At 70.3% G+C, this 107,287-nt stretch carries 140 protein-coding genes, 1 tRNA gene and 6 pseudogenes (2 of these 147 cut by a window edge); 110 read left to right on the forward strand and 37 right to left on the reverse strand.

What is annotated here, in order from left to right; genetic code table 11:
* From ABD374_RS06090 to ABD374_RS06165, 16 genes are all read left to right on the forward strand, one after another.
* Positions 1-273: the end of a hypothetical protein gene (locus ABD374_RS06090; RefSeq protein WP_344491844.1), read on the forward strand. The gene continues 468 nt to the left of window position 1, outside the view; the window shows 273 of its 741 coding nt (coding positions 469-741); its start codon lies off the left edge, out of view; the stop codon is at positions 271-273.
* Positions 270-767, forward strand: coding sequence for a hypothetical protein (locus ABD374_RS06095; RefSeq protein WP_344491847.1), 498 nt, complete (start codon positions 270-272; stop codon positions 765-767). The genes ABD374_RS06090 and ABD374_RS06095 overlap by 4 nt, the downstream gene beginning before the upstream one ends.
* Positions 764-1,093 (forward strand): DUF6303 family protein, encoded by a 330-nt coding sequence (locus ABD374_RS06100; protein ID WP_344491850.1) that lies wholly within the window; start codon positions 764-766, stop codon positions 1,091-1,093. Before ABD374_RS06095 ends, ABD374_RS06100 begins: the two co-directional genes overlap by 4 nt.
* A 41-nt stretch (positions 1,094-1,134) precedes the next feature.
* On the forward strand, positions 1,135-1,290 hold the full coding sequence (locus ABD374_RS06105; RefSeq protein ID WP_344491853.1) for a hypothetical protein: 156 nt from the start codon (positions 1,135-1,137) through the stop codon (positions 1,288-1,290).
* Positions 1,290-1,574: a hypothetical protein gene (locus ABD374_RS06110; protein ID WP_344491856.1), complete on the forward strand. Its 285-nt coding sequence runs from the start codon at positions 1,290-1,292 to the stop codon at positions 1,572-1,574. The genes ABD374_RS06105 and ABD374_RS06110 overlap by 1 nt, the downstream gene beginning before the upstream one ends.
* A gap of 102 nt (positions 1,575-1,676) precedes the next feature.
* Complete coding sequence (locus tag ABD374_RS06115) at positions 1,677-2,081, forward strand: hypothetical protein (RefSeq protein WP_344491859.1); 405 nt, start codon at positions 1,677-1,679, stop codon at positions 2,079-2,081.
* Positions 2,078-2,563 carry a hypothetical protein gene (locus ABD374_RS06120; protein ID WP_344491862.1) on the forward strand — a complete coding sequence of 162 codons (486 nt, stop codon included), beginning with the start codon at positions 2,078-2,080 and terminating at the stop codon, positions 2,561-2,563. Before ABD374_RS06115 ends, ABD374_RS06120 begins: the two co-directional genes overlap by 4 nt.
* Entirely contained in the window at positions 2,563-3,297 is a 735-nt protein-coding gene (locus tag ABD374_RS06125) for a DNA-methyltransferase (protein WP_344491865.1), read from the forward strand. The genes ABD374_RS06120 and ABD374_RS06125 overlap by 1 nt, the downstream gene beginning before the upstream one ends.
* Positions 3,298-3,484: 187 nt before the next feature.
* Entirely contained in the window at positions 3,485-4,495 is a 1,011-nt protein-coding gene (locus tag ABD374_RS06130; protein WP_344491868.1) for a DNA polymerase III subunit beta family protein, read from the forward strand.
* 110 nt (positions 4,496-4,605) lie between these two features.
* Positions 4,606-4,908 carry a hypothetical protein gene (locus ABD374_RS06135; RefSeq protein ID WP_344491871.1) on the forward strand — a complete coding sequence of 101 codons (303 nt, stop codon included), beginning with the start codon at positions 4,606-4,608 and terminating at the stop codon, positions 4,906-4,908.
* Positions 4,905-5,732 carry a PD-(D/E)XK nuclease-like domain-containing protein gene (locus ABD374_RS06140; RefSeq protein ID WP_344491875.1) on the forward strand — a complete coding sequence of 276 codons (828 nt, stop codon included), beginning with the start codon at positions 4,905-4,907 and terminating at the stop codon, positions 5,730-5,732. Before ABD374_RS06135 ends, ABD374_RS06140 begins: the two co-directional genes overlap by 4 nt.
* Before the next feature lie 10 nt (positions 5,733-5,742).
* The gene (locus ABD374_RS06145) at positions 5,743-6,534 is read left to right on the forward strand and encodes an AAA family ATPase (protein WP_344491878.1); all 792 of its coding nucleotides are present in this window, start codon (positions 5,743-5,745) and stop codon (positions 6,532-6,534) included.
* A gap of 61 nt (positions 6,535-6,595) precedes the next feature.
* Positions 6,596-6,871, forward strand: a complete 276-nt coding sequence (locus tag ABD374_RS06150) for a hypothetical protein (protein ID WP_344491881.1) — start codon at positions 6,596-6,598, stop codon at positions 6,869-6,871.
* Positions 6,868-7,203 carry a hypothetical protein gene (locus tag ABD374_RS06155; RefSeq protein ID WP_344491884.1) on the forward strand — a complete coding sequence of 112 codons (336 nt, stop codon included), beginning with the start codon at positions 6,868-6,870 and terminating at the stop codon, positions 7,201-7,203. Before ABD374_RS06150 ends, ABD374_RS06155 begins: the two co-directional genes overlap by 4 nt.
* On the forward strand, positions 7,200-8,039 hold the full coding sequence (locus tag ABD374_RS06160; protein WP_344491887.1) for a hypothetical protein: 840 nt from the start codon (positions 7,200-7,202) through the stop codon (positions 8,037-8,039). The genes ABD374_RS06155 and ABD374_RS06160 overlap by 4 nt, the downstream gene beginning before the upstream one ends.
* Entirely contained in the window at positions 8,036-8,383 is a 348-nt protein-coding gene (locus ABD374_RS06165; protein ID WP_344491890.1) for a hypothetical protein, read from the forward strand. Before ABD374_RS06160 ends, ABD374_RS06165 begins: the two co-directional genes overlap by 4 nt.
* Positions 8,384-8,608: 225 nt before the next feature.
* Here the strand turns inward: ABD374_RS06165 and ABD374_RS06170 are convergent, their stop codons facing one another.
* Positions 8,609-8,809 (reverse strand): hypothetical protein, encoded by a 201-nt coding sequence (locus ABD374_RS06170; RefSeq protein WP_344491893.1) that lies wholly within the window; start codon positions 8,807-8,809, stop codon positions 8,609-8,611.
* An 85-nt stretch (positions 8,810-8,894) separates the two neighbouring features.
* Here ABD374_RS06170 and ABD374_RS06175 point away from each other — a divergent pair, with 85 nt between their 5' ends.
* The 17 genes from ABD374_RS06175 to ABD374_RS06255 all read left to right on the forward strand — a co-directional run bounded on the left by ABD374_RS06175 (position 8,895) and on the right by ABD374_RS06255 (position 17,017).
* Positions 8,895-9,461, forward strand: coding sequence for an endonuclease domain-containing protein (locus ABD374_RS06175; RefSeq protein ID WP_344491896.1), 567 nt, complete (start codon positions 8,895-8,897; stop codon positions 9,459-9,461).
* 81 nt (positions 9,462-9,542) lie between these two features.
* The gene (locus ABD374_RS06180; RefSeq protein WP_344491899.1) at positions 9,543-10,634 is read left to right on the forward strand and encodes a hypothetical protein; all 1,092 of its coding nucleotides are present in this window, start codon (positions 9,543-9,545) and stop codon (positions 10,632-10,634) included.
* Positions 10,631-11,374, forward strand: a complete 744-nt coding sequence (locus ABD374_RS06185; protein WP_344491902.1) for a zinc finger domain-containing protein — start codon at positions 10,631-10,633, stop codon at positions 11,372-11,374. Before ABD374_RS06180 ends, ABD374_RS06185 begins: the two co-directional genes overlap by 4 nt.
* Positions 11,374-11,688 (forward strand): hypothetical protein, encoded by a 315-nt coding sequence (locus tag ABD374_RS06190; RefSeq protein ID WP_344491905.1) that lies wholly within the window; start codon positions 11,374-11,376, stop codon positions 11,686-11,688. The genes ABD374_RS06185 and ABD374_RS06190 overlap by 1 nt, the downstream gene beginning before the upstream one ends.
* The gene (locus ABD374_RS06195; protein ID WP_344491908.1) at positions 11,685-12,158 is read left to right on the forward strand and encodes a hypothetical protein; all 474 of its coding nucleotides are present in this window, start codon (positions 11,685-11,687) and stop codon (positions 12,156-12,158) included. The genes ABD374_RS06190 and ABD374_RS06195 overlap by 4 nt, the downstream gene beginning before the upstream one ends.
* Entirely contained in the window at positions 12,155-12,466 is a 312-nt protein-coding gene (locus tag ABD374_RS06200) for a zinc finger domain-containing protein (protein ID WP_344491911.1), read from the forward strand. The genes ABD374_RS06195 and ABD374_RS06200 overlap by 4 nt, the downstream gene beginning before the upstream one ends.
* Positions 12,463-13,416 carry a DNA-methyltransferase gene (locus ABD374_RS06205; protein WP_344491914.1) on the forward strand — a complete coding sequence of 318 codons (954 nt, stop codon included), beginning with the start codon at positions 12,463-12,465 and terminating at the stop codon, positions 13,414-13,416. The genes ABD374_RS06200 and ABD374_RS06205 overlap by 4 nt, the downstream gene beginning before the upstream one ends.
* Positions 13,413-13,613 (forward strand): hypothetical protein, encoded by a 201-nt coding sequence (locus ABD374_RS06210; RefSeq protein ID WP_344491917.1) that lies wholly within the window; start codon positions 13,413-13,415, stop codon positions 13,611-13,613. Before ABD374_RS06205 ends, ABD374_RS06210 begins: the two co-directional genes overlap by 4 nt.
* A gap of 83 nt (positions 13,614-13,696) precedes the next feature.
* Positions 13,697-13,891, forward strand: a complete 195-nt coding sequence (locus ABD374_RS06215; RefSeq protein ID WP_344491920.1) for a hypothetical protein — start codon at positions 13,697-13,699, stop codon at positions 13,889-13,891.
* Positions 13,888-14,082, forward strand: a complete 195-nt coding sequence (locus ABD374_RS06220) for a hypothetical protein (protein WP_344491923.1) — start codon at positions 13,888-13,890, stop codon at positions 14,080-14,082. Before ABD374_RS06215 ends, ABD374_RS06220 begins: the two co-directional genes overlap by 4 nt.
* Positions 14,079-14,510 (forward strand): SLOG family protein, encoded by a 432-nt coding sequence (locus ABD374_RS06225; RefSeq protein ID WP_344491926.1) that lies wholly within the window; start codon positions 14,079-14,081, stop codon positions 14,508-14,510. The genes ABD374_RS06220 and ABD374_RS06225 overlap by 4 nt, the downstream gene beginning before the upstream one ends.
* Positions 14,507-14,731 carry a hypothetical protein gene (locus tag ABD374_RS06230; protein ID WP_344491928.1) on the forward strand — a complete coding sequence of 75 codons (225 nt, stop codon included), beginning with the start codon at positions 14,507-14,509 and terminating at the stop codon, positions 14,729-14,731. Before ABD374_RS06225 ends, ABD374_RS06230 begins: the two co-directional genes overlap by 4 nt.
* Positions 14,728-15,090, forward strand: a complete 363-nt coding sequence (locus ABD374_RS06235) for a response regulator transcription factor (RefSeq protein ID WP_344491930.1) — start codon at positions 14,728-14,730, stop codon at positions 15,088-15,090. Before ABD374_RS06230 ends, ABD374_RS06235 begins: the two co-directional genes overlap by 4 nt.
* A gap of 15 nt (positions 15,091-15,105) precedes the next feature.
* Positions 15,106-15,585 (forward strand): hypothetical protein, encoded by a 480-nt coding sequence (locus tag ABD374_RS06240; RefSeq protein WP_344491933.1) that lies wholly within the window; start codon positions 15,106-15,108, stop codon positions 15,583-15,585.
* Positions 15,586-15,849: 264 nt separating this feature from the next.
* Entirely contained in the window at positions 15,850-16,461 is a 612-nt protein-coding gene (locus ABD374_RS06245; protein WP_344491936.1) for a hypothetical protein, read from the forward strand.
* Positions 16,458-16,790: a hypothetical protein gene (locus ABD374_RS06250; protein ID WP_344491939.1), complete on the forward strand. Its 333-nt coding sequence runs from the start codon at positions 16,458-16,460 to the stop codon at positions 16,788-16,790. Before ABD374_RS06245 ends, ABD374_RS06250 begins: the two co-directional genes overlap by 4 nt.
* Entirely contained in the window at positions 16,787-17,017 is a 231-nt protein-coding gene (locus ABD374_RS06255) for a hypothetical protein (RefSeq protein ID WP_344491942.1), read from the forward strand. Before ABD374_RS06250 ends, ABD374_RS06255 begins: the two co-directional genes overlap by 4 nt.
* Positions 17,018-17,065: 48 nt before the next feature.
* Here ABD374_RS06255 and ABD374_RS06260 read toward each other — a convergent pair whose 3' ends face one another.
* Positions 17,066-17,506, reverse strand: a complete 441-nt coding sequence (locus ABD374_RS06260; protein WP_344491945.1) for a DUF6907 domain-containing protein — start codon at positions 17,504-17,506, stop codon at positions 17,066-17,068.
* A gap of 100 nt (positions 17,507-17,606) precedes the next feature.
* Positions 17,607-18,095 carry a GIY-YIG nuclease family protein gene (locus tag ABD374_RS06265; protein ID WP_344491948.1) on the reverse strand — a complete coding sequence of 163 codons (489 nt, stop codon included), beginning with the start codon at positions 18,093-18,095 and terminating at the stop codon, positions 17,607-17,609.
* A gap of 197 nt (positions 18,096-18,292) precedes the next feature.
* On the opposite strand from ABD374_RS06265, the gene ABD374_RS06270 reads away from it, so the two are divergent.
* The 16 genes from ABD374_RS06270 (at position 18,293) to ABD374_RS06345 (ending at position 27,229) form a co-directional block, all read left to right on the forward strand.
* Positions 18,293-19,045 (forward strand): GntR family transcriptional regulator, encoded by a 753-nt coding sequence (locus ABD374_RS06270; protein ID WP_344491951.1) that lies wholly within the window; start codon positions 18,293-18,295, stop codon positions 19,043-19,045.
* Positions 19,046-19,214: 169 nt separating this feature from the next.
* Entirely contained in the window at positions 19,215-19,466 is a 252-nt protein-coding gene (locus ABD374_RS06275) for a helix-turn-helix domain-containing protein (RefSeq protein WP_344491954.1), read from the forward strand.
* Positions 19,466-19,621, forward strand: a complete 156-nt coding sequence (locus ABD374_RS06280) for a hypothetical protein (RefSeq protein WP_344491957.1) — start codon at positions 19,466-19,468, stop codon at positions 19,619-19,621. The genes ABD374_RS06275 and ABD374_RS06280 overlap by 1 nt, the downstream gene beginning before the upstream one ends.
* Before the next feature lie 5 nt (positions 19,622-19,626).
* Positions 19,627-19,758 (forward strand): hypothetical protein, encoded by a 132-nt coding sequence (locus tag ABD374_RS06285; RefSeq protein ID WP_344491960.1) that lies wholly within the window; start codon positions 19,627-19,629, stop codon positions 19,756-19,758.
* Between the two features lie 98 nt (positions 19,759-19,856).
* A complete protein-coding gene (locus ABD374_RS06290; protein ID WP_344491963.1) occupies positions 19,857-20,039 on the forward strand; it encodes a hypothetical protein in 183 nt (60 codons plus the stop codon).
* Between the two features lie 140 nt (positions 20,040-20,179).
* Complete coding sequence (locus ABD374_RS06295) at positions 20,180-20,503, forward strand: hypothetical protein (RefSeq protein ID WP_344491966.1); 324 nt, start codon at positions 20,180-20,182, stop codon at positions 20,501-20,503.
* Positions 20,504-20,541: 38 nt separating this feature from the next.
* Entirely contained in the window at positions 20,542-20,958 is a 417-nt protein-coding gene (locus ABD374_RS06300) for an NUDIX domain-containing protein (RefSeq protein WP_344491969.1), read from the forward strand.
* A gap of 31 nt (positions 20,959-20,989) precedes the next feature.
* Positions 20,990-21,127: a hypothetical protein gene (locus tag ABD374_RS06305; RefSeq protein ID WP_344491972.1), complete on the forward strand. Its 138-nt coding sequence runs from the start codon at positions 20,990-20,992 to the stop codon at positions 21,125-21,127.
* Positions 21,128-21,165: 38 nt separating this feature from the next.
* Positions 21,166-21,342 (forward strand): hypothetical protein, encoded by a 177-nt coding sequence (locus ABD374_RS06310; RefSeq protein WP_344491976.1) that lies wholly within the window; start codon positions 21,166-21,168, stop codon positions 21,340-21,342.
* A gap of 23 nt (positions 21,343-21,365) precedes the next feature.
* Positions 21,366-21,677, forward strand: coding sequence for a hypothetical protein (locus ABD374_RS06315; RefSeq protein WP_344491979.1), 312 nt, complete (start codon positions 21,366-21,368; stop codon positions 21,675-21,677).
* A complete protein-coding gene (locus tag ABD374_RS06320; protein ID WP_344491982.1) occupies positions 21,674-22,081 on the forward strand; it encodes a hypothetical protein in 408 nt (135 codons plus the stop codon). Before ABD374_RS06315 ends, ABD374_RS06320 begins: the two co-directional genes overlap by 4 nt.
* Before the next feature lie 43 nt (positions 22,082-22,124).
* A complete protein-coding gene (locus ABD374_RS06325) occupies positions 22,125-23,444 on the forward strand; it encodes a hypothetical protein (RefSeq protein WP_344491985.1) in 1,320 nt (439 codons plus the stop codon).
* Positions 23,441-25,459 carry a hypothetical protein gene (locus ABD374_RS06330; protein ID WP_344491988.1) on the forward strand — a complete coding sequence of 673 codons (2,019 nt, stop codon included), beginning with the start codon at positions 23,441-23,443 and terminating at the stop codon, positions 25,457-25,459. Before ABD374_RS06325 ends, ABD374_RS06330 begins: the two co-directional genes overlap by 4 nt.
* 207 nt (positions 25,460-25,666) lie before the next feature.
* A complete protein-coding gene (locus ABD374_RS06335) occupies positions 25,667-26,443 on the forward strand; it encodes a hypothetical protein (RefSeq protein WP_344491991.1) in 777 nt (258 codons plus the stop codon).
* A gap of 15 nt (positions 26,444-26,458) precedes the next feature.
* Positions 26,459-26,956: a hypothetical protein gene (locus ABD374_RS06340; protein ID WP_344491994.1), complete on the forward strand. Its 498-nt coding sequence runs from the start codon at positions 26,459-26,461 to the stop codon at positions 26,954-26,956.
* A 12-nt stretch (positions 26,957-26,968) separates the two neighbouring features.
* Positions 26,969-27,229 carry a hypothetical protein gene (locus ABD374_RS06345; RefSeq protein WP_344491997.1) on the forward strand — a complete coding sequence of 87 codons (261 nt, stop codon included), beginning with the start codon at positions 26,969-26,971 and terminating at the stop codon, positions 27,227-27,229.
* Positions 27,230-27,305: 76 nt separating this feature from the next.
* Here the strand turns inward: ABD374_RS06345 and ABD374_RS06350 are convergent, their stop codons facing one another.
* Entirely contained in the window at positions 27,306-27,482 is a 177-nt protein-coding gene (locus ABD374_RS06350) for a hypothetical protein (RefSeq protein ID WP_344492000.1), read from the reverse strand.
* A 526-nt stretch (positions 27,483-28,008) separates the two neighbouring features.
* Here ABD374_RS06350 and ABD374_RS06355 point away from each other — a divergent pair.
* The 30 genes from ABD374_RS06355 to ABD374_RS06500 all read left to right on the forward strand — a co-directional run bounded on the left by ABD374_RS06355 (position 28,009) and on the right by ABD374_RS06500 (position 51,604).
* Positions 28,009-28,608 (forward strand): hypothetical protein, encoded by a 600-nt coding sequence (locus tag ABD374_RS06355; RefSeq protein WP_344492003.1) that lies wholly within the window; start codon positions 28,009-28,011, stop codon positions 28,606-28,608.
* Positions 28,609-28,630: 22 nt separating this feature from the next.
* Entirely contained in the window at positions 28,631-28,915 is a 285-nt protein-coding gene (locus tag ABD374_RS06360) for an HNH endonuclease (protein WP_344492006.1), read from the forward strand.
* 2 nt (positions 28,916-28,917) lie between these two features.
* Complete coding sequence (locus ABD374_RS06365; protein WP_344492009.1) at positions 28,918-29,163, forward strand: hypothetical protein; 246 nt, start codon at positions 28,918-28,920, stop codon at positions 29,161-29,163.
* Complete coding sequence (locus ABD374_RS06370) at positions 29,160-29,360, forward strand: hypothetical protein (protein WP_344492012.1); 201 nt, start codon at positions 29,160-29,162, stop codon at positions 29,358-29,360. Before ABD374_RS06365 ends, ABD374_RS06370 begins: the two co-directional genes overlap by 4 nt.
* Before the next feature lie 2 nt (positions 29,361-29,362).
* Positions 29,363-29,584, forward strand: coding sequence for a hypothetical protein (locus tag ABD374_RS06375; protein WP_344492014.1), 222 nt, complete (start codon positions 29,363-29,365; stop codon positions 29,582-29,584).
* A 6-nt stretch (positions 29,585-29,590) separates the two neighbouring features.
* On the forward strand, positions 29,591-30,031 hold the full coding sequence (locus tag ABD374_RS06380; protein ID WP_344492017.1) for an AAA family ATPase: 441 nt from the start codon (positions 29,591-29,593) through the stop codon (positions 30,029-30,031).
* Positions 30,032-30,312: 281 nt separating this feature from the next.
* Positions 30,313-30,597 carry a hypothetical protein gene (locus ABD374_RS06385; RefSeq protein ID WP_344492020.1) on the forward strand — a complete coding sequence of 95 codons (285 nt, stop codon included), beginning with the start codon at positions 30,313-30,315 and terminating at the stop codon, positions 30,595-30,597.
* Complete coding sequence (locus ABD374_RS06390) at positions 30,530-32,053, forward strand: terminase (RefSeq protein WP_344492023.1); 1,524 nt, start codon at positions 30,530-30,532, stop codon at positions 32,051-32,053. Before ABD374_RS06385 ends, ABD374_RS06390 begins: the two co-directional genes overlap by 68 nt.
* Complete coding sequence (locus ABD374_RS06395) at positions 32,047-32,226, forward strand: hypothetical protein (RefSeq protein ID WP_344492026.1); 180 nt, start codon at positions 32,047-32,049, stop codon at positions 32,224-32,226. The genes ABD374_RS06390 and ABD374_RS06395 overlap by 7 nt, the downstream gene beginning before the upstream one ends.
* Positions 32,223-33,467 (forward strand): phage portal protein, encoded by a 1,245-nt coding sequence (locus ABD374_RS06400; protein WP_344492029.1) that lies wholly within the window; start codon positions 32,223-32,225, stop codon positions 33,465-33,467. Before ABD374_RS06395 ends, ABD374_RS06400 begins: the two co-directional genes overlap by 4 nt.
* The gene (locus ABD374_RS06405; RefSeq protein WP_344492032.1) at positions 33,454-34,209 is read left to right on the forward strand and encodes an HK97 family phage prohead protease; all 756 of its coding nucleotides are present in this window, start codon (positions 33,454-33,456) and stop codon (positions 34,207-34,209) included. The genes ABD374_RS06400 and ABD374_RS06405 overlap by 14 nt, the downstream gene beginning before the upstream one ends.
* Positions 34,210-34,274: 65 nt before the next feature.
* A complete protein-coding gene (locus ABD374_RS06410) occupies positions 34,275-35,540 on the forward strand; it encodes a phage major capsid protein (protein WP_344492035.1) in 1,266 nt (421 codons plus the stop codon).
* A 17-nt stretch (positions 35,541-35,557) separates the two neighbouring features.
* Positions 35,558-35,947 carry a hypothetical protein gene (locus tag ABD374_RS06415; RefSeq protein WP_344492038.1) on the forward strand — a complete coding sequence of 130 codons (390 nt, stop codon included), beginning with the start codon at positions 35,558-35,560 and terminating at the stop codon, positions 35,945-35,947.
* Positions 35,947-36,162, forward strand: a complete 216-nt coding sequence (locus ABD374_RS06420) for a hypothetical protein (RefSeq protein ID WP_344492041.1) — start codon at positions 35,947-35,949, stop codon at positions 36,160-36,162. The genes ABD374_RS06415 and ABD374_RS06420 overlap by 1 nt, the downstream gene beginning before the upstream one ends.
* 6 nt (positions 36,163-36,168) lie before the next feature.
* Entirely contained in the window at positions 36,169-36,816 is a 648-nt protein-coding gene (locus ABD374_RS06425; protein WP_344492044.1) for a hypothetical protein, read from the forward strand.
* A gap of 44 nt (positions 36,817-36,860) precedes the next feature.
* On the forward strand, positions 36,861-37,634 hold the full coding sequence (locus ABD374_RS06430; protein WP_344492047.1) for a hypothetical protein: 774 nt from the start codon (positions 36,861-36,863) through the stop codon (positions 37,632-37,634).
* Positions 37,635-38,102, forward strand: coding sequence for a hypothetical protein (locus ABD374_RS06435; RefSeq protein ID WP_344492049.1), 468 nt, complete (start codon positions 37,635-37,637; stop codon positions 38,100-38,102).
* Positions 38,103-38,129: 27 nt separating this feature from the next.
* On the forward strand, positions 38,130-38,369 hold the full coding sequence (locus ABD374_RS06440; RefSeq protein WP_344492052.1) for a hypothetical protein: 240 nt from the start codon (positions 38,130-38,132) through the stop codon (positions 38,367-38,369).
* Positions 38,370-38,372: 3 nt separating this feature from the next.
* Positions 38,373-39,359: a phage tail tube protein gene (locus tag ABD374_RS06445; RefSeq protein ID WP_344492055.1), complete on the forward strand. Its 987-nt coding sequence runs from the start codon at positions 38,373-38,375 to the stop codon at positions 39,357-39,359.
* A gap of 12 nt (positions 39,360-39,371) precedes the next feature.
* Positions 39,372-39,884, forward strand: coding sequence for a hypothetical protein (locus tag ABD374_RS06450; protein WP_344492058.1), 513 nt, complete (start codon positions 39,372-39,374; stop codon positions 39,882-39,884).
* Positions 39,885-39,892: 8 nt separating this feature from the next.
* Positions 39,893-40,432, forward strand: coding sequence for a hypothetical protein (locus ABD374_RS06455; protein ID WP_344492061.1), 540 nt, complete (start codon positions 39,893-39,895; stop codon positions 40,430-40,432).
* Between the two features lie 76 nt (positions 40,433-40,508).
* Positions 40,509-44,228 (forward strand): hypothetical protein, encoded by a 3,720-nt coding sequence (locus tag ABD374_RS06460; protein WP_344492064.1) that lies wholly within the window; start codon positions 40,509-40,511, stop codon positions 44,226-44,228.
* Positions 44,229-44,231: 3 nt separating this feature from the next.
* Positions 44,232-46,682, forward strand: coding sequence for a LamG-like jellyroll fold domain-containing protein (locus ABD374_RS06465; RefSeq protein ID WP_344492067.1), 2,451 nt, complete (start codon positions 44,232-44,234; stop codon positions 46,680-46,682).
* Between the two features lie 11 nt (positions 46,683-46,693).
* Positions 46,694-47,110 carry a hypothetical protein gene (locus ABD374_RS06470; RefSeq protein ID WP_344492070.1) on the forward strand — a complete coding sequence of 139 codons (417 nt, stop codon included), beginning with the start codon at positions 46,694-46,696 and terminating at the stop codon, positions 47,108-47,110.
* A complete protein-coding gene (locus ABD374_RS06475; protein ID WP_344492073.1) occupies positions 47,107-47,619 on the forward strand; it encodes a hypothetical protein in 513 nt (170 codons plus the stop codon). The genes ABD374_RS06470 and ABD374_RS06475 overlap by 4 nt, the downstream gene beginning before the upstream one ends.
* A 63-nt stretch (positions 47,620-47,682) precedes the next feature.
* Positions 47,683-48,414: an N-acetylmuramoyl-L-alanine amidase gene (locus tag ABD374_RS06480; RefSeq protein ID WP_344492076.1), complete on the forward strand. Its 732-nt coding sequence runs from the start codon at positions 47,683-47,685 to the stop codon at positions 48,412-48,414.
* 1 nt (position 48,415) lies between these two features.
* Positions 48,416-48,640: a holin gene (locus ABD374_RS06485; protein ID WP_344492079.1), complete on the forward strand. Its 225-nt coding sequence runs from the start codon at positions 48,416-48,418 to the stop codon at positions 48,638-48,640.
* A gap of 21 nt (positions 48,641-48,661) precedes the next feature.
* Positions 48,662-49,006, forward strand: a complete 345-nt coding sequence (locus ABD374_RS06490; RefSeq protein WP_344492082.1) for a hypothetical protein — start codon at positions 48,662-48,664, stop codon at positions 49,004-49,006.
* Between the two features lie 713 nt (positions 49,007-49,719).
* Positions 49,720-51,363 carry a hypothetical protein gene (locus ABD374_RS06495; protein WP_344492085.1) on the forward strand — a complete coding sequence of 548 codons (1,644 nt, stop codon included), beginning with the start codon at positions 49,720-49,722 and terminating at the stop codon, positions 51,361-51,363.
* A complete protein-coding gene (locus tag ABD374_RS06500) occupies positions 51,332-51,604 on the forward strand; it encodes a hypothetical protein (protein ID WP_344492088.1) in 273 nt (90 codons plus the stop codon). The genes ABD374_RS06495 and ABD374_RS06500 overlap by 32 nt, the downstream gene beginning before the upstream one ends.
* Before the next feature lie 163 nt (positions 51,605-51,767).
* Here ABD374_RS06500 and ABD374_RS06505 read toward each other — a convergent pair whose 3' ends face one another.
* Positions 51,768-52,055 carry a sigma-70 family RNA polymerase sigma factor gene (locus tag ABD374_RS06505; RefSeq protein ID WP_344492091.1) on the reverse strand — a complete coding sequence of 96 codons (288 nt, stop codon included), beginning with the start codon at positions 52,053-52,055 and terminating at the stop codon, positions 51,768-51,770.
* Between the two features lie 87 nt (positions 52,056-52,142).
* Here ABD374_RS06505 and ABD374_RS06510 point away from each other — a divergent pair, with 87 nt between their 5' ends.
* The 6 genes from ABD374_RS06510 (at position 52,143) to ABD374_RS06535 (ending at position 55,307) form a co-directional block, all read left to right on the forward strand.
* A complete protein-coding gene (locus ABD374_RS06510; protein ID WP_344492094.1) occupies positions 52,143-52,739 on the forward strand; it encodes a hypothetical protein in 597 nt (198 codons plus the stop codon).
* Positions 52,740-52,832: 93 nt separating this feature from the next.
* Positions 52,833-53,120: a hypothetical protein gene (locus ABD374_RS06515; RefSeq protein WP_344492097.1), complete on the forward strand. Its 288-nt coding sequence runs from the start codon at positions 52,833-52,835 to the stop codon at positions 53,118-53,120.
* A 7-nt stretch (positions 53,121-53,127) separates the two neighbouring features.
* Entirely contained in the window at positions 53,128-53,340 is a 213-nt protein-coding gene (locus ABD374_RS06520) for a hypothetical protein (protein ID WP_344492100.1), read from the forward strand.
* A complete protein-coding gene (locus ABD374_RS06525) occupies positions 53,337-54,362 on the forward strand; it encodes a tyrosine-type recombinase/integrase (protein ID WP_344492102.1) in 1,026 nt (341 codons plus the stop codon). The genes ABD374_RS06520 and ABD374_RS06525 overlap by 4 nt, the downstream gene beginning before the upstream one ends.
* A gap of 225 nt (positions 54,363-54,587) precedes the next feature.
* Positions 54,588-54,950 carry a hypothetical protein gene (locus ABD374_RS06530; protein WP_344492105.1) on the forward strand — a complete coding sequence of 121 codons (363 nt, stop codon included), beginning with the start codon at positions 54,588-54,590 and terminating at the stop codon, positions 54,948-54,950.
* Positions 54,951-55,085: 135 nt separating this feature from the next.
* Entirely contained in the window at positions 55,086-55,307 is a 222-nt protein-coding gene (locus tag ABD374_RS06535; RefSeq protein ID WP_344492108.1) for a hypothetical protein, read from the forward strand.
* Here the strand turns inward: ABD374_RS06535 and ABD374_RS06540 are convergent.
* Together ABD374_RS06540 and ABD374_RS06545 are read right to left on the reverse strand one after the other, a co-directional pair.
* The gene (locus ABD374_RS06540; protein ID WP_344492111.1) at positions 55,273-55,503 is read right to left on the reverse strand and encodes a hypothetical protein; all 231 of its coding nucleotides are present in this window, start codon (positions 55,501-55,503) and stop codon (positions 55,273-55,275) included. The genes ABD374_RS06535 and ABD374_RS06540 overlap by 35 nt on opposite strands.
* A gap of 246 nt (positions 55,504-55,749) precedes the next feature.
* A complete protein-coding gene (locus ABD374_RS06545) occupies positions 55,750-55,989 on the reverse strand; it encodes a winged helix-turn-helix domain-containing protein (protein WP_344492114.1) in 240 nt (79 codons plus the stop codon).
* Between the two features lie 154 nt (positions 55,990-56,143).
* Here ABD374_RS06545 and ABD374_RS06550 point away from each other — a divergent pair, with 154 nt between their 5' ends.
* Complete coding sequence (locus tag ABD374_RS06550; protein WP_344492116.1) at positions 56,144-56,323, forward strand: hypothetical protein; 180 nt, start codon at positions 56,144-56,146, stop codon at positions 56,321-56,323.
* A 358-nt stretch (positions 56,324-56,681) separates the two neighbouring features.
* Here the strand turns inward: ABD374_RS06550 and ABD374_RS06555 are convergent, their stop codons facing one another.
* Together ABD374_RS06555 and ABD374_RS06560 are read right to left on the reverse strand one after the other, a co-directional pair.
* Complete coding sequence (locus ABD374_RS06555) at positions 56,682-56,894, reverse strand: helix-turn-helix domain-containing protein (protein ID WP_344492119.1); 213 nt, start codon at positions 56,892-56,894, stop codon at positions 56,682-56,684.
* A gap of 299 nt (positions 56,895-57,193) precedes the next feature.
* Positions 57,194-57,265 (reverse strand) — tRNA-Val (locus tag ABD374_RS06560).
* 182 nt (positions 57,266-57,447) lie between these two features.
* Here ABD374_RS06560 and ABD374_RS06565 point away from each other — a divergent pair.
* From ABD374_RS06565 to ABD374_RS06575, 3 genes are all read left to right on the forward strand, one after another.
* Positions 57,448-58,206, forward strand: coding sequence for a DUF4097 family beta strand repeat-containing protein (locus tag ABD374_RS06565; RefSeq protein ID WP_344492122.1), 759 nt, complete (start codon positions 57,448-57,450; stop codon positions 58,204-58,206).
* 73 nt (positions 58,207-58,279) lie between these two features.
* Positions 58,280-59,656: a hypothetical protein gene (locus ABD374_RS06570; RefSeq protein WP_344492126.1), complete on the forward strand. Its 1,377-nt coding sequence runs from the start codon at positions 58,280-58,282 to the stop codon at positions 59,654-59,656.
* Between the two features lie 44 nt (positions 59,657-59,700).
* Complete coding sequence (locus tag ABD374_RS06575) at positions 59,701-59,913, forward strand: FmdB family zinc ribbon protein (protein WP_344492129.1); 213 nt, start codon at positions 59,701-59,703, stop codon at positions 59,911-59,913.
* Between the two features lie 3 nt (positions 59,914-59,916).
* Here ABD374_RS06575 and ABD374_RS06580 read toward each other — a convergent pair whose 3' ends face one another.
* Together ABD374_RS06580 and ABD374_RS06585 are read right to left on the reverse strand one after the other, a co-directional pair.
* Positions 59,917-60,576: an O-methyltransferase gene (locus ABD374_RS06580; RefSeq protein ID WP_344492132.1), complete on the reverse strand. Its 660-nt coding sequence runs from the start codon at positions 60,574-60,576 to the stop codon at positions 59,917-59,919.
* Positions 60,577-60,586: 10 nt separating this feature from the next.
* A complete protein-coding gene (locus tag ABD374_RS06585) occupies positions 60,587-60,760 on the reverse strand; it encodes a hypothetical protein (RefSeq protein WP_344492135.1) in 174 nt (57 codons plus the stop codon).
* Between the two features lie 182 nt (positions 60,761-60,942).
* Here ABD374_RS06585 and ABD374_RS06590 point away from each other — a divergent pair, with 182 nt between their 5' ends.
* Positions 60,943-61,569 (forward strand): DedA family protein, encoded by a 627-nt coding sequence (locus ABD374_RS06590; protein WP_344492138.1) that lies wholly within the window; start codon positions 60,943-60,945, stop codon positions 61,567-61,569.
* On the opposite strand, the gene ABD374_RS06595 is transcribed toward ABD374_RS06590, so the two are convergent.
* From ABD374_RS06595 to ABD374_RS06605, 3 genes are read right to left on the reverse strand one after another with little or no spacing between them, the layout of a single operon-like run.
* Positions 61,538-62,365, reverse strand: coding sequence for an HAD family hydrolase (locus ABD374_RS06595; RefSeq protein WP_344492141.1), 828 nt, complete (start codon positions 62,363-62,365; stop codon positions 61,538-61,540). The two genes, ABD374_RS06590 and ABD374_RS06595, sit on opposite strands and share 32 nt — an antisense overlap.
* Complete coding sequence (locus ABD374_RS06600) at positions 62,362-64,986, reverse strand: phosphoribosyltransferase (RefSeq protein WP_425577146.1); 2,625 nt, start codon at positions 64,984-64,986, stop codon at positions 62,362-62,364. The genes ABD374_RS06595 and ABD374_RS06600 overlap by 4 nt, the downstream gene beginning before the upstream one ends.
* A gap of 38 nt (positions 64,987-65,024) precedes the next feature.
* A complete protein-coding gene (locus ABD374_RS06605; RefSeq protein WP_344492147.1) occupies positions 65,025-66,185 on the reverse strand; it encodes an HpcH/HpaI aldolase/citrate lyase family protein in 1,161 nt (386 codons plus the stop codon).
* Between the two features lie 185 nt (positions 66,186-66,370).
* Between ABD374_RS06605 and ABD374_RS06610 the strand changes: the two genes are divergently transcribed.
* Positions 66,371-67,219 (forward strand): TerD family protein, encoded by an 849-nt coding sequence (locus ABD374_RS06610; protein WP_344492150.1) that lies wholly within the window; start codon positions 66,371-66,373, stop codon positions 67,217-67,219.
* Between the two features lie 78 nt (positions 67,220-67,297).
* Here ABD374_RS06610 and ABD374_RS06615 read toward each other — a convergent pair whose 3' ends face one another.
* From ABD374_RS06615 to ABD374_RS06640, 6 genes and pseudogenes are all read right to left on the reverse strand, one after another.
* The gene (locus ABD374_RS06615; protein WP_344492153.1) at positions 67,298-68,041 is read right to left on the reverse strand and encodes a TerD family protein; all 744 of its coding nucleotides are present in this window, start codon (positions 68,039-68,041) and stop codon (positions 67,298-67,300) included.
* A 123-nt stretch (positions 68,042-68,164) separates the two neighbouring features.
* Positions 68,165-69,313 (reverse strand): DUF475 domain-containing protein, encoded by a 1,149-nt coding sequence (locus ABD374_RS06620; protein WP_344492156.1) that lies wholly within the window; start codon positions 69,311-69,313, stop codon positions 68,165-68,167.
* A gap of 49 nt (positions 69,314-69,362) precedes the next feature.
* Complete coding sequence (locus ABD374_RS06625) at positions 69,363-69,938, reverse strand: TerD family protein (RefSeq protein ID WP_344492159.1); 576 nt, start codon at positions 69,936-69,938, stop codon at positions 69,363-69,365.
* A 96-nt stretch (positions 69,939-70,034) separates the two neighbouring features.
* Positions 70,035-70,610, reverse strand: coding sequence for a TerD family protein (locus ABD374_RS06630; RefSeq protein ID WP_344492162.1), 576 nt, complete (start codon positions 70,608-70,610; stop codon positions 70,035-70,037).
* A 122-nt stretch (positions 70,611-70,732) separates the two neighbouring features.
* Positions 70,733-71,239 carry a peroxiredoxin gene (locus tag ABD374_RS06635; RefSeq protein WP_344492164.1) on the reverse strand — a complete coding sequence of 169 codons (507 nt, stop codon included), beginning with the start codon at positions 71,237-71,239 and terminating at the stop codon, positions 70,733-70,735.
* Between the two features lie 91 nt (positions 71,240-71,330).
* Positions 71,331-71,759 (reverse strand): annotated as a pseudogene (locus tag ABD374_RS06640) (DUF3052 domain-containing protein); the annotation flags it as partial.
* A gap of 407 nt (positions 71,760-72,166) precedes the next feature.
* Between ABD374_RS06640 and aceE the strand changes: the two are divergent.
* The gene (gene aceE, locus ABD374_RS06645; RefSeq protein ID WP_344492166.1) at positions 72,167-74,899 is read left to right on the forward strand and encodes a pyruvate dehydrogenase (acetyl-transferring), homodimeric type; all 2,733 of its coding nucleotides are present in this window, start codon (positions 72,167-72,169) and stop codon (positions 74,897-74,899) included.
* Positions 74,900-74,971: 72 nt separating this feature from the next.
* On the forward strand, positions 74,972-75,769 hold the full coding sequence (locus ABD374_RS06650; RefSeq protein ID WP_344492169.1) for a potassium channel family protein: 798 nt from the start codon (positions 74,972-74,974) through the stop codon (positions 75,767-75,769).
* A gap of 4 nt (positions 75,770-75,773) precedes the next feature.
* Here ABD374_RS06650 and ABD374_RS06655 read toward each other — a convergent pair whose 3' ends face one another.
* The 3 genes from ABD374_RS06655 to ABD374_RS06665 all read right to left on the reverse strand — a co-directional run bounded on the left by ABD374_RS06655 (position 75,774) and on the right by ABD374_RS06665 (position 78,259).
* Complete coding sequence (locus ABD374_RS06655) at positions 75,774-76,037, reverse strand: small hydrophobic protein (RefSeq protein ID WP_344492172.1); 264 nt, start codon at positions 76,035-76,037, stop codon at positions 75,774-75,776.
* A gap of 82 nt (positions 76,038-76,119) precedes the next feature.
* Positions 76,120-76,482: a peptidase inhibitor family I36 protein gene (locus ABD374_RS06660; protein ID WP_344492450.1), complete on the reverse strand. Its 363-nt coding sequence runs from the start codon at positions 76,480-76,482 to the stop codon at positions 76,120-76,122.
* 169 nt (positions 76,483-76,651) lie between these two features.
* A complete protein-coding gene (locus tag ABD374_RS06665; RefSeq protein ID WP_344492175.1) occupies positions 76,652-78,259 on the reverse strand; it encodes an MFS transporter in 1,608 nt (535 codons plus the stop codon).
* 115 nt (positions 78,260-78,374) lie between these two features.
* Here ABD374_RS06665 and ABD374_RS06670 point away from each other — a divergent pair, with 115 nt between their 5' ends.
* The 4 genes and pseudogenes from ABD374_RS06670 to ABD374_RS06685 form a co-directional block, all read left to right on the forward strand.
* Positions 78,375-79,058 (forward strand): TetR family transcriptional regulator, encoded by a 684-nt coding sequence (locus ABD374_RS06670; protein WP_344492178.1) that lies wholly within the window; start codon positions 78,375-78,377, stop codon positions 79,056-79,058.
* Positions 79,059-79,144: 86 nt separating this feature from the next.
* Positions 79,145-80,356, forward strand: coding sequence for an alpha/beta hydrolase (locus tag ABD374_RS06675; protein ID WP_344492181.1), 1,212 nt, complete (start codon positions 79,145-79,147; stop codon positions 80,354-80,356).
* Between the two features lie 96 nt (positions 80,357-80,452).
* Entirely contained in the window at positions 80,453-81,346 is an 894-nt protein-coding gene (locus ABD374_RS06680; RefSeq protein ID WP_344492184.1) for a DUF4429 domain-containing protein, read from the forward strand.
* A 130-nt stretch (positions 81,347-81,476) separates the two neighbouring features.
* Positions 81,477-81,674, forward strand: a pseudogene (locus ABD374_RS06685) (sensor histidine kinase); the annotation flags it as partial.
* Between the two features lie 64 nt (positions 81,675-81,738).
* On the opposite strand, the gene ABD374_RS06690 reads toward ABD374_RS06685, so the two are convergent.
* Both ABD374_RS06690 and ABD374_RS06695 read right to left on the reverse strand, forming a co-directional pair.
* Positions 81,739-82,755: an aldo/keto reductase gene (locus ABD374_RS06690; RefSeq protein WP_344492187.1), complete on the reverse strand. Its 1,017-nt coding sequence runs from the start codon at positions 82,753-82,755 to the stop codon at positions 81,739-81,741.
* A 7-nt stretch (positions 82,756-82,762) separates the two neighbouring features.
* A complete protein-coding gene (locus ABD374_RS06695) occupies positions 82,763-83,218 on the reverse strand; it encodes a MerR family transcriptional regulator (protein WP_344492190.1) in 456 nt (151 codons plus the stop codon).
* An 86-nt stretch (positions 83,219-83,304) separates the two neighbouring features.
* On the opposite strand from ABD374_RS06695, the pseudogene ABD374_RS06700 reads away from it, so the two are divergent.
* Both ABD374_RS06700 and ABD374_RS06705 read left to right on the forward strand, forming a co-directional pair.
* Positions 83,305-83,811: pseudogene (locus ABD374_RS06700) on the forward strand (GNAT family N-acetyltransferase); the annotation flags it as partial.
* Positions 83,812-83,833: 22 nt separating this feature from the next.
* Positions 83,834-84,658 (forward strand): serine hydrolase domain-containing protein, encoded by an 825-nt coding sequence (locus tag ABD374_RS06705; protein WP_344492192.1) that lies wholly within the window; start codon positions 83,834-83,836, stop codon positions 84,656-84,658.
* 18 nt (positions 84,659-84,676) lie between these two features.
* On the opposite strand, the gene ABD374_RS06710 is transcribed toward ABD374_RS06705, so the two are convergent.
* From ABD374_RS06710 to ABD374_RS06725, 4 genes and pseudogenes are all read right to left on the reverse strand, one after another.
* A complete protein-coding gene (locus tag ABD374_RS06710) occupies positions 84,677-85,192 on the reverse strand; it encodes a hypothetical protein (protein WP_344492195.1) in 516 nt (171 codons plus the stop codon).
* Complete coding sequence (locus ABD374_RS06715) at positions 85,189-86,670, reverse strand: ATP-binding protein (protein WP_344492198.1); 1,482 nt, start codon at positions 86,668-86,670, stop codon at positions 85,189-85,191. Before ABD374_RS06715 ends, ABD374_RS06710 begins: the two co-directional genes overlap by 4 nt.
* The gene (locus ABD374_RS06720) at positions 86,664-87,350 is read right to left on the reverse strand and encodes a response regulator (protein ID WP_344492201.1); all 687 of its coding nucleotides are present in this window, start codon (positions 87,348-87,350) and stop codon (positions 86,664-86,666) included. The genes ABD374_RS06715 and ABD374_RS06720 overlap by 7 nt, the downstream gene beginning before the upstream one ends.
* Before the next feature lie 57 nt (positions 87,351-87,407).
* A pseudogene (locus tag ABD374_RS06725) lies at positions 87,408-88,289 on the reverse strand (lipid II flippase MurJ); the annotation flags it as partial.
* A 553-nt stretch (positions 88,290-88,842) separates the two neighbouring features.
* On the opposite strand from ABD374_RS06725, the gene ABD374_RS06735 reads away from it, so the two are divergent.
* Complete coding sequence (locus ABD374_RS06735; protein ID WP_344492204.1) at positions 88,843-90,033, forward strand: L,D-transpeptidase; 1,191 nt, start codon at positions 88,843-88,845, stop codon at positions 90,031-90,033.
* Between the two features lie 7 nt (positions 90,034-90,040).
* On the opposite strand, the gene ABD374_RS06740 is transcribed toward ABD374_RS06735, so the two are convergent.
* Positions 90,041-90,700 carry a pirin family protein gene (locus ABD374_RS06740; RefSeq protein WP_344492207.1) on the reverse strand — a complete coding sequence of 220 codons (660 nt, stop codon included), beginning with the start codon at positions 90,698-90,700 and terminating at the stop codon, positions 90,041-90,043.
* Between the two features lie 58 nt (positions 90,701-90,758).
* On the opposite strand from ABD374_RS06740, the gene ABD374_RS06745 reads away from it, so the two are divergent.
* From ABD374_RS06745 to fabF, 5 genes are all read left to right on the forward strand, one after another.
* On the forward strand, positions 90,759-91,958 hold the full coding sequence (locus ABD374_RS06745; RefSeq protein ID WP_344492210.1) for a PucR family transcriptional regulator: 1,200 nt from the start codon (positions 90,759-90,761) through the stop codon (positions 91,956-91,958).
* A gap of 89 nt (positions 91,959-92,047) precedes the next feature.
* The gene (locus tag ABD374_RS06750; RefSeq protein WP_344492213.1) at positions 92,048-92,968 is read left to right on the forward strand and encodes an ACP S-malonyltransferase; all 921 of its coding nucleotides are present in this window, start codon (positions 92,048-92,050) and stop codon (positions 92,966-92,968) included.
* A 12-nt stretch (positions 92,969-92,980) separates the two neighbouring features.
* Complete coding sequence (locus ABD374_RS06755) at positions 92,981-93,985, forward strand: ketoacyl-ACP synthase III (RefSeq protein WP_344492216.1); 1,005 nt, start codon at positions 92,981-92,983, stop codon at positions 93,983-93,985.
* A 69-nt stretch (positions 93,986-94,054) separates the two neighbouring features.
* The gene (locus tag ABD374_RS06760; RefSeq protein WP_093800999.1) at positions 94,055-94,312 is read left to right on the forward strand and encodes an acyl carrier protein; all 258 of its coding nucleotides are present in this window, start codon (positions 94,055-94,057) and stop codon (positions 94,310-94,312) included.
* A 78-nt stretch (positions 94,313-94,390) separates the two neighbouring features.
* Positions 94,391-95,653 (forward strand): beta-ketoacyl-ACP synthase II, encoded by a 1,263-nt coding sequence (gene fabF, locus ABD374_RS06765; RefSeq protein WP_344492221.1) that lies wholly within the window; start codon positions 94,391-94,393, stop codon positions 95,651-95,653.
* Positions 95,654-95,751: 98 nt separating this feature from the next.
* On the opposite strand, the gene ABD374_RS06770 is transcribed toward fabF, so the two are convergent.
* Positions 95,752-96,246: a DUF3145 domain-containing protein gene (locus ABD374_RS06770; protein ID WP_344492224.1), complete on the reverse strand. Its 495-nt coding sequence runs from the start codon at positions 96,244-96,246 to the stop codon at positions 95,752-95,754.
* Positions 96,247-96,552: 306 nt separating this feature from the next.
* On the opposite strand from ABD374_RS06770, the gene ABD374_RS06775 reads away from it, so the two are divergent.
* The 3 genes from ABD374_RS06775 to ABD374_RS06785 all read left to right on the forward strand — a co-directional run bounded on the left by ABD374_RS06775 (position 96,553) and on the right by ABD374_RS06785 (position 99,920).
* Positions 96,553-97,467: an SGNH/GDSL hydrolase family protein gene (locus ABD374_RS06775; protein ID WP_344492227.1), complete on the forward strand. Its 915-nt coding sequence runs from the start codon at positions 96,553-96,555 to the stop codon at positions 97,465-97,467.
* 48 nt (positions 97,468-97,515) lie between these two features.
* Positions 97,516-98,463 carry an aldose epimerase family protein gene (locus ABD374_RS06780; RefSeq protein WP_344492230.1) on the forward strand — a complete coding sequence of 316 codons (948 nt, stop codon included), beginning with the start codon at positions 97,516-97,518 and terminating at the stop codon, positions 98,461-98,463.
* Positions 98,464-98,600: 137 nt separating this feature from the next.
* Positions 98,601-99,920 carry a pyroglutamyl-peptidase I gene (locus ABD374_RS06785; protein ID WP_425577147.1) on the forward strand — a complete coding sequence of 440 codons (1,320 nt, stop codon included), beginning with the start codon at positions 98,601-98,603 and terminating at the stop codon, positions 99,918-99,920.
* Between the two features lie 45 nt (positions 99,921-99,965).
* Here ABD374_RS06785 and ABD374_RS06790 read toward each other — a convergent pair.
* From ABD374_RS06790 to ABD374_RS06800, 3 genes and pseudogenes are all read right to left on the reverse strand, one after another.
* Positions 99,966-100,223: pseudogene (locus ABD374_RS06790) on the reverse strand (LysE family transporter); the annotation flags it as partial.
* Between the two features lie 255 nt (positions 100,224-100,478).
* Complete coding sequence (locus ABD374_RS06795; RefSeq protein WP_344492234.1) at positions 100,479-101,273, reverse strand: EI24 domain-containing protein; 795 nt, start codon at positions 101,271-101,273, stop codon at positions 100,479-100,481.
* Positions 101,266-101,767 (reverse strand): annotated as a pseudogene (locus tag ABD374_RS06800) (GNAT family N-acetyltransferase). The gene ABD374_RS06795 and the pseudogene ABD374_RS06800 overlap by 8 nt, the downstream one beginning before the upstream one ends.
* Positions 101,768-102,087: 320 nt before the next feature.
* Between ABD374_RS06800 and ABD374_RS06805 the strand changes: the two are divergent.
* Complete coding sequence (locus ABD374_RS06805) at positions 102,088-104,670, forward strand: M14 family zinc carboxypeptidase (RefSeq protein WP_344492237.1); 2,583 nt, start codon at positions 102,088-102,090, stop codon at positions 104,668-104,670.
* A gap of 463 nt (positions 104,671-105,133) precedes the next feature.
* Here ABD374_RS06805 and ABD374_RS06810 read toward each other — a convergent pair whose 3' ends face one another.
* Both ABD374_RS06810 and ABD374_RS06815 read right to left on the reverse strand, forming a co-directional pair.
* On the reverse strand, positions 105,134-105,562 hold the full coding sequence (locus ABD374_RS06810) for an organic hydroperoxide resistance protein (protein ID WP_344492240.1): 429 nt from the start codon (positions 105,560-105,562) through the stop codon (positions 105,134-105,136).
* 67 nt (positions 105,563-105,629) lie between these two features.
* On the reverse strand, positions 105,630-106,649 hold the full coding sequence (locus tag ABD374_RS06815) for an NADP-dependent oxidoreductase (RefSeq protein ID WP_344492243.1): 1,020 nt from the start codon (positions 106,647-106,649) through the stop codon (positions 105,630-105,632).
* A 91-nt stretch (positions 106,650-106,740) separates the two neighbouring features.
* On the opposite strand from ABD374_RS06815, the gene ABD374_RS06820 reads away from it, so the two are divergent.
* Positions 106,741-107,163: a MarR family winged helix-turn-helix transcriptional regulator gene (locus ABD374_RS06820; RefSeq protein ID WP_344492247.1), complete on the forward strand. Its 423-nt coding sequence runs from the start codon at positions 106,741-106,743 to the stop codon at positions 107,161-107,163.
* 45 nt (positions 107,164-107,208) lie between these two features.
* On the opposite strand, the gene ABD374_RS06825 is transcribed toward ABD374_RS06820, so the two are convergent.
* Positions 107,209-107,287: the end of an SCO2400 family protein gene (locus tag ABD374_RS06825; RefSeq protein ID WP_344492249.1), read on the reverse strand. It continues 779 nt past the right edge of the window; only the last 79 of its 858 coding nucleotides appear in the window; the start codon falls outside the window, past its right edge — the gene reads right to left on this strand; it ends in the stop codon at positions 107,209-107,211.

A 107,287-nucleotide genomic window follows, 5' to 3' on the forward strand; every position in this document is an offset into this window, starting at 1 on the left:
CAGTACGGCGTGAAGGAACGCAGGGAGTGCTCCTGCGGCGCCGCCGACGAGGACGCCGGCCGCTACGACCAGGGCGTCATGTGGGCGATCCGCCACGAGCGGGAGAACGGCAAAACGCACAAGGTCAGGACCCGGCAGCTCGAAGGGTTCGACTTCGATGACGTGCACGAGTGGAACATCCACTCCCTCGACTACCACTACGTCTGGCAGTGCCACGCGATTGTCTGGGCCGTCAGCCAGTACGACGCCGCCCGTAAGGCGGTGGCCGCATGATCACCGAAGGCGAGCGGGCCGCACTGCTCAAGCTCCACGAGTGGGACGAGCTGATCTTCGGCGGCTTCTACTGCACGCACTGCACGCCGGATGACGCTGACGACCCGGACCAGAACGTGTACTGGCCGTGCCCGCCGCTGCGCGAGGCTGGCGTCACGAACGAGGAAGCCGTGGAGATCATCACGGTGGAGCGGGCGGAGATCGCAGCTCGGCACCGGGACGAGTACCGGTCCAAGCTGGAGGCCGCGCAGCAGGAAGGCCGACGCCAGGCCGACGAGTGGAACCGCCTACATCCCGTGGGTACGGCCGTCGTCGCCTACCCCGGCATTCGCCCTGAAGGCAAGCACGCCGGATGGGCCTGCACTCGGCTGGAGACCACGACCCGCACCCCGGCCTGGACGCTCGGCCACGGCGAGCCCGTCGTGAGCGTCGTGGGCTACGCGGGCGGGATCTGCCTCACCCACGTGGACGTCGTCACGGAGGCGGCGTCATGAGCGCCCCGTTCACCGCCCAGGTGTCGCGCTCCTGCTGCGACGGCAACGGCTCCACCACCGGCGCCCACTGGAAGCTGTACGTCCCCACCCTCGGCCCGGTCAGCACGTGGCCGACGTACCGGTGGGAGGGCCAGCACCGCCGCCACGTCATCCCGTCGCCGGCCGAGCGCGAGCAGGCCCTGGCCGAACTCGGCTACCAGGTGGCGCCCGGCGCCGAGTGGCGGTGGATCGAGGACGAGGGCCCCGACTACCACGGGCACGCGCCGCAGGTGCTCCTCATCGGCGCCATCGACGTCACCCCGCTCACCGAGGCGGCGGCGTCATGACCGCCCGCCCGGTCGAGTCGGTTATATCGCCGCTCCTGTCCGTGCCGGTCGTCCCGGAACCTGCCGCCGCGCTGCTCCTGGCGGGCCTGGGCCTGGCCCCGCGCACCACGATCCCGGCCTGGATCACCGACCCGGGACTGCGGGCCGACATCCTCACCGGATTCATGGACATCCCCGACGACCTGCGAGGTGCCTGATGGACCTGATGGTGCAGATCGACGGCCAGGCCGTCCCGCTCGCCGACTGCTTCTGGGTTCGCGCCACTGCCAACGGGTGCGCGGTCGGCTCCATCCGCCCCGACCTTGGCGACGACCTGATCGCCACCCCGCAGCAGGCCCAGCGGGAGTGGTCGGCCACGAAGCGGCAGCGCGAAGTCGACGCCCGGCGCGGCATGCAGCACCTCCTCCTCACCCACGAGCAGTGGAAGACCCAGGCCGAGCCCTGCTTCCGCGGCCAGTGCCAGCACAGGAAGGCCGCCTGATGGGCCGCTTCCCGCTCCAGTGCGCCGCCCTCATGGCCGCACTCACCGCCACCGGAATCGCCCTCATCGCAGCAGGGCGCCGCATCAACCACGGGGGAACCCATGCCTGAGACGACCACGCAGTCCGCCAGCCTCATCGACTTGGCCATCACCTCGTACACCGAGTACGCGGCTGAGGCGATGGACCAGGGCGACGAGATGTTCGAGGAGCACCGCAGCGAGTTCCTGGGCGCCGCCCGAGCGACCGCGCAGATCCGACTGGGCGCCGCGACCGAGCTGGACTGGACCTACACGGGAACGATGGACCTCCCGCCGGACACGGAAGAGGCCACCGCCCCCCTCGCCCCGGGCCGGCCCGAGTACCTGCGCTACCGCTGGAACGCCGACACGGAGGACGTCACCTTCGAGCTGGTTCAGCCGTGCGACAAGTGCAACCACAGCCAGATCAACGAGATCACCGGGCTGGTCGGCCTCGGCGCGCTGCTGGCCGAGGGAGCCGCGTCGTGAGCCTCAACCAGATACTCCGCGGTACCGGCAACCGCCGCGCCACCGACAAGATCGCAGAGCTGCGAGCCGAGAACCAGGCCCTCCTCCGCCAGAAGGCCGCCGCGGACGACGCGTTCACCCTCCTCCACCAGGAGCGGCGTGAAGCCCTCGACTCCGCCGACGCCCTGCGGGTCCGCCTCGCCGAGACCGAACTGGTCGCCGGCCGCCTGGCCCGCACCGTCGACGACCTGACCGCCGAACGCGACGGCCTGTACGAGGAAGCTGCCGCCCTCCGCATCCGGCTCGCCCCCTACGACGCGGCCGAAGCCAACCAGCAGGCCGTCACCGTCCCGCCGATGATCCGCGACACCAGCGCCACAGAAGACCAGGCCACCGCGCCCATCGACGTCCGCCCCGTGTGGGACGCCCTCGGCATCGAGCCCGTCATCGACCCCGGCCAGACCACCTGGGGCGCCCGGAACCAGCAACAGGAGCGGGCGTGATGGACCCGTATTACAGGGACGACAGCGTCATCCTCTACCTGGGCGACATGCGGGAAGTCCTGCCCGCTCTCGAAGTGACCGCAGACCTGATCGTGGCTGATCCTCCCTACGCCGAAACGAGCCTGGCCTGGGACCGGTGGCCCGACGGCTGGCCGGCCCTCGCCGCCACCGCCGCTTCGTCGATGTGGTGCTTCGGCTCGATGCGCATGTTTCTGCAGCAGCGCGACGAGTTCGCCGCCTGGAAGCTCAGCCAGGATGTCGTTTGGGAGAAGGCGAACGGCACCGGCTTTGCAGCCGACCGGTTCAAGCGCGTCCACGAAGTGACCACGCACTGGTACCGAGGCGACTGGAACAACGTCCACCACGACACCCCGAAGACCGTCTACAACGGCGCCAGCAAGAACGTCCGCATACGCCGAGACGACCGAGCGGCCCACGCCGGAAGCATCAAGGCCGTCACCTATCACGACGACGGCACCCGGCTCATGCGGTCGGTACTCCAGGCGCAGTCGGTACGCGGAGGCCTCCACCCCACAGAGAAGCCGCTCGGCATCCTCACCCCGCTCATCGAGTACGCCTGCCCGCCGGGCGGCCTGGTCCTGGACCCGTTCGCCGGCTCCGGCAGCACGTTGGACGCCGCCCGCCAGTCCGGGCGCCACGCCATCGGCATCGAAGCCCACGAGCCGTACATCGAAGCAGCAGCCCGACGTCTGTCCGCACTCGTCATCTGCTGACCCCCCGATCCCGCCGGGCCGGAGGTGTCCCCACCTTCCGCCCCGGCGACCAACCGGCCGTGAGCGCCACCCACTAGCCGCCGGCCGGGCGGTGACCAGCTCCCGCCACGGCCGGCGCCCAAGAAGAAGCCCCGAGCGCTACCGACGCCCGGGGTTCCCACCACCGAGCATCCCACGGAGGAACCCTGTGACCACGATCAACGCCCACAAGCTCCAGAGGCTCATCAAGCAGACCCGCCCCCACGTCAGCCCCGACGACACCCTGCCGCCCATCCACGGCATCCGTTTCGAGTGCGACGGCGTCCACATCCACGCCCTCGCCACCGACAGGTACACCTTCGCCGTGGCACGCGCCAAGGTCCGCGAGGAAACCGACACCTGGACCGCCACCATCAGCGAGAACGACCTCGACTGGTTCACCGCCTGGCTGGAGACCCACGAGGGCGACACCATCCTGGACCTCGCAGCCACAGGCGACGGGCTGGCCGTCACCGACGACCGAGGCACCCTCGTCGTCCCCGCCAAGGACCACACCTTCCCCAAGTGGCAGGCCCTGTTCCGTGACGCACTGACGGACGCAGCCAGGTCCGGCGACATGGTCAGCGTCGACACCAAGATGCTCGCCCGCTGGAAGCACGCCGACACCCACCTCCGCACGTGGCAGACCGAGCCCGAGAAGCCGCTCCTCCTCGTCGGTGACGACTTCATCGGCCTACAGATGCCCGCCCGCTACAGCGGCGACGCAAAGGACCGGGCCGCAGTGCTCAGCGACTGGTCCGGCACCCTCGGCAAGGGCGGCAAGCCCGCCGAGGCCCTGACGCCGCTCCCGGAGCCGGGCGCCGTCGCCGAAATGGCGGAGTCCATGCTGCAGCAGACCCTGCGCTCTACCTCCGAGATGTTCGGCGTCGGCATGGACTCCGTGAAGGAGCGTCGGGCCTTCAACGCCTGGGTCCACTCCGGCATCTACGCATGGTCCGCGTACCGACTCCTCCAGGCTCTCAAGAAGGCCGACCCCGACCTGGCCGAGTCGACCGTCCGCGACCTCAACGAGCAGCTGGAGTCCGGCGAGATCGGCGAATGGGCGTGGGACGAGGCCGAGGCCGCCGGACACAACCCGCAGAAGTGGCACGACGACTACGAGGCCCACCTCAAGAAGCTCGACAAGGGTCAGGCGGCGGAGACAACCGCCACCGCCTGACCCCACCCCATAGACGCGGCGCGTCGAGCCCCCCACTCCGCGCCGCACGAGGGCCGCCCCATCACCCCCACCGGGGCGGCCCTCCCCAACACGACCTTCAGGAGCACCACATGCAGAACATGAGCCGCGAGGAGCTCGTCAGCCTCCTCGATGACATCCGAGACCGCGTCGCCGCTGGCGACTCCTTCGAGGGCAAGCTCCAGTACCTCCTCGGTACGGACGCCGAGAAGCCGTTCGAGGTCGCCGCCCTCTACCGCACCGACAACCTCCTCGGCCAGGGATCCACCCGCACTGTCGGCGTCCACATCGCCGAGATCACCTGCACTCGCTGTCCCGACACCGACGGCCCGTTCACCGCGGCCGGCCTGTGCGAGCCCTGCGCCCGGCCGCTGCCGCTCGGCGGTGTCATGTGAGCGCCGCCGTCGAGGAGACCGTCGTGCCGGGGATGTACGACATCCCCGCCGAGCTCTACCACAGCGACCCCATCCCCGGCGGCAGCCTCTCCTCCACCGGGGCCCGCACCCTGGTCTCCCAGTGCCCGGCCCGTTTCCACTACGACCTCACCCACCCCCAGCCGTACAAGGCCGTCTTCGACTTCGGCACCGCCGCCCACAAGCTCGTCCTCGGCGACGGCCCGGAGCTGGTCCTCGTCGACGAGCCGCGGTGGGACACGGACGCAACGAAGGCCCGCGTCGCCGAGATCCGGGCGGACGGGAACATCCCGCTCAAGCGGGACGCCCTCCAGCGCGTCCACGACATGGCCACCGCCCTCAGCGAGCACTCCGAGGCGGCCGACCTCCTCGACCCGGACAGCGGGGTCGCCGAGCAGTCCGTGTTCTGGACCATCGGCAACGCCTGGTGCCGGGCCCGGTTCGACTGGCTCCGCGAAGACCAGCTCGTCGACTACAAGACCTGCCGGTCCGCCCACCCCGACGCCATACAGAAAGCCATCCAAGAGCACGGTTACCACGTCCAAGAGGACTGGTACCGGCGCGCGGCCGTCGCCCTCGGCCTGGTCCCCGAGCAGGCGCCGTTCCCCTTCATTTTTCAGGAGAAGGAACAGCCCTACCTGGTGACCGTCGTCCGCCTCGACCTGTGGCGCGACATCGCCCACCAGCTCAGCGAGCGCGCGCTCTTCATCTACGAGTCCTGCCGCACCTCCGGCCACTGGCCGGCGTACACGACCGAGACCGCGCTCATCTCGCCGCCCGCCTGGCTTGAGCGCCAGCACACCTAGGAGACCTGACGTGACCCTGCCCCCTCCCGTCCGCACCGGCCGCCCCGCGCAACAGCAGACCGACGAGTACGACGACGCGCCGTTCACCTTCCGACCCGCCAGTAAGGCCGGTCGCAAAGCTCGACTGTCCATCCAGGGCATGTCCGGCTCCGGCAAGACCTGGACCGGCCTCGGCATCACCCACGGCCTGGCCGAGGGGAAGCGCTTCGCCGTCATCGACACCGAGACGGGCGCCGCCAGCCTCTACGCCGGGATCAGCGGCATCGAGTTCGACAGCTGCCCCATGGACCGCTACGACCCCCGCGATCTCGTCCGGGTCCTCGAAGCCGCCGCGAAGGCCGGATACCCGGCCGTGTTCGTCGACAGCCTCAGCCACTTCTGGACCGGCACCGACGGCACCCTCGACCAGGTCGACAAGGCCAAGAGCAACTACGGCAACAACAAATTCGCGGGCTGGAAAGAGGGCACGCCCATCCAGAAGGACATGGTCGCCGCACTCCTCTCCTACCCCGGCCACGTCGTCGCCTCGATGCGCTCGTACACCGAGTGGGTCCTCCAGGAGAACGACCGCGGCAAGAAGGAGCCCAAGCGGGTCGGCATGCGGCCCGAGCAGCGCAAGGGCATCGAGTACGAATTCGATGTCGCCGTTGCCATGGACCTCGACAACCGGCTCGAAGTCCTCAAGTCCCGCTGCCCCGCCCTGAACCGCAAGGTCATCGACCGGCCCGTCGGCGCCCGAGACATCGCCGCGCCGCTCCTCGCCTGGCTGAGCGCCGAACCCGAGACCACCACCGAGCAGTAAGCCCGCACACGCCTGAGCCGGCCGCGGGATAGGCGGCCGGCTCCCTAACAGGAGACCACACATGACTGACCAGACCTCCGAGTTCCGCTCCACGTCCGTCGAGGAGTGGGCCGAGTCCCTCGCAACCAGCCAGCTCCGGCCCGGCCCGACGTTCGGCTACCAGATGGTCGACGGCACCTGGAACTGCGCCCTTCACCTTGCGGTCAGCGGCGAGCTGACCAGCGACGCCCAGCGCCTCCTCGCCGCCGAACTCCAGCAGGCCATCAGCGACACCGTGAACCGCGTCCTCTACCTCGCCCCCGTCAGCGTCAGCATCCGGACGGAGACGGCGTCATGACCACCGTGCAGCCTGCCCTCGACGGCAGCATCCCCGCCCCCGCCCGCCGCCGCTCCGACGACTACGAGACCTGGGTGACCGAGGTCTGGCCGTACTTCATAGCCGCCGCCAGGACCGGCCGGACGTTCACCTGCTTCGAGGTCGTCCACGCCCACCAGCTGCCCGAACCCCCCGACTCCGCCCACCACTGGGGCCGGCTCATGACCCTCCTCAAAGACGAGGGCTACACCAAGACCGCCGGGTGGGCCTGCTCCGACCGGCCCACCGCCCACCACTCCGGAGTCCGCACGTGGAAAGGCACCCGCGCCGCACGGACGGAGAAGGCCGCATGACCACCGCCACCCGGACCACGCCCCCCAACCACGACACCCTCACCTGCTACACCGAGTACCGGTGCCGACTCCCCGAATGCGTCGAGCGGAACAACGCCTACGACCGGCGGCGGAACCGCGCCATCACCGCTGGAACCTGGCAGCCGCTCCTCGATGCCGAGCCCGTCCGGCAGCACCTCCTCGCCCTCCACGCGGCCGGCATCACCATCTACCGGGTGGCTGCGATCACGGGACTCCAGTTCCGCGTTGTCCGCAACTTCACCCAGCACGACTACAACAACGCGGCTTCCCGCAAGCGGCGCGTCACCCGCGACGTCGCAGCCAAGATCCTCGCCGTCAACCTGGCAGACCACACCCCCGGCAACGTCGACACCACCGGCAGTCGACGACGAGTACACGCGCTCATGGCCATCGGCTGGCCCCTCCTCTACACGGCCGAACGCGCCGGAATCCACCCCTCGAACCGCACGGTCATCATCGCCCGCCCCACCATCCGGGCCACGACCGCCCAGCGCATCGCCGCCGCCTACGACGAGATGCGCAACCAGCAGCCGGCCAAGAACGGGGTGAGGCCGACCAGCATCAAGCGCGCCAAGCAGCAGGCAGCCGCCAACCGCTGGCCCACCCCGGCGTACTGGGACGAGACCGGGGCCATTGATGACCCGGACTTCATCCCCGAGTACAAGAAGCTCCGCGCCGAGATCATCGCCGAGGAAGCGCACTGGCTGATGACCATGGGCGGCCTCGACCGCGACCAGGCCGCCGCCCGCCTCGGAGTCGCCCGCTTCACCATCGACCGCGCACTCCGCGAACACCCGCAGGAGGTGGCGGCATGACGACGACCTCATGGGACGACCTGATGGCCTCCCTCGGCCTCGAACCGTCCACGCGCCCCCGCTGCGGACCGACCGCCGTCGCCGAATGCGGCACCCCGGCAGGCTCCGACCGGCACTACCGGCTCGGCGAGAAGCCCTGCGACCCCTGCCGCATCGCGAAGAACGCTGCCAACACCCGCTGGCGGCGGGCCAAGCAACTGGCCAACGGTTGCCCGCCGCGCCCGCCGGCCGAGTGCGGAACCCTGCGCGGATTCCGTGCCCACCGGTGGCGCAAGGAACAGCCCTGCGAGCCATGCCGTCTCGCCTACAACGCCTGGCAAGCCGAGTGCAGGGCCGCCGCATGAGCGCCGACCTGGAGTACGACCCGGACACCGGCCGCCCGATCCCCCCGGTACTCCGCCCACCCGTGCCCTACGAGTGCAGCGCCGGAGCCACCCCATGCGGCGCCCCGGCCCGATTTTTCGCCTGCGGGTGGCGCTGCCGTGATCACGCGCCCGGCGCCCAGACCGACTGACCGCACGACAAAGCCCCACGGGAAACCGCGGGGCCCGGAGGAAGGAGGGGACGTGTCAGGACTTCGGAGCAGGAGCGATCTTCGCGACCCACTCGCGGGTGAAGCCGGTCAGCTTCGCCATGTGCGACGGGCCCTTGCCGGCCGCGCGGCCTTCGACCAGCAGCTCACGCAGGTCGGCGTCGGCGCTGTGAAAGGCAGCCTCGGCACGAATCCTCTTCTTCGCGGCGGCCACGATCCGCTCGTCCAGGTCATCCATGTCGCACATCGTGACACAGATTCTGGTGGTCGCGCTACGCCTACGCGCATTGTGAACGCGAACCGCGAACGCTATTCTCGACCCCATGAAGAAGGAGTCTCTGATCGCACCCACCAGGCATACCGAAACGCGCCATGCCACGCCCGGGAACGCCTGCAATCACTTCATGAAGTACGGCATGACCTGCGACGACTTCGATCGACTGCGCGCCCGGGCAGGCGGCCAGTGCGAACTGTGCAAGACGCCAGAGCAGGAAACGCCGCGCGGCGCTCTCATAATCGATCACTTCCAGGGTGCTGGGCTGTTCTTCGTCCGCGGACTGATCTGCGATCGATGCAACTCGGTCATGTCACGGCACGACAGGACCGCCGCGTGGGGGCCTTCATCGCTCCCCTGGGCCAACAAGGCGCGCGCCTACCATCTCGCCGCTTTCGAACGACCCAGCCCGGAGGAGTTCGAGCGGGCCGAGCAGTACATCGCATCCCGCAAGCCCTACGTGGTCAAGGACCGGATTCTTCCGCCCGTCAAGCGCCCCAAGGTGCCGCACATCCGGCTGGACCGGCCGTTGTCGCAGATCGCCACGAAGCTGCGTCGCCATCTCAACGCCGCCCAGGTCGCCCGACTGATCGAGCTTCTCTCGAAGCCCAAGTAACGGGTCCCAGGCCGCCGTAGGGGGCTCAGCTACACGAACCCCGGAGCCCCCGACCAGCACTAATCCGAAGGACATCTACTCATGGCCCGTGGACACGGACGCATCCTCACCAGCGCCTGGGACGACGACGACTTCCTCGACCTGGACGAACGGGAGCAACGGCTCTACCTGTTCCTGATCTCGCAGCCGAACCTCAACCACGCCGGCTTGCTTGACCTCACTCTGCGCCGGTGGGCACGGAAGGCCCGCGGGTTGACGGTCGCCGACATCGAGAAGCTCATCGCGACTCTTGATGAGGCCCGCTTCATCGTCGCCGACTACGACACCGAAGAGCTTCTCATCCGTTCGTTCGTCCGTAACGACGGCGTGTGGAAGCAGCCGAAGGTAATGGGCGCCATGGTGTCCGGGGCTCTTGAAATCTCATCCAGGCGGCTGAGGGGAGCGCTGCTCGCAGAGATGGACCGCATCCCGCTCGAGGAACTGAGTAACGAGCCGGCGAAGCTCCGCAACGGGGACAGCGGGCCGTCGATCCGGCAGCAAGTGATCGACCACATCGAGGTTCTCCGCCGGGCCTTCCACACCCCCGACCCCGACCCCTCGCGAAGGGGTTCCGTAACCCCCTCCGCACCCCCTTCCGCACCCCCTTCCGTAACCCCTTCCGATACCCCTGCCGAGGGGGGTCCGAAAGGCTCTACGCGCGGGCACGCGGGCACACACGTGCGCGCGGCCCCTGCCCCTGCCCCTGCCCCTGCCCCGTACCCCAGCCCCGAGGAGAGGGGGTGTGGGGGCGAGGCGAATCAGATCGAGGCTCGCGCCGCCGACACCGCAGCCCCTCGGCCTGACGGCCTCCACCTCATCCCCGATGACTTCCACCTGAACGACACCATGCGCCGCTGGGTCGCCAGCACCTTCCCGGGGCTGGACCCCGACTTCGAGACCGAGCAGTTCGTCTCCCACTTCCGCGCCGAGGGCCGCCGCAAGCGCAACTGGCACGAGGCCTGGCAGAAGTGGATCCGCGACTCCGCGCAGTACGCCTCCAAGCGCCGCCAGTCCGGCAGCAACGTCGTCGACCTCGCAACTGGCCAACGCCTCACCGGCACCGACGCGAAGGTCGCCGCCCACTCCGCCCTGACCGAGCAGCTCCGCGCCCTCGAGAACCGGGAAACCTCATGACCCCATCCGAAGCCTCAGACCTGCTGACCCGCTGCGCCGGCTTCGACAACCGGCAGCCTTCCGCCGCTGCTGCGATTGCCTGGGCCTCAGCCCTCCAGGATCTGCCGCTGGACCAGGACACCTTCGCCGCGGTCGACAGGTTCTACGGCACCCCGCCGAAGGACCCCAGCCAGCGGCTCTGGATCCAGCCCCACGACGTGCGGCGGATCCGGCGCACCATCCGCTCCGAGCGGCTCGAGAACTTCCAGTACCAGCCGCTGCCCGACGAGACCACCGGGGAGTATCTGGCCCGGTACCGCGGTCAGGTGCAGGCCATCGCCTCCGGTCGCGTCACCCTGCCCACCGGACGCCTGGCGATCGAGGGTGGGCCGTCCGCCAGCTTCATGCAGCAGTTGGAAGACCACGGCTGGGAGGGCACCCGGAGCGTGCCCGGCTCCGACGAGGAGTCCCTGGCCGACAGCGTCCGCCGCGCTGGCCCGCTCGGCGTCGAGTGTCCGTCCTGTGGGGCGGCGATGGGCAGGCCCTGCAAGACGCCGGGCGGCGGCGAGAAGCAGCCGCTGGGGAAGCCCCGGGCCAAGCCGCACAGCGCCCGCCTGCGGGCTGCGGCAGGCAAGCCGGAGCTGACCGTCGAGCAGCGGGCCGCAGAAGAGCAGCGGATCCGTGAGGCGTCCGCCCGGGCGCTGGCCCGCATGCAGGCCGAGGAGAACATCCCGGACGCCGAGATCGTCGAGGACGCCTGATGGACGTCGACCCGGATGACGTGAAGGCGATGCGGTCCGAGAACGGCGGCCGGGACTTCCGGGCGTTCATGCGGCAGCAGATCGCCGACGGCAAAGCCCGCCGCACCAAGCCCACGCCGGTCAAACCGCCTCCGCCGCCCGGTCACCGCCCCGGCGCCTGGCCCACCGGCACCCGGCCACCCGACCCGCCACCCGCGTTGCCGCCCGCCCTCTGGGACGCCGCCCTCCACCGGCTCCGCACCAGCACCCAAGACCGAACGCCCTGCGAATGCGGCACCTGCACACCCGACGACGACACCGAGGAGAACCAGTGACCACCCTGACCGCCCCGCCCCTGCTCCTGCCGACTGGCAACCCGGCCCCCGTCGAGAAGGCAGCAGTCGACGGCATTCTCGACGGCTTCGAGCCCGAGACGTTCCTGTGGATCAACTTCTACCGGCCCGATGGCGGAGTCCGCGTTTGGCACGCCTGGACCGCAGGCGGCACCAGCCTCGGCGACCGCATCGACCAACTCGCCCTCTCCGCTGGCCTCGACTCGGCTGACTGGCTCCACATCGCCGACCGGCACGCCGAACTCAGCACCCGTGGGCAGATCCGCATCGAGGCGTACCCCCTCCGCCCGGTCCTCGCTGATGTCCAGTCCGGCGTTCGATCGCCCGAGGACTGCCGCGAAAAACTCCGCAGGGTGATCCGCGCCGCGGCCAACATGACCGGCCAGACGCCGCGTACCGAAACGCCGCGCTGGCTCGGCGTCGGCCCCGCACTGGTGAGGAGCGACCGGTGAGCCGCCACTCCCAGGCCCCGATGCCCGCGTCGCTGCGGCACTTCATGCGGGCCGGCCAGCACCCCGCCCGCGCCTTCCCCTGCCCCCACTGCGGCGCCCACGCCCACCAGCCCTGCGCGCTCCGCACCACCGGCAAGCAGCTACCCCAACCCCACCCGCAGCGCATGGCCACCTGGGCGCAGACCACCGCCTGCTGCACCACCTGCCAGGTCACCCCGACCGTCCCCTGCCACCACGACGGGCGCGCCCTCCCCGGCGGCACCGTCCACGCCGAGCGCTACACCGAAGCCGAAAGGACCGCCGCATGAGCTACTACGACGACGGCACAGTCCGCCTACTCCTCGGCGATGCCCTCGAGCAGATGCAGACCCTGGAGGACGGATCCGTCGACTGCATCGTCACGAGCCCGCCCTACTTCGGTCTCCGCGACTACGGCACCGAAGGCCAGTACGGCATCGAGGCATCACCTGCCGAGTACGTCGAGACCATGCGGCGACTCTTCGCAGAAGCCCGGCGCGTCCTGGCCGCCGACGGGACGCTGTGGCTCAACCTCGGCGACAGCTATGTGTGCAGCCCCAAGGGCAGCGAGTCGAAGACGGACGGTCTGGTCGGACGCAGCAACCACCTGACCACACCAGCCGGGAGCGGCGGAAAGAATGGTGGTGGTCTGGCTGCCAAGCAGCTCCTCGGCATCCCATGGCGCACCGCGTTCGCGCTCCAGGACGACGGCTGGATCCTCCGCAACGAGATCATCTGGCACAAGCCGAATGCCATGCCCGAGTCCGTCCGCGATCGGCTCAGCAACCGGCACGAGCACCTGTTCATGTTCGCCAAGAAGCCGCAGTACTGGTTCGACCTGGATGCCATCCGCGAGCCGCTCGCCGCACCGGAACGGAAGGCCGGAGCCCGCGCCTTCCGGGCCCGCGACCTCAACCACGCGCGCACCGCGACCGGCGCCTACACCGGCCCGGACATCACACGCGGCCGCAACCCCGGCGACATCTGGGAGATCGCCACCCGCCCGTACCCCGCCGCGCACTTCGCGGTCTTCCCGATCGACCTGCCCACCCGCTGCATCAAGGCCGGATGCAAGCCAGGCGGCACAGTCCTAGACCCGTTCAGCGGCTCGGGAACCAGCGGCGCCGCAGCTCGACAGCTCGGCCGCAAGTACATCGGCATCGACCTGAACCCTGCCTACCACGAGCTCGCCAAGCAGCGATTCGCGCAGGGCGTCCTCGAGTTCGGAGAAGCGTCATGACCGACCTCGACCGCCTGCTGCTGGAGTCCGTGCCCGACGGCACGTTCGGTGGCGCGCGCACCCTCCACCGCCGCGGCCGGACCACCGAGCCCGCGCGGCAACCGCGGCAACCTGACCCGCGTGCCGCCGAGCACCTCGCCGAACTCGCCGCCGCCATCGCCCGCCCCCGCCGCCCGTTGATCCGCGACGCCGCCTGACCGCCCCGTGACAGCAGTGCACCCGTCCGGGGGCTAGCCGGACGGGTGCCGCTCCAGCCAACCACAACCCTAGGAGAAACCCGATGACCGACTTCACGCACCGCTTGCGGCTGCACGGTGGACGCAACTACCACGCCGCCAGGCGGATCAACGGGGGCGCGGGCCTCGTCACCGCCTGCGACTACCTGGCGGGCCCGCGCGACGAGGACCTCGACGGCACGGCGACTGTCACTTGCCGGAAGTGCGCCGCCTCCCTGAAGCGCCTGGCCCAGCGGTGACCGCCCGCCCGCCGACCCCGCGCCGTGCCCCGATCACCGACTGGACGCACCGGGTCCTGACCCACGCCTACCGGGGCCAGCCACCGGCCGACGTGATCGCCCGCGCCGTGCGGCTCCTCGCCACCGCCGACGGGCACCTCGACACCCGCGGACAACTCACCACCGAACGCGCCGCCAGGAGGCAGAAGTGATTACCCAGCCGTACCGCGTCCTCGTCACCGGCAGCCGCGACTGGACCGACGAGCAGACCCTCACCGGCCAACTCACCGCGCTCCTCGCCGCGACCACCGCACTCGGCCAGACCCTCACCCTCATCCACGGCGCCTGCCCGACCGGCGCCGACCACCAGGCCGAGCAGTGGGCACGCTGGCACCAGCAGCGCGGCGCCCGTATCGAGATCGAACGGCACCCCGCCGCCGATCACGGCCCGTGGCCCGCGTGCGGCCCGATCCGCAACGCCCACATGGTCCGGCTCGGCGCCGACGCGTGCATCGCGTTCATCGGCCCCTGCACCCAGGCCACCTGCAAGCGGCCACAGCCCCACGGTTCCCACGGGGCCAGCCACTGCGCCCACCTCGCCGAGGCCGCCGGCATCCCGACGCGGCGGTGGACGTCATGACCGACACGACCGCCGGGGCCGTCGAGCCCCCGCTGTGGCCCGACGACTGGGCGACCGAACCGTGCGGCCCCGACGCGGACGAGCAGGCGTTCCTCGACCTCCACGGCCCGCAGCGGACCGCGATACCCGGCGACGTCGGCCGCAGCCCCAGCCGCGGACGCCGGTACGACGACTACCTGCGCGGCGCCGAGACGGTCGACGTGAAGGGCGGCGTGCTGTGACCGCGCCCCTGAACCGCCGGCAGCGGGAGGTGCTGCTGCTCGCGGCGAACGGCAACAGCAATCGGCAGATCGGCCGCTGGCTGGGCATCACGCCGGGCCGGGTCGCGGAGATCCTCAGCAACGCGTACCGGGCTCTCGGTGCCGCCGATCGGGCGCAGGCCGTCGCGGTCGCCCTGAGGGTCGGCGAGTTCGGGCTGGACGACATCCGCGTGCCGGAGCCGCCGATAGAGGCGCGGCAGGCCCGCCAAGGCCCCTCAGTGCCCGTCTCCCGCCCGAACTCGGCTCGCGGGCACCGGGCGACCTCCGGGGCGCAGAACGGCGCTCAGAGCCCCGAATCCTCGATCCGCCGCAGCAGTTGACCGAAAGGAACCGAAATGACCGACCCCGTAATCACCGACCTCCGCCGCGAGTTGGAGAAAGCCCGCGATGCTCTCGCCGCCACCGAGAAGCACCTCGCCCGGCACGCCGAGATGAACGCCGCCCTCCACTGCGCCGAGCGCGTCATGTACTCCCCGCTCCACGCCAAAGTCCACGCCGCCATGACCGGCGTCGATCACGCCCTCGCCCGCACCAAGCCGGGCCCCGGCGACGACCAGGCCGCCGAAGAATCGCGCCGCGACTCCGCCCTGGTCAGCGTGCTAATCGACCTCGACCGGTGCGTACACGGGCGACACGAAGGCGACGACTGCGGCACCACCTGCGGCTTCCGATCCAAGGGCAACCCGCACCTCCGGCCCGGCAGCGTCATCGGCTACGGGCGGCGCGGAGACCAGATCGTCATGCCGAACCGCGACGACAAGCACGACCCCGCCGCCTGGCGCAGGCCCGCACCCACCGGAGGCCCCGATGCCTGACCAGCTCGTGCACGACCCCGCGAGCTTCAAAGAGTGGCTCCACACAGGGCGGATCAAGTGCGCCGACTGCAACGCCACTGTGGTCACCGAGAACCTGACCAGCCTCCCGCCGCACCGGTGCACCCAACGCCAAGCCGCGCGTGCCGCGCGCCTCCGTGCCGAAGGGAACCCCGATGCCTGACCAGCCCGCCGAACACTGCGGCCCCGCCGCCACCTGACCCGCCCCGCACCCGCACGCCCCCCGCACGCCGCAAGGAGTCCGCCGTGAACGTCACCCCGCAGTCCTGGCCCTGCCCCCTGTGCGACCGCCCCTGCACCGGCCGCGTCCACGACGGCTGCCAGGCCAAGGTTGACGAGAATTTGGCCGCCCTGCCCGCCCTCTACGTCGAACTCGAAGATGCCCTGCAGCCCGGTCGGCGCGGCGACGGCGGACGCACCGGAACCCGCACCGCCCCCATCCCCTGCAACGAATCGGTACTCGACCTGCGGGCCCGCGGCGGCATCGAGGGAGTGCTCACCAGTTGGGAAGACGACGTGCGGGACACCCTCGACTGGGACCTGCGCCCCTTCCGCGGCGACGTCCAGCAGACCGTCATTGGGGCCGCGGCGTTCCTCCGGCTCCAGGTGCCGTGGATCGTCACCGAGCACCCGGCCGCGCGAGAATTCGCGGACGAATTGCGGCACATAGCCGGGCAAGCCAGGCGGCTCATCACCGGGGAAGCCCCGCCCCGTCGCGTCACCGTCGTCTGCCCCTGCGGCGGAACGATGCGCGTCACCCTCGACACCCCCGGCGCCCGCTGCCCCGGCTGCGAGCGGCAGTACGGGCACACCGAGGTCTTGCAACTCCCGGCGGCTGAACGGCGGATCGCAGCATGAGCACTGAAACCAAGACGCTCGGGGCCATGGCCGCCGTCCTCTGCTTGATCACGATCGTCGCCAGCATAGACATGGCGCTCGGCAATCCCACGGCGATCAACGGTGTGGTGGCCTTCGGGGCTGTCGGCCTCCTTACGGCCATTGGCGCCTGGGGGCTTCGCCGACAGGACAAGGAACTCGCGGCCGGCGACAGACGCCCCCGCCCGGACTACGCCCTGATCGCACGGCTAGAGCGCGAGCTTGGCCTCGTCGAGGCACCTAAGCCTGGCGTCCTTCGCGTGATCGAAGCGGACGGCGAGACCATCGAGATCCGGAGCTGGGGAGCATGAGCGGCCACGAGCACATCCCGCCGGCCAGCAATCAGCTGCCCATCGTCACCGGCACCGACGGGCAGGCGTACATCCCCGCCGACGCCGTCGCCGCGTTCCTGCGGGCCGTGGCCGAGTCCTGCCGCAACCTCGCCGACGACCCCGACTGCAACCTCCGCACCGCCGGCGCCGCCATCGACCTGGAAGCCGACGCGCTCGACTGCCGGGCGATTCTGCGGACCACGTGAAGAAGCCCCCACCTGCCGTGGCAGGTGGGGGCTTCTTTGCGTGCGGGATCAGGCGACGGCAACCCGGTTCGCCTGGCGCGCGGTAAGGGCAGCCATGCGGATCTGTGCAGCGAACGAGATCAGGTCGTCCGACAGGGCTTCCGCCATCTCCGGCGTCAGCCGCGCCTCCTCTGCCGAGTCATCACCCATCAGCACGTGCGCGGCCCGCATCCTCGGGTCGCCCGACGCCGGGTCCGACTCGACACGCACCCACCAGTTGTAGAGCGCGGTGCTCTCGTCGAGAAACGACGACACCTGCACGCCGGACATGTCGGCGTAGTGGCAGATGTCCTCCAGCGCATATGGCGAGTCCATGTGGTCCTCCGTGCACCAGTACGGGCACGGGATGTAAACGACCTGATGCCGCCGGTACGTCCCAATCAGTGCAGGGACGATGCGATGCTCGACAGGCGCCGCAGGGACAGCGGTGCGGTCATCGACTACAGTCATGGATGAGCTCCAATCTCACAGGGTTGAGTTCCTTGATCAGCGAGGTGCGAACTCGCTGGTTGAACAGGCCGGGTGTTGGTAGCGCCCGGCCGTTCGCGTTTCAGGCGCTAGCCTTGTTGTGCTGGATGTTGTGGAGAGGCTGCTCAGCGCGGATTGCTGCCGCTTCAGCAGCGAGGGCGTGACTCCTGGTGGGGAACCACTCGATCGACCGCGTGACAACCTCTGGCCACCACTCCTTGTCGGCGGCGTGAGTCTTCCACCGCCACCCCAAGTTGTTCGTTATGCCGACGTAGAGCAGCGTCCCGCTTTGATCCCGAAGTCGGTACAGGGCGGTAGGGACTGGCGTCAGCGGCGTGCCCCACTCGACGGATCGCACTAGGGTCGTGCCCCCGTCGCACTCGAAGTCCCACATGCCGTAGGTGATGCCGGGCCCTCCATTGGGGCAACTGTCTGCGGTACCCAGATGGTGGAACGCGGAGAGGAACCTCGGGTACAGCTCGTCGAGAAGGCGGGGGAGCCCCTCGGGCTCGGTGGTGCTGTATAGGCGATAGAGCGCGGTGCGCTCGATCTTCTCGTGACTCTTTGTCACGATGCTCCTTCCGTTCCACGTGGACGTTGTGCGTACAGTGGTCACGAGGGCATGGAGGCATGGCCTGATGGCAGTCGTTCTAGCGTCTTCCCGCAGGCCGGTGGCTGTGCGTACTCGTGGAACTACTGGAATCCACAGTCCAAGAGTTCTACGTGGAAGTCAAGCCGTTCTGTGGGATGCGACACCGAGGAGGTTCCTTGACAGGCAAGAAGCGCGGCATCGGCTATGAAGCGATCGCTGACGTGCTGCGCGCGCGCATCGCCAGCGGGGACCTCGCGCCCGGCGAGAAGGTGCCCAGCGAGAACGAGATCATGGAGTCCTACGGCGTCGGCCGGGACACCGCCTACAAGGCACTCCAGCTGCTCCGCGATGAAGGCCTAACGGAGAGTCGGCGGGGTGCCCCCACCAGGGTCCGCAAGTTTCACCCCATCCGCCGCCCTGCCAGCAAGCGCCTGGCTTCCGAGGTGTGGGGCAGCGGTACGTCGATGTGGGACATCGACGTTCGCGATGAGCGCCCCGAGGTGGTGGATGTTGAGGTGGGCCGCATCGAGGCTCCGAGTCGCGTAGCTGCTGCGCTAGGCGTCACCCGCGGCACCCCGGTGATTCGCAGGAGTCGGCGGTACGTTCTGAGCGGGAAGCCTGTCCTTGTTGCGGTGTCGTACCTCCCGGCCGACATCGCGGACGGCACGCGCATCGCCGAGGTCGACACTGGTGAGGGCGGTATCTATGCCCGCCTCAAGGAACTCGGTCACGGGCCTGCTCGGTTCACTGAAGAAGTCCGTGTCCGGATGCCCAACAAGGACGAGAAGGCGCAGCTCAACCTCGAACGCGGAACCCCCGTGATCCTCCTGGTGCGTACAGCCCTTGAGGGCTCCGGTCGAGTGGTCGAGGTCAACGAGATGGTCCTCGACTCCGCCAACTACATCCTCGATTACGAGATCCCTGCCTGACCGGCAGCATCACCAGTAACCCCCGCCTCACGGCGGGGGTTTTTTCATGCCCGGATGCCACGTCGCTGTTGACTTCTACGTAGAACTTAAAGCACTCTTGGAATGCGCAAGCAGCCACTTCTACGGCGAAGTTTGCGCGATCCGTTATGCCTTCAACCCGGGAGCATTCATGCGCCACGAGACCCCGGCCACGGTGAACGTGGCCACCGCCCCCAGCGAGTTTCTGAACGCAGCCGAGGTCGCTCTTCGACTGCGCGTCTCCCGCTCCACCGTCTACAACCTGATCGCCTCTGGTCGACTCGCCGCCCACTGCAACGGCGGCGGCAAGATCCGTCCTCGCGGCCTGCGCGTTCCGGCCTCCGCTGTCGCCGAGTACCTGTCCGGTTCGCTCGTCACCCCGACCACGAAGGCGGCCGCCTGATGTCCAAGTCCTCCGTCCCCGCCCCGTCCCGCCGTCTGATCGCCGCTGGTGTGAAGCGCGGTGCCGGCCCCCTGGTGATCGAGCAGCCGGAGTACCCGCCGCTTCCTGCCGAGCCGGCTGCCCGCCGTCGGGTGCTCGCCGTCAGGGGCTGGTGACCGCCGTGACCACCGAGGAAGCGGCGCACGCCGCCCTGGAGGCTCAGGCCCGGCAGGCGCAGGAAGCTGCTCGCGCCGCCCAGGAGGCTGCTGAGCAGGCGAAGTGGCTGCGCGACTGCCAGCTCGCCCAGCGCTAACCCCCAGTCCGCCGTCCGGGCGGGAGTCCATCCCCCCGTCACCCCCGCCCGGGCGGCACCCACCCCTATCCCGCTTGACCACCCGAAGGAGCACTCCCATGTCTGACCGCATGAAGAAGCAGGCCGCGAAGAACCGCGATGCGGCTCGTGAGGTGCGTAACCGCGGCAACGAAGAGGGTGCGCGACAGCTTGAGCGTCGTGCCGACGAGCTGGAGTCGGGCCGTGTCACCGATGTCACCGACAGCGTGAGCGGCCTCATCTCGTGGGCTTTCCGTCGCTGACCGGCTCTCCTCACCGCCGGTACGAGACCGGCGGATCGGGCAGCCGGCCAGCCCGGACACCCACCCCATCCGCTTGACCAACGGAAGGCACAGCCATGCCTCTGCCCGCCCTCTTCCGACGCAACGCCAAGGAGAACGCCATGACCGAGATCGCTCCCGCCACGCAGACGACCGCCACCGACGCCGCAGACGTGGTGATGCAGTTCCGGACCCAGGGCGGCGCCACCGTCGACCTGTACCGGCACACCTGGAGCGTGCACCACTACGCCACCCCCAATGCGCCCGCCAAGACGTTCGACGAGTCCGGCTTTGAGTGGCGGTGCAACGGCTGCGACCTGACCGGCGCCGAGACCCACCTCCGCATGTGGGGCGCGGGCTACCGGGAGATGCAGCCCAAGGACTCCCGCACCGACGCCAACCGCCACGCCGAGACCTGCCGGGCCATGCCCCGCCCCACCGCCTGACCCCGACCCCATCCGCTTGACCAACGGAAGGCGCAGTCATGTCTGAGACCGCCGAGACCTTCGAGACCATCCGCTACACCGCCGACGTCGTCGTCACCACCACCGACGGGCACGTCCTGCTCATCGAGCGGGGATGGGACCCGCACAAGGGGGCGTGGGCCCTTCCCGGTGGGCACGTCGACCCGGGCGAGACCAGCCGCACCGCCGCGGCCCGCGAGCTGGCCGAGGAGGCCGGTGTGTACGCGGCGCCGGAGGAGCTGACTCAGGTCGGTGTCTGGGACCAGCCCGACCGTGACCCGCGCGGCCGGTACGTCACCGTCGCCTACCACCTTGAGGTCCTGCCCGGCACGCCCATCGAGGCGGGCGACGACGCGACCCGCGCCCGGTGGTGGCCCCTGAATGACCTGCCGCCGCTCGCGTTCGACCACGCCGCAATCCTCAGCACGGTCTTGTGACGCCCACCGCCTGACCCCCGGAAGGCCCCCCATGCCCTGGTTCATCCGCAAGAGCACCCCCGCCCCTGTCGAGCCGGCCGAGCCAACCGAGCCGGATGACGACCCGCACTGGATGGGCCGGTCCTTCATCTGGGAGCCCGGCGACCTCGACGACAACCCGCAGGACTGACCACCCCACCCGGATTGACCACCCGAAGGAGTACCCCCATGTCTGAGCAGACCCGCATCGCCTACCTCGCCGAGTACCGAGCCGCCCGCGCCGCCGGTGACTACGACCGCGCCCTTGAGATCGGCCTCGCCGCCATCGACATCGACAACGCGAACCCCGACGGCCCGCGCCTCATGGACGAGATCCGCGGCTTCCACCAGCCCGCCGCCGCCTGACCTGAGCCGCCGAGGAGGCTGCCGTGCACCCGTACCTGATCACCGGAAAGCCGGGGCGGCTCAGCCGGTCCCTGACCTGGCTGGGGACGTGGACGGTACGCCTCCTCGCCGCCCTCGTCATGGGAGTCCTCGGGCTCCTGGTCCTCGCCGTCCGCTGCACCCGACCCGTCGTCAACTACGTCGCCGTCCGGGCGGTGTGGCTGGAGGCGTGGGCTTCGAAGGTCACCGGCCTCCCGCAGGTCGGGGCCGCGGTCGGCGAGGGATTGACCGACGAGTTCGTTCGCGAGTTCCGCAAGCGCGCCCGCCCCACCGCATCCGCCGGGAGCACCCGATGAACCGACTGCCCCGACCCATCGCCGACCTGATCTGCCTCTGGCGAGACCTCATCCACCATCCGCGGCAGGTGCTCCTCAACCGGGCTCACCGCCAGTGGCGCGCCGCTGGCTTTATCGCCCTCATCGCAGTTCTCGTCGCCACCGGAACACCCGGCTTCCCGCCCGGCTCCCTCGCACCCGCACTGCTGATCGCCGGGCCCAGCTGGGTCCTCGACCTGGCCGGCACCGTCGCCCACGGCCTGTGGCAGTCCGGCCGGATCTGGAAGGGCGTCGAGTGCCAGTGCTGCGGCGGCGACCCCGACGACGGCGACGACGAACCCGAGCCGGACGACGGCGACGGTGGCGGCGGGCTCGCCCGCGACATCGAAACCTGGCTCCGCACCCAGCCCGCTCACACCCGCTGACAGCTGTTCGTCTCAGCACATTCCAAGGAAGGAACCGACTGCCATGACCGCCCCGCCCCAGGTGAACGGCCGCAAGCGGCCCGCCATGCCCTTGCTCGGGGACTGGCAGCCGATCACCGTTGGCCAGCCCGCCGAGCCGGCACCTGCCGCCCCGCCCGCTGAGCCGGGCTTCGACCCTGTCGCGCTCGCCGAGGCGGACGCCATCCGGGCCCGCACTGAAGCCGAAACTGAGGCCCGGCGTATCGCTGCCGAGGCGGAGGCCGACGCCGTCCGGGTCGCTGCCGAGGCGGAGGCCGAACGCCAGCGGATCGCCAACGAGCGAGCGGCGATGCGACTTGCCCGGGAGAAGGCCGAGAACGACGCCAAGGTCGCCGAGGCGAATCGCAAGAAGGAAGAAGCTGAGCGGCTCGCCGCTGCCGCCCGAGAGAAGGCCGAAGCCGAGGAGCGGACTGAAGCGCAGCAGGAGCAGGCCGAGGAGGCTGCCTCCCAGCGGTGGCGGAAGGCCGCCATCGGGTTCGCCGTGGCCTGCGGCATCGTCGCCCTCCCGGTTCAGATCAGCGCCTTCTGGGACCCGAACGCATGGTGGCTCGCCGCTACCCCGGTCTTCCTCGAAGGCGGCGCCTGGGTCGTCCTCGCCGGCGCTGCCGCCGCGGTTGCCGCCCGCCGCCCGCACTGGCACTTCCGGCTCATCGCCTGGGTGCTGGCCTTCGTCGCCGCCGGGGTCAACCTCTGGCACGGGCTCGCCGCTTTCGACACGGCGACCGCCTGCGCGACTGCCTTCGCCTCCCTCGCCGGCCCCGGCGTCTGGGACCTTCACGAGCACGGCCGCATCCGCAAGCGCGACGGCCGACTGTCGTGGCGTCAGGCGCGCCAGCAGGCCAAGGAACAGAAGAAGCGGGAGGCGCGTGCAGCCGCCCGCGAGGCGTCGCTGCGCAAGGCGGAGGAAGGGATCGCCGCGAAGCTCACCGAGCTCCGACAGAAGGAGTACCCGGACGAGTGGAAGTACGCGCTGAGGATCGCCGCGGCCTTGGGTGAGACGACAGTCACCGACGCCGTCTGGGAGCGCACCTGGGACGACCTGCACGCCGCCAAACCCAGCTACACCGCCAGCACGATCAGCGCCCGCAACGCCGCCGCGATCCGTCTGCAGCGCGTCACGGAGCGAGCCCCCGACGGCACTCCCGGCAAGACCACAAACACGCAGCGTGCGATCCAAGTGAAGGCCCCGCCGAGGCGGTCCTCGTACCGGCCCACTCCGCCCCGCCGCACGAAGAACGACACCCCCAAGTTCCACCCCGTCGCGCGAGCCCTTGCCGCCGACGCCAAGCGCCAGTCCGCCGCTGCCACCGAGGAGCAGAAGTGAGCACCGAGACCGAGCCGCTGACCGTCCCCGCCGGCTGGGACCTGAGCAAGGTCATCCCCGGCCAGGTCGAGGACACCGAGTCGGCCGAGGACGACATCGCACCCGGCGCCATGGATGTCGTGCCGGACCGTACCCCGGTCCTGTACCGGACGGCGTCCGCGGCCATGACGGTCGCTGCCTTCACGGGTAAGGCGGTCGGCCTCACCGCCCGCGGTGCGTGGGCCGTCGCCAAGCCGTTCGGGGTTGGCTTCGGCTCGCTGTGTCACCTCGGCTACCGGTACGTCCGCGCTCACGACCTCCAGGAAACCCTCGGCGGGATGAGCAAGTCCGCCGACTGGAACAAGGTCCAGCAGACCCGCTTGTCGCGCTGGCGGTTCCTAGGCTGGACCGCCGTGGCCACCGCCGCCCTCAACGTCGCCGGCTGGATCGCTCTCGCTGCTGGCACCGACCTGGAGGCCCTCGGTTGGGCCGCGGTCATTCCGCCCACGGTCACCACACTCGCGGCGGCGACCATCGCCACGCTGTACGGACGCTACCGGCTCAGCAACCCGGGCCTGCCCGCCGGGCAGGTTCTCGCCGACGAGGACCAGGACGACGGAGAAGAGCCCTTCCCGCTGGCCTGGTGCACGGGGGGCGAGCAGGTTCAGGAGTGCGTCGAGCGGGCCTTCGCCTACGAAGGGATCGCCACGCGTAGCTGCCGCGTCATCGGGCGGCGCGACGCTTTCTGGGAGATCGACGTCGTCCTCAAGGGCTCCACCGTCGGCAAGGTCAACGCCGCTGCCGAACAGCTCGACTCCCACTTCAACATCAAGTCCGGCGGCACCCTCATCGACCCCGACCCGCAGGAGTCGGCGCACCTCGTGCTCCGGCTGGTCACCGCAAACCCATTCGAGAACATGCCCAAGCCGAGCGTTCACGCCCCGAACAGCCTCAACATCTCCGAGCCGCACAACTTCGGCCGCTGCATGGACGGCAGCCTCCTCGACCTGGTCCTCGAAGGCCTGCGGATCCTCGCCATCGGCGTCTCCGGCGCCGCGAAGACGACTGGCGTCCTGCGCGACCTGGCCGAGGTCATCACCGCCTGCCACAACGCAATCGCCCTCGACCTCGACCCCGTCAAGGACGGGCTGCGTGAGTTCGAAGGCGTCATGGCTGCCCCGCCGATCCGCGGCAACAGGGACTGTGAGAAGTGGCTCGATTACCTGGTGAAGATGGCCAAGGCCCGCAACACCGTTCGCAACCGGCTCGACATGGGCGACACCTGGGTCGCTACCGCGAAGCACCCGGCGATCTTTCCGTTCGTCGATGAGTTCATCTACCTCAGCCCCAAGGCGAAGGAGCTCTTCATCGAGTTGCTGCGGCTGGCCAAGCAGTCTGGGATCTACCCCGTCGCCGCCGGCCAGGACGCGACCAGCGACGCGATGGGCGACGCGATCGCTGACTCCTTCACGTTGCGGATCATGCTCGCCTCTCGGTGGGACGACATCCGCATCGTCTTCGGGCAGGGGTCCGCGGCGAAAGGGTTCCGCCCCGACCGGCTCGTCCCCGCCCAGACCAAGGACATCAAGAACGATGCGGGCCAGTCGTACATCAAGGGCCCTGGTCTCGACCGGCCGCTGCTGTACGGGTGGAACGAGTTCAGCCGAGACCAGATCAAGCGGGCGGTCGCCGACCGTCAGGCCGCGGGGCGCCCCTGGTTCGACCGGGACACCCTCGCAGCCGCGGGCCTGCTGCACCTTGCCGACGGCGGCTCGGAGCAGCGGGTCGATGGCCGGCAGATTGCCGAGGATGCGGCGGCCGTCATGGCGAACGAGGGCGTCGACCGGATGCGCACCGAGAAGCTCGTCGAGGCGCTGGCCGACCACGACGAGGGCGCCTACGGCGACCTGACGGTGGACCAGCTTCGGAAGCTGCTGAAGGAGGCGGGCGCTGGTTCCCCGGTCCCGCTCGGCGACATCGACGGCATGAAGAACCCGCGCGGTTACAAGCTCGAAGCGCTGACCGCTTTGCGGTGAATTACCCACTGCTCGCCGGGTGCTCGTGACTGCTCGACCGCAGGTCACAGCCGCTCAGCACCCTGCTCGGCCAACTGCTCAACGAAACGGCGAGCACCCGGCGAGCAGCACCTTGAGCGGCTGTGACCTGCAACGGAGCAGCGCCGAGCAGTACGCGAGCGGCACCCAAACCAACACAAAATGATCGTCCGCGAGGGGGACCCCAGCATGGCCGCAAAGCAGCCGACCACCCGCAAGAAGACCACCACCACCCGCCGCAAGACCGTCAAGCGCACCTCCACCGTCCGCAAGCCCCGCGCCACCACCCGCGGCCAGAAGCTCGCCATCTGGGCAGCCACCAAAATCGGCGAGCAGGCCGAGAAGCACGGCCAGACCGTCATGTCCCGCAAGGACGCCGCGATCCTCCGTATGACCCACGAAGGCTGCCCCCGCTGCAAAGGCAACGGCCAGATCTTCACCAAGGGCAAGGACGGCTCGTTCACCGGCTCGAAGCCCTGCCCCGCCAAGCCCACCCGAGCGAAGGCCGGCCGGATGCGCGTCGCGATCGCCGCCCGCTTCGGAGCCGACAGGGATACCGGCCTCGTCGGCTGGACCTGCCCCTGCGGCACCAAGGAGAAGCCCCGCTACCGGGATGCCAAGACCGCCACCGCGGCCCTGCGGACCCACGAGCGGAAGAAGCACGGCGGCAAAAGCGTCGGCGGCGCCTGGTACGGCCAAGTCCCCGAAAACGCCCAGCCCACGACCGCACCCGTGACACCGATTGCGCCCGTCAGCAAGGTCAACACCAGCAGCGTCATGACCGACGACGAGTGGCAAAACCAGAACTCCCCCCTCACGGTGAAGGACGCCGAGAAGAAGGGCGTCTGCTGGTGCTGCGGCGGCAAAGGCTCCCTCTACGCCGCTTTCGGGGGACAGCAGCGCGTCATTGTCTGCGGCATCTGCCAAGGAACCGGCAAGCCCGCCACCGCCAACTCCCACGCCTGACCAAAGGAGACCCTCATGTCGCTGCCCGACCGGCTCCCGACCTACATCGGGCAGCCCCAGCCCATCACCGAGGAGTCCGCGGACCTCGAAGCCCGCCGCCTCATCGACGACGCCTACAGGCCCACCTCGTACCGCGACCCGCACCCCGTTCCCGCGATCGGCACCGCTCTGCCCGTACCCCAGCCCGGCCGGCCGCCGATGAGCCAGAAGGCCACCGATGCGAGCGCCCTGATGCTGTCCGCCGGCGCCGCGTCCCTGCTCCTCGGTGGCGGCACCAGCCTCGTCATGCTGGCCTCCGGGCACGCCGACCCGGTCGTGATCGCCTGGATCTGCGCAGCCCCCGCCGCCATCGCCGTCCCGATCCTCGCTTTCGGCCGGCTCCTCAAGGCCGCCGGGCAGGCCTCGCCGCCCGAGCACCACCACCACTACAACGGGCCCGTCACCCAGGACCAGCGCAGCCTCACCACGACGACCCGCGGCGTCATCGCCAACACCCGCAACCAGACCCGCTGATAGGAGCCCGTCATGACCGTTCAGTCCGAAACCGCCACCCCCGCCCCGCCCGTCTGGTGGCCGGAGGTGGCCACGAATGCCGTCCGTCGCCGCCGCTTCACCGGCCTGCTGCTGGCCCAGGCCACCCCGCGGCTCGTCTCGCCGTCCGTGCTGCAGCTCGACTTCCCGAACCAGGGGGCCGCGCGGGCGATGCGGGGCAGCGGGAACCTCGACGTCCTGGCCGAGGCGCTGGAAGCGTGCGGCATCCAGGCCGAGGTCGAGATCGTGGGTTAGCAGGAGGACTGACCTGTCGGCACGCACAGCGCCCCCTGGCCGAGGTAAGCGACCAGGGGGTGTTGTGCAGCGTAGCTCAGCGGCCGGCCTTCTCCCGCGCGACCACCGGCCCGACCGCCCTCGCCACCCAGCCAGGCCCGATCCGGTCCGTCGGCCGCAGCGTCGGGACCGCACCCAGCAGCCGGCACAGCCGGGCCAACGCCTCAGCGCACTCCGCCTGGGACCGGCCGCGGACCATGTACGAAACGCCCATGACAGCAGTGTGGTCGAGCACGAAGGCGCCCGCGGGGAAACGGCGTTGTCGGTACCCGATGGAAGAATCGAAAGACCCTGCTCGACGCCTCGCAGGGCAACGAGGGTTGACAATCCGCGCCACCGAAGTGAAGCTGTGCTCAAATAAAACTTCTGTCGCTAGGGCCACCTCTGGGTGGCCCTTCGTCGTTCACGGGGGTGATCGCATGCCTCCAGCGCTCGTCAGTGCAGCCGACGCCGCCTACTGGGCAGGCCGGCCCATAGGAACCATCTGGCGCTGGGCCAGCGAGGGCCGTATTGGGCGATACGGCAGCGGGAAAGGCGTCCGTTACAACGTGCACGAGATCCCCAAGGCCGTGCGCGCGGAATTCACCAGGGAACTCATAGAGTCGGGCGAGACACCGCCCCTGCCTGCCGGCGCCCGCTCCGCCTGACCGCCGCATGTCACGGAACAGCCACACCGCCCCCAAGGCCCCCCGCTCAGGCGCATGATGCCCCTCTCATCACGCAACGCCCCTGGGGGGACCATGCGCACCACCACGGCCGCACTCGCCGCCGCCCTGCTGATCGTCAGCCTCACCGCCTGCGGAAGCACCGACAACGCGGACGCGAAGGCCACCAGCAGCGAGACACCGACTCCGGCAGCCACCACCAACTCCCCCGAAGCCGAGCCCACCCCGACACACCAGCCCATCCTCAAGCTCGGCACCACCTGGGAGTTCGAGAGCACGGAAGACTCCGGCGACAACATCGCCGGCACGGTCACCGTGCTCGACTACAAGCAGGGCGTGCGCTCTATCGTCTCGGCAGACGAGGACAGCGGCACGGACGGATACGAGTGGGCTTACGTCGAACTCAAGACGTGCAGCACCAGCGGGTCCTTCCTTGCCTCCGTCGAGCCGTGGACGATTTCCTACGAGGACGGCACCCGCGTCGAATCGTCCAGCACCACCTACGACGACTTCCCCAAGCCTGAGTACCCGGTGGAGACGCAGCTGACCACCGGCAAGTGCGTCAGGGGGAAGCTCGTGTTCGCCGTCCCGGGCGATAGCTGGCCGCAGAACGTCGTCTACGCGCCCTACGGGCTGGACGCCCCGCAGGAGTGGGCCGTGCCCACTGAGGGATAGCCGACTGGGGAGGTGGGCGTCCGTGGCCGTCAACATCCGCAACGGGCGCCCCTACCGCCGCCTGTGCCAGCAGCAGCGGGCCCTTGGTCTGCCATGCTGGCTGTGCGGCCACAACATCGCCTACGAGATCAAAGGCCCGGCGGCCGGCCGTCACCCGCTCGCCTTCACCCTCGACCACCTGATCCCCCTGTCCAAGGGCGGCGACCTCCTCGACCCCGCCAACGCCCGCTCGGCGCACCGCAGGTGCAACTCGGCCCGCGGCAACCGGACCACGGTCAAGCAGACCCGCGCATCGAGGAGATGGTGACCATGGTCGATCTCGGCCCCCTGCACAGCGACGACCCCCGCGCCCAGCTGCTGCGCCGTCAGCCACCGCCGCCACGCTGGTACGAGTACAGCTACACGGCCACCGGTCCCGAGTACTGGCTGCGCTTCCTCCTCGGCGAGTCCCGGGAGTTCGCCTACGTCGTCCCCCGCCGCATCGCCTGCCGCCTGCTGCGCCGCCACAACTCCACCTGCGTCGGTCGCCCGGCGCCGCATCCACGGAGGTGGTGACCACGTTCGGACGCAGTCGCTGCCCCACACACGACGTACCGTCAGCACGGCGCATTGCCCAGCTCGAAGCGGAGGCGGGCATCGACCCCGGCGCCGTGGCCAAGCATCAGGCCAACGCGCCGGACTTCGTCGAGGCATACGCCAACCCCAACATCATCGACTGCGGGCGACCTGCCTGCAGCGCGCGGAGGTGGTGACCATGAAGCGCTCCGACCTCACCACCACCGAAGTTCTGGTCGCCGTGCACACACACCAGTTCCGCGCGTTCGAGCACCTGACCGAGACGTACCCATCGAAGGTCGTGTGCGCCGCGTTCGAACGGGACATCAGGTCTGACCTCTTAGAGTGTGGCGTCTCGCTGGTGCGGCCATGGCTCGCTCCTGCGGGTGAGCAGCAGGTGAGGGCTGAAGGCCGGAGGTAACGGTCCGTGCTGTACGTCATCACAGGCCCGCCGGCCGCAGGCAAGTCCAGCTGGATCCGTGCGCACGCCAAGCCGACCGACGTGGTCATAGACCTGGACCTGATGGCCCTGGCCATGGCCGGGCCAGGCGCCGACCACCACGCGCACGGTGAAGTCCTGCTGCGTGTCGTGCACCGAGCACGGCAGGCCGCGATCCGTGAGGCCGAGCAGCACCTCGACCAGGTCGACGTGTACCTGATCCACACCATGCCGCAGGGCAAGGCGCGCGCACGGTACAAGCGGCTCGGCGCGCGCATCATCGTCGTCGATCCAGGCGAACAGATCGTCAGGCAACGCGTGCGTGACATGCGACAGCCAGCGATGGAAGCCGTGGTGACGCGCTGGTATCGCGATCACCGCAAGGGTGGGTCACGCCCCGTCACTGCCCAGGCGTCGCGGGCCTGGTGATTTCGACAGCCCACCCTCGGCTACCGGGGACTGGCCGGCATCACGCACCGTGCGCGGGGGGTGCGGACCGGCGCTGGGCGTGAGCGCTTCGGGGTTGTGACCTGGGCTCGAAGGGTGGGAGTGGGTTCAAAGTTGAGGATGAAGGCGGGCGACCCAAACGCCCTTCTCGCCCTGTTTTTTGCGCGCCGATTTTCAAAGCCGATCTTGCTTGTGAAACTCACTTCGATACAAAGTTGAGCGTCACCCTGTGTGACGTAACACAGGGTGACGGAGGTCGGTTCATGATCGCTGACGCCATCCGGGCCGAGCTTGATCAACTCGGGGTCATCGTCGTCTCGCCGGGACTGGCCGCCGTCGCGATCAACCTCGCCGAGGCGCTCGATGAAATCCCAACCGGTGACGCCCCGACATCCAAGGCGGTCGTCGCCGACAAGCTCACCGCAATCATGACCAAACTGCGCGGCCTCGCGCCTGTTCAGGCGAAGGGGGACTCGGTCGATGACATTGCTGAGCAGCGAGAAAAGCGCAGGTCAGAAGCCCGGCGACGCAGCGAGCAGTCCGGCTGACAACGTCGTTTATGGGTACCAGAAGCCGCGCCTGCTGACCGTGCCCCCCACCGCGCTCTCCAGCGCGGGGCAGGAGGCCGTCGATCTGGCAGCCCGCGCCGGCTTGACCCTCGACCCCTGGCAGCAGTTCGTCCTCGATCAGGGAATGGGTGAGCGCGCGGACGGCAACTGGGCGGCGTTCGAGGTCGCGGTGAACGTCCCGCGCCAGAACGGCAAGGGCGGGATCATCGAAGCTCGCGAGCTGTGGGGCCTGTTCATCGGCGGCGAAAAGCTGATCCTGCACAGCGCTCACGAGTTCAAGACAGCGAAAGCCGCGTTCAAGCGCATCCAGGCTCTGATTCGCCGAACCCCTGACCTGCACAAACGTGTCAAGCAGTATCGGCAGACCGTCGGCGAGGAAGGCATCGTGCTCCACTCGGGGCAGGAGCTACGATTCATCGCCCGCTCGAAGGGCTCCGGCCGCGGCTTCACAGGCGACTGCAACGTCATGGACGAGGACATGATCCTCGGTGATGCGGAGATGGACGCGCTCATGCCGACCATGGCCGCCATCGCCAATCCGCAGATCTGGTACCTCGGGTCCGCGGGCATCGGCGCCCCGTCCGTGCAGCTGGGCCGCCTGCGGCGCCGGGCGCTCGCGGCGCTGGGGGACGGTACGCCCGACCCGTCGCTCGCGTACTTCGAGTGGTCGATCAACGCGCATTCGGACGAGTGCCGCCCCGACTGCACGGAGCACGACAACGTGGACGCACCGGAGTCGGTGCTCAAGGCGAATCCGGCGGTCGGCTATCGGCTCACCCTGGAGAAGACGCTGAACGAACGGCTGTCGATGGGGGCGGCCGGCTTTGCCCGTGAGCGCCTCGGTGTGGGCACCTACCCCTCCGATGCGGCGGATTCGTGGCAGGTCATTGGCGAGGACGCATGGCGGGCGCTGGGCGATGGCACGTCGAAGCCGGGCGACCCGGTGGCATTCGCCGTCGATACGACGCCGGAGCGGTCGCACTCCGCTATCTGCGTAGCCGGCCCGAGCGGGGACGCGACCCACGTCGAGGTCGTCGACCACCGGCCCGGTACGGGCTGGGTGGTTGAGCGGATGGTGGAGCTGCAGGAGAAATGGGGGCCGCGGGCCATCGTGGTCGACCCTGGCGGCCCGGCCGGCTCGCTCATCCCGGACCTGGAGAGGGCGGGCCTGCAGATTGCCCAGCCTAAAACCCGTGAAGTGGCGCAGGCGTGTGGCCAGTTCTACGACGCGGTGAGCGACCAGAGCCTGGTGCACTTGGATCAGGCGCCGCTCGCGACGGCTCTCGCGGGTGCCGACAAGCGTCCGCTGGGTGACGCGTGGGCGTGGGCCCGGCGCGGCGTGAGCACGGACATCAGCCCGCTGGTGGCCGTCACGCTCGCCCGCTGGGGCCTCGGCGTTGAGGTCGAGGAGCAGGGGGCGCCGAACCTGTGGTGACTCCCCAACGGCTCCTGCTCGCGCTGGAAGTCGTGTTCGTCCTGGTGATGCTGGCCGGCGTGACCATGGTCTCCGTGCCCATGGCTCTGATCCTGGGCGGCCTGCTGGGTGTTCTCGCTGTTGAGCGGGCCACGGTCCGGCGCCCGAAGCTGAAACGGGAGGTACGGCAGTGAGCCTGTTCGGCCTCTTCGAGAAACGCAGTATCGAGAACCCTGCGGTGCCGCTGACGTCAGCGTCCCTGACCGAGCTGCTGGGCGGGGTGGAGCTGGATGCCGGCGTGGCGGTCACTGAGATCAGCGCCTTGCACATGCCGGCCGTGTGGCGGGCGGTGGCGGTCATCGCGGGTCTGTCGGCCTCTCTGCCGCTGCACGCTTACACGGCAGGGACGAAGGACCGGGTCGCTGTGCCGCTGCTCGATGACCCGCACCCGGAGCTGACCCCGTTCGAGCTATGGCGCCTGAATTACGTACACCGCCTGCTGTGGGGCAACGGGTACCTGCAGAAGGTCCGCAACCGTGCGGGTGATGTTGTGCAGCTGTGGCCGGTGCGACCGGACCGGGTCAAGGTCGACCGCGAGCAGCCGACCGCGGAGAATCCCAGCGGCAAGGTGTTCTGGATTCAGGACGACAGGGGCGACCGGCTGCGGCGCACGTCCCGGGAGATCCTGCACACGCCCGCGCTTGGGTACGACGGGGTGACCGGCTGCTCGCCGATCCGCGCCGCGGCCCAGGGCATTGGTCTGGCTGTGGCTGCGGAGAAGTCCGCGGCCCGGCTGTACGGGTCGGGCAACATGATCTCCGGCGTGCTGCAGACCGAGCAGCGCCTGAACCCGGAGCAGGCCGCGCAGCTCAAGGCCAGTTGGAAAGCGAAGCTCAGCGGGCACCAGTCCGCGCACGACATTGCCGTGCTGGACTCCGGCGCCTCGTTCTCCCCGGTGACCATGCCGTACAAGGACAGCCAGTTCCTTGAGTCCCGCCAGTTCCAAGTCGTCGAGGTTGCCCGCATGTTCGGGGTGCCGCTGTTCCTGCTGATGGAGACGCAGAAATCCACGTCGTGGGGCACGGGCCTGGAGCAGCAGGCGCAGGGATTTGTGACGTTCGACCTGGGGCCCACGTGGCTCACGCCGACTGAGCAGCGCGTCACCAAGGAGCTGCTGCCCCCTGGGAAGCAGTACGCCAAGTACGCGCTGCAGGGGCTGCTGCGCGCAGACAGCACGGGGCGGGCCGCGTTCTACCGGGCCATGCGTGACGTCGGGGCGCTCAGCGCCAACGACATTCGCGCCCTGGAAGACATGCCGCCGCTGCCGGCCGGCGCGAACGGCGACACGTACCTGCAGCCTACGTACATGGCCCCTCTGGGCTACGACCCGCAGGATCTGCAGAAGCCACCGGAGGGTGACGATGACGAGGACTGAGGAGCGGCGCGATCTCGCCCTGGCCACGGCCGGGGTGCAGGTCCGTGCCGGTGGCGACGATGGGACACCGGGGTTTGGCGGCCACGCCGCGGTGTTCAATTCCCGTACCGCGATAGGTAACCCGCTGACCTGGGGGTTCTACGAGGAGATCGCCGCCGGGGCGTTCACGAAGACCATCGGGGAGGGCGACGCCCGTTTCCTGGTGGATCATGACACCCGCCTGGTCGTCTCCCGGGTCTCCGCCGGCACGCTGCGCCTGGCCCAGGACGCGGTGGGTCTGGCGGTCGACGCGGATCTGGACAGCGAACTGTCCTACGTCCGCGATCTGGTGGTGAACCTGCGGAACAAGAACATCACCGGCATGTCGTTCGGGTTCCGGGTCGTCAAGGACGACTGGGAGACCGTGAGCGTAGAGACGACAGTGGACGGGGCCAAGGCCGAGGCCGAGGCGGAGCTGCGCATCATCCGCGAAGTGCAGCTCTTCGAGGTCTCCGCCGTGACGTTCCCCGCCTACGAGGACACCGACGCCGGCCTGCGGTCGGTCGGAGTGGCACTGGCCGCCCGCGGTGACGCTGACGCCTTCGACCGCCGGGCCGCGTACCGGCCTGAACTTCTGGACTTCCGCCGCGAGCCGGCCGAGACCACTCGCAGCACCGACGCCACCCAGCCGGGAGAGACCACTGGGGCCCGTCAGGCGATGCGCATGCAAGCGCTCGCCGCCCGCTACCGCCTGGCGCGGTAACCGCACCCCCCATCCCTCAACCCCTGCGCCGCTTGGCGAAGGGGTTACTCGTGCTGGAGGCACACATGCCCAACCGACTGCAGGGCCTGCTCGACAAGCGGGCCACCGCATGGAACGCCGCGCAGGAGTTCCAGTCCCGCGGCGACGACAGCCCGCTGTCTGCTGAGGACCGCACCGCGTGGGAGGCCGCGCTCGCCGAGGTCGAGACGCTGTCTCAGGAGATCGAGACCGAGGAGCGACACGCCCGCCTGTCGGCCGTCGACTACTCCCAGGTCGTCGCGCCCGGAGCGGACACCGAGGAGGCTGAGGAGGACCGGGCGCGCCACGGCGGCGAGGAGGGCGTCATCGCCTACAGCAACGCCTGGCGGTCCTGGCTGCGCGACGGCACGCAGGACCTGTCGTCCCAGGAGCGCAACGTCCTGCGCACCGGCTGGGTCGACGGCAAGGAGCTGCGTGCCCAGGGCGTAGCGACCGGCGCGGCTGGCGGCTACGTCGTACCTCCGGAGTTCCGGGCGAAGATGGTCGAGACCATGAAGTTCTACGGAGCCATGCGGCAGGTCTCCGAGGTCATCACCACCGAGTCCGGCGTGACGCTGCCGTGGCCGACGAACGACGACACCGGCAACGTGGGCGCCATTCTCGCGGAGAACACTCAGGTCACCGAGCAGGACGTGACGCTGGGCCAGCAGGACATCGGGGCGTACATGTACACCTCGAAGCTCGTGCGCGTCAGCCTGCAGCTGCTGCAGGACAGCGTCCTCGACTTCGAGTCGTGGCTGGCCCGCAAGCTCGGTGAACGCATCGGCCGCATCCAGAACACCCACTTCACCACCGGCACGGGAACCGCCCAGCCGGAAGGCGTGCAGACCAACGCGGTCATCGGCAAGACCGGCGGCACCGGCCAGACGACCAGCGTTACCTACGACGACCTGATCGACCTGGTGCACTCCGTCGACCCTGCCTACCGCAACTCGGGCCGGGTGCAGTTCATGTGGAGTGACGGCACTCTCGGTTCGGTCCGCAAGCTCAAGGACAGCCAGAACCGGCCGCTGTGGCAGCCGTCCGTACAGGAGGGCGTGCCGGACAAGGTTCTCGGCTACGACTACATCGTCAACCAGGACATGCCCGCCATGGCCGCGAACGCCAAGAGCGTTCTGTTCGGCGACTTCTTCGCCGGCTATCTGATCCGCGACGTGAGCGACATCCAGACCCTGCGCCTGGCCGAGCGCTACGCCGACTTCCTGCAGGTCGGGTTCCTGGCGTTCTCCCGTGCCGACGGGACCCCGCAGGACACCGCCGCCATCCGCGCGTACCGCAACTCCGCCACCTGATCCCGAAGGAGAAGACGATGGCGATCCCGCAGAAGAAGGACAGCACTCCGGAGACGGGGGTGCTGCAGAACAAGCCGTCCGCGAAGGCGGCTGAGCACGGCGACCACGACCGCATCGTCATGGCCTCACGGAAGGCGGACGGGTCCATGGACCAGGTCGCCCCGGAGTTCATCGGCGACAAGGACGTGGCCCTTGCGGCGGCCAAGGAGCAGCTGGGGCAGCAGGCCGCCTCCGCTGTCGATGTGGCCGCGCGCGGCGTCACAGACAAGGCGGGCAACGGTGAAGGTTCGAGTGAGCCGGACGCCGACGTCCAGGCGCTCAAGGAAGCCCAGGACGAGGCCGTCAAGGTGGCCGAGTCGCAGGCTGAGCGCGAGGTCAACGACCGTCACCAGGGGCTGGGTGACTGATGGCCCGCATCCGCATGCTCACCAGCGTGGCGGGTGACGGGTTCTCCTGGGAGGCCGGGCAGGAGATCGACCTGCCTGGCTCCGAGGCGGCGGTGTGGGCGGACGGGCTGCGAGCCGAGCTCGTCCGCGGCGAGCCTCTGCAGACACCTGAGGCGCCCCGTAGCCGTTCCGAGAAGGCTGCACGGCCGCGCCGCGCTCCTGCCCGCAAGGAGTGACGGCAGGTGCCCGGCTTCGGCCTGCTCGTTGACGGCTTCGATGACGGGGTGGTCGATCCGGTGCTGTGGCCGCAGTCCTACGGCAGCCCGGTGGAGGTCGGCGGGCGCGCGCTCATCCCCTGCACCACCGGGTACGCCGCCTACAAGTCCGGCGCCTCCTACTCGCTGCTCTGGTCACGGGTCGCGGCCCGCGTCGTCCCGCCCGCGGCTACGGGCGCCACGACCGCGGCTTGCTCGCTGCTCGTGCTCACGCCCACGACCGGTACCGACGCCGGATTCTTGGTCGACCCGGCACAGAACGCCATGGGCCTGTACCTGCGCGTCGGCTACGCGGACCCTGGCGCGCTGTTCCCCATATACGACCCGGTGGCTCACGCGTGGCTACGGCTGCGCGAGGACGCCGGAACCCTTTACTGGGAGACATCCCCGGACGGGATGGCCTGGACGGTCCGACGCACCGCCGCGACGCCAGCATGGGCCGCGCAGCCAGATCTGGCACTGGTGATCGAAGCGCATCGCGACGCAGGGCCGGATGACTTCGCCGAGGTCGACAGCCTCAACGTCACCCGGGCCGGGCGCCTCGTCCCGACCGACCGCACCGCAGCCGGGCCCGGACCAGCCACCCGCACTGCATCCACCATGACGGGGGGCTGACCATGCCGTTCGACCTTGGGGCAGTGGTACCTCTCGCTACGACCGTGCGCGACGCTGCCGGCGCGCTGGCCAACGCCGGCGCGGTGCAGCTGAGTCTGACGCTGCCCGACGCCACGACCACGACCGTCACTGTCGCGCCGACCTCCACCGGGACCTACATCTACGACTATCCGACCGTGCAGGCCGGGCGGCATGCCGTGCGCTGGATCGCCACCGGGATCAACGCCGGGGCCTACACGGATGTATTCGACGTGCGCGAAGCGTCACCCCCGGCGATCCTGTCGCTGGCCGACGCCAAGAAGCACCTGAACAAGACGGACATCGCCGACGACGACGAGGTCCGCACCTGGAACGAGGCGACCACCCGGGCCGTCGAATGGTTCGTCGGCCCGGTCGTTCCGCGCGCGGTCACCGAGATCCACGACCGCGTGTGGGCCCACCAGCTCGCGCTCTTGCAGACTCCAGTCCTCACCTTGACGTCACTGGCCGCGGTGCGCACGGGCGGCACCTCGTACACCGTCGCCGAGTTCGACGTCGACCAAGCCACCGGAATCGTGAGTCGGTTGGACGGGGGTCGGGTCTCCGGGCCGCTGCGGATCACGTACACCGCAGGGCGGCGCATCATCCCAGCCTCTATCACCTCAGCCGCACGCATCATCCTGCAGCACCTGTGGCGCACCCAGCAGGGGCCGGGCCGCCCGCAGATGGGGACCGGAGACTTCGACGTCAGCGAGCCCATCCCCGGCCTTGGGTACGCGATCCCCAACCGGGCGCTGCAGCTGCTCGACCCGGACCAGCTTCCCCCGGGGGTGGCGTAGATGGCCACCTCCCGGGTACCGGCTGCGATCGACGCCCTGCTCGCCATCTTGCGCGCGGCCCCCGCTCTGGCCGAAGTGACGATCATCGACGGGCCGCCGGTCGGCGACATGGCCGATGCGGACCTGGTGGCCGTCGGCTGGTCGCCATCTGCCGAGGCGGGCGCCGAGCTTGCGCAAGACTTCGCGTCGGCCGGGGCCCGCACCCGCGATGAGGACTTCACCGTCACCGGCTGGATCGAGTCCTGGTCCGGCGACTCCGACGTGGCCCCACGGCGCACTCGCGCGTTCGCCCTCCTGGCCGTCGTCGAGGACGCGATCCGCGCGACCGGCCCCAACCCTGACGCGCCGACCTTGAATGGGGCGGTGCTGTGGGCGCACCTCACGCGCGCACAGCTCCAGCAGTTCAGCACCGACCAGGGCATCCGGGCGGGCCTGGCATTCACCGTGTCCTGCCGCGCCCGCATCTGACCACCCACACCCATCAGGGAGTACGCCATGGCGCGAGTGCGCTACATCGGCGCCGAGCCGGTCACTGTGCCGGAGCTCGGTAGCCGCACCATCCACCCGGACGAGGTCGTCGAGGTGCCCGACAGTCGGTTCGACGGGTACGTGTGCCAGCCGCGGACGTGGGAGGCGGTCGAGGAGCCGCGTACCGAGGACGAGCCCAAGGCGCTGCCGGCGCAGGCGCTCATGAAGAAGAGTGTGGCCGCGGCCCGGCCGCAGAAGGAGAGCTGACCCATGGCGATCGGATCCGGGCTCGGTGCCCAGGTGGGCATTGCGGCGGAGGTGTCCTACGGGACCTTCGCGGCGCCGACCAAGTTCATCGAGTTCACCAAGGAGAGCTTGGCGCTTAAGAAGACGACCGCCCAGAGCGCGGGCATCGCCGCCGGGCGTCTGGTGCCGCTGTCCTCGCGGCGTGTGGTGACGCAGCGCCAGGCGTCCGGCAGCTTGGAGATGGAGGTCACTAACAAGGCCATGGGGGTCTTGCTCCAGTCGTTGATGGGGACAACCGTCACCCCGGTGCAGCAGGCCGCGACCGCGGCGTACCTGCAGGCGCACCTCCTCGCCGACACGGCGGGCAAGAGCCTGGTGATCCAGAAGGGCGTGCCCATGACGACGGGCACGGTGACCGACAAGACGTTCGTCGGCTGCAAGGTCGTCAGCGCGGAGTTCTCGTGTGAGGTCGGTGGCATGCTGACCGCCAGCTTCGAGATCGACGCGAAGGACTGCGACGAGACGCAGACCCTGGCGGTCGCCACGTACCCGGCCATGTCGCCGTTCCACTTCGGCCAGATGAGCGTGAAGACCGGGATCTACGGCACTGAGACGGCGCTCGACGGGATCCGCAAGGTGTCCCTGAAGATCGAGCGCCCGCAGGCCGTCGAGCGCTTCTACGCCGGGCAGGCCGGCCTCAAGAAGGAGCCGATCTCCAATGACCAGGTGAAGATCAGCGGGTCGCTGGAGGGCGACTACGTCAGCACCCTGCTCGACGATCTCCACACCTCGGACGCGGCCACGTCATTCGTCTGGGATTTCACGGGGCCGATTATCGAAGCGGCGCACGCCGAACGGATCACGTTCAAGGTCCCGGCGATCCGCCTGGATGACACACCCCCGGTGGTCGAGGGATTCGACGTGATCAAGCCGACGTTCAACTTCACCGGCCTGTACGACGGGACGAACCCCACGTCCATCGAGTACATGTCCACGGACGTCACGCTCTGAGGAGGTGGCCCGATGGCTGTCTCCTCTTTCCAGATCCTCGGCACCGGCCAGTTGCTGGAGCTGCAGCGCAAGCTGCGGGCGGCCGGACACGAGAACATCCGCCGCAGCATGCAGCGCAGGATCCGCCGGGCGGCCGAGCCGCTGCGCGACGACCTGCAAGCCACGATCCGCGGCCTGCCGATCCGCTCGGCCGGCCGCGCATCCGGAAAGCGGGGCGGGGCGTCCCCGACCACCCGTCCGCTGCGCGGGACGCTTGCCGACGCCATCCGGATCAGCGTCCGCACCAGCGGCAATCCCGGAGCGCGGGTGTGGGTCGACGAGGCCCGCCTGCCTCCGGACCTGAAGAACATGCCCAACGTGATCAACACGGGCCGGATCCGGCACCCGGTGTTCGGCAACCGCCGCCGCTGGGCCACCCAGACCGCGCCGCCCTTGTGGTGGGACAAAACGGTCCGCCGCCGCACCCCCCGCATGCAGTCCGAGGTCGCACGCGTCGTCGACGACGTGCGCCGCCAACTCACCTAGGAGCAGCCTTGATCATCGTCTACACGCCCGAGGGCGGCGAGCCCGAGCACTACGACGCGCGGTCGCTGCTCGCCTCCGAGGCATCCATCGTCGCCAGGACCATCGACCAGACGTGGCCGCAGATCAAAGAAGGTCTGCCCGACGAGGACCTCGACGCGATGCGCGGCGTGGTCTGGGTCCTGAAGAAGCGGCACCAGCCGACCCTGCGGTTCGGGGACTTCGACCCCGGGGTGGAGGAGATGGTCACCCGCTGCGACCAGCGGGAGATCACCGACTGGGTCACCGGCGCGTTCGCGATCCGGGAGAAGGAACCCGATGTGACGACGGAACAGATCGTCCAGGCGCTCCGTGAGGTACCTGCCGCGGCCGTCGACCCGGCCCATGCCGAGGCCCTCATCAAGGAACTCGCCGAGGGCCCAAAAGGCCTGGCGCCCGAGACCGGGCCCGAGGCGGAGTCCATGAGCGCGACGTTGACGAGCTCCGAGTCGAGTACCTCGGACTCTTCGCTCACCTCCTCCACATCGACCCCAACGGAGTCGACCGCCTGACGGTCGACGATTTCTACGCGCTCATCGCCTGGATGGATGCCCACCAGCAGGCCCAGATGTCCGGAGGTGAGTGAGCGTGGCGCAGCTGACGTTCGTGCTCGACGGCCGCGACCAGCTGTCCCGCGTGCTGGACGGGGCGGGTAATGCGGCGGACCGCTTCGGCCGGCGCCTCCTGGCCGCGTCGATCAACGGCGATGCGGCGATGCGGCGCCTCGGCGACCGCGCCACCTCGAGCATGGCCGGGCTGCAGCGCGACTCGGACGCTGGGGCGAAGGCAGTTGAGGCGCTGAAGAAGAGCGTCATCTCCCTTGCCCCCGCAGCCATCCCCGCCGTGTCCGCCATGGCGCCGCTCGCGGCCGGGACTGGCGCTGTGGCGGTGGCGGCAATCGCGTTCACCGCGGCGCTGGTGCCTCAGATCGGTGCGCTGTCGGAAGCGGCGGAAGCCGAGAAGAAATACGACGAGGCAGTTGAGAAGTCGGGGAGGACGTCACAGGACGCGATCACGGCGCAGGTCGAGTACCAGCGCGCCGTGGCCAAGCTGCCCCCGGAGACACGCAAGGCGGCCGCGTCCCTCGGCGTCCTGAAGGACACGTACAAGGACTGGTCCAACGGCCTTGCGGGCGACACGATGGCGCCCGTCACCAAGGGCTTCGCCATCCTCAACGCCCTGCTGCCCAAAACCACCGGGCTGGTGAAGGGCACCGGGCGCGAGCTGGACCGTACCGTCACGATCATCGGCGGGGCGATGGCGAGCCCCGGGTTCGACCGGGTTACCGCGAAGTTCGAGAAGTTCGCCACCGGGACGCTGCAGCGCGTCAATGACGGGCTCGTGAACCTGATGCGCACGGGCGACGCAGGCAAGGTTGGCGCGGGTGCAACGGAGTTCATGGACTTCGCCCGCGCGCAGGGGCCCGTCGTGGCAGACACGCTGCGCAACGTCGCTATGGCGCTGATGAACATTCTTCAGGCCGGGGCCGATGCGGGCGTCGGAATGCTGCAGATCATCAACGGACTGTCGAGCATCGTGGCAGCCGTACCGCCGGGCGCTATCGCGGCACTGCTGCAACTCGCCATTGCCATCAAGGCAGTACGCCTGGCCGCAGTCGGCTTTGGCGCCGCGCGCGTAGCGATGGCCGCTTTCGGCGTGCAGCTGCTCGCGATGCAGACCGCCGCGGCCGGGGCGCCGGGACGGCTCGGTGCGGTAACGGCGGCGATCGGTGCGATGAGCCGCGGCGCGAAGCTCGCGTTGGCCGGTACCGGCATTGGTCTGCTCGTCATCGCCATCAGCGAGCTGGCGTCCATGGGCCGGAGCGCACCGCCGGACGTCGACAGGCTGACGTCATCGCTGAGCTCTCTGGCCGACACCGGCAAGGTCAGCGGTGAGGCTGCCCGTCTTTTCGGGTCCGACCTGAACGGGCTCTTCGACTCGGTGCGCTCCCTGACCGACCCCAGCACGGCCGACAAGGTCCAGCAGTTCCTCGTCGGCTGGTCCGGCTTCGACTCGACCCCGGTCAAGGAAGCCAAGCAGAACTTCGACGCGATCGACGACTCCCTGACGAGCATGGTCCAGGGCGGCCAGTCCGACCTGGCGGCGGCCGCGCTGGAACGACTGAAGGCGGGATACAGGGAGGGCGGCGGCGACGTCGCCAACTTCACGTCCAAGCTGGACGGCTACAAGCAGGCGTTGGCTGACCAGGCGTTTGAGCAGAAACTCGCGGCCGACGCGATGGGTCTGTTCGGGGCGCAGGCTCAGTCTGTCCAGGCCAAGCTCGATGCGCAGAAGGCGTCTACCGACGGTCTGCGCCAGAGCATCATGGCGCTCAATGAGGTCAACCGGGCCGCGCTCGATGGCCGCGCCGGCATGGAAGCCTCGATCGACGCGGCAGCCAAGGCCACTAAGGACCACGCGTCCGCGCTGCGCATGAGTAACGGCGAGCTGAACCTCAACAGCGAGAAGGCCCGCGCCGCCTCGACCGTGCTGACCGACCTGGCGCGGAAGACTGAGGAGAACGTCTCCTCCGCGCGGAACTCCGGCAAGTCGTGGGACTACGCGAAGGGGCAGTACGAGCGTGGCCGCACGGCGCTGATCCGCAGCGCGGACGCGATGGGCCTCACTCGGTCCGAGGCTGTACAGCTGGCCGGCCAGATCCTGAAGACCCCGAACAAAACCGCCTACCTCAAGGGCAACCTCAGCGACCTGCAGGACAAACTCGCCGACGCCAAGGGCCGCCTCAGCAGGGTGCCGGACAGCCGCAAGGCCCAGGTGCGGGCTGACATCGCCAACCTGCAGTCGGCCATCGCCGCGGCGAAGCGGGCGATCGCCAGCGTGCAGGGCAAGACCGTCACTGTCAGGACCCACTACGTGGTGACCGGCAACACGGCCCGACAGCCCGGCTCCGCCGGGTCTCAGCTGAAGTATGCGTCGGGCGGCCTGGTGGGCTTCCCCGGCGGCGGCCCTGTCCGCGGCCCCGGCACGGGCACGAGCGACAGCATCCTCGCCATGGTCTCCAACGGCGAGTACGTCGTGAAGGCCCAGTCCGTCGCGAAGTACGGCGTCCGGTTCCTGCAGGCCATCAACGAGGGCCGTCTGGGCATGGCGGCCGCCCTCGGCTCCGGTGGCGGCTCGATGGGTGGCGCCGGCCGGGAGGTCGGCCGCGGCCTGTCGGCGGGCATGGCATCGAGCACGGCCGGTGTCGAGTCGGCGGCCAGGTCGATGGCGGGCGCGGTCATTACCGGGATTCGTGCGGAGCTGGAAATAGCCAGCCCCTCGAAGAAGACGCGGGCGCTGGCGGCGGATGCGGGCCGGGGCATGCTCATCGGCCTGACCGGATCCAAAGCCAGGATCCGGGCCACCGCGCGGGACTTGGTCAAGGACATCTGGGCGGCCTGGAAAGGCACGCGCAGCACCAAGGACAGCACACTGGTGCGGATGGTCAACCAGGACACGGCCAAGCTCCAGTGGCTGGCCTGGCGGCGGGACATCCTCGCATCGAAGATCGCGGCGGCCAATAAGTACGCCAAGGACATCACGGGTCAGGCGAGAGAGGGGGCCAAGCTCGGCAATCTGGGCCTGGACGCCGAGGAGGTGACAGCGGGCAGCATCAAGGGCGGGCTGGCCGCAAAGCTCCAGAAGATCAAGACCTTCACGGGATACATCAACACCCTGGGGAAGAAGGGCCTGAGCCGGACCCTGCTGAGGCAGATCCTCGATATGGGCCCCGAGCAGGGCTACGCCTACGCGTCCGCGCTGGCTGGCGCATCCAAGGCCACCATCAAGTCCATCAACAGCACCCAGTCGCAGATCGACAAGGCGTCCACGACTCTCGGCCGCGACGGCGCAGATCGCCTGTACGACTCCGGGAAGAACGCCGGCAAGGGCTTCCTGAAGGGGCTGGAGGGCGAACAGAAGAAGATCGAAGACCTGATGATGAAGATCGCCAAAGGCATGCAGAAGGCGATCCGCAAGGCGCTCGGTATCAACAGCCCGGCCAGAAATCTGATCCCCGATGGGGTCAACACCGTCCGGGGCTTGGCGCTCGGAGTCGTCGAGGGCGCCCCCTACCTGGACCGGGCGCTCGGAGTCATTACCGATCGGGCCGCCAGCACGCGCCCCGTCATCGGCCGACCTGCGATCACCGCCGGTGCGGGCAGCGCAGGAGGCGGAATTCACTACCACATGCAGGTCGATGTGCACGCGGCGATGGACCCGGTCGCCGTCGGCCGGGAGCTGCAGCGCGTGCTCGTCTCCTTCGGCAGGAGGCAGGGCGCCACCGTGAATCTGAATGTGGGGAGATGACCCGTGCCGCTGCTGGTGGAAATGGGCTGGGGCGGGCTTGTGCAGGCCCCGGACACGATCACGTGGACGGACATCACCCCCTATGTCGATGTGACGCAGAAGGTGGTGATCACCAGGGGGGCGTCGGATGAGTTCAGCGAGGCGCAGCCCGGCACTGCCACCCTGCGCCTCGACAACGAGCGCAGGCTCTTCAGCCCCGGCCACAGTGGGTCGCCCTATTACCCGTTTGTGCGGCGTAACGCGCCGATCCGAATCAGCGTCGCCGTGATCCCCCAGCAGATCGGTGCGGGTCCGACCTGGCCGCTCGCCCAGCTGGGCGACGACTTTGACGACGGCCGGGTCAACACCACGCTGTGGCCGACGAACACGGGCGGCGCCACCGAAACCAGCGCGGGCCGACTGCGTATCCCGATGACCCCGGGCGTTGACACGAGCTTCGCCAGCGCCAGGGTGTGGACGCTGGCGAGCAGCCAGGTGACCGCCAAGCTCGCGCGGACGCCCACGGCGTCCGGCTCGTCCAGCGCGACCGCGTCGATGTGGGTCACCTCGACCACGGCCGGCACCCGGATCGGCTGGCACTTCAACGCCATCACTCGCGTCCTTTCCGCCATGACGCAGGTCGGCGGCGCCGATGCCACCCCGACCAGCTTCCAGCACGACGTCAGGGAACACGTGTGGCTCCGTATCCGGGAGGCTGGTGGCACGGTCTACTGGGAGACGTCAGGGGACGGGTACAGCTGGACGACGGCCCGCACCCTGGCGACTCCCGCATGGGTCGCCAGCCAGGTCCACGCGGTGGAGTTTCCCACCAGCCGCACCGGCGGCACGGCCAGCGAAATCGAGTGGGACCTGGTCGGCGCGGTCGTGCGGCCGAGGTTTTGGGGCATGGTCAATGACTGGCCCGTCCGGTGGTCGGGCCTGGAATCGACCGTGAGCATCACCGCCACAGACATTTTCAAGCGCCTCAACAGGATGCCGCCGCTGCGGTCCATGCTGTCCGAGGAGATCCTGCAGGCCGCACCGCTGGTGTACTACCCGCTCGCCGAGCCGTCGACATCCACCTCGGCCGGGGACCTGAGCGGCACGGCCGCCGGCGCGCTGGCCATCACCCAGGCGGGCAGCGGAGGCACGCTCGAGTTCGCCGCCGGCACCGGCCCGCCCGCCGCCGGGGAGCCGTGCCCGATGTTCACCCCAGCCTCCACCAGTGCCGGAAAATACTTGACCGCCGACCTGGGCCAGGTTTTTCAGGACACGTCGAGCAGCCGGATCAATTTCATCGAGTGCTGGTTCAGCACCAGCACCACCGGGCGGGTCATCCTCGCCGTCGCGTCAGCTGACCAGTACAACCAGATGGTCTTCGCCCTGTCCGCCACCGGGACGCTGCAGATCGAGTACACCGAGGACGCGCCGGGCGCCACGACCGTCGTACCCATCGCGACCGGGAATCTCGCCAACGGCCAGCTGCATCACATCGCCTACGACGAGTACGCCTTCAGCATCTACGTCGACGGAGTCACCTACTCCACCGGCAGTGCGCCCTCCATGGGCCGCGGCATGCGGAACCTGTCCGTCGGTGGCTACAAGGGCACCCGGCTGTGGTCCGGCAGCATCGCACATTTGGCGTTTTACGCCAACGCGTACTACCCCATGGCCGCGACGCTCCTCGACCACCGCACCGCCGGCACCACCGGATTCGAGGGTGAGACGGCCGATGCCCGTATCGCGCGCCTCGCCCGGTACGCGGGCCTGGACTCCGTCACCATCTCGGGCACCACCCACGACCCGGTCGCCAGCCAGGGCCCCGCCGGCACGGGAGCACTGGCCCGCATGCGCGAGGTGGAGGTGACCGAGTCCGCGAAACTCTTCGCCAGGCGGGACTGGTACGGGCTCGCCTACCAGTCCCGCGACGTGCGCTACAATCCCGACCCGCTCGGCGAGGCGTTCACGATCGCCTACGCGGACCTCGACACCAGCGGGGTGGAGGTGACCGACGACGATCAGAAACTGGTCAATACCGTCGACGCGTCCCGGCCGGGCGGCGCCACGCAGCGCGTCGCCGCACCCGAGTCCGTGGCCACGTTCGGGCCCTACGAGAGATCCCTCGACCTGCTGAAAACCAGTGACAACAGCGTGCTGGACGCTGCGTACTGGCTGGTCTCCCGCTACGCCAACCTCGAGCCGGAGTTGCGCGAAGTGCCGGTCGATGCAGCCACCTTGCCGACGTACCTCGACATCCTCGACGCCGACATCAGCAGTTATTTCAGCGTGACGGCCATGCCGTCCCAGGCTCCCGCTCCCGAGCTGCGCGTCACCGTCGAGGGCTACACCGAGACCCTCTCGGACGTCGAGCACCACATCCAGTTCCGCACCTCGCGCAGCGCGACCGACTCCGTCTGGGTCCTGGGTGACCCGACATACGGCGTCCTGGACTCCACCACCCGACTCGCCTACTGAAAGGGACCCACGTGCCCATCGCCGTGCTCCGCGCTGAGACGTTCTATCTCCCGCCGCCCACCCAACCGCGCAACGCCTGGGACCAGGTGCCCGCAGCCGAGAGGGTCTTCCGGTGGATCGAGTACCGCCTTCAGCGGCGGGTCGTGCCTCCGGAGGCGACAGTCGACCAGACCTATTTCGCGCGGATCAACGGCAACCGGTGGCTCACCGACTGCATCTGCGGCAGCGCCCAGGTCATCAGCCCCACTGACCCCCGGTACGCCTGCACCGAATGCGGCTGGGGCTGGTGCGCGGTCACCTTCCCCGCCGATGTGGCCGCGGTCGAGGCTTCGCTGCTGGAGCTGGCCCCGCACCTGCGTCACTGGTGGAACGAGCTGGACCCGCTCAACCCCGTTCAGCCCGAACCTCCGGCCGAGGAGCCGCAGTGACCTTCACTCCACGAACCTGGGTCGTTGGCGAAACCGTCCAGGCCGCCACCATGAACCAGGAGATCCGCGACCAGTTCAACAGCATGTTCGCCGCCTGGACTGCATACACCCCGTCCTGGACTGCGGTCACCACCAATCCCTCGCTCGGCAACGGGACCTTGAGCGGTCGGCACATGAAGATCGGCCGCAGCTGCAAGCTGCATATCGTGCTCACCATCGGCAGCACGACAACGTTCGGCGCCGGCGAACTGCGGCTGTCTCTGCCGTTCACCGCGGCGAGCGTCACCGGCGGCCCCGGCGTCCTCAATCACACGGTCAGCCGGGCCGGCACCCCCAACTTCGTCATGGGCGCCAGCCCCCTGTCCTCCAGCACCACCACCACCGGATCGGTCTGGCTCTCCAACCCGGGCACGATCGGCGACTGGAACGTCTGGGCGGATGCCGCCCCATGGGCACTCGCCGCCGGCGACATCCTGCGCTGCTACGGCGAATACCAGACCGCCAGCTGACCGACCCCGCCACCCACGCCCCGGCCATCTGGCTCGGGGCGTTCGTCATGTCTGGAGATCTTCATGGCCACACCGCTCACAGCCGACCGGCTCCTGGCCGCCCTGCGCGCCGAGGGCGTCAAGGTCGCCGAGTCCGGCAACTGGCGCACCCACAACCGCAACTCAAAGGGTGCGTGGGGGCCTGTCCACGGTGTGATGATCCACCACACGGTGACGTCGGGTACCCGTCACACCGTTGATCTCTGCCGCAACGGGTACACCGCCCTGCCTGGCCCGCTGTGCCACGGGGTCATTGCCAAGGACGGCACCGTTCACCTCGTCGGCTACGGGCGGGCCAACCACGCCGGCATGGGCGACGACGACGTGCTCCAGGCCGTCATCGCCGAGAAGCCCCTGCCGCCCGACAACGAAGCCAACACCGACGGCAACGCCCGGTTCTACGGCTTCGAGTGCGAGAACCTCGGCAACGGCAAAGACCCCTGGCCCGAGGTCCAGCGAGAGGCGATCGTCCGCGCGTCGGCCGCGATCCTCCGCGCGCACGGCTGGGGCAAGGCCGGCAGCACCTCCGTCGTCGGCCACAGCGAGTGGCAGCCCGGAAAGATCGATCCGCGCGGCCTGCCCGGGGGTATGGACGCGATTCGCCGCGACGCAGCCGAGCGGCTGAAGCACCCCGCCAGCTGGTCGCCGGCCGCACCCAAGCCGCCGACCCCGCCGCCCGCACCGAAGCCCCCCACGACCGCGGAGCGGATCACCGCTCTGGAGAAGCGCGTCACCGCGCTGGAAAAGAGGAACTGACATGGCTGCACCCGTAGAGAAGAAGGTCACCGCCGCCACTGTCGCGGCCTACCTCGGCAGCACCGGCCTCCTGGCCGTGCTCACCGCGATCCAGGACAACTCGGGGCTCGTCGGCGGACTGCCCGACGGCCTGGAGCCGTTCGTCCTGGCACTTGTCCCGACCGCGATCACGTTCGTCTCTGGGTGGGCTGCTCGCCACACGCACCGCGATCCTGCTGGCGTGTGACAGATCTGATCGGAGCCTGCTGTGTCTGACCCGACTGCGGGCGAGCTGGAACGCCGGTACAACGAGCGGTTCGCCGATGTCCGCGAGGACCTGCAGAACCTGCAAGTGCTGATCGACAAGCGAGTGTCGGTCGAGCGCTACCAGACGGATCAGCACTACGGGGACGAGGCGTTCCGGCAGCTCGGCGAGCGGGTCAAGGCCATAGAGGAGGCTCGCACCGCGGAGGCCCGGCAGGTGGATGCAGACCGGCGCGCGATGGAGGCTCAACGCCGCACGGACAAACGGCTCCTCCTCACCGCGTTCGTCGTCCCGGTGCTCCTCGTCCTCCTCCAGGTGTACCTGGCGACGAGAGGGGCCGGTTCGTGAGCGCCCACAAGCAGCCGTCGAGGGCCCATCTCGCAGACCTGCGGTACGCCCTGACCGTCCTGGCCGCGCTCGGAGCGTTCGCCTGGATCGTCATCACCATGCAGGGACAGGGCTCCGAACTCCGCAACGAGCGTGCCGCGCGGGACGCACTCGCCCGGCAGGTGCAGGACATGGGGGGCGAACCCGTCGCGGGCCCGCCGGGCAGCAGGGGTGAGCCTGGCCTCGGTGAGCCGGGCCCGTCCGGTCCCCCCGGCCCCGAGGGTGAGCCCGGCGACCCTGGCCCCACTGGTCCAGTCGGCCCGTCCGGGAAGCCTGGCGACGACGGCAGCGATGGCAGCGACGGCGTGGGTGCGACCGGCCTCCCCGGAAAACCGGGTCAGCCTGGTGAGCCAGGCGAGGACGGTGAGACCGTGATGGGCCCACCCGGACCAGCCGGACCGCAGGGCGAACCCGGGCCCGCCGGTCCGGCTGGTCCCGCCGGCGAGCAAGGGCCGCCTGGAGAACAGGGCCCACCTGGCGAACCAGGGGCAGACGGCCGCGACGGAACGGACGGCCAGTCGTGCCCTGAGGGGTACAGCTGGCAGACCCCCTCCTATGACCCGGCCGCGATGGTCTGCCGCAAGGACGGCGCCCCGGACCCGGAGCCTCCGCCGGGCAACTCGCAGTCGAATGCCCTAGACCCTTTCCGCCGCCAGTACCCGTAGGAGGGCTCCATGTTCCCTGTTGGCGTCGAGACCGTCACCGTCACTGCGGGGGCATCCGGCTACCGCACCCCAGACGGCGACCCTTACCTGGGGACCATCCGGTTCACCCCGTCGGTCGCCCGCGTCACCTCCGCCACCCACGGCGTCATCGCCCTCGGCGCCGTCAACATCAGCCTGAACGCCTCCGGCGGCTTCAGCGAGACGCTGCTGGCCACCGACGCCGAAGGGTTCAGCCCGACGGGCTGGACGTACCGGGTCGACGAGGAGTTCACCAACGCCCCAGGCCGGGCCTACGACATCAGCCTCCCCGCCGGGGCCCCCATCGTGACGCTGCCCGCTCTTGCTCCGGTGGCGTCGTCGACCGGCACGGTCGAGTCGCCTGCCGTGCTGTCCGTCAACGGCGAGACCGGCATCGTCGACCTCAACCCAGCCGACGTCGGCGCAGACCCGGCAGGCGCCGCCACTGCCGCTGTCGCCACCCATGCCGTGGCCCTCGACCCGCACGGCGACCGGGCCTACGGCAACAGCAAGTTCGCCCTCAGCCTCGACCTAGCGGAGCTCGGCGGTACCGTCAATGATCTGTCAACCACAGTCACCGCGGTCGATGGCTTCGTGAACGACTGCCTGGTCAGGGTGCAGGCCATCGAGCAGGGCACTGCCTTCCTGGCCGGCGGGAACTTCACGGCCCCGGTGGACATAGCGGGTTCGCTGGTGGTGAATCCACATGGCGCACCGGCCGGATACCCCATTGGCCAGGCCGGGGCCGCCGAGTCGGTCAGCATCCTCTCGTCCTTCGCCGGCGGTGAGGACGAGGGTCAGCCGGGCCAGTTCGACAGCACGGGCCGCCTGAACTTGTACTCGTACCAGCGTGCGGACGTGGGCAGTTACGGCGAGACGGTCCGGCACTTCCTGATGCGCAAAGACGCAAAAGCGATGGAAGCTTGGTACTTTCCCTCCGGCGGCTACGACGTCAACCGGGACCCGGTCGGCACGATGCGTCCGGTGGTCTGGACGGGGGCGCACTGGGAGGCCAACAACCACGCGAGCAACCACAAGCACTGGAGCGTCGAAACCCCCTCGTCGACCGGCAGCATCGAGACCCGGTTCGAGGTCAGGTGGGGCGACCCGACCAACGACACGGCCATCGCGGGCCTCGACAAGACGATGATCGCGACGAACTTGGCGGACTTCGTGGTGCGCTGCACGAACGGCCAGGAGATGCGCCTGACCAGCCCTGACGGGCAGGAAAAGAAGCTCGTCTTCTCCCGGGATGCGGAGGGTGACCCGCAGTACCGGCGGTGGGCGATCCGCTCCACCAGCGAATCGGAGACCGGCAGCAACGCCGGGTCGAACTGGCAGCTCGCGAGGTACGACGACGCCGGCATCTTCCAGGACAACCCGATCGTCGTCAGCCGGGCCACCGGCAATGTCACGCTCGGGCCGGGGCTGATCGCTCGCCGCGGCTCGGGGTCCGCATCCAGCCTCAGCCTCAACAGCACGAGCCTCGGCGGAGGCATCGGAGTCCTCGCCATGGGCAACGCGCCCACACTGCCTACGGCGTCCGTGACTGGCGGGGGCGTCCTATACGCCGAAGCCGGCGCCCTGAAATGGAAGGGGTCCAGTGGAACCATCACAGTCATCGCCGCAGCCTGAGCCAGACGAGAACGGGCTGCACCACTGCCCGCGCTGCACGGACGCTGTACTCGACCTCGACAAGCACCTCGGTTGGTGCGAGGAACCGACCCCGGATCCTGTCGCCGAGGCCAGGCGACTGATCGCCCTCGACGAGCAGGCCCGCATGCAGGCCTGCGCCGCCGAGATCGAGCAGGTCCTCGCCCGGCACGGCATGCGCCTCGACGTCACCCCCGCGCAGATCAGCATCGCGCCCGCCTGACACAGCCCCTCCCGCTCCGGCGGGAGGGGCTTTCGTCATGCCCGGGAAGCGCCATGGGAGTCGACGCGCATGACGCTCCCATGACCAGAGCTAGCGCATAACGTTCCCTGAAGCGCGCCCGGTTGGGCGGCAGCACTCTCGATAACATGCCATATCGCGGGCGTTATTTGGGATGATTGTCCGAATCTTGGTCCGCACGCTTTCCCGTAGTCCGCCCCTCGGCGATCTGCTGTGCACGCGCCCTGCTGATGCTGAGCTCAGCAGCAACCTGGGCATGGCTGAGTCCGTCGTCGCGCATCTCCTGTACCACACCCTGCCGGATCTCCCGGAGCCAGTGCTGTAGTTCGGGGATCGCCTGAAGGGCAGCCCCGACCGTCTTGGCGCGCTGGATCGGATCGCCTTGCTCGGCAAGGTGTTTGAGGTTCTCGAAGGGGCTCGGCGGGTTCGTCATGGATTCAGTGTAAGGGGTGGGTTGACATTTGTAAGGGGTGCCCTTACATTGATGGTACGGAAACGACGCCAAGCAGGGGAGACGGAAATGGGCGACTGGGTCATCACCTACTACAAGCGGACACAAACCGAGCCGGTGAAGACCCGTCGCGTGAACGGCCTCGACCTCAGCAGCGTGCAGGTCATGGCCGATGAATGGCGCGAGTGGACCAACGGCTACGCCGTCATTGAAGCCGCGCCCGCCGAAGAGGCGCATCCCCAACCCCAGCCGTCCCCTGCCGGGGTCACCGACCACCGAGGCGCTCGCCACCTGGTCAGCCTCGACCGCGAGCGTCATGACTTCTGGACAGCCGCCGGAGAGCTCAAGGGCTCCTGCATCTGCGGCTGGGTCGACTACCAGACCTACCAGCCGGGCGGCGAGAACTACGCCCGTCTCCAACTCCAGTACCGCGCAACTGACCACCTGCCACGCCCCGCCAAGCAGCGGAGAAACACATGCCCTACGCCCGCCTCGTGCCGACCTACGACAACCACAAGCGCCGTGCGACCGAAGCAGATGGAACTGTCCACGCCGCCCGTGGCGCTGCCGGAGGATTCACCACAGCCTGCGTCGCCTATCCCGCACCCGAGGCCGAGCGGCTGGAGTTCGCGCCCGGAGCACCCGTCACCTGCGACGGCTGCCTGAAGGCTCTCGATGGGACTGCCTGACCGCGACGGCGCCCTGACTGAAGGAAGCAGCCGGGGCGCCACTCCGGTTACCCAACACAAGAAGGAAGCTGTGACCGCACTGCACTCAACCGTCAGCCTCACCGACGACCTTCGCGCCGCTGCCGAGCATCTGCGCGACCTCGGCGACACGGAGATCGCGCGGTCGGACGACCCGCTGACCGTGTTCCGCAACCTGTACGCCACCCTCGACGCTCTCCGCGATGCGTGGCCCGCCCTCAGCAGGGCGGCCGGGTTCGAGGACTTCTTCAGCCAGGAAGACATCACATTCACCGACGACATCAAGTGCGGACTCCACCTCGCCGCCGACGGCTTGTGGTCCGCGCAGGACGCGATTTGACGAGCCGATGACCGACCTCGTCCCGCGCCAGCCGGACGCCACCCCCGCCACCGCATCGAAAGGACGTTCACGCATGATGACCAATCAAGATCGCGACTCCGAGGCCCGCATTCAGGCGCTCATTGACCAAGAGCAGCATGATGACGACCACGAACCGGGCTGTGCCTCACAGAGCTACCCCGACCCTGGCATCTGCTTCTGCGAGGGAAGTGGGCGGTGAGCGCCACTCACCTCGTCCCGCGCCAGCCAACCGTCACCCCGGCCGCCTACGACGCTGCGACGCTCGCCGTCCTGGCCGCCATGGAAGAGGCAGCCGAGCAGCACCTCGACGCCATCCGCCCCCACAACACGAAGCGCGGGTACGCCAACGACTGGGCGCTGTGGGAAGAGTTCCACGACTGGCTGGGGGAGCGCACCGGGCACCGCATCGCGTCGACCAACGTCACCAAGGGCACGCTCGTCGGGTTCGTCGTCTGGCTCGACACCATCAAGATCGCCGCACCCAACAGCATCGACCGGCGCATTACCGGCGTCACCGTGACCGCGCGCAACGAGCACGGCGTCGAGGTCCCCAAGGCAGCCACGGTCGCAGCCCGGCAGGCCCTCAAGCCGCTGAAGAACGATCCCGAGCGGCAGGCGCGCGGCCGGGGCAAGGCTGCCGCCGTCACTCCCGAACAGCTTCGCCAGATGAACGCCGCCGTCGCCGACGGACTCACCGGACTCCGCGACCGCGCCCTCTGGCTCATGGCCTTCGCCATCGCCGGACGGTCCGCCGAAGTCGCCGCCCTCCGAGCCGACACCATCGTCCACGTCAGCCAAGGACTCGAAGTCCACGTCCCCGCCGTCAAAGGCCGTCCGCCCCGAGACGTCGTCGTCCACTACGGCAAGAACCCCGACACATGCCCCGTCCGCGCCTGGCTCACCTGGCACGCCGCCACAGGCATCGCCACCGGGCCCGCCTTCCTGCCCATCACCGTCCACGGCCGCCTCGGCGACCGCACCCTCTCCCCGGAAGCCGTCCGCGAGATCATCGCCCGCAACGCCGAACGCGCCGGCCTCTCCGTCCGCCTCACCGGGCACTCGATGCGGGCCGGGTTCATCACGACCTCGCGGCGAGCAGGCAAGCGCGAAGAGAAGATCCGCGCCCAGTCCGGCCACGCCGACAACAGCCCCGCCTTCTGGGGGTACATCCGTGAAGCCGACAAGTGGACCGACGCCGCCAGCGAGGACATCGGGCTGTAGGGCAACCCCCGCACGATCAACGTTTTTCAGTCACACCCCTGTCGCCATGGCTGATTCTGGTGCAGTGTGGTGATCGGAGACGCCCCCGCCTCCCCAGGGGCGGGGGCGCCACCCCCTGGCCCCGCCCGTTGACCTGGGCGGGGCCGCGCCGCCCCTCCCGACCTCCCCACGGGAGGGCCGACGGCTGCCCTGCCACACTGAGGGCACCTACCGAGGAGGGGCCCCATGAGCGATGAGTTCGCCGACATCGAGGCGGTCATGAAGCGCCTGCCGCAACCAACGCTCGACGACGTCCTGCGCGCCCAGCGAGAGGCAGAGAACACACCGCCGCCCGTGACGACGATGCCGCAGCCCGGCTTCCATCCTGGGGGCATCGTCCGTTACCACTGCCCTTTCGGCTGCGGCTGGTCGCACGACGAGAACCCCAGCCTCGAACCGACCGGGCCGCTCCTTCTGCCGGCCAACTTCACGAGCGGCAACATCAGTGACGCGATCACCTCGATGGCCGAGGTTCGCGGCAAGGCGTATGCCCGGCGGGTCGAACAGGCCATCGCCGACCACTTCGAAAGCGCTCACCCCGAACGCTGACCCCGGCCGCGTTGTCAGCCCCCGCGGCTACGCTTACCGGTACTGGATCAGCACTCCTATCAAGGGGCTTGCTGCTGCTGACGAAGCCCCGCCCCGAACAGCGCCGGGTGCGGGGCATCGCCATAGGAGGACACCGTGGACCGTCACATGCGCATGTTCATCGTCGGCCTGACCGTGCCCCTGGTCGCCTTCGCTGCCATCGCCCTGATCGTGCGACCCGACTCGCTGCTCCAGTGGCTGACCGTCGGGGCGACCCCGTTCGTCGCCTCCGCCGTCGTCGCCATGGTGTACGCCTACCGGTCGCGCGGGCCGATCGAGGCGCCTACTCGTCGCCGTCCTGGCGCACGGCGGCCTTGACCGCCATCTCTACCTCGTACCGGTTCTGCCCGGTCGCCTCGGCGTGCGCGGTCACCGCGGCCTGCACCGCCTCGGCTGCTTCCAGCCACGGGGCCCACGTCTCGCGGGTGTACGGCTGCCGCATCGCATCCTCGTAGGCCGCAGCCGCTTTGCGCTGGAGGTTGATCAGGTCGTCGGGGGGTTCGATGTTCGCCACGGCCGGATCCTAAACGGCAGGTCTGACAACAGGCCGCAGGTCACGCCGCCTCGGCAACCTCGGCCCTCACCGCAGCAACCCACTCCTCCAGCAGCCGCTGATACTCCTCCGGCGACAGCTCGCCAGCCCGCTCGCGGATCTCCGCATTCACCACAGCAGCAGGGCGCGGGGCACCTGGAGGCGGGGGAGTTGGGGGCATGCGGCAAGGCTACGGCGGGGCACTGACAGCGTCACCCCGTTTGGGGGTCAGTCCCGGCTCGGCAGCCGCGTCACGAAGGTCCCGATGCCCGGCTCCATGTACGCCAGGCCGGCGTCGCGCAGCTCTTTCAGGACCCGCCGCGCGGTCACCGGGCTGATCCCCGTCTCCTCCACGATCGCCAGGGCGGACGGCAGCCGCTCACCAGGTCGGTACTGGCCGCTGTCGATGCGTTCCTCCAGCAGGGCGTACACCTGTCGCCACCTGGGGATTTCCGGTTTCCACTCCATGATCCCGACGCTAGGTGCGGTAGGTCGACCAGGCGAGACGAGTTCACCTAGCTCGCCTATCGCACCTATCGCGCTAATCTGGCCACGAAGCACAGAACCCCGGCGACCGCGTGAGGGCGGCCCCGGGGCGTGGCCAACCTGGTGAGAGGTCGACATGGCGGATTCTACGGACCAGGCAGCAGCCGGCGAAGAGGCGGGAGCGACCGGTCTGGAGCAGGCGTGGGACGCCTTCACCCTCCACATCCGGGACTGCGCCACCTGCCGCAGCGGCATCGACTGCTCTGTCGCGGCCGGGCTCAAGGCGACCCTGCGCGACGCGCGAGCCGCAGCATGAGCGCCAGCACCCGCCAGCTGCCCGCCGCGGAGGATGTCCGGTTCGGGCAGGCCAGGGGGTGGGACTGCATCTGGTGCGGGAGGCGGCTCACCAGCGGCGCGGTCAGTGTGGGGCGGGTCAGCGAAGAGCGGGCAGGCCTGTCGTTCGAGGTCTTCGCTTGCCCCGGGTGCGGCAAGAATGGCACTTCACACGGGGCGTGAGCGGCGCGCACAGGTATATGCGCGTAGCACCCTTCCGCCAGGACCGATCATCGGCTTTACTCATGACTTCGGCCTGGCCCGTGCCGTTATGAAGCCCCCACAGGGATCCCGCCCGCCGTGTGCGGTGGAGCAAGCGCGGCGGGCGGGAAATCTTTGGGCTACTCCCCCTCTAGCAACCGGGTGACCGGGATGTTGAGGGCGTGGGCGATGCGCATAAGCCACCCGATCCGTGCATCGGTGGCGCCGGACTCGATGCGCTGAATGGTGAGGCGCTCGACGCCGGACAAGTCCCGGAGTGCTTCTTGCGTGAGGCTGGCATGGAGTCTCTGCGTCCGAACCCGATCGCCGAGGGCTCGACGCTCGTCGAGCACCCACTGGGGATCAGGTTCGCGTGGCACGCGACAAACGCTCACCCGTTGGCGATCATGAGTCAGCCTATGCAGACATGCTTTATGTGATCTTGAGAGGTCGAGCACGGGAGATGTGCCCCGGGTCCGCGCGGAGTCGGGGCGACTTGGCGTCGAAGGCGCAAGAGCGCCCCCACCTGTCGGGGCGGCCCTTGATCAAATCGGGTACGTGGACTCTTTGTGGACTCTCAGCCATTCACAACGAAAAGAGCCCCTACTGGCTGCTACACCGGTAGGGGCTCTGACCTGCCACTATCTACATGTGGGCGCGGACGGTTTCGAACCGCCGACATCTGCTTTGTAAGAGCAGCGCTCTACCCCTGAGCTACGCACCCGTGGATGAGGCAACAGCGTACATGGCTCACGGGGAGGGATGGCAATCCGTTGCCCGGCCGGCCGGCGCCGGGGCGGCGGGGGGATGACCCCACCCCGGTTCGGTGGCGGCCCGCATCGCGCCGGAGCGGGGCCGTTCGTACGGTGAGGGCTCACGCCGGGACTACTTGGGGGATCGATCACCATGGCACTTCGTACCCGCACCTTCCTCGCCGTCGGCGGGGTCGTCGCCGCCGTGGTGGCTCTGAGCGGCTGTGGCGGGAGCGAGGCCGAGGACGCGCCCGCCGAGCAGCGGTCGTTCCCGTTCAGCGGGAAGACGCTGACCATCGACGCCGACGACTCGGCCCTCGAACTGGTGCCGGCCGACGTGAAGGACGTCGAAGTCACGCGCCGTGCCGACGGGTGGGTGTTCCTCGGTCAGGGGCCCGGGTCCACCTGGGTGATGGAGGGGGACGAGCTCGTGCTGCGGCAGCACTGCGACGCCATGGTGAGCGACTGCGAGTCGTGGCACCGGGTGAAGGTGCCGCGCGGGGTCGCGGTGACCGTGAGGGACGACAACGGGAAGGTCACGGCCACCGGGTTCGACACCGCCCTCGCGCTCCGTTCCGACAACGGCCGGGTGACCGTCAAGGACTCCAGCGGCCCGCTGGACCTGAGCAGTGACAACGGGGAGATCGTCGCGGAGGGGATCTCGTCGAAGAGGGTGGCCGCCAACTCCGACACCGGGAGTGTGCGGATGGCCTTCACGGTCGTCCCGGACCTGGTGGAGGCCGGCAGTGACAACGGCGAGATCAGCCTCGACCTGCCCAGGGCCACGTACAGCGTGACGGCCAGGAGCGACAACGGCGACATCCGGATCGGCGTGCCGCGCGCCCCGGACAGCCCCCATGTGGTGAGGGCGAACAGCGACAACGGGGAAATCACCGTACGAAGCGCGAACTGACCGGCCCGTGTGTTCGTCCTTGCCTGGTGGGAGAATGTACCGGGCAGGGGCGGACACGGCACGGGAGAGGGATGTGACGGCGACACACGCGCAGCCGTACACGCAGCGAGTACGCCGCCGTACCAAAGCGGGTGCCGTCCGGGACCTCGCCGCGCTCGTGCTCCTGCCGGTGCCGCTGGTCGTCACACTTCCCTTCGCCTTCACGGGCGGTGGTACGAGGCGCTGGTTCGGCGGACGCGGGGAGAATGTGCGCGCCGACGCCCAGGCCGCCAAGGACGAGGCCGCCGCGGCCTTCTACGAGCTGGACACCGCCCAGCGCGACCTGCGGATCTCGATCGAGACGATCACGGCGGTGGACAGCTCGCCGAAGGCCCGCAGAGCCGTGGAGGACTTCGCGGCGCTGGGGCGGCGCATCGACGAGGTCAGCCGTACGTACATCGGCGCCGTCGACGCCCACGACCTCGACCGCGACGACCTGGAGGCTGCCACGGCCGCCAAGGCGCGCACGGAGCTGAGCAGGGCCAAGGACGAGCTGGTACGGGTCAAGGGCGAGCTCGACCGGTACGCGCTGGGGCTCGGGCCGCTGCTCGACACGGCGGAGTCGCAGCTCGCCCGGCTCGCACCCGCCGTGGAGCGGGCCCGTCAGACGCTTCTCGCGGCGAGCAACGCGCTGGACGCGGTACGGGCCTCGGGGCTCAGGGCCGATGACCTCGCGGCCCGTCTGGCGGCTCTCGCGCCCGAGCTGACCAAGCTCAACGAGGGCGCCGGGCGGCACGGCGTACCGGAGACCCTGCAGCGTGCGGACCGGGTGCTGCGCGACGCCGACGCCGTGCGGACCGAGGCCGAGCGGCTGCCGGAGCGGGCGGCGGAGATCGACCGGCGGTTGGTGTCGCTGCGGACCCGGGCCCAGGCGCTGACGACCCGGGCGGGCAAGGTCGAACCGATCCTGAGCGAGCTGCGGCGCCGGTTCACTGCCGCGTGCTGGCAGGACCTGCAGACCGTACCCGCGCAGACAGCGGACACGGTCCGGCGGGCCGAGAAGAAGATCGCGGAAGCGGCCAGGGCGCGTGACGAGCAGCGGTGGCCCGACGCCGTCTCTCTGCTCAGCACGGTCAGGGCGCTGCTGAACTCCACCGACGAGGCGGTTTCGGCCGCCGGTGACCGGCTGCAACGGCTCAATGCCGTGTCCGGGGACCCGCAGCGGGAAATCGAGCGGACGCGGTTCACGATCAGGGACGCTCAGCGGCTGGCCATGGCCGGGCGCAATACGCCCGATCCGCGGCATGCCCGTCCGCTCGACGACTCGGTGGCGCGGCTGGAGCGGGCCGTCGCGGGTCTGGAGGGCCGCCACCCCGACTACTGGCACTTCCTGACCGAGACCGAGGCCGTACGGCGCACGGTGGCGCGGGTCGTCTCGGAGATCCGTGAGGAGCGGGGCGCGGGCTCCTGACCCGGAAGGTCCTGGTCCGGGGGGCGACTCAGTAACCTGGGGGCATGCCTCGTTACGAGTACCGCTGCCGCTCCTGCGGCACCAGCTTCGAGCTGAACCGGCCCATGGCCGAGTCCTCCGCGCCCGCCACCTGCCCGGACGGGCACGACGACACCGTCAAACTGCTGTCCGCCGTCGCCGTGGGCGGTACGGCCAAGTCCGCCCCGGCCGCGCCCTCCGGCGGGGGCGGGTGCTGCGGCGGCGGGTGCTGCGGCTGAGGATCAGCGCTTCCTGGAGAGCGTCACACCGTCCGCGACGGGGAGCATGACGCTCTCCATGCGCTCGTCGGCCGCCGCCCGGTCGTTGAACTCCTTGATCGCGGCCGCCGCGCCCGTCGCGTCCGGGTCCGTGACACCTCCGTGGAAGAAGACGTTGTCGGTGGCGATCACCCCGCCCTGCCGCATCCTGGGCACCAGCTCCTCCCAGTACGGCACGTAGGCGACCTTGTCGGCGTCGAGGTAGGCGAAGTCGATGTGCGGCTCCGCGGGCATGGCGCGCAGGGTGGCCAGGGCAGGGCCGATACGCAGTTCGACGCGGTCGGCGACGCCCGCCTTCGCCCAGGCCTCGCGCGCGTACGCCGTCCACTCCTCCGACACGTCGCACGTGATCAGCCGGCCGTCGGCGGGCAGGGCCCGCGCCATCGACAGCGCGGAGAAACCGGTGAACGTACCGATCTCGACGATGTGCCGTGCCCCGGTCAGCCGGACCAGGAAGGCGAGGAGCGGCCCCTGCTCCTCGGCGGACTGCATGCCCGCGTGCTCCGGCAACTGCCGGTAGGTGGTTTCGACGAGTTCCCGCTGCACGGTGTCCAGCGGGGGGTTGTGCGCCAGCATGTACGCGTACAGCTCGTCGGTGACCGGAGTGCTGTTTCCCTTGCTCATCGCGTCCCTCTCAGATGCCCGGATACCGCAGTGAGGCCAGGATCCGGCGAGTGCAGCCACTGTTTCCCGGCAGTTCGAGCGTGTCGGAGATTGCGCTGGTGTGCTTCTCCAGGGCGCTCTGCGACCCGTGCGGCCGCGTCGCGGGCGCCGCGGTGGTGTGGCCCTGGGCCGTCTCGGCGAGCACGTCGCGCCTCGCTCGGTGAGACGGGACGGTGGATCGGCGCGGGTCGGGAGCCAGCGTACGGCCTCGGAGTCGGAGGCCGCCCGCGCACCGCGGAAAACCGCGGTGTTCTCCGGTGGTCGACGTCCGGGAATCCTGTGGCTTCTTCAGTGTGGCTTCAGGTACGGATTCCTACTGTGGATCGCATGACCGCAAGCAGCGCACCACAATGGATCAACTCCCTCATGGACGCCCTGGGGGCGCCGGGCGCGGGCATCGCCATCGCCCTGGAGAACCTGTTCCCGCCCCTGCCCAGCGAGGTGATCCTGCCGATGGCCGGATTCGCCGCCAGTACCGGGCGGATGAGCCTGATCGCCGTGCTGCTGTGGACCACGGCGGGCTCGGTGATCGGTGCGCTCGCGCTGTACGGGGTGGGGGCGCTGCTCGGGCGCGACCGGACCGTCGCGATAGCGGCCAAGCTGCCACTGGTGAAGGTTTCCGACATCGAGCGGACCGAGGCCTGGTTCCTGCGCCACGGCACCAAGGCGGTCCTGTTCGGGCGGATGATCCCGGTCTTCCGGAGCCTGATATCGGTGCCCGCGGGGGTCGAACGCATGCCGCTGCCGGTCTTCCTCGGGCTCACCACGCTCGGCAGCGCGATATGGAACACCGTCTTCGTCCTCGCCGGTTACTCGCTGGGCGAGAACTGGGAGGACGTGACGGGTTATGTCTCCGCGTACTCGAAGGTGGTGCTGGTGGGGGCCGTGCTGGCGGTGCTGCTCTTCGTGGGCGCCCGGATGCTCAGGCCGGGTGTCGGCCGGCGGCGTGGATGAAGGAGCGCAGGATCTCCTCGCCCGCCGCGACGCCGGCCTCGGGGAGGACGGTGACCTGCGGGGCGGTCCAGCCCGTGTCGGCCAGCTCGCCGTGCCCCGGGCGCCAGCCGTGGTCCGCGGCCAGCAGGAGGTCCGCGTCGAGGAGGGAGTCGCCTGCGGCAAGGGTGAGAGTGGCGCCGGTGCGCCGGGCCACCTCACGCATGGCCGCGCTCTTGGTGAGCGGCTTCGGTACGGCGTAGATCTTGCGGCCCTGGAGGGAGACCGTCCAGCCTCGCGCCTGTGCCCACTCCCCGAGTTCCTTGACCCACTCGTCCGGCAGCAGAGCGCGCTCGACGACGAGGTAGGCGAAGAGGTCCTCGGCGACCCGCTCCTTCAGCAGCCAGGCGGGGTCGGCGGCGGCGACGAGGTGGGCGCGGACCTCGGCCAGGGAAGCGCACTCGTCCGCGAGTCTCCTCGCCACCTGGGCCTGCCAGTCCGGGTCGGACACTCCGTCGACAAGAAGGTGACCACCATTGGCACAGATCGCGAAACGGGGGGTGGGGACAGGAAGCCGGACGCGCTGGTACTGCTCGCGGGTGCGGGTGGTCGTCGGTACGAACCAGGTCTCGGCGGCGAGCTGCGCCATCAGGCCGGCGGCGGTCTCCGTGAGGTAGGAGAGCGGCTTGCTCTCGTAGACCTCGACGCAGAGCAGGCGCGGTGCCTCGGCGTCGGGCACGCGCAGGCCGAGGGCCGCGGTGGAGTAGATCAGGGTGCGGTCGAGATCGCTGGCGACGAGGACGGGAGGGCGGCTGGTCACTTCGCTGCTACCGCCTTGCCGTCCGCGCCGGTGGCGCCGCGTGTGTACCGGGGGTGGATCAGTCCGACACAGGTGTACGGGAGCCCGTCGACCTCCTCGACCGGGACGCCGCGCTGCTCCGCCAGGAGGCGCACGTGGTCGAGGTCGGCGCCGGCGCCGCGCTTGGCGAGGATCTTCCAGGGGACGCGGCGCAGCAGGACGCGCGTGGTCTCGCCGACGCCGGGCTTGACGAGGTTCACGTCGTGGATGCCGTACTCCTCGCTGATGCGCTCGACCGCAGCCCAGCCCTCCCAGGTGGGGGCCCGGTCCGCCGACAGCAGCTCCTTGACCTCGGCGTCCACGGCGTCCGCGACCTCGTCGAAGCGGGCGGCGACGGTGTCGAGGAAGTGACCGGACACGTCGTCGTCGGCGAGTTCGCGGTAGAACTTCGCCCCGTGGAAGTCGTCGGGGCCGACCAGGTCGGAACGGAGGACGGTGCGGGAGATCAGACCGGAGACTGTGGAGTTGAGGCAAGCGGAGGGGATGAGGAAGTCCTCGCGCGTGCCGTAGGTCTTCACACAGCCGCCGGGGTCGGCGAGGACGGCGATCTCCGGGCTGAAGCCGTCGATGCCGGTGGCGGCGGCGAAACCGTCCAGGGCCTGGGCGAGTTCGCGGGTGATCGCGCCCTTGCCCGTCCAGCCGTCGACGAAGACGACGTCGGCCGGGTCGTGGTGCGCGGCCAGCCAGCGCAGGGCGGTCTCGTCGATGCCGCGGCCGCGGACGATGGAGACGGCGTAGTGCGGGAGGTCGAGCCCGTGCCGGTGCTGGGCGTAGCGGCGCATCAGCACACCGACGGGCGTGCCGGCGCGGGCCAGGGAGACCAGTACAGGAAGAGGTGAGGGGGTCCCCCCGCGCTTTCGGTTGTGGGAGATTTCGGCCAGGACGGTTTCGGTGACGGTGGCGACGGCCCGGGCGATGCGGGTGGCCGAGGTCTCCAGGGCCGCCATGAAGAGCTGCTGGTACTCGGCGTTCGGCTGGTACTCGACGGGGAGCGACTCGGCGTAGTGTGCGCCGCCGCTCTGGATCGCTTCCTCGCGCTCCTCCGTCGGGGCCTCGAGCTCGACGCCCGAGAGGTCCTGGAGGAGCCAGCCGACGTCCTCCGGTGCGTAGGAGGAGAAGGCGGGGCCGCGGAGGGGCTCGGGCATGGGCGGTTCCTGCCGTTCGGGGACTCGTCGCTCGGGCATCTCGGGGATCACGGGGATCTCGGCCATGCCCGGCACATCGGGTGTCTCGGGTGTCTCGGGTAGGTACGAGGGGACGACCGCCAGCACGACGTGCCCGGTGTGGGCGGCCAGGCCGGCGAGGAGGCCGTCGGGGGCGTGCAGTGCGGGGGTGTCGGCGGCGGAGTCGACGACGGCGACGACGGCGTCGAAGCCGGCGCCCGCGACGTTGTAGGCGTAGCGCGCGCCGGGACCGTCGGCGGGGTCGTCGTGCGCGGGGAAGACGATGCGTGTGCGGATCGCGTAACCCGGGTCGTCGACGGCGAGCACGGGTGAGCGGGTGGTGGTCGAGTACCGCACCTCGGCTTCGAGGCGCTCCTCCAGCGCGGTGGCCAGCCTGAGCGGCGCGTACATCAACTCCTCGAAGCCGAGGACCAGTACGCGGCGCGCGTTCTGGGGCAGCGCCCCGGCGACACGGTCGGCCATGCCCGGCAGCGCGCCCTCCAGCACCGCCCGGTGCGCGGGCACGAACCCGTGCCGTCCCCCGTCGGGCACCCCGCTCGGCCAGCCCAGCTCGACGCGGGTGGGCTCCGGGCGAGCGGCTCCGGCTCCGGCTCCCGCCCCGGTGCCGTCCGGTTCGGCGGCAGCGCCGGTTCCCGGAGAGGCGGGGCCGGAGTGGGGCGGCGGGGAGGGGTCGTACCGCGCCACCAGGGCCTGGCCCTTCTCCAGTACGTCCTCCGGCAGGCGGACCGTGCCCGAGGCCGTCGCGATCAGGTCGACGCGCGCGCCGATCTCCCGCGCGAACCCCTCCAGCCGCCCCCGGTCCTGTGCCGAGCGCATGTCGACCAGGGCCACGATCACGTACCACTCGCGCGGGTACCGCCCGTGCAGGTCGCGGATGGTGTTGAGCACCGTGTTGCCCGTGGAGAACTCGTCGTCGACGAGGACCAGCGGTCCCTCGCCGGCCAGCAGCCCGGGATCTTCCGGCAGCAGCAGGTGCGAGGTGGCGTGCGAGTGGGACTCCTCGAAGCCGCCCGCCGTCGGCACGCCGTCGACCGGGCGGCGCGTCGAGTGGAGGTACGGCGCCACGCCCACGCCGTCCGCGACCGCGTGGCCGAGCCCCGTCGCCGTCTCGGCGTACCCGAGGACCACCGCGCGTGCGGCCGCCTCGTCACCCAGCAGCTTCCGTACGTCCTCACCGAGCGCGAATCCCGCCCCGTACACCCGTGAGGGCGACTGCGGCACGTGCTTGCCCAGCACGTTCGACACCAGCAGATGGGCCCGCTTCGGATTGCGGCGCAGGGCCAGTCCCAGCAGATCGTTCAAGCCGCCGGACCTCTGCTCCTCGCCGTCGGCGACGAGTTCGACGCCCAGCCGCTCCGCGACCCACGTTCCCGACCACACCACGTCGTCCGTCTCCATCTCAGTCTTGCTCCCGGCCGGCTCAGCCATCGGCCGTCTCAGCCGGTTATTCCGGCGGTCAGCAGCTCCACGAAGCCGACTTCCTCGCGAGCCACCCCGAAGACCTCGGCCCTCAGCAGCGTGCGTTCGGCCCACGCGCGGTGCGGCTTCACTTCGTTCATCTTGTTCGTGTAGGCGGACCGCATCACTCCGCCACCGTCCCGATCCGGCCGCAGGATGTCCCGCGCGTCGCTGAACTCCTCGTGGCTGACCACCGACAGCGCGTGCACGGGCAGCACGTGCGACGGGTGGATGCAGGTCTTGCCGAGCAGCCCGTTCGCGCGGTCGAGCGAGATCTCCCGCAGCAGCCCGTCCATGTCGTGCTCGATGAGCGACGCGCGCAGCGCCTCCGCCTGCCCCGCGAAGGGACTGCGGCGCAGCTGCGGTTTGAACATCCGCTCCTGGACCCGGAAGTACTCCCACACAGGACCGGTGATCGTGAAGCCCGTGCCGTCCGAACGCCCGAGCACGTTCACCACGTCGGCGATGACCCCGGCCACGATCTGCACGTCGTACGCCGTCATGTCGGGCGCCCTGCGCAGCCCGTACGCCGAACAGAAGTCGGTGACGCCCAGGCGCAGCGCGAGCACCCGCTCACGGTACTTGTCGACGGTGCGGGCGATGCCGCCCAGCGTCTCGGCCCGGGTCTCCAGGTGGAGCAGTTGCGGTGATTCCAGGACGGGCATCGCGAACAGCCGCTGCCCGCTCGCCGCCTCCGCGTCCGTGAGCGCCTCCAGGAAGGCGACGCCGCGCTCCTCGGTGAACTTCGGTAGTACGAATCCGGACAGCAGCCGCGCCGAGGGCCCGAGCCGGCGCACCAGATCGGGAATCTGCCCGGGCTGGCGGACCCGGACGAACAGCAGCGGCAGCTCCGGGCCCCGCGCGTCGAGCTCGGCGAACTGCCGGACGAGGTTCTCCTCGGCCCCGGCGACTTCCGCGTCGTCGATGGAATCTTCCAGGCAGAGCACCATCGAGACGACTCCGCGCCCCGCCTGCTTCACCACGTCGTCGGCGAGCGTCGGCCGGGTGGCCGGGCTGTAGAGCGTGGCGCCGAGAGCGGCGGAGAGCGTACGGGCCGAGGACCCCGCATCGAACGCGACCGGCTCCTGATGGAAAAGGCTCTCCCGGACAACGCGCGGGATATGCCCGAAATGACGCATCAAAATCCCCCCGTGCTGCCGTATCGGCCCATTGCTCTGTGGCCGGTAATAGTACGTAGGGACCGTGTCAAGAGTTCCCCGTGCGCATGAACTTCAGGCTACTCACACAAAAGCACGACCTACGACCGCAGGGAAACGGGGCCCCGCGTTGTCCGGGGGAGCCGCGGGAAGGCAGGATGACAGGCATGACGCACGCCATGCTGAAGGGCTCGAACGTCCCGCTCGACGCCACGGCCGTACGGGCTGTGCTGCGCTGGACCCCCGGCCCCGGCGTCCCCGAAGTGGACGCCTCGGCCCTGCTGCTCGGTGTCGACCGACGCGTGCGCTCCGACGAGGACTTCGTCTTCTACAACCAGCCCCGCCACCCCTCGGGCCTGGTCCGGAGCCTGGGCAAGAAGCGCATGCCGGACGGCGTCACCGACTCGGTGCAGACGGACCTCGCGGCGCTCGAACCGGCCGTGGACCGGATCCTGATCGTCGCTTCCACGGAGAACGTCCCGTTCGAGCACGTACGGGATCTGCGCATCGAGGTGTACGACGCCACCGCGGCCGGGAGCGGCGAGCCGCTCACGTACTTCGAGGTCAGGCCGGAGACGGGTGCGGAGACCGCACTGATCTGCGGGGAGCTGTACCGGCGCGGCGAGGGCTGGAAGTTCAGGGCGCTGGGTGAGGGCTACTCGAACGGCCTGATCGGCCTGGCCACGGACCACGGCATCTCGGTGGATGAAACGGACGAAGCGGAGGATACGGAAGGGGCGGCCGCAGAACCGGCGTCGGCAGCGACGTCCGCAGCCGCGCCCGCCCCGGCCCCCGAGCCGCCCGCACCCCCCTCCCAGCCGCCGCTCCAGCCCGCCCAGCCCCCCCAGCCCGCGTACGGCTACCCGCAGCCGACGGCCGCGCCCGCCTATGGCTACCCCCAGTCGGCGTCGGCCCAGCCCGCCTACGGCTACCCGCAGCCCGCCGCCGCCGCTGCCTTCGCACCGGACCCGAACTTCCGGCTGCCGCCGCAGGGACCGCAGTTCGTCCGCGCCTAGAGGACACACCCGGAGGACACACCCGGAGAACGCGCCTGACGGACTCGGAGACCGGGCCCGTCGGTCCTGTCAGGTCCGTCAGGCCTTGGTCTTGTAGCCGCGCCCCCATTGCAGGCCCCACCCGTACAGCCGGTCCAGCTCCGCCTGGAAGCCGTAGACGAACTTCACCTCGCGCCGCACCACCAGGTCGCCCTTGACGTCCTCGACGGTGAAGACGGCGCACGAACGGGCCTGTGGGGCGCGCTCGTCGAGTTCGATCTCTATCCGCGGGCCGTTGCTCGGGAAGAGCGTCACCACGGCGTGCGTACGGTCGAAGGCCGGCGTCTGGTCGTAGATGTAGACGAAGACCAGCAGCCGCTTGATCGCCTCGCGGTGGTCGAGGTTCACATAGATCGTCTCGCCCGACGGCGCGCCGAACCGGTCGTCGCCGCTGAGCTGGACGTACGGCGGCGCGTTCAGGCTCCCGAAGAAGCTGCCCAGGGGCTGTACGACGCCCTTGGTGCCGTCCACCAGCTCGTAGAGGCAGCCGAGGTCGAGGTCGACGTTGACCACGCCCTGGGTGTGCGCCTGCACCAGTTCCGGCTGGAAGAACGTGAACGGCCGGCGCAGCAGACTGCCGCTGCGCCGCGGTTTGCCCCCGCCGCCGATGTCGGAAGTGCGCATCCGCCACGAGAGATTGACGCGCAGGTTGCCGGTGGCCGCGCCCTGCTTGGTGAGCGAGACCGACGGGTTCCGCTTGGTCAGTTCGATCACGTTGGCCGCGGCGCTGCCGGACGCGAACTGCTCGGCCCTGTTCCGCCGCATGCTGTCCCAGAAAGCCATCCCGCCCCCACACCCCAGGTGTCTCTTGAAAACCCCGCGCAACGGCACGTAGGGCCGCGGGGCGGCCCCGAGGCCGACGCCTCGTGACCGCCCCGCTCAGAGCGTTCCTCAATCCCTGCCGGGTCACACCCCGGACGGGACCTCAGTCTTGTCCCCCGAGGCCGGCCCCTTGCCGTCCTCGCCGGCCGCGAGCAGCTTGTTGCGGCGGATCGAGGACAAGAAGGATGCGGCGATCAGGACGATGCCGATGAGACCGGTGATGAGCTCGCTGATCTCGTGCTCGATGGTGATCAGCAGGATGACCGCGAGCGCGCCGATCGCGTAGTGCGCGCCGTGCTCCAGGTAGACGTAGTCGTCCAGGGTGCCCTGGCGGACCAGGTAGACCGTCAGCGAACGTACGTACATCGCGCCGATGCCGAGGCCGAGCGCCATCCAGAAGATGTGGTTCGTGATGGCGAAGGCGCCGATGACACCGTCGAACGAGAAGGAGGCGTCGAGGACTTCCAGGTACAGGAAGAGGAAGAACGCGGCCTTGCCCGCCAGGCCGACGAGGGACGGGTCCTTGCCTTCCGCCTTGGCCTTCTCCTCCTCTTCGTGCTCGCGCTCCTCCTCCTCTTCGATCTTGTTCTCGAAGTGGCTGGAGAGGCCGCCGACGATGAGGTACGTGATCAGGCCGGCGACGCCGGAGAGCAGCACCGTGGCCGACTTGTCCTGGTATCCCGAGCTGGTGTGCGCGTGGGTCGCGAAGGTCATCGCCGTGCCGAGCAGGACGATGAGCGCGATGCAGACCGACAGCATGTCGACCTTGCCCAGTTTGGCCAGCGGACGCTCGATCCAGCCGAGCCACTTGATGTCCCGGTCCTCGAAGATGAAGTCCAGGAAGATCATGAGCAGGAACATGCCGCCGAAGGCCGCGATCGCCGGGTGGGCGTCCGTGACCAGGGCTTCGTACTGCTGGGGCTTGTCCATCGCGAGCTGGATCGCCTCGATGGGACCGACCTTGGCGCTGATCGCGACGATGGCGACAGGGAAGACCAGCCGCATGCCGAAGACGGCGATCAGGATGCCGATCGTGAGGAAGATCTTCTGCCAGAAGGCATTCATCTTCTTCAGGATTCCGGCGTTGACGACCGCGTTGTCGAAGGACAGTGAGATTTCGAGGATCGACAGGATCAGTACGACCCCGAACGCCTCCCACCCCCACTGCCAGGCGGCGAAAGCCAGTCCGAGTGCCGTGACGGCAAACGACCAGCCGAAGGTTTTCAGAACCACTGGCTACCCCATCGTGTAAGTACGGGTCTCCCCCGCGCCGTGCGCGGCTTTACGAAACGTTGACCCCGAAGTCTAGGGCGATGCCCCGCAGTCCTGACGCATACCCCTGTCCAACGGCTCGGAACTTCCATTCTCCGCCGTACCGGTACACCTCACCGAAGATCATCGCGGTCTCGCCGGAAGCGTCCTCGGAGAGGTCGTAACGGGCCAGCTCCTGTCCGTCCGCCTGGTTGACCACGCGAATGAAGGCGTTGCTGACCTGGCCGAAGGTCTGGCCGCGGTTGTCGGCGTCATGGATCGAGACCGGAAAAATGATCTTGTCGCAGTGCTCGGGCACCAGGGAGAGGTCGATGATCATCGACTCGTCGTCGCCGTCGCCCTCACCGGTCAGGTTGTCGCCGGTGTGCTCGACCGAGCCCTCGGGACTCTTGAGGTTGTTGTAGAAGACGAAGTACTCGTCGCCGAGCACACGGCCGTTCTGGCACAGCAGCGCGCTGGCGTCGAGGTCGAAGGGGGCTCCTGTGGTGGAGCGCGCATCCCAGCCGAGCCCGACCAGCACCTGGGTGAGGTTCGGTGCGGCCTTGGAGAGGGAGACGTTGCCTCCCTTGGCGAGCGTGACGCCCATGATCTTGCTTCCTCCCCGCGGTACGGAAATGAGTGGTGAGGCGCGTCCGGCGTCGCACGTGCACGTGCGACGCCGGACGTGAAGGGGGGATCTCGCTCAGACGTTGACGCCGAAGTCCTGCGCGATTCCGCGCAGGCCCGAGGCGTACCCCTGGCCGATGGCCCGGAACTTCCACTCCGCCCCGTTGCGGTACAGCTCGCCGAAGACCATCGCGGTCTCCGTCGAGGCGTCCTCGCTCAGGTCGTAGCGCGCCAGCTCGGTGTTGTCGGCCTGGTTCACGACGCGGATGTACGCGTTGCGCACCTGGCCGAAGCTCTGCTGCCTGGCCTCGGCCTCGTAGATCGAGACCGGGAACACGATCTTGGCGACGTCGGCCGGCACGCCGGCCAGGTTCACCTTGATGACCTCGTCGTCGCCCTCGCCCTCACCGGTGGTGTTGTCACCGGTGTGCTCCACGGAGCCGTCGGGGCTCTTGAGGTTGTTGAAGAAGACGAAGTTCGAGTCGTTGGTGACCTTGCCCTCCGTGTTGGTCAGCAGGGCGCTGGCGTCGAGGTCGAAGTCACCCCCGGTGGTGGTACGAGCGTCCCAGCCCAGACCGACGATGACCGCGGTCAGGTTGGGGGCGGCCTTGGTCAGCGAGACGTTGCCGCCCTTGCTGAGGCTGACTCCCACGAGTCCTCCCATAGGTGTCGAGGGGCCGAGGGACCCCCGTAATGCGCTGGCATTCGGATCAACGAGTCGATCCTAGTGACCGGTTCCCCTGCGCAGCATGCCCGGAACCCCGATTTCTCGGGTCATCGGAGAGCGTCGAGGGCCTTGAGGTAGTCGTTGAGGTCGCGCGCGTCGGGCAGGCCGTTCACCACGGACCAGCGCACCACGCCCCGCTTGTCGATGACGAAGGTGCCGCGCACCGCGCAGCCCTTGTCCTCGTCGAAGACGCCGTACGCGCGCGAGGCCTCGCCGTGCGGCCAGAAGTCCGACAGGAGCGGGTACTCGATGCCCTCCTGCTCGGCGTAGACCCGCAGGGTGTGGATGGAATCGGTGGACACGGCCAGCAGCTGTACGTCGTCGTTGACGAACTTCGGCAGTTCGTCGCGGAGCGCGCGCAGCTCGCCCGTGCAGACGCCGGTGAAGGCGAACGGGTAGAAGAGCAGCACCACGTTCCTGGCCCCGTCGGACCCGTCGGCGTCACCGGCGCCGCCCGGACCGTCCGGGACCCAGAAGCCGGAGAGCCTCACGGTCCGGCCGTGGTTGTCCTTCAGCTCGAGATCCGGGGCCTTGGTGCCCACCTCTGCCGCCATGGAAGCGTCGCCCCCTCAGTCCGTTCCGGCCGTCCGTTCCGGTGGTCCACCCTACGCAAAGGGCCCCGCCCGACCTCGGTCGGCGNTTGCCGGACTTCGCCGCCTTCGGGGTAACCAGCCTGCTGCCGGTCCAGTCCTTGCCCGCGTTGACGCTCTTGGTCTGGGACAGACCCGCGGTCTGCGCGGCTTCATTGATGTCGCTCGGCTCGACATAGCCTTCACGGCCTGTCTTCGGCGTCATCAGCCAGACGGGGGCGCCTTCGTCGATCAGCTGCGTAGCGTCGACCAGCGCGTCCGTCAGATCCCCGTCCTCGTCGCGGAACCACAGCACGACGGCGTCAGCCACATCGTCGTAGTCCTCGTCGACGAGTTCGGTGCCAATGAGTTCCTCGATGGCCTCGCGGAGCTCCTGATCGACATCGTCGTCGAAGCCGATCTCCTGGACCACCTGCTCGGGCTGGAAACCCAGCCTCGCGGCAAGGTTGGTCCGCTCCTCCGCGTGGTCCGCGGTCGCGCTCACGGATTGCCTCCTGATCATGTTTTGGAAAATGCTTCGGACCCGCGCGTGCGCGGGGCATTGGCCGTAGTCCACACGTGCAGGACGAATCTCGCAAGTACCCCGCCCCCGATCCCGCCCAAAGGATGGGCCTACGGACACCTTCGGAGCCCTCTTCGTGATTCATCCCACACCATTCGACCACGTTTGACGGCTTCCGTGGCTTCGGTAGGCCAATCGGTCCCGAACGGCCTTACGGAATGCAGCAACGTGTCGGGCGTAGGGTGGCGATTCGGCCGGATCCATCCTCGGCCGGCGCCGAACTTCTCACCGGGTGATGGTTACCCCTCGGTAAAGATGACGTTTGTGATTCCGGGGTAGACGATGGATGCGGCGCGACACCCCTCAGACCCAACCAGCGAAGGAACAGCGTGGCTTCCGGATCCGATCGCAATCCGATCATCATTGGCGGCCTTCCGAGCCAGGTCCCGGACTTCGATCCTGAAGAGACCCGGGAATGGCTGGACTCCCTCGACGCCGCCGTCGACGAGCGGGGCCGCGAGCGCGCCCGCTACCTGATGCTCCGTCTGATCGAGCGCGCGCGGGAGAAGCGCGTGGCGGTCCCCGAGATGCGCAGCACCGACTACGTGAACACCATCGCCACCAGGGACGAGCCGTTCTTCCCCGGCAACGAGGAGATCGAGCGCAAGGTCCTCAACGCGACCCGCTGGAACGCGGCCGTGATGGTGTCCCGTGCGCAGCGCCCCGGTATCGGCGTGGGTGGTCACATCGCCACGTTCGCCTCCTCCGCCTCGCTCTACGACGTGGGCTTCAACCACTTCTTCCGCGGCAAGGACGAGGGCGACGGCGGTGACCAGATCTTCTTCCAGGGACACGCGTCCCCCGGCATCTACGCCCGCGCGTTCCTGCTCGACCGGCTGAACGAGGCGCAGCTCGACGCCTTCCGCCAGGAGAGGTCGAAGGCCCCGAACGGTCTGTCGTCGTACCCCCACCCGCGGCTGATGCCGGACTTCTGGGAGTTCCCGACCGTGTCGATGGGCCTCGGCCCCCTCGGCGCGATCTACCAGGCGCGGATGAACCGCTACATGGAGGCGCGCGGCATCGCCGACACCTCCAAGTCGCACGTCTGGGCGTACCTCGGCGACGGCGAGATGGACGAGCCCGAGTCGCTCGGCCAGCTGTCCATCGCCGCCCGCGAGGGCCTGGACAACCTGACCTTCGTCGTCAACTGCAACCTCCAGCGCCTCGACGGCCCGGTGCGCGGCAACGGCAAGATCATCCAGGAGCTGGAGTCGCAGTTCCGGGGCGCCGGCTGGAACGTCATCAAGCTGGTCTGGGACCGGAGCTGGGACCCGCTGCTCGCGCAGGACCGCGACGGCGTGCTGGTCAACAAGCTCAACACGACCCCCGACGGCCAGTTCCAGACGTACGCCACGGAGACGGGCGCGTACATCCGCGAGCACTTCTTCGGTGGCGACCACCGGCTGCGCGCCATGGTCGCGAACATGACCGACGACCAGATCCTGCACCTGGGGCGCGGCGGTCACGACCACAAGAAGGTGTACGCGGCGTACGCGGCGGCCAAGGCCCACAAGGGCCAGCCGACCGTCATCCTCGCCCAGACCGTCAAGGGCTGGACGCTGGGGCCGAACTTCGAGGGCCGCAACGCGACCCACCAGATGAAGAAGCTGACGGTCGAGGACCTGAAGCGCTTCCGCGACCGGCTGCACATCCCGATCACGGACAAGCAGCTGGACGAGGGCTACCCGCCGTACTACCACCCGGGCCGCGAGTCCGAGGAGATCCAGTACATGCACGACCGGCGCAACGCGCTGGGCGGGTACGTACCGACCCGTGTCGTCCGGGCGAAGCCGCTGCCGCTGCCGGCCGAGAAGACGTACGCGGCCGCGAAGAAGGGGTCCGGTCAGCAGTCGATCGCCACGACGATGGCGTTCGTACGCGTCCTGAAGGACCTCATGCGGGACAAGGAGATCGGCAAGCGTTTCGTGCTGATCGCGCCCGACGAGTACCGCACCTTCGGCATGGACGCGTTCTTCCCGAGTGCGAAGATCTACAACCCGCTGGGCCAGCAGTACGAGGCGGTCGACCGTGAGCTGCTGCTCGCGTACAAGGAGTCGCCGACCGGGCAGATGCTGCACGACGGCATCTCCGAGGCCGGCTGCACCGCGTCGCTGATCGCGGCCGGTTCGGCGTACGCCACGCACGGCGAGCCGCTGATCCCGGTCTACGTCTTCTACTCGATGTTCGGTTTCCAGCGGACCGGTGACCAGTTCTGGCAGATGGCCGACCAGCTCGCGCGTGGATTCGTCCTGGGTGCGACCGCCGGTCGTACGACTCTGACCGGTGAGGGCCTCCAGCACGCGGACGGCCACTCGCAGCTGCTCGCGTCGACGAACCCGGGCTGCGTGTCGTACGACCCGGCCTTCGGGTACGAGATCGCGCACATCGTGCAGGACGGTCTGAAGCGGATGTACGGCGAGAACGCCGAGGACGTCTTCTACTACCTGACCGTCTACAACGAGCCGATCCAGCACCCGGCGGAGCCGGAGAACGTCGACACCGACGGCATCCTCAAGGGCATCTACCGCTTCAAGGAGGGCGAGAAGGGCGAGCTCCCGGCCCAGATCATGGCCTCCGGCGTGGCGGTGCCGTGGGCGGTCGAGGCCCAGCGGATCCTCGCCGAGGAGTGGAACGTCAAGGCCGACGTCTGGTCCGCGACCTCCTGGAACGAGCTGCGCCGCGAGGCCGTCTCGGTGGAGGAGCACAACCTGCTCCACCCGGAGGAGGAGCAGCGCGTGCCGTACGTGACGCAGAAGCTCTCCGGCGCGCAGGGTCCGTTCGTGGCCGTTTCGGACTGGATGCGTTCGGTTCCGGACCAGATCTCGCGCTGGGTGCCGGGCACGTACTCCTCGCTCGGCGCGGACGGCTTCGGCTTCGCCGACACGCGGGGGGCGGCCCGCCGCTACTTCCACATCGACGCGCAGTCGATCGTCCTGGCGGTGCTGACGGAGCTGGCCCGGGAGGGCAGGATCGACCGCTCGGCGCTGAAGCAGGCGATCGACCGCTACCAGCTGCTCGACGTGGCCGCGGCCGACCCCGGCGCGGCCGGCGGCGACGCGTAACGCCCACACGGTACGGAGGGCGGCGGGGCCCGCGGGCCCCGCCGCCCTCCGTCGTTCCCTACCATTCGGGGCATGAAGGTGCAGACAGCGCAGATCCGGTGGGAAGAGCGCACGCAGGGGCCCCTGCTGGGACTGGCGGTGGCTTTCGCCCTCGCGTACGCGGTTCCGATCGTCGCGCCGGACGCGGGCGGCGTGGTGCACCGGATCTGTCTGGTGACCGAGTGGGCGGTCTGGGGCGCGTTCGCCCTGGACTACGTCGTACGGCTGTCGCTGTCGCCGGGCAAGCGGTCGTTCGTCCGCAGCCATCCGCTGGACCTGCTCGCGGTGGTGCTGCCGCTGCTGCGCCCGCTCCAGCTGCTCCGGCTCGTCTCCACGCTGCTGCTGGTCGGCCGACGGGCCAGGACGGCTCCCCAGGTCCAGCTCACGACGTACGTCGGGGGAGCGGTGATCGGCCTGCTGATGTTCGGCTCGCTGGCCGTGCTGGAGGTCGAGCGGGACGCCCCCGGCGGGAACATCAAGACGCTGGGTGACGCGGTGTGGTGGTCGTTCACGACGATGACGACCGTCGGATACGGCGACCACTCCCCCACGACGGGACTCGGCCGGGTGCTGGCGGTGGGCCTGATGCTCTCGGGCATCGCGCTGCTCGGTGTGGTCACCGCGAACATCGCGGCGTGGTTCATCTCCCGCTTCGACCGGGACGACGCCGAGGAGCGGCGCCAGACGGCCGCGATCGAGCTGCTCACGGAGGAAGTGCGGGCCCTGCGGGCGCAGGTCTCGGAGCTGACGTCGGGGGCGGGGGTTCCGGCTCCCGGCATGGGCGAGGGGCCGCCCGTGGGGGCGGCCCCGGCGCCACGTCGTCCGGCGTAGCACGTCAGATCGACATGCCGTAGACGGCCGCACCGCCGATCAGCGCGATGATGGCGAGAACGGTGATGACCGCACCCAGGATGAAGCCGATCATGGCCGGCACGTTGCCGCTGTTGAAGCGCTTGCCCATCGCGATCCAGCCGGTGATCAGCGCGATCGGGCCGAGGATGATGCCGAGGGTGAAGAAGCCGATGATGCCGCAGATGAGCGAGACCCAGCTGAGGGCGCTGGTGTTGGACGGGCTGTGCGTACGGCTGTTGCTCGCCATGGTCACTCCCTGAGTCGTGCCCTGGAATTCGTGTGATCCGGGCTTGACCACCAGTTGCCCCGCTTTCCGGCGTGCATCCCCCTCAGTTCTCCCACACCTTGAACGCCCTCACCCGGTACGGCGACTGCGGCACCCAGGTCCCGCCGCCCGGATAGGTCTCGAACTCCCCCGTCTCCTCGCACTCCCCGGACTGGTACGTCGTGACGGGCCGGCCGGTGCGGTTGGCGAGGGCCTGGGCGTCGGTGCCGGCCGGCAGGGGGACGCAGCTCTCGATGTCGAGGCCGGACAGTTCGTGGGACTGGCGCCCGCCCTTGAAGTCCGGCTTCGCCCAGAGGCAGAGCTCCCCGGTCGCACAGGATCCGAGGCGGGGCGGCACGGCGTGGGTGGTCTGCGGCAGCAGCGCGGTGGCGGCCAGGGCTCCGGCCGCGAGGACGGTCGTACGCAGGTGGAACATCGGAATCGGCCCCCGTGTCGTGTGGATCAGTTGCTCCCACCCTGAGCTGCGGGAACGCGGTGACGGAAGGTGCCGGGGGCTGTTCCACCCGGATAGGCGACAGCCCCGCCGGAACCGTCCGGCGGGACTGTCGTGCGTACCGGGTTGACGCCGGAGGGCGTCAGATGTGGGCGCCGCCCGCGGCCGCGTCCGCGTTCTCGCCGCGCTTGGTCAGGGTGGCGACGAGCGCCGCCACGACCGCGACGACGCCCGCGACGGTGAAGGCGAGGTGCATGCCCGACACGAACGTGTCATGGATGACGGCGCCGATCTTGTCGATGACGGGCGGCTCCAGGCCCGCCTCGGCCAGTTCCTTCGTCGGCACGGAGGCGAACTCGGCCGCTTCCTCCAGCTTGGGGTCGGCCGGAATCGGGATGCCCGCCTCCTTCCAGTTGCCCGCGAAGTCGGCGCTGACCTTCGAGGACATGATCGCGCCGAGGACCGCGGTGCCGAGCGCGCCGCCGACCTGCATGGCGGCCTGCTGGAGACCGCCGGCGACGCCGGAGAGCTCCATCGGGGCGTTGCCGACGATGACCTCGGTGGCGCCGACCATGACCGGCGCGAGGCCGAGGCCGAGGAGGCCGAACCAGAGGGACATCATGGGAGTGCTCGTGTCGGCCGTGAGCGTGGTCATGCCGAACATGGCGGCCGCCGTGGCGACCATGCCGCCGACCAGCGGGACCCGCGGGCCGAACTTGGTGATGAGCACGCCCGCGAGCGGCGAGGAGACGATCATCATGCCGGTCAGCGGCAGCAGGTGCAGACCGCTGTCGACCGGGCTCATGCCGTGCACGCCCTGGAGGAAGAACGTCACGAAGAAGAGGCCGCCCATGAAGGCGACGGCCATGAGGACCATGAGGACGACGCCCGCGGAGAGCGGGACGGACCGGAACATGGCGAGCGGGACGAGCGGTTCCTCGACCTTCGTCTCCCAGACGGCGAAGACCGCGAAGAGGACGACGGAAGCACCCAGCCAGGCCCAGGTGCTGGGGCTGTCCCAGCCCCACTCACCGGCCTTGATGATGCCCCAGACGACGGCGAACATCGCGCCCGAGAGCAGCACGATGCCGGGGATGTCGAAGGAGCGCGGGGCGTTGGCCGCGCGGTGGTCCTTGAGGATCACCAGGCCGAAGACGAGCGCGACGATCCCGACGGGGACGTTGATGAAGAAGACGGACTGCCAGTTGACGTGCTCGACGAGCAGGCCGCCGACGATCGGGCCGCCCGCGGTGGAAGCGCCGATGACCATGCCCCAGATGCCGATGGCCATGTTCAGCTTCTCGGCGGGGAAGGTGGCGCGGAGCAGGCCGAGCGCGGCCGGCATGAGGAGCGCGCCGAACAGGCCCTGGAGCACCCGGAAGGTGATGACCAGAGCGATCTCGCTGGAGAGGCCGATGGCCCCGGAGGCGAGGGCGAAACCGGCGATGCCTATCAGGAAGGTCTGGCGGTGGCCGAAGCGGTCGCCGAGCTTGCCCGCGGTGATGAGGGCGACGGCGAGGGCGAGCAGATAGCCGTTGGTGATCCACTGCACGTCGGCGAGCGTGGCGCCGAGGTCCTTCTGGATGGCCGGGTTGGCGATCGCGACGATCGTGCCGTCGAGCGCGACCATCATCACGCCGATCGCCACGGAGAAGAGCGTCAGCCAAGGGTGTCCCCGGAGTCCCCTGGCCGGCCCCGCCGCGGGTTCCTGCGGCGGCGGAGCCTTGTCGATGGTCGTCTGACTAGTCATACCGACCAAGCTAATGTCAGTCACTGACAGTTGACAAACGAAATCACTCGCCGGTAACTGTCAGGTAGCTCACAGGTATCCTGAGCTGGACAAAGGCGAAAGAGGCTACCTTCGAATGACCGAGCGGCAGGCGACGATCGGATCGACGACGGGGCTGCGCGAGCTCAAGAAACAGCGCACCCGCGACGCCCTGCTGCGGGTCGCGCTGGAGCTCTTCACCACACAGGGGTACGAGCACACGACCGTCGACGAGATCGCCGACGCCGTCGAGGTCTCCCAGCGCACCTTCTTCCGCTACTTCGCCAGCAAGGAGGAAGTCGCCTTCGCCGTCCAGGAGATGGTGGAGTCGCGCTTCGTGGCGGAACTGCTCGCCCGCCCCCCGGAGGAGGGCCCGTTCGCCGCCATGCGCAACGCCGTCCTCGGCGCCTGGAACACCATCGGCGAGGCGATCGAGGCCGTCGTTCCGGTGGAGCTGCACATGCGCACCTACCGGATGATCGAATCGACGCCCGCCCTGCTCGCCGCCCATCTGCGCCGCTCCACCGATCTGGAGGAGCGGATAGCCGGGATCGTCGCCGACCGCGAGGACCTCGACCTGGACACCGACCCCCGGCCGCGGGTCGCCGTGGCGGCGTTCACCGGCGTCATGCGGGTGGCGGGGCGGCTGTGGGGACAGGGCGAGGACGCCAGCATGGAGTCGATCAGGACACTGACCGAGCTCTACCTGGACCACCTCGGTCCGGCGCTCGCCGCGGAGTGGCGTACGCCGGCGCGTACGCCGGGCGCGCACACAGGGTGACCGCATTCCGGCTACTTTCGATTTGAAACGTGATGTGCGTCACTGACTTCACAGCAGGCCCCGCGCTTCTCCTAGGGTGGCCCGCAGTGACTTCCTTCGACACCTCCCCCACCCTCAGCGCATGGCGCGCGCTGCTCGCCCTCGCCGTGGTGTTCGTCCTGCTGGCGACCACGGGATGGACCGCGATACGCCGCCACCAGGGCGGATCCGACCTCCGTACGGCATCGTTCGCCGCCTGGGCGCGGGGCGGCATCGACGGCATCGAGCTGCCGGAGGCCGGGTCCGCGCCCGGCCGCCTCGCCCGCTTCTTCGCCGGTCTCACCGCCTCCCAGCGCGCCCGGCTGGCCGACCGCTACCCGCTCGTCGTCGGCAACCTGAACGGCGCCCCGCTCACCCTGCGCTACCGGGCCAACCGCCTGTCGCTCGTCCGGGCCCACGCGGTCGAGCGGGAGCGCATGCACGACAGGCGGCTCACCCCGGCGGGCCGCCAGACGGCGGGCCGCAGGATGCACCGCTTCCGGTCGCTGACGGGCGAGGGACGGCAGATCCTCGCCTTCGACCCCGTCGGCTCCGGCCGGGTCGCGGAGGTCTTCGGCGACCTCGGACGCGCCGAACGGGTCTCGGTCGTCGTCCCCGGCGTCGACACCAATGTGGTGAATTTCGAACGGACGCGCCGCACGTACACCGCGCCCGTCGGCATGGCGAAGTCCTTGTACGCCGCCGAACGCGCCGCGGCGCCCGGTACCCGTACCGCCGTCATCGCCTGGGCCGACTACACCTCGCCCGTCGGCGTCGGCATGGACGCGGCCCTCGGCAGGCTCGCCGGGGAAGGCTCCCGGCGGCTCGACTCCCTCGTGCGGGCCCTGCCCGGTGACGCGCAGGTGTCGCTCTTCTGCCACAGCTACGGCTCGGTGGTGTGCGGCCTGGCCGCCTCCGCCCTGCCGCCCCGGGTCGCCGACATCGCGGTCGCGGGCAGCCCCGGCATGCGGGTCGAGAGCGCGCAGCAGCTCGGCACCGGGGCCCGCGTGTGGGCCACCCGGGACCGCGACGACTGGATCCAGGACGTGCCGTACCTGGAGGTCGGCGGGCTCGGCCACGGCGCGGACCCGGTGACGCCGGAGTTCGGGGCGCGGGTCTTCTCCGCGTCCGGCGCGGTCGGACACACCGGCTATTTCGAGCCGGGGACGGAGAGTCTCAGCAACTTCGCCGGGATAGGCGTCGGCTCGTACTCCACCATCAGCTGCGCGGGTGGCGACGGGGCCTGCCGGAGTGGAATTTCCGGCGCGGAAGCGAACTGACGCGCGTAGAACCCCGTATCGACCGGAGTGCGGTCACAACATTGCGTCCGGCGCCGAGGGGCGACGCACGGGCGCGCGCCGCATACGATGAGCCGCATGGGTGATGTGCTGGCCGGAATTCATGCCACCTGGGAGTTCGAGGACGACTCCGTGCTCATCCGCTTCGAACGGGGGATCCGCACGCCGAAGCTGTTCCAGGCGCTCGGTGAACGGCGCATCCCGCACGAGGCGCTGGCGTCGGTGACCCTGACGCCGGGCAAGCGCGGCACAGTCGTTCTGCACGCGATCCCGAGACCGGGCGCCGACCCGCTCATGGAGGCCGCCGCCGGGCAGCTGCGGGACGGCGCCGACCCGTACCGGCTGGTGCTGCCGGCCGAGCGCGAGACCCTCGCCGAGTACTACGCCGACGAACTGCGCGCCCTGCTCGGGTCCCACGCGAAGCTGCCCGCCGAGAAGTTCCTGGTGGCCGCCCCGCAGGCCCCGCTGTACTTCAAGGCGTACGACGGGAAGGCGTCCTTCGACGGGTCGCAGGTGTCGTTCCGCTGGTTCTGGACGGGCGCGTCCTCCGCCAAGTGGAAGGCGGGCGACCAGAACTTCCCCGTCCGGGAGCTGAACGGCGTCGAGTGGCGCTCCCCCGACGTCTTCGACGGTTACCTGCGGCTCCTGCGGCGGGCCGGCTCCATGACCGCGGCCCCGCCGCAGACCGCCCAGGCCGACCAGGACCCGGCGGCCGTCGTCTTCGGCCTGGGATACGGACCGGTGCACGAGTCCCTGCCGTTCGCGGCGGCGGTGCTCGGCTCGGTGCGCAGCGGAAGCGCGGCCGCCCTGGACGCGGTGCGGGCCGATCCCGTGCCCGCCCACGTCTCCGGGCGGCGCGACCCCGCCGACATCGCCGAGCGGATACGGCACCTCGGCGACCTGCACCAGGCCGGTCTGGTCACCGACGAGGAGTTCACCGCGAAGAAGGCGGAGCTGCTCGCGGAGTTGTAGACGGTCGTCATGCCCGGGTACGAGAGCGCTTCGCACCCCACGGTATGACGCCCGTACGCGGGCCGCCCGCCTCCGCCGGCCGGGCCATGACCGAACCTTCCCCGCACCGGCCCGCGCCCCCGCCGACGGCCTGGTCCGTGCCGGACGCCGCAACCTGCGCGCCCTCGCGCACGCCCTGACCCCTCCCTCGCACCCGCCGACGCCCCTGTTCGCCGACGCCCCGCGGCGGTGGCAGCGGCTGCTGCCGCACGCCGTGGCGCTCGCCCTCGCCGCCACGTTCCTCCCCGTCACGATCACCGTCCTCACCACCGACTACGCCGTGCCCGGCCGGGGCTGGCGTGAGGCCCGGGAGCGAGGGGCCGGACTGGTCCCGCCGGCCCCGCCCTTCCTTGCTACTCGCGCCCGGCGGAGGTGAACGACATGTCCGCGTACCGGCCGCCGGCGACCTGGCCCGCGATCGGTTCGAGCAGCTCCATCTCGCTCTCGGTGAGCAGGAGCCGGGTGGCGGCGGCGTTCTCCTCGACCCGGGCGGGCCTGCGCGTTCCCGGGATCGGCACGACGGGAAGCCCGTGCACCTGTGCCCGCTGCTGCACCCAGGCGAGCGCGACCTGCCCGAGCGTGGCGTTGCGCCCCTCGGCGAGCTTGCGCACCGGATCGAGCAGCGAGGCGTTCGCGGCGGCGTTGTCGCCGTTGAAACGGGGCTGGCCGCGGCGGAAGTCGCCTTCGGTCAGGTCCTTCTCGGCGCTGGTGAAGGAGCCGGTGAGGAAGCCGCGGCCGAGCGGGGAGTACGGGACCAGGGCGACGCCGAGTTCGCGTGCCGCCGGTACGACGCCCGCCTCGATGTCGCGGCTGAACAGCGACCACTCGGACTGCACGGCCGCGATCGGGTGCACGGCCTGCGCGGCCCGCAGCTCGTTGCCGGTGACCTCGCTCAGCCCGAGGTGCTTGACCTTGCCCTCGCGCACGAGCTCGGCCATCACGCCGACCGTCTCCTCGATGGGGACGTTCACATCACGCCGGTGCATGTAGTAGAGGTCGATCTCGTCGACCTCCAGGCGCCGGAGGCTGTCCTCGGCGCACTGGCGGATGTAGGCGGGCTCGTTGTTGATGATCCGCTTCGCCGGGTCGTGGGGGTCCATCGCCAGCGCGAACTTCGTCGCGACGACGACCTCGTCCCGGTGCGCCGCGAAGAACGGCGCCAGGAACTTCTCGTTCTCGCCGGCCGCGTACGCGTCCGCCGTGTCGTACAGCGTGATGCCGAGCTCCAGCGCCCGCTCCAGCGTGGCCCGCGCCTCGTCGGCGTCCGTGGGGCCGTACGCGAAGCTCATGCCCATGCAGCCGAGGCCCTGTGCGCCGACCTCCGGTCCATCGGTCCCGAGCCGGACTTTTTCGATCCTGCTGTCGCTCATGTGGGTTTCAGGCCCTCTCCGACGCCCGCCGGGCGTCCGCGTAAAAGTCGATCTTGTGGTCCAGTACGGCGAGCGTGTCATGGAGCTCGGCGATACGTGCGCGCACGTCCCTGCGGGTGGCCTCCAGCAGCTCCTGGCGCGCTTCGAGGGTGTGCTCGCCCTCCCTAGTCAGCTCGGCGTACCGGACCATGTCCGCGACCGGCATCCCGGTCAGCCGCAGCTTGCCGACGAAGGCGAGCCAGTCCAGGTCCCTGTTGCGAAACCGCCGCTGGCCGGTGTGCGAGCGGCCGATGTGCGGCATGAGGCCGATCCGCTCGTACCAGCGCAGGGTGTACGCCGTGAGTCCGGTGTACGCCGCGACCTCGCTGATCGTGTAGTGGTCCTGGCCCTCGGGGCGGGGGTGCGCCCGGGGCGCCGCGACGCAGAGGCCGGGGCGTGCGGGTGCGGTTTCCGTCACGGTCATGGCCTCCACGCTAGGACCTTGGAGTGCACTCCAAGCAACCGTAAACCTGAAGAAGTTTCCGGCCGCGCACATCAGCCTCCGTCCCCATGAGCCCCGTCCGCCGTGCCGACGCCGCCGACGCCGCGGAAGTCCTCCGCCTGCGCCACGTGATGATCGACTCGGTCTTCCCCACCAGCACTCCCCCGAGCTCTCGGCTTCGCTCGAGCGGGGAGGCGCACCCGCCCGACTGGCACACCGATTCCCTCCCCACCCTGCGCGGGAAACTGGCGGACCCGGACGGGAACTTCGCCGCCCTCGTCGCCGACCACCCGGACCGGCCGGGGGCCCTGGCCGCGCTCGCCGCCGGTACGGTCGAGTACCGCATCGGACGCTCCGGCAATCCGCGCGGCGCCGTCGGATACGTCTTCAGCGTCGCCACCGACCCCGGCCGGCGCCGCCGCGGCCACGCCCGCGCGTGCATGGAGGCGCTGCTGGACTGGTTCCGTGAGCGCGGCGTGGTGAGCGTCGACCTCAACGCCTCCGAGGAGGCGGAGCCCCTCTACGCCTCGCTGGGCTTCGTCCGCAAGCCCGACCCCTCGATGCGGCTCGACCTCTGGGGCCCTTACGCTCGTACCCATGCAGAGCCTGGCGATGACCGAGAACTGGCCGGTACCCACCGCGGCGGCCGCCGTCGTACGGGCGGACGGCACCGTCGCCGCCACGCACGGCCCGACCGCGCACCGCTTCCCGCTGGCGTCGGTCACCAAGCCGCTCACCGCGTACGCCGTGCTCGTCGCGTACGAGGAGGGCGCCGTCGAGCTCGACGAGCCGGCCGGCCCCGAGGGGTCCACGGTCCGCCACCTCCTCGCCCACACCAGCGGCCTCGCCTTCGACGAGCACCGCGTGACGGCGCCCCCCGGCGAGCGCAGGCTCTACTCCAACGCGGGTTTCGAGGTCCTCGGCGACCACATCGCGAAGGCGACGGACATTCCCTTCGCCGAGTACCTGCGCCAGGCGGTGCTGGAGCCGCTGGGCATGGCGGCCACCTCGCTGGACGGCTCGCCCGCCAAGGACGGCGTCTCGACCGTCGACGACCTGGCGCGGTTCGCCGCCGAGCTCCAGGCCCCGCGCCTGCTGGACGCGCGTACGGTCGCCGGGGCCACCGGCGTCGTCCACCCGGGGCTGAAGGGCGTACTGCCCGGGTACGGCCACCAGAACCCGAACGACTGGGGCCTCGGGTTCGAGATCCGCGACTCCAAGTCCCCCCACTGGACGGGCGGTTCGTCCTCCCCGCGCACCTTCGGCCACTTCGGCCAGTCCGGCACGTTCCTGTGGGTGGACCCGGACGCGGGGATCGCGTGCGTGGCGCTGACGGACCGGGCGTTCGGGCCCTGGACCGCCGAGGTCTGGCCGCCGTTCACGGACGCGGTCCTCGCCGAATTCGGCGGGAGCGCCCGCTAGCCGCACATGGCGGCCCCGCTAGTCGCAGGTGGCGGCCGGCAGAGGGCCGTCGCTTCCGGTGAGGGCCACTTCCACCAGGCCCTCGGGGTCCTCGGCGTGTGCCGTCGTGCAGACCAGCTGGCGGACGGCGGCGGCGTCGAGTGGGCGCACCGCGAACGCGACCGAGACGCGCACCTCTTTCGGGACGCCGGCCCGGCTGCCCGCCTTCTCGCCCGGCACCGGCTCCACCCGGACCGGCGTGCTGCCGGCGGGCAGCCGGGTGGTGATGCCGGCCGCGTGCTCCTCGGGCGTGGGGCCGTGCAGCAGCGCGGCGAGCTGCTTGGCGGTCGCCGCGGGGGTGGGCGCCGAGTCGGCGAGCCTGACCACGGGGATCGACGAGCCGTCCGGTCCGACGAAGAAGAGCAGCATCCCGTCCTGCCGGGCCACGTCCGCGACGGCCGGGCCGCCCGCCTCGACCACTTCGCTGCCCCGGATGCCGCACCCGGCGAGCAGCAGCGACGCCGACGCCAGAGCGAACGGGCGCACGTGCCTCACGCGGTCACCTCACTGGTGTTCAGGGGTATCTCGACGACGAAGACGGCGCCGCCGCCGGGCTCGTTCGCGGCCCGGACCGCACCGCCGTGCAGCCGTACGTTCTCCAGGGTGATGGCGAGTCCCAGGCCGCTGCCCGCCGAGCGGGTACGGGCCTGGTCGGCCTTGTAGAAGCGGTCGAAGACGTGCGGCAGCACGTCCGCCGGGATGCCGGGGCCCCGGTCGGCCACCTCGGTGACGAGCCACTGTGCCCCTTCGGCCGCCCCGGGGTCCTGCGGGCGCGCCTCGGTGCGCAGCCGGACCGTGACGGGCGGCCGTCCGTGCCGCAGGGCGTTGCCGACCAGATTGGCGATCACGACGTCGAAGCGCCGGGGATCGAGCCGGGCGCGGATGCCGTCGGGCAGATCCAGGACGATCTCGGCGGGGTCCGTCCAGTGGCGGCCCTGCAGGGTCCTGCGGATGGTCTCGGCGGCGTCGACCTCGTCGGTGTTCAGCTCGGCCGCGCGGGCGTCGAAGCGGGAGATCTCCATCAGGTCCTCGACCAGTACGGCGAGTTTGCCCGTCTCACTGCTGATCAGACGCACCGCCGCGGCCGTGTCCGGGTCGAGGCCGGCCGCGTCCTCGTCGAGCAGTTCGGTGACGGCGAGCATCCCGGCGAGCGGGGTGCGCAGTTCGTGGGAGACGTCGGAGGCGAAGCGGCGGGCGCGGGCCTCGGCGCGCTGGAGTTCGTCCACGGAGCGTTCGAGCGCGGCGGTGGACTCGTTGAAGGTACGGGCCAGCTCGGAGAGTTCTCCGCCGCCCTTGACGGGGATACGGGTGTCCAGCCGGCCCCGCCCGAGGCTGCGGGCCGCCTGCCGCAGGTCGCGGACCGGGCGCAGCACGCTGCGGGCGGCGAGGAGGGCGGGTACCAGGGCGATCGCGAGCGCCGGCAGGGCGCCGTCCCGGGCGGCGACGACCATGGCGTCGACGTTGGTCTGTTCGTCGGTCAGCGGCATGACGGCGGAGAAGACGAGACCCGTGGGGCGCAGGGTCCGGCCTTCCGTTCCGGGCGGGCTGGCCCGGAAGACGACGGGCACGGCGATGGTCAGGTAGGGCTCGCCGTCCTTGACGACCCGCTGGAAGCTGCCGTGCGGCGTGCCCCGGGCCTCACGGCGCAGCTCCGGCGTGATGACGGTGGAAGTGGGTCTGGTGCCGGAGGAGAGCCGCATCGACCCGTACTCGGCGTACACCCACCAGTCGCGGCCCTTGCCCTGCCGGGCGAGCGTGCGGACCATGCCCTGCATCTGTTCCGTGTTGGGCGGCAGATTGAGGTGGAACTCCTGGATCTGCTCGCGGAAGGACGAGACGGCCGTGTCCTGCGCCTGTTCCAGCAGGGCGTTGCGCGCCTCGCGGTAGGTGAGGGCGGCGGTGGTGCCGCAACCGACCGCGGCGACGAGCAGGAAGGCCAGGACGAGCCGCGTACGGAGTCCGGTGATCAGCACAGCGGCCCGAAGCGGTAGCCGAAGCCGCGCAGGGTCTGGATGTAGCGGGGGCTGCCCGGGGTGTCCTCGATCTTGTTGCGCAGCCGCCGTACGCACGCGTCGACGAGCCGCGCGTCGCCGTGGTAGCTGTGCTCCCAGACGTGTTCCAGCAACTGCTGCCTGCTGAAGACCTGTTCCGGGGCCGCGCAGAGGTGCAGCAGCAGTTTCAGCTCCGAAGGGGCGAGGGCGACGCGTTCGCCGGACTTGGTGACGGTGAGTCCGGCCCGGTCGACGGCGAGTTCGCCGTGGAACTCGACGGCGGGCCGCCCGCCGCCCGGTTCCTCGATGCGGCGCAGCACCGCCCGTATCCGGGCCTCGATCACTTCGGTGCGGGCCGGCTTGACGATGTAGTCGTCGGCGCCCGCCTCCAGGCCGATGACGACGTCGAAGTCGTCGCCGCGGGCGGTGAGCACGATGATCGGCAGCTGGCTGTCCTCGCGCACCCGGCGGCAGACCTGGACGCCGTTCATGCCGGGCAGCATCAGGTCCAGGAGCAGCAGGTCGGGCCGGAACTCGGTGAGGGCGGCGAGCCCGGCCTCGCCGGTGGCGGCGGTCCGTACGTCATGGCCCCGGCGGCGCAGCCCGAGCTCGACCCCTTCCCGTACGGAGGGGTCGTCTTCTATCAGGAGCACGCGTGGCATCTGTGGAGTATCCCAAGTGGTCGTCGGATGATCGTGGCGGCGCCCACGGCCGGCCGCTCACCGCTTCGCCGGGCGCAGCCGCCGGACCGCGCCCGAGAGCAGCGCGTCGACTTCCGTCAGCCGCAGGGGTTTCGCCAGTACGGCGAAGACCGCGACGATCGCGGCCGCGCCCGCCGCCCTCGCCGCCACGGCTCCCGCCCCGGCGGCCCAGCCGGCCGCGAGGTGGCCGAGCGCCGCGGCGGGCAGCGCGGCCGCCAGCAGCCGGGCGTGGGCGGCGAGAGCGGGTGAGCGTCCCGCCGTCCGGCCGGCGGGCAGGCGCCGGTGCAGGGTGTACGCGGTGAGCGCCCAGCCCGCGAAGAGCGCCAGCGAGTAAGCCCCGGCCATGCCGGTCACCGCCCAGCGCGCCGGCAGCAGCAGGTACGCGGCCGTGGACAGGCCCGCGTTGAGCCCGGCGATCAGGAGGTTGAGGAGGAGGGGGGTGCGGGTGTCGCGCAGTGCGTAGAAGGCGCGGGAGAGGGCGTACTGGCCGGAGAAGGCGATCAGGCCCGGTGCGAAGGCCGTCAGGATGCCCGCCATCGCCGCGATGTCGTCGGCGCCGGTCCTGCCGTACTGGAAGACGACCGCCATCAGCGGCTGCGCCAGGGCGAGGAGCGCGCAGGCCGCCGGGACGACGGCGACGGCGCTGGTGCGCAGCGCGTACGAGACGTCACGGCGCACGGCGGCCCCGTCCCCCTCGGCCGCCGCCCCGCTCATCCGGGGCATCAGCGCGGTGACCAGCGAGACCGTCACGATCCCGTGCGGCACGGCCCACAGGAGGTAGGCGTTGTTGTACGCGCTGAAGCCCACGCCGTCGATGCCGAGGCCCGCCGCCCGCTGCCCCGCCGCCGTGGCCAGCCGGGTCACGACCCAGTACGCGGCCTGGTTGGTGAGGACCAGGATGGCTCAGCAGCGGGGTGAGCCATCCGTCCAGGTCCGGGTCGGCCCAGTCCGCGTACGGCCCCTCGGGCAGGTAGGCGAAGTACTTGCGGGTGCCGGGGGAGGGGCGCAGCAGGGCCAGCGCGACCCCGGTCAGCCCCTGCGCGCCGGGGGCGCCGGGCCCCTCCCCGGGCCCCCAGCCGATCAGCCGGGGCTGCCACCCCTCCTTGACGCCGGCCCAGGACGGGCACTGCAGGAAGCTGGGGCCCGGGGGCCCGGCCGCGCGGGACGCGAGGAACACGCGGTAGACATCGGCGGGGACGGGCCCCGGGCGTGTTTCCTGGCCACGACCGGCCGCCGTCACGAGCAGCGCTGACACAGCGTAAGCCTCCGTTTTCCGCCCCCTGGTGGGTGGGACGGGCAGGAGATTCGCAGCCGTCCGTGACCGTGCCGCACGGCGAATGTGACCGGACGGCGACCATTTCCCCGCAACCGCCGTCACCTGGCCGCCGAGAGGGTTTCCGGCGCTTTCCGCGGCCTAGAGTCCGGGCATCCCACCTTTTCCCGGAGGCTTCCCTTGAGTCATATACGTGCGCGTTCGGCTGCCGTGGCCGTCGTACTGGGTGCCGCGCTCTGCGCCTGCTCGGCCGGTGCCGGAGGCGTCTCGCCGCCGGCCGACGCGAAGCCCGGCGGCCGGGACCGCCCGGTCACGGTCACCGTGACGCCGGACGGCGAGGGCGCGGCCGCCGGGAAGCCGGTCGTGGTCGGGGCGGAGGGCGGCACGCTGTCCTCCGTGACGGTCACCGACGCCGCGGGCGGGCGGCTCACCGGCCGGAAGGCGGCCGGGAAGGCGTCCTGGACGTCGGACCGCAAGGCGGCGCCCGGTACGACGTACACGGTGGAGGTGAGGACCCGCACCCGGGACGGCCGGAAGGTCACGACCCGAACGTCGTTCACCACCGCCGCCGCGGACCGGGTCAACAAGCTCTCGCTGGCGCCGGGCAAGAACACCACGGTCGGCGTCGGCCAGCCGCTGTCGGTCGTCTTCGACCACCCGGTCGCCCGCAAGGCCGACGTCGAGAAGCAGCTCGAGGTCACCACCTCGAACGGCACCGAGGGTTCCTGGGGCTGGGTCCGCGACCACTCCGGCAAGGACCGCGTCGACTGGCGCCCCAGGGAGTACTGGAAGGCGGGTACGGAGGTCACCCTCGACGCGCGGCTCAAGGGCACCGACTCGGGACGGGCCGGCGGCTGGTTCGTCCGCGACTACCGGACCGGCTTCACCGTCGGCGCCCGCCAGGTCGTCCGGGTCGACCTCGACCGCAAGCGGCTCACCCTGGAGCGGAACGGGAAGAAGGTGCGGGAGATCCTCGTCTCCGGCGGCACCCCCGGCGGCGACAAGCGGTCCTGGAAGGGCACCGCCGTGCTCATGGCGAAGGAGGGCACCATCAACATGAACTCCGAGACGGTGGGCCTGGGCGACGCCTACGACAAGATGGTCGACCACTCGATGCGGCTCACCTGGTCGGGGATGTACGCGCACGCCGCGCCCTGGAACGCCGCCCACTTCGGCAGGGCCAACAAGAGCTCGGGCTGCATCGGCATGAGCGACTCCGACGCGGCGTACTTCTACGGCCAGGTCCGGGTGGGCGACCCGTTCGAGATCAAGGGCGCGGACACCAAGGGCACGATCGCCGAGGGCAACGGCTACGGCGCGTGGAACCTGTCCTGGGAGCGGTGGAGGGCCAGGAGCGCGCTGCACGGCTGACGCAACGTCAGTCGCTCATCTCCCACAGCAGCACCTCGGCGGGGGCGGCGGCCGCCACCAGTTCCAGGCCGCGCGCCCCGGTGATCCGGGCCGCGTCGCCGGGCCCCAGCCCGTGCTCGCCGAGGTCGAGGCGGCCCCGTACGACATGGACGTACACCAGCGGCGCGTCCGGGACCGCCGTCCGCCCGCCGACCCCGGGGCGCCGCACGTGCAGCAGCGCGCCGGCCGCCGGCAGGGCGTACGGCGTGGCGTCGGCGATGCCGCGCACCACCTCGTACGAGGGCGCGCCGCCGGGGCCCTGTGGCGCGAGCCACATCTGCACGAACACCAGCGGCTCGTCCCCGTCGTTGCGCTCCACGTGCCGGACCCCGGCACCCGAGCTGAGCCGCTGCACGTCGCCGGGGCGTACGACGGTGGCGTGCCCGGCCGAGTCGCGGTGGGTCAGCTCGCCCTCCACCACCCACGTCACGATCTCGGTGTGGCGGTGCGGGTGCTCGTCGAATCCGGCGCCGGGCGCGAGACGTTCCTCGTTGCAGGCGAGCACCGCGCCGAAGCGGAGGTGGCCGGGGTCGTAGAAGTGCCCGAAGGAGAAGGCGTGCAGGGACTCGATGCCGGCGGAGGCGTCGCCCCCGCGGAAGCGGTCCGCGGAGCGCCGTACAGAAATCACAGGGACCACCGTAGCCCCGGCCCGACGCGCCGAGGTTCCGATAAGGCAGTCTTGTCCCGTGCCCCAACCCGATCCTGAGCAGCCCGCCGCGAACGCCGCCCACCCGCACACCGCGACCCTGCGCCGGCTGGAGAAGTCCTCCGGCCGCCTCGCCGCGAACGCGATCGCCCGCATGGACGAGACGCTGCCGTGGTACCGGGCCATGCCGCCGGAGAACCGGTCGTGGATCGGCCTGGTCGCTCAGGCCGGCATCGCCGCGTTCACCGAGTGGTTCCGGCATCCCGAGACCCCGCAGGCCATCTCCACCGACGTATTCGGCACCGCGCCGCGCGAGCTGACCCGGGCGATCACGCTGCGCCAGACCGTCGAGATGGTGCGTACCACGATCGAGGTCATGGAGACCGCGATCGAGGAGGTCGCGGCGCCGGGCGACGAGTCGGTCCTGCGCGAGGCCCTGCTCGTGTACGCCCGCGAGATCGCCTTCGCGACCGCCCAGGTGTACGCGCAGGCCGCCGAGGCCCGCGGCGCCTGGGACGCCCGCCTGGAGTCCCTCGTCGTGAACGCGGTGCTGTCCGGCGAGGCCGACGAGGGCGCGGTCTCCCGCGCGGCGGCGCTGGGCTGGAACTCCCCGGAGCACGTCTGCGTCGTCCTCGGCACCGCGCCCGACGGCGACTCCGAGCTGACGGTCGAGGCGATCCGGCGGGCCGCCCGGCACGCCAGGCTCCAGGTCCTGACCGGGGTGCTCGGCAGCCGCCTGGTCGTCATCGCGGGCGGCAGCGACAACCCGCTCCAGGTCGCGAAGGCCCTGATCGGCCCGTACGCGGCGGGCCCCGTGGTCGCCGGGCCCGTGGTCCCGGACCTGCTCGCCGCCACCCGGTCCGCGCAGGCCGCCGCCGCCGGGCTCAAGGCGTGCCAGGCCTGGCAGGACGCCCCGCGCCCGGTCCTCGCGGACGATCTCCTCCCGGAACGGGCCATCGCGTCGGATCCTGCCGCGCGGGAGCAGTTGGTGGAGGAGATCTACAGACCGCTGGAGGAGGCGGGCTCGGCGCTGCTGGAGACGCTGAGCGTGTATCTGGAGCAGGCGAGCAGCCTCGAAGGCGCGGCGCGGATGCTCTTCGTGCACCCCAACACCGTGCGCTACCGGCTCCGACGTGTGACGGACGTCACCGGCTGGTCACCCTCCGACGTCCGTTCCGCGTTCACGCTGCGGATCGCCCTCATCCTGGGGCGTCTGGCCGACGGAGATTCGCAGCCCTAGACTTTTGTCGTAATCCAACAATTCCCCCGACGGTTCTTGGTCCCTGTCCCCACGGGCCCGCACAGCCGTCCGCAAGAGAGAGTGTGAGGGTGCTCGTACTCGTCGCTCCCGGCCAAGGCGCCCAGACGCCCGGCTTCCTGACTCCCTGGCTCGACCTCCCCGGCGCCGCCGACCGGCTCGCCGCGTGGTCCGACGCCATCGGGCTCGACCTTGTCCACTACGGCACGCAGGCCGACGCGGACGCGATCCGCGACACGGCCGTCGCACAGCCCCTGCTGGTCGCCGCGGGCCTGCTGTCGGCCGCCGCGCTGGACGCCCGCGCGGACGTCTCGGCGGTCGCCGGTCACAGCGTCGGCGAGATCACCGCCGCCGCGTACGCCGGTGTGCTCACCGAAGAGGCCGCGCTCGGTTTCGTACGCACCCGCGGCCTGGGCATGGCCGAGGCCGCCGCCGTCACCGGGACCGGCATGTCGGCGCTGCTCGGCGGTGACCCCGAGGTGGTCGTCCCGCACCTGGAGAAGCTCGGCCTGACCCCGGCGAACGTGAACGGCGCGGGCCAGATCGTGGCCGCCGGCACGCTGGAGCAGCTCGCCGCGCTGGAGGCGGACAAGCCCGAGGGCGTACGCCGTGTCGTACCGCTCAAGGTCGCCGGCGCGTTCCACACGCACCACATGGCCCCCGCGGTCACCGAGCTGGGCAGGGCGGCGCAGGACCTGGTCGTCTCCGACCCGGCCCTCACGTACGTCTCGAACGCCGACGGCAGGGCCGTCCCCACCGGCTCCGAGGTCGTCGCACGTCTGGTCAGCCAGGTCTCCAACCCGGTCCGCTGGGACCTGTGCATGGAGACCCTCAAGGAGCTGGGCACCACCGCGCTCATCGAGGTCTGCCCCGGCGGAACGCTGACGGGTCTCGCCAAGCGCGCGCTGCCCGGTGTGAAGACGCTCGCGCTCAAGACCCCCGACGACCTCGACGCGGCCCGCGCGCTCATCGCTGAGCACGCGGCGCGATAGGAGCCCGAGAGCATGTCGAAGATCAAGCCCAGTCAGGGCGCCCCGTACGCGCGGATCATGGGTGTCGGCGGCTACCGTCCGACCCGTGTCGTGCCCAACGAGGTGATCCTCGAGACGATCGACTCGTCCGACGAGTGGATCCGCTCCCGCTCCGGCATCGTGTCCCGCCACTGGGCCTCCGACGAGGAGACCGTGGCCGCGATGTCGATCGAGGCCGCGGGCAAGGCGCTGGCCGACGCCGGGATCACCGCCCAGCAGGTGGACGGCGTCATCGTCTCCACCGTCTCGCACTTCAAGCAGACCCCGGCCGTCGCGACCGAGATCGCGGACAGGATCGGCGCGGGCAGGCCCGCCGCCTTCGACATCTCGGCCGGCTGCGCCGGCTTCGGCTACGGCCTGACCCTCGCCAAGGGAATGATCGTCGAAGGCAGTGCGCAGTACGTCCTCGTCATCGGCGTGGAACGGCTCTCGGACCTGACCGACCTGGAGGACCGCGCGACGGCCTTCCTGTTCGGCGACGGTGCGGGCGCGGTCGTCGTCGGCCCCGCGCAGGAACCGGCCATAGGCCCGACCGTGTGGGGTTCCGAGGGCGACAAGTCCGAGACCATCAAGCAGACCGTTCCGTGGTCGGACTACCGGAACGCCGGCGAGGTCGCGAAGTTCCCGGCCATCACGCAGGAGGGCCAGGCGGTCTTCCGCTGGGCCGTCTTCGAGATGGCGAAGGTCGCCCAGCAGGCGCTGGACGCGGCCGGGATCACCGCGGACGACCTGGACGTCTTCATCCCGCACCAGGCGAACATGCGGATCATCGACTCGATGGTGAAGACTCTGAAGCTGCCGGAGCACGTCACGGTCGCCCGTGACGTCGAAACCACCGGCAATACCTCGGCCGCCTCGATTCCGCTCGCGATGGAGCGGCTCCTGGCGACCGGGCAGGCGAAGAGCGGCGACACCGCGCTGGTCATCGGCTTCGGGGCGGGTCTCGTCTACGCCGCGACGGTCGTTACCCTCCCCTAGGCACGTCCGGACCGTTCCGGGCCTGCCGCTTCACCCCATTCCCTCAGCCCAACACGAAGGAGCGCCGCAATGGCCTTCACCCAGGAAGAGATCGTCGACGGTCTCGCCGAGATCGTCAACGAGATCGCCGGCATCCCCACCGAGGACGTCCAGCTGGACAAGTCCTTCACCGACGACCTGGACGTCGACTCGCTGTCCATGGTCGAGGTCGTCGTCGCCGCCGAAGAGCGTTTCGACGTCAAGATCCCGGACGAGGACGTCAAGAACCTCAAGACGGTCGGTGACGCCGCCGACTACATCGCGCAGCACCAGGTCTCCAAGGCCTGAGCCTGACATGCGTCTGTCGCCGCCCGGCGGTGGCGCCGTGAAAATTCAGCACCCTCTACACGTGGAGAAAGAATTCCTGTGAGCCCGACCAATCGCACCGTGGTCGTCACCGGTATCGGCGCAACAACACCGCTGGGTGGCGACGCCGCATCGACCTGGGAAGGTCTGATGGCGGGACGCTCAGGCGTCAAGCCCCTGGAGGGCGAGCGCTTCGCCGACCTTCCCGTCCGTATCGCGGCCCCCGCGGCCGTCGACCCGGGCGACGTACTGCCCCGGCCCCTGGCCCGCAAGCTGGACCGCTCGGCGCAGTTCGCGCTGATCGCGGCCCGCGAGGCGTGGGCCGACGCCGGTTACACCGACAAGGCGGGCGAGGACGACAAGATCCAGCCCAACCGTCTCGGTGCGGTCATCGCCTCCGGCATCGGCGGCGTCATCACCCTGCTCGACCAGTACGACGTGCTGAAGGAGAAGGGCGTACGCCGTGTCTCCCCGCACACCGTGCCCATGCTCATGCCGAACGGCCCCTCCGCCAACGTCGGCCTGGAGGTCAACGCCCAGGCGGGCGTGCACACCCCGGTCTCCGCGTGTGCGTCCGGCGCCGAAGCCATCGGGTACGCCGTCGAGATGATCCGTACCGGCCGCGCCGACGTGGTCGTCGCCGGCGGCACGGAGGCGGCCATCCACCCGCTGCCCATCGCAGCCTTCGCCAACATGATGGCGATGTCCAAGAGCAACGACGAGCCCCAGAAGGCGTCGCGTCCGTACGACACGGGCCGGGACGGCTTCGTCCTCGGCGAGGGCGCGGGGGTCGTCATCCTGGAGTCGGCCGAACACGCGGCCGCGCGGGGCGCCCGGGTGTACTGCGAGGTGGTGGGCCAGGGCCTGTCCGCGGACGCCCACCACATCGCGCAGCCCGAGCCGACCGGCCGCGGCATCGCCGTCGCCATGCAGAACCTGATCGACGACAGCGGGCTCAAGCCGTCCGAGATCGTGCACCTCAACGCACACGCCACCTCGACCCCGCAGGGCGACATCGCGGAGATCAAGGCCCTGCGCCGGGTCCTCGGTGACGACCTCGACCACGTGGCGATCTCCGCCACCAAGTCGATGACCGGTCACCTGCTCGGTGGCGCCGGCGGCATCGAGACCGTCGCGACGGTGCTGGCGCTGTACCACCGGACGGCTCCGCCGACCATCAACGTCGACGACCTGGACGCCGATGTCGACGCGGACATCGTGCGGGACGAGCCGCGCGCGCTGCCCGAGGGGCAGATCGCCGCGATCAACAACTCGTTCGGCTTCGGCGGCCACAACGTGGTGCTGGCCTTCCGTACGGTCTGATCCGGACAGAGCGGCACAGCACAGCAGCACGGCGAAGGCCCTGCCGGGAGCTCGCGAGCTCCCGGCAGGGCCTTCGCCGTGTTCTTCCTGTCGGTCCGTCAGACGACCTGGTGGAGCCAGCGCACGGGGGCGCCCTCGCCCGCGTACCTGAAGGGCTCCAGTTCGTCGTCCCACGGCTTGCCGAGGAGCTTGGCGACCTCGGCCTCCAGGTCGGTCTCGCCGCCGACCGAACGGGCGAGGGCGGCGCGCAGCCGGTCCTCGGGGATCAGGATGTCGCCGTGCATGCCGGTGACGGCGTGGAAGATGCCGAGTCCGGGCGTGGAGCTGTAGCGCTCGCCCTCCGCCGTGGGGGACGGTTCGGCCGTCACTTCGAAGCGCAGCAGATGCCAGCCGCGCAGGGCGGAGGCGAGTTTGGAGGCGGTGCCCGGCTGGGCCTGCCAGGAGAACTCGGCTCTCCAGGTGCCGGGCGAGGCCGGTTGCCTGATCCAGTCGAGATTGACCCGCACACCGAGTACGCCCGCTACTGCCCATTCGACGTGCGGGCACAGCGCGCGCGGTGCGGAGTGAACGTACAGAACTCCACGTGTCGTCACCGGGACCTCCAGTGTGGGACGAGGTTCGCCTTCCCCAGCGGCCTCGCGCCCGTACCGCCTCTTCCCGGTCGGCTCCCGAGGTTGTCAACAGTAAACAGCATCGGGAGTGAATCTCCTGAAAAGGGACAGTATGTGACGTGATGTAATTTGCCAGTGCCCCGGATGGGCGAAGCGCTGCTGGTTCGACGGGGAAAAACTACCGTGCGGCGGCGTCCGGCGGGTGACGTACTGTCGGTCCGGGGTGCCGTACACACGAAGCTTTCACTCGCCAGGGCGCCCGTACGACGCCATGGAGGGGATCACGGGATGCGGAAGGGCCGCCGGGACCGCCGCTCGCGCGCCGCCGTCGCCACCGCGACAGCGGCGCTGCTCGTCCTCCTGGGCGGGCTCGCGGGGTGCGGTGCGGGAAACGGCGCGGACGGGGGCGGCCCGTCGGCGGGGCCGCGGCCCACCCCCCGGCCCACTCCGCTGTGGGACCGCAGCCCGGCGTCCGTCGCCGCCGTCGGGGACTCGATCACGCGCGGTTTCGACGCGTGCGAGGTGCTCGCGGACTGCCCCGAGGTGTCCTGGGCGACGGGTACGGACGCCACGGTGCGCAGCGTGGCGCTGCGGCTGCTCGGCAAGGCGGGTGTGGCGGCGCGCACCTGGAACCACGCCAAGTCGGGGGCGCGGATCGCCGAGCTGCCGGAGCAGATGGCGCGGGCGGCCGCGGACAGGCCGCAGCTGGTGACGGTCATGGTGGGCGCGAACGACGCCTGCCGCGACGACGTGTCGCACATGACGTCGGTGGTCGACTTCCGTAGGTACTTCGAGACCGCGGTGAAGAAGCTGCGCGAGGAACTGCCCACGTCGCAGCTGTACGTGTCGAGCGTGCCGGATCTGAAGCGGCTCTGGTCCCAGGGGCGCGGGAACCCGCTCGGCAAGCAGATCTGGGAGCTGGGCCTCTGCCGGTCGATGCTGGGCTCGCCGGACGCGATGGACGCGGCGGCGGTGGCGCGGCGGGAGGCGGTGCGGGATCGGGTCGTCGCGTACAACGGGGTGCTGAAGGACGTGTGCGGGAAGGACGCGCGCTGCCGGTACGACGGCGGGGCGGTCTTCGAGTACCGGTTCACCGGCGCCCAGTTGAGCCCCTGGGACTGGTTCCACCCGAGCAGGAACGGGCAGGAGCGGCTGGCGGAGATCGCGTACCGCAACATCACGGCCGAGGAACCCCCGGCGTAGACCGTTCGCGCACCTGCCCGCGCGGCCGTTCGCATAGGGTTTCGGATCATGAACGCGGAACTCTTCGGCACGCTCGACGACGGCACGCCCGTCCACCGCTGGGTCCTGGAACGGGACGGGGTGGTGGTGCGCGTCCTGACGTACGGCGGGATCGTCCAGTCGGTGGAAGTGCCGGACCGGGACGGGCGGACGGGCGGTGTGGCGGTCGGGTTCGACCGTCTCGCCGGCTATCTGGAGTGCCCGGGGCCGTACTTCGGGGCGCTGGTCGGCCGGTACGCCAACCGGATCGCGGGCGGGGCCTTCGCGTTGGACGGGCGGACGTACGTCCTGGCGCGCAACAGCGCGTCGAACAGCCTGCACGGCGGCGAACGCGGTTTCGACAAGCGGGTGTGGGACGCGGAGGCGGTGGCCCCGCACGGGGTGCGGCTCTCGCGGGTCAGCCCCGACGGCGAGGAGGGCTTTCCGGGGCGGGTCGAGGTCTCGGCGACGTACACGCTGGAGGAGGGCGGGGCGCTGCGGATCGCCTACCGGGCGGTGACGGACGCGCCGACCGTGGTGAACCTGACGAACCACACGTACTGGAGCCTCGGGGGCGGCCCGTACGAACTGCGGCTCGCGGCCGGGGCGGTGACCGCGGTGGACGGGGACGGGATACCGACCGGGGAGATCCGTCCGGTGGCGGGGTCGCGGTTCGACTTCCGCGCGGCGCGGGTCCTCGGGGACGGGTACGACCACAACTTCGTGCTGGACAAGGGTGTGACCGGTGAGGCCGAGGTGGTGGGTGAGCTGTACGACCCGGGGTCGGGACGGGTGGTGACCGTCGCGACGACCGAGCCGGGGGTGCAGGTGTACACGCCGGACGGGTTCGACGGGGTCGCGCTGGAGACCCAGCACTTCCCCGATTCGCCGAACCGGCCGGAGTTTCCGGCGGTGGTTCTGCGGCCGGGCGAGGTCTTCGCCTCGGCGACGGTGTACGGGTTCGGGGTGCGGGGGTAGGGGGCGGGTGCTCCCGGAGCCGGGGCGGAGATTCTCCGCGCGGCCCTCGAAGTGATCCTCCTGGGACACGAGCCCGCCCCGTAGCGCACGTCACCGGCGTACCGCGATACTTCCGCCACCCGACGGAAGGATCACCCGTGTCCCCGATACGCCCTCGCCACGCGTCGTTCGGCCTCGCCCTCGCCCTCATCACGCTCACGCCTCTCCTCGGGGCGCCGCCCGCCGCGGCGACGGAGCCGGAGGAGGTGGCTCCGGCGACCGTCGAGGAGCGGCGGCTGGAGCGGGCCGCGCCGCAGGAGATCCTGCGGCGCAGCGGATTCGACACCGTGGCGGAGGACTTCGCCCGGACGCTGGGCGAGGCGCGGTCGTACGCCGCTGCCGAGCGGGCCGTCGTACGGCACGGATCGCGGTTGTGGCAGCGGGCCGTGGACCGGGCGCAGGGCCGGGGCCCGGCGGAGTACGAAGGGCGCGAAACGCTTCCCCGGAAGGATGGTGGCGGACGACGGGCCGGTCTGAGCCGGGACGACGACCGGCCGCTGTACTGGGCGCGGCTGGGCATGACGCGCGAACTGCGGCAGTGGCGGGCGCCGTTCGGACTCAGCGGGGCGGCGCGGGCGAAGCTGCTCGACCGGCTGGAGCGGTCGTCGCGGGGCCAGGACACGATCCGCTTCCCGGCGGCAGCGGCATCGGCGGCAGGCAGGGGCAAGGGCATGAAGCGGGTGCTCGTCACCGGCTTCGACCCGTTCACGCTGGACCGGGACGTGCGGATCAGCAACCCGTCGGGCGCGACGGCGCTCGCGCTGGACGGCACGGTGGTACGGACCGCAGCCGGCCCCGCGCGGATCGAGACGGCCGTCTTCCCGGTCCGCTGGCAGGACTTCGCGGACGGCACGGTCGAGCGCACCCTGCGCCCGCACCTGCCGCACCTCGACCTCTTCACCACCGTCAGCCAGGGGCGGGTCGGCCGGATCGACGTCGAGCGCTTCAACGGGGCCTGGCGCGGCGGCTTCCCGGACAACGAGAACGTCTCGCGCACGGAGACCGTTCCGGTGGCCGGCCCCGCCCCGCAGCCGCAGTGGACGGCGACCACGCTCCCGTACCAGGAGATCGCGGCCGCGGACACCGGCCGCTTCCCGGTGTACGACAACACGTCGGTGACCGAGATCCCGGCGGGCGCGACCGCCCCCGTGGTCCGCCCGGACGGCCCGACGGCGGGCTCGACCGCCCGCGCGGGCGGGGGCGGCGACTACCTCTCCAACGAGATCGCGTACCGCGCGACGCTGCTGCGCGACCGCCTGGGGCCGGCCGGCCTGCCCGGCGGACATGTGCACACGCCGGTGCTCCAGTTCGGCGCGGGCAACACCACCGAGGTGACGGACCCCGCGTTCGTACGCAACCGGCTGGACATCGTCGCGCAGGTGCGGGCGATCGTCGCGGTGGCGGCGGGCACGCCGTAGCAAAGGCCCGGGGACGCAGGCTTTCGCCGGGCGGCGGGGCCGGGTTCAGCGGGCGAGGCCCAGGGCGACCCCGAGGCCGGCCAGCGCCGAGCCGATCGCCCGGTTGAGGGCCTTCTGGCGGCGCAGCACGGCCGCGCGCACCCGGGAGTCGGAGAAGAAGAGCGCGACCGCGCCGAACCACCCGAGGTGGGCGGCCGACACGAACAGCCCGTAGCCGGCCTGCTGCCACACGGGCGTGCCGGGCCCGACCACCTGGGTGAAGGTCGAGACGACGAAGAGGGTCGTCTTCGGGTTGAGGACGTTCACTTCCCGGACGTCGCGGAGCGGGCCGCCGCCGACACGTGCCGCGTCTGCCTGGCGAGTTCGCTGTACGGGAAGGGCAACGGCGAGCGGGAGCGCGCCGCCCTATACCCGGCGCGGGCCGGGGACCACGGGCCGCACGTCGTCCTCGTCCCTCGCGTGGGGCGGGCGGGGCCGTACGACGCCTGCGGGCTGAGCGCGGTGTGGGCCCCGACGGTACGGCACCGGACGGGGCGGGCCTCACGCTCGCCGACGTGCCTACGCCGTGGGGGGAGGCGGGACCGCGCCGGCGTGGTCCGCGTCGGCCGACGGCTCCTCCAGCAGGTCCCGCGCCATCAGCGTCGCACCGGCCACCGCGCCCGGCATCAGGAAGACCGCGACCAGCGGCACGAGGAACGCGAGGGTGAGGGGGACGCCGAAGCCGAGGGTGAGCAGGCGGCGGCCGCGCAGCAGGGCGAGGCGCTGCTTCAGCTCGACGCCCCGGCGCTGGAGCGCCACCGCCGCCAGCTCCTCCGCGAGGAAGAACCCGGAGACGCAGAAGCCGATCACGGGGACGGCGGTCTGGCCGACGACGGGGATGAAACCGCAGGCGAAGAGCAGGACGCCGTACAGGACCACCCGGGCCAGGACGCGCACGCTGTCGCGGGCGGAGATCCACAGCTCGCGGACCAGCGGCAGGCCGGACTCGGGGGCGGTGCCGTCGGGGGACACGGAGCGGTCGACGCGCTCGGACAGCTCCTCGTAGAAGGGCTGGCCGACGAGCAGCGTCACGGCGGTGAAGGTGATCACCGCGAGGAACAGCGCGAGGGCGAAGAGCAGGGCGGTCAGCGCGCCGCGGAAGAGACCGAGCCAGGGCGAGCCCCAGTCGTCGGCGAAGGGCGTGGCCCAGGCCGTGAGGTCGTCGGCGCCGTAGCCGAGCCCGATGAGGGCGCCGACGTACAGCACGAAGGTCACCAGACCGGGCAGCAGCCCGAAGCCGTAGGACTTGCCGTGGCGGCCGACCCACCGCTGGCCCTTCATCAAGTAGCCGAAGCCCACCCCGAGATCACGCATGCGAACAGCCTATCCACTGCCCGAGGCGGGCCTCGTACCGCGTACCCGGCCGGCCGTCCAGGTCGATGTCGCCGACCGGGACGAAGCCGTTGCGGGCGAGGACGGCGCGAGGCGGGGTTGTCCGCGGTGGTGGCCGCGGTGAGGACTTCGAGGCCGTAGTCGGTCGCGGCGCGCGTGCGGACCTCCCGCACGGCCGCGGCCGCCAGGCCCCGGCCGGTGGCCCGCTCGGCGACGCGGTAGCCCAGGTCGGCGGCCGCGTCCGTGACGTCGACCAGGTTGACGCGTCCGAGGACGGCGCCCTGCTCGTCGACGAGGAGGTGGAAGTGGCACAGACCGGCTTCCTGCTCGGTGAGGAGGGCGGCGTGGCGGGCCGCGAAGTGGGTGAAGTAGTCGTCGCCCCGGTCGGGCACCGACCGCGCGAAGTAGGCGCGGTTCTCCAGCTCGAAGGCGAGGAGGGCCGGGGCGTGGTCGTCACGCAGTCGCGTCAGGTGCAGGGGTGGGGGGGCAGGGGTGGCATGGGTGGACCGTACAAGGCGTGACTGCGCTCGTCGCTCGCAGGTGGACCGCAGGCAGGTCCGCGCGCAGGTACGGGGGCGGACCGTGCGCGATATCACCGTGGCGGCACGGGGCGACGGGCGCTCCACCCTGTCGCCGTACGACGAGCGGGAGCTTCTGGGCGGCGGGCGGCTCCCGGAGTGCGGCCCCGCCGGCTCGGCGGCCGGGTGCGCACCGCCCTCTTGTTGTTGCGGGATTCAACAGGTAGACCCTGCGTACCGATCATCTCTTATCACTTCCGACACATCCGGAGATACGCATGGGCACAGGCATCCCGAGACCTCTTCTCCTCACCACCGCCGCCGTGACGGGCGCACTCCTGCTCTCCTCCGTACCCGCGGCCGCCCGGCCCGGTCCCCCCGCAGACGGCGGCGGGACCGGGAACGGCGTTCACCGGGAACGGGACGCCGCCGGCCAGGGGCAGGCGGCGCGCACGCCGGCGGGCGCCGCCGCCGCGGCGCTCGACGACCGGGCGTCCTCCGGGCCGCGGCACGACGGCGGGTATCCGCGCCGTACCCGTCTCGCCCCGCCCGCGCCGGATCCGGCCGACAAGTCCATCAAGCTGGGGCTCACGCCGTACCACTCCATCGCCCCGAAACTCAACGCGCTGCAGAAGCTGGGCGACCGGGTCAGCGTCGAGGTCTCCGGGCGGTCCGCCGGCGGGCACGACCTGTACCTGGTGACCGTGACCGCTCCGGAGAGCGACCGCGAGGCCCGCGAGCAGGAGCGGATGCGGGAGCTGATCGAGAACGCGCCGGCCGCCGCCGCCGAGGACCGGCGTATCAAGGCGGATTACAAGGCGCCGGTGTTCATCAACAACAACATCCACGGCAATGAGTGGGAGGGCACGGACGCCGCCCTGAAGCTCATCGAGGAGCTCGCGAGGGCGAAGGACCGCAAGACCGCCGATCTGCTGGCGAAGACCCGTATCTACCTCAACGTGACCGCCAATCCCGACGGGCGGATCGCGGGCACGCGGGCGAACTCCAATGGTTTCGACCTCAATCGGGACTTCGTCACCGCCACCCAGCCCGAGGCGCGCGCGATCCGGCGGATCGCCATCGACAAGCAGCCGGCCGTCATGATCGACCTGCACGGGTACGTCAACGGCACGCTCATCAAGCCGACGACCCCGCCGCACGGCGAGAACTACGAGTACGACCTCTTCCTCAAGAACTCCTACGCCAACGCGCTGGGGATGGAGCGGGCCGTCAACGGCCTCGGCTACACGGTGGAGAAGGACGGCGTCGAACCCGCCGTCATCCCCTTCCGCGACCAGGCGGAGGGCTGGGACGACTGGCCGCCGGTCTTCACACCGCAGTACATGCCGTTCCAGGGCGCGGTCGCGGCGCACACCGTCGAGTTCCCGATGCAGGTCAACAATCGCTCGTACGACACGCTGCCGGTCGCCGAGCTGCGCCGCAGGGCCGCCGTCAACACGGACATCGCGGGCGCGGCGATGCGCGCGACCCTCGACTACACGGCCGGGAAGCGGTCTTCGGTGATCGCCGACCAGATCGAGACGTTCCGGCGCGGCGCGGCGGGCGCGGCGCAGGTGCCGGTGTCGCGGGAGTCCGTTCCGGGCGTGCCCGGGATCGGGCCGGAGGACGTCTACACGACGGACTTCCCCCGGGCGTACGTCGTTCCGGCGGGCCGGGACCAGCGGTCCGCGACGGCCGCGGCCCGGCTCGTCGACCACCTCGTCGCCAATGACGTGAAGGTGGAGCGTGCCCGGCGGGACTTCCGGCTCGGCGGGCGGCCGTACGAGGCGGGGTCGTACGTCGTCGACATGCGCCAGCCCAAGCGTGGGTTGGCCAACGTGATCCTGCACGAGGGGCGGGACATCAGCGCGGACGTCTCGACGATGTACGACATCTCGGGCTGGAGCCTCGGTCTGCTGTGGGGCGCGAGCGTGGAGAAGGTGCACAAGGCCGCTCCGGGCGGTCTCGACGTTCCCGGCCGTACGGTCCGCGCCGCGGCGCCCGCCGGTCACGTCGCTCCGCGCGGCGATCTCCGGCTGCGGCTCGACGACCCCAAGGAGCTCGCCGCGCTCAACTCCCTGCTGAGGGACGGGGTGAAGGTGCGGCGTACGGCCGACGGCAGCGCGCTCGTGCCCGCCCCGGCCCGCGGGAAGGCCGCCGCCCTCGCCGTCCGGTACGGCGTCTCCTTCCACGCCACCAGGGCCAAGGGCGTCGCCCCGCTGCACCGTGCCCGGGTCGCCGCGGCCGTCACGCCCGGCGAGCTGTTCGCGCTGCGCGAGATGGGCTTCGAGGTGCTGCCGGTCTCGACGGCCGCGCTCAACGCGGGCTTCGACTGGTCGCGCGCGGATGTGCTGTTCGTGTCGTCCGGGCTGGAGTACGGGAAGCTGGACGCGGCCGCGCGCGGCGCGCTCGACGCGTTCCTCGCCGGTGGCGGCGGCCTGGTCGGGCGCGGCGCGGCGGGCGCGGCGCTCAACGCCGGAGCCGGTCTGCTGGCGGCGGAGCCGGTCGAGGGCAACGGGGACGCCAACGGCGTCGTCCGGGTCTCCAACGCGGGCGGCGCGGTGTCCGGCGGCGCGCCGGAACACACCTTCGTCTACTCGCCGATGTGGTTCACCGACCTCGGTCCCGGCGTGCGGGTCGAGCAGTCGTACGCCACGGGGAACCCGCTCGTGTCCGGCCACTGGCGCGCGGCCGGGGACGGCGGCGGCCCCCAGGACGCGGCCGGCCGGGCGGCCGTGGTCAGCGGTACGTCGGCGAAGGGCGCGGGAGTCGTGCTCTTCGGTACGGAGCCGCTGTTCCGCGCGCACCCGAAGGGCGCCTTCGCGCAGGTCGGGCGGGCGTTGATCAGTTCGGCGGGCTGAGTCCGGCCCGGAACAACCCCTCGGCGGCGGTTGCCCGATCCCCTGTCACTCAGATGTACGTACATGGAGTCGGGGGGAGCATTCGATGCCGGAGAGGACCGCCGTGCGGGGCACGGTCGCCGAGGGGTTCGAGGGCGTACGGGAGGAGTCCGCCGCCGTACTCGCCGAGGAGCGGCCGGGTCACGCCGACGCCCAGCTGGCCGTTTTCACAGGCGGCCGACCGGTCGTCGACCCGCGCAGCGGGGTCGCGTACGGCTGCACGCGCCGCAGGTTCGCCTTCCCGGGCGGCGCGGCTCCGGAGGACGGGCGGCCGGCGGGGGCGGTCGTGCGGGCGGTCGCAGGTGCGGGGGCGGCCGCGGTCCAGCACTGGCCGGCCGGTCCCCGCCGGGCCACGGCGAAGGGCCGCACCCCTTGTGCGGGGTACGGCCCTTCGGGTCACGCGACGCGACAGACGCGTCCGGGGTCAGACGACCGCCAGCTCGACCTTGATGTTGCCGCGGGTCGCGCTGGAGTAGGGGCACACCTGGTGCGCCTTCTCCAGCAGGTCCTTCGCGGTGGCCTCGTCCACGTTCGGGATGTGCGCGGTGAGCTGGACCTCGAGGCCGAAGCCGCCGTTCCCGTTCGAGCCGATGCCGACCTTCGCGGTCACGGTCGAGCCGGAGATGTCGGCCTTCTCCTTGCGGGCGACCACACCGAGCGCGCCCTGGAAGCAGGCGCTGTAACCGGCGGCGAAGAGCTGCTCCGGGTTGGTGCCGGCGCCGCTGCCGCCCATCTCCTTCGGCGGGTTGACGACCACGTCGAGCTTGCCGTCGTCCGTCGCGACCCGGCCGTCACGGCCGTTCTCGGCGGTGGCGACGGCGGTGTACTTCACGTCTATGTCCTGAATGGTCATGCTGAGGTACTCCTCCTGCTTTGTACGCCGCGACTCGCGCCCACGACCGCGACGGCTGACGCTGAGCCTATCGGGTGAGGGAAACGATCATCTTGCCGGTGTTCTCACCGCGGAGCAGACCGGTGAAGGCGTCGTATCCGTTCTCGATGCCCTCGACGAACGTCTCGCTGTACTTGAGCTCGCCGGAGCGGACCCAGGCCGAGACGTCCTGGGTGAACTGCGGCTGGAGGGCGGCGTGGTCGCCGACCAGGATGCCCTGGAGCCGCAGGCGCTTGCCGATGATGAGCGCCATGTTGCGCGGACCCGGCGTGGGCTCGGTGTCGTTGTACTGCGCGATCATGCCGCAGATGGTGGCCCGGCCGTGCACGTTCAGCGAGCCGATGGCCGCTTCGAGGTGGTCGCCGCCGACGTTGTCGAAGTACACGTCGATGCCGTCGGGCGCGGCCTCGCGCAGCTGCTGGGCGACGGGGCCGTTCTTGTAGTTGAAGGCGGCGTCGAAGCCGAGGTCCTCGACGAGGTGCTTGACCTTCTCGTCGGAACCCGCCGAGCCGATGACGCGCGAGGCGCCCCGCAGCTTCGCCAGCTGGCCGACCTGGCTGCCGACGGCGCCGGCCGCACCGGAGACGAAGACGGTGTCGCCCTCCTTGAAGGAGGCGACCTCGAAGAGGCCCGCGTACGCGGTGAGGCCCGGCATGCCCAGGACGCCGAGGTAGGCGGAGAGCGGGGCGAGCGCGGCGTCGACCTTGGTCGCGTGCTGCGCGGGGACGTCGGCGTACTCGCGCCAGCCGAGCCCGTGCAGGACGTGGTCGCCCACGGCGAAGCGCTCGTCGGCGGAGGCGACGACCTCGCCGACCGCGCCGCCGTCCATCGGCTGGTCCAGCTTGAACGGCGGGACGTACGACTTCACGTCGTTCATACGGCCGCGCATGTAGGGGTCGACCGAGAAGTAGAGGTTGCGGACCAGGATGCGGCCCTCGCCCGGCTCGGTCACCGGGGCCTCACGCAGTGCGAAGTCCTCGGGCTTGGGCCAGCCGTGCGGGCGGGCGACGAGGTGCCAGGAACGTCCGGTCGTGGGCAGTGCGGTCATGCGGTGCGACCTCCTAGAAAAGCTTCAGGTACTGAAACAACCATGCGCCTGGATATTTAATGTTGTCAAGTAAGTGGGTACGATGGAGCACATGCCCCCTCGTGCAGACCATCTGACCCGCGAAGTCGTCGAACTCATCGGCGAGGTCGTGGCCCGCTACTACGAGGAGTACGACGAAGCGGCGGCCAAGCACTCGCTCACCGGCGCCCAGGCGCGCGTACTGGGACTGCTCTCCAGCGAGGCGATGCCCATGCGGCGCATCGCCAGAAAGTTGAAGTGCGAGCCGTCGAACGTGACCGGGATCATCGACCGGCTGGAGACCCGCGGCCTGGTGGAACGGAAACCGGACCCCGCCGACCGGCGCGTCAAACTCGCCGCCGCCACCGAGGACGGGCGCCGGACCGCGGCCCTGCTGCGCGACTCGCTGGACTTCGCGCGCGAGCCGCTCGGTGAACTGTCGGACGACGAGCGCACCACACTGCGGGACCTGCTGAAGCGGATGCTCGGGGGCTGACCCCGGGCCTCTTCGCTCACCCGCCGCCGTCGCCGTCCGGCCTGCTCAGGTGCACCACCACAGGAACCGGTCGCAGGTCTCGGTCGGCGTGGGTTCCGGTGTCGGCTGGGGGGCGGGACCGGAG

This window comes from Streptomyces enissocaesilis, assembly GCF_039533765.1.
Taxonomy (GTDB): domain Bacteria; phylum Actinomycetota; class Actinomycetes; order Streptomycetales; family Streptomycetaceae; genus Streptomyces; species Streptomyces enissocaesilis.

Bases quoted from the DNA above. Each gene is read 5' to 3' on its own strand.
- ABD374_RS06095 (WP_344491847.1), top strand. From the start codon at position 270: ATGATCACCGAAGGCGAGCGGGCCGCACTGCTCAAGCTCCACGAGTGG.
- ABD374_RS06100 (WP_344491850.1), top strand. From the start codon at position 764: ATGAGCGCCCCGTTCACCGCCCAGGTGTCGCGCTCCTGCTGCGACGGC.
- ABD374_RS06110 (WP_344491856.1), top strand. From the start codon at position 1,290: ATGGACCTGATGGTGCAGATCGACGGCCAGGCCGTCCCGCTCGCCGAC.
- ABD374_RS06115 (WP_344491859.1), top strand. From the start codon at position 1,677: ATGCCTGAGACGACCACGCAGTCCGCCAGCCTCATCGACTTGGCCATC.
- ABD374_RS06125 (WP_344491865.1), top strand. From the start codon at position 2,563: ATGGACCCGTATTACAGGGACGACAGCGTCATCCTCTACCTGGGCGAC.
- ABD374_RS06135 (WP_344491871.1), top strand. From the start codon at position 4,606: ATGCAGAACATGAGCCGCGAGGAGCTCGTCAGCCTCCTCGATGACATC.
- ABD374_RS06150 (WP_344491881.1), top strand. From the start codon at position 6,596: ATGACTGACCAGACCTCCGAGTTCCGCTCCACGTCCGTCGAGGAGTGG.
- ABD374_RS06155 (WP_344491884.1), top strand. From the start codon at position 6,868: ATGACCACCGTGCAGCCTGCCCTCGACGGCAGCATCCCCGCCCCCGCC.
- ABD374_RS06160 (WP_344491887.1), top strand. From the start codon at position 7,200: ATGACCACCGCCACCCGGACCACGCCCCCCAACCACGACACCCTCACC.
- ABD374_RS06165 (WP_344491890.1), top strand. From the start codon at position 8,036: ATGACGACGACCTCATGGGACGACCTGATGGCCTCCCTCGGCCTCGAA.
- ABD374_RS06170 (WP_344491893.1), bottom strand. From the start codon at position 8,809: ATGGATGACCTGGACGAGCGGATCGTGGCCGCCGCGAAGAAGAGGATT.
- ABD374_RS06175 (WP_344491896.1), top strand. From the start codon at position 8,895: ATGAAGAAGGAGTCTCTGATCGCACCCACCAGGCATACCGAAACGCGC.
- ABD374_RS06180 (WP_344491899.1), top strand. From the start codon at position 9,543: ATGGCCCGTGGACACGGACGCATCCTCACCAGCGCCTGGGACGACGAC.
- ABD374_RS06185 (WP_344491902.1), top strand. From the start codon at position 10,631: ATGACCCCATCCGAAGCCTCAGACCTGCTGACCCGCTGCGCCGGCTTC.
- ABD374_RS06190 (WP_344491905.1), top strand. From the start codon at position 11,374: ATGGACGTCGACCCGGATGACGTGAAGGCGATGCGGTCCGAGAACGGC.
- ABD374_RS06205 (WP_344491914.1), top strand. From the start codon at position 12,463: ATGAGCTACTACGACGACGGCACAGTCCGCCTACTCCTCGGCGATGCC.
- ABD374_RS06210 (WP_344491917.1), top strand. From the start codon at position 13,413: ATGACCGACCTCGACCGCCTGCTGCTGGAGTCCGTGCCCGACGGCACG.
- ABD374_RS06215 (WP_344491920.1), top strand. From the start codon at position 13,697: ATGACCGACTTCACGCACCGCTTGCGGCTGCACGGTGGACGCAACTAC.
- ABD374_RS06230 (WP_344491928.1), top strand. From the start codon at position 14,507: ATGACCGACACGACCGCCGGGGCCGTCGAGCCCCCGCTGTGGCCCGAC.
- ABD374_RS06240 (WP_344491933.1), top strand. From the start codon at position 15,106: ATGACCGACCCCGTAATCACCGACCTCCGCCGCGAGTTGGAGAAAGCC.
- ABD374_RS06250 (WP_344491939.1), top strand. From the start codon at position 16,458: ATGAGCACTGAAACCAAGACGCTCGGGGCCATGGCCGCCGTCCTCTGC.
- ABD374_RS06255 (WP_344491942.1), top strand. From the start codon at position 16,787: ATGAGCGGCCACGAGCACATCCCGCCGGCCAGCAATCAGCTGCCCATC.
- ABD374_RS06260 (WP_344491945.1), bottom strand. From the start codon at position 17,506: ATGACTGTAGTCGATGACCGCACCGCTGTCCCTGCGGCGCCTGTCGAG.
- ABD374_RS06275 (WP_344491954.1), top strand. From the start codon at position 19,215: ATGCGCCACGAGACCCCGGCCACGGTGAACGTGGCCACCGCCCCCAGC.
- ABD374_RS06280 (WP_344491957.1), top strand. From the start codon at position 19,466: ATGTCCAAGTCCTCCGTCCCCGCCCCGTCCCGCCGTCTGATCGCCGCT.
- ABD374_RS06290 (WP_344491963.1), top strand. From the start codon at position 19,857: ATGTCTGACCGCATGAAGAAGCAGGCCGCGAAGAACCGCGATGCGGCT.
- ABD374_RS06295 (WP_344491966.1), top strand. From the start codon at position 20,180: ATGACCGAGATCGCTCCCGCCACGCAGACGACCGCCACCGACGCCGCA.
- ABD374_RS06300 (WP_344491969.1), top strand. From the start codon at position 20,542: ATGTCTGAGACCGCCGAGACCTTCGAGACCATCCGCTACACCGCCGAC.
- ABD374_RS06305 (WP_344491972.1), top strand. From the start codon at position 20,990: ATGCCCTGGTTCATCCGCAAGAGCACCCCCGCCCCTGTCGAGCCGGCC.
- ABD374_RS06310 (WP_344491976.1), top strand. From the start codon at position 21,166: ATGTCTGAGCAGACCCGCATCGCCTACCTCGCCGAGTACCGAGCCGCC.
- ABD374_RS06320 (WP_344491982.1), top strand. From the start codon at position 21,674: ATGAACCGACTGCCCCGACCCATCGCCGACCTGATCTGCCTCTGGCGA.
- ABD374_RS06325 (WP_344491985.1), top strand. From the start codon at position 22,125: ATGACCGCCCCGCCCCAGGTGAACGGCCGCAAGCGGCCCGCCATGCCC.
- ABD374_RS06335 (WP_344491991.1), top strand. From the start codon at position 25,667: ATGGCCGCAAAGCAGCCGACCACCCGCAAGAAGACCACCACCACCCGC.
- ABD374_RS06340 (WP_344491994.1), top strand. From the start codon at position 26,459: ATGTCGCTGCCCGACCGGCTCCCGACCTACATCGGGCAGCCCCAGCCC.
- ABD374_RS06345 (WP_344491997.1), top strand. From the start codon at position 26,969: ATGACCGTTCAGTCCGAAACCGCCACCCCCGCCCCGCCCGTCTGGTGG.
- ABD374_RS06350 (WP_344492000.1), bottom strand. From the start codon at position 27,482: ATGGGCGTTTCGTACATGGTCCGCGGCCGGTCCCAGGCGGAGTGCGCT.
- ABD374_RS06355 (WP_344492003.1), top strand. From the start codon at position 28,009: ATGCGCACCACCACGGCCGCACTCGCCGCCGCCCTGCTGATCGTCAGC.
- ABD374_RS06365 (WP_344492009.1), top strand. From the start codon at position 28,918: ATGGTCGATCTCGGCCCCCTGCACAGCGACGACCCCCGCGCCCAGCTG.
- ABD374_RS06375 (WP_344492014.1), top strand. From the start codon at position 29,363: ATGAAGCGCTCCGACCTCACCACCACCGAAGTTCTGGTCGCCGTGCAC.
- ABD374_RS06385 (WP_344492020.1), top strand. From the start codon at position 30,313: ATGATCGCTGACGCCATCCGGGCCGAGCTTGATCAACTCGGGGTCATC.
- ABD374_RS06390 (WP_344492023.1), top strand. From the start codon at position 30,530: ATGACATTGCTGAGCAGCGAGAAAAGCGCAGGTCAGAAGCCCGGCGAC.
- ABD374_RS06405 (WP_344492032.1), top strand. From the start codon at position 33,454: ATGACGAGGACTGAGGAGCGGCGCGATCTCGCCCTGGCCACGGCCGGG.
- ABD374_RS06410 (WP_344492035.1), top strand. From the start codon at position 34,275: ATGCCCAACCGACTGCAGGGCCTGCTCGACAAGCGGGCCACCGCATGG.
- ABD374_RS06415 (WP_344492038.1), top strand. From the start codon at position 35,558: ATGGCGATCCCGCAGAAGAAGGACAGCACTCCGGAGACGGGGGTGCTG.
- ABD374_RS06420 (WP_344492041.1), top strand. From the start codon at position 35,947: ATGGCCCGCATCCGCATGCTCACCAGCGTGGCGGGTGACGGGTTCTCC.
- ABD374_RS06435 (WP_344492049.1), top strand. From the start codon at position 37,635: ATGGCCACCTCCCGGGTACCGGCTGCGATCGACGCCCTGCTCGCCATC.
- ABD374_RS06440 (WP_344492052.1), top strand. From the start codon at position 38,130: ATGGCGCGAGTGCGCTACATCGGCGCCGAGCCGGTCACTGTGCCGGAG.
- ABD374_RS06445 (WP_344492055.1), top strand. From the start codon at position 38,373: ATGGCGATCGGATCCGGGCTCGGTGCCCAGGTGGGCATTGCGGCGGAG.
- ABD374_RS06450 (WP_344492058.1), top strand. From the start codon at position 39,372: ATGGCTGTCTCCTCTTTCCAGATCCTCGGCACCGGCCAGTTGCTGGAG.
- ABD374_RS06480 (WP_344492076.1), top strand. From the start codon at position 47,683: ATGGCCACACCGCTCACAGCCGACCGGCTCCTGGCCGCCCTGCGCGCC.
- ABD374_RS06485 (WP_344492079.1), top strand. From the start codon at position 48,416: ATGGCTGCACCCGTAGAGAAGAAGGTCACCGCCGCCACTGTCGCGGCC.
- ABD374_RS06495 (WP_344492085.1), top strand. From the start codon at position 49,720: ATGTTCCCTGTTGGCGTCGAGACCGTCACCGTCACTGCGGGGGCATCC.
- ABD374_RS06505 (WP_344492091.1), bottom strand. From the start codon at position 52,055: ATGACGAACCCGCCGAGCCCCTTCGAGAACCTCAAACACCTTGCCGAG.
- ABD374_RS06510 (WP_344492094.1), top strand. From the start codon at position 52,143: ATGGGCGACTGGGTCATCACCTACTACAAGCGGACACAAACCGAGCCG.
- ABD374_RS06520 (WP_344492100.1), top strand. From the start codon at position 53,128: ATGACCGACCTCGTCCCGCGCCAGCCGGACGCCACCCCCGCCACCGCA.
- ABD374_RS06530 (WP_344492105.1), top strand. From the start codon at position 54,588: ATGAGCGATGAGTTCGCCGACATCGAGGCGGTCATGAAGCGCCTGCCG.
- ABD374_RS06545 (WP_344492114.1), bottom strand. From the start codon at position 55,989: ATGGAGTGGAAACCGGAAATCCCCAGGTGGCGACAGGTGTACGCCCTG.
- ABD374_RS06550 (WP_344492116.1), top strand. From the start codon at position 56,144: ATGGCGGATTCTACGGACCAGGCAGCAGCCGGCGAAGAGGCGGGAGCG.
- ABD374_RS06565 (WP_344492122.1), top strand. From the start codon at position 57,448: ATGGCACTTCGTACCCGCACCTTCCTCGCCGTCGGCGGGGTCGTCGCC.
- ABD374_RS06575 (WP_344492129.1), top strand. From the start codon at position 59,701: ATGCCTCGTTACGAGTACCGCTGCCGCTCCTGCGGCACCAGCTTCGAG.
- ABD374_RS06580 (WP_344492132.1), bottom strand. From the start codon at position 60,576: ATGAGCAAGGGAAACAGCACTCCGGTCACCGACGAGCTGTACGCGTAC.
- ABD374_RS06590 (WP_344492138.1), top strand. From the start codon at position 60,943: ATGACCGCAAGCAGCGCACCACAATGGATCAACTCCCTCATGGACGCC.
- ABD374_RS06600 (WP_425577146.1), bottom strand. From the start codon at position 64,986: ATGGAGACGGACGACGTGGTGTGGTCGGGAACGTGGGTCGCGGAGCGG.
- ABD374_RS06605 (WP_344492147.1), bottom strand. From the start codon at position 66,185: ATGCGTCATTTCGGGCATATCCCGCGCGTTGTCCGGGAGAGCCTTTTC.
- ABD374_RS06610 (WP_344492150.1), top strand. From the start codon at position 66,371: ATGACGCACGCCATGCTGAAGGGCTCGAACGTCCCGCTCGACGCCACG.
- ABD374_RS06615 (WP_344492153.1), bottom strand. From the start codon at position 68,041: ATGGCTTTCTGGGACAGCATGCGGCGGAACAGGGCCGAGCAGTTCGCG.
- ABD374_RS06625 (WP_344492159.1), bottom strand. From the start codon at position 69,938: ATGGGCGTCACGCTCGCCAAGGGAGGCAACGTCTCCCTCTCCAAGGCC.
- ABD374_RS06635 (WP_344492164.1), bottom strand. From the start codon at position 71,239: ATGGCGGCAGAGGTGGGCACCAAGGCCCCGGATCTCGAGCTGAAGGAC.
- ABD374_RS06650 (WP_344492169.1), top strand. From the start codon at position 74,972: ATGAAGGTGCAGACAGCGCAGATCCGGTGGGAAGAGCGCACGCAGGGG.
- ABD374_RS06655 (WP_344492172.1), bottom strand. From the start codon at position 76,037: ATGGCGAGCAACAGCCGTACGCACAGCCCGTCCAACACCAGCGCCCTC.
- ABD374_RS06665 (WP_344492175.1), bottom strand. From the start codon at position 78,259: ATGACTAGTCAGACGACCATCGACAAGGCTCCGCCGCCGCAGGAACCC.
- ABD374_RS06670 (WP_344492178.1), top strand. From the start codon at position 78,375: ATGACCGAGCGGCAGGCGACGATCGGATCGACGACGGGGCTGCGCGAG.
- ABD374_RS06680 (WP_344492184.1), top strand. From the start codon at position 80,453: ATGGGTGATGTGCTGGCCGGAATTCATGCCACCTGGGAGTTCGAGGAC.
- ABD374_RS06690 (WP_344492187.1), bottom strand. From the start codon at position 82,755: ATGAGCGACAGCAGGATCGAAAAAGTCCGGCTCGGGACCGATGGACCG.
- ABD374_RS06695 (WP_344492190.1), bottom strand. From the start codon at position 83,218: ATGACCGTGACGGAAACCGCACCCGCACGCCCCGGCCTCTGCGTCGCG.
- ABD374_RS06705 (WP_344492192.1), top strand. From the start codon at position 83,834: ATGCAGAGCCTGGCGATGACCGAGAACTGGCCGGTACCCACCGCGGCG.
- ABD374_RS06720 (WP_344492201.1), bottom strand. From the start codon at position 87,350: ATGCCACGCGTGCTCCTGATAGAAGACGACCCCTCCGTACGGGAAGGG.
- ABD374_RS06755 (WP_344492216.1), top strand. From the start codon at position 92,981: ATGTCGAAGATCAAGCCCAGTCAGGGCGCCCCGTACGCGCGGATCATG.
- ABD374_RS06760 (WP_093800999.1), top strand. From the start codon at position 94,055: ATGGCCTTCACCCAGGAAGAGATCGTCGACGGTCTCGCCGAGATCGTC.
- ABD374_RS06775 (WP_344492227.1), top strand. From the start codon at position 96,553: ATGCGGAAGGGCCGCCGGGACCGCCGCTCGCGCGCCGCCGTCGCCACC.
- ABD374_RS06780 (WP_344492230.1), top strand. From the start codon at position 97,516: ATGAACGCGGAACTCTTCGGCACGCTCGACGACGGCACGCCCGTCCAC.
- ABD374_RS06795 (WP_344492234.1), bottom strand. From the start codon at position 101,273: ATGCGTGATCTCGGGGTGGGCTTCGGCTACTTGATGAAGGGCCAGCGG.
- ABD374_RS06805 (WP_344492237.1), top strand. From the start codon at position 102,088: ATGGGCACAGGCATCCCGAGACCTCTTCTCCTCACCACCGCCGCCGTG.
- ABD374_RS06810 (WP_344492240.1), bottom strand. From the start codon at position 105,562: ATGACCATTCAGGACATAGACGTGAAGTACACCGCCGTCGCCACCGCC.
- ABD374_RS06815 (WP_344492243.1), bottom strand. From the start codon at position 106,649: ATGACCGCACTGCCCACGACCGGACGTTCCTGGCACCTCGTCGCCCGC.
- ABD374_RS06820 (WP_344492247.1), top strand. From the start codon at position 106,741: ATGCCCCCTCGTGCAGACCATCTGACCCGCGAAGTCGTCGAACTCATC.